This is a genomic window from Lactococcus nasutitermitis (assembly GCF_018403765.1).
GTDB lineage: Bacteria > Bacillota > Bacilli > Lactobacillales > Streptococcaceae > Lactococcus > Lactococcus nasutitermitis.
In genome coordinates this window covers 1-115343 of sequence record NZ_BOVQ01000007.1, presented here as the reverse complement: position 1 = coordinate 115343, position 115343 = coordinate 1, and the positions used below count along the sequence as shown (strand labels likewise).

103 protein-coding genes, 4 tRNA genes, 2 pseudogenes and 1 riboswitch (1 of these 110 running past the window's edge) are annotated in these 115343 nt (G+C 39.1%); of the genes and pseudogenes, 29 read left to right on the top strand and 80 right to left on the bottom strand.

Going from position 1 to position 115343, the window contains the following annotated elements:
* The 23 genes from KJS36_RS08780 to KJS36_RS08670 all read right to left on the bottom strand — a co-directional run.
* Positions 1-1623, bottom strand: the 5' portion of a protein-coding gene (locus KJS36_RS08780) for a peptide ABC transporter substrate-binding protein (protein ID WP_213536547.1). 54 nt of this gene lie to the left of the window's left edge; the window shows 1623 of its 1677 coding nt (coding positions 1-1623); the start codon lies at positions 1621-1623; its stop codon lies off the left edge, out of view.
* A 365-nt stretch (positions 1624-1988) separates the two neighbouring features.
* A complete protein-coding gene (locus KJS36_RS08775; RefSeq protein ID WP_213536546.1) occupies positions 1989-3641 on the bottom strand; it encodes a peptide ABC transporter substrate-binding protein in 1653 nt (550 codons plus the stop codon).
* Between the two features lie 191 nt (positions 3642-3832).
* Positions 3833-5164 (bottom strand): UDP-N-acetylmuramoyl-tripeptide--D-alanyl-D-alanine ligase, encoded by a 1332-nt coding sequence (locus KJS36_RS08770; RefSeq protein ID WP_213536545.1) that lies wholly within the window; start codon positions 5162-5164, stop codon positions 3833-3835.
* A gap of 214 nt (positions 5165-5378) precedes the next feature.
* Positions 5379-6428, bottom strand: a complete 1050-nt coding sequence (locus tag KJS36_RS08765; RefSeq protein WP_213536544.1) for a D-alanine--D-alanine ligase — start codon at positions 6426-6428, stop codon at positions 5379-5381.
* Between the two features lie 110 nt (positions 6429-6538).
* Positions 6539-7135, bottom strand: a complete 597-nt coding sequence (gene recR / locus KJS36_RS08760) for a recombination mediator RecR (protein WP_213536543.1) — start codon at positions 7133-7135, stop codon at positions 6539-6541.
* 104 nt (positions 7136-7239) lie between these two features.
* Complete coding sequence (locus KJS36_RS08755) at positions 7240-9414, bottom strand: penicillin-binding transpeptidase domain-containing protein (protein WP_213536542.1); 2175 nt, start codon at positions 9412-9414, stop codon at positions 7240-7242.
* 195 nt (positions 9415-9609) lie between these two features.
* Entirely contained in the window at positions 9610-10302 is a 693-nt protein-coding gene (locus tag KJS36_RS08750) for a phosphoglycerate mutase (protein ID WP_213536541.1), read from the bottom strand.
* A 235-nt stretch (positions 10303-10537) separates the two neighbouring features.
* A complete protein-coding gene (locus tag KJS36_RS08745) occupies positions 10538-12139 on the bottom strand; it encodes an ATP-binding cassette domain-containing protein (RefSeq protein WP_244842873.1) in 1602 nt (533 codons plus the stop codon).
* Entirely contained in the window at positions 12129-13436 is a 1308-nt protein-coding gene (locus KJS36_RS08740; protein ID WP_213536539.1) for a radical SAM/SPASM domain-containing protein, read from the bottom strand. The genes KJS36_RS08745 and KJS36_RS08740 overlap by 11 nt, the downstream gene beginning before the upstream one ends.
* Positions 13437-13534: 98 nt before the next feature.
* The gene (locus KJS36_RS08735; RefSeq protein ID WP_213536538.1) at positions 13535-14431 is read right to left on the bottom strand and encodes a helix-turn-helix domain-containing protein; all 897 of its coding nucleotides are present in this window, start codon (positions 14429-14431) and stop codon (positions 13535-13537) included.
* A 23-nt stretch (positions 14432-14454) separates the two neighbouring features.
* Entirely contained in the window at positions 14455-15360 is a 906-nt protein-coding gene (locus KJS36_RS08730) for a LysR family transcriptional regulator (RefSeq protein WP_213536537.1), read from the bottom strand.
* 329 nt (positions 15361-15689) lie between these two features.
* Positions 15690-16631: an iron-hydroxamate ABC transporter substrate-binding protein gene (locus tag KJS36_RS08725; RefSeq protein ID WP_213536536.1), complete on the bottom strand. Its 942-nt coding sequence runs from the start codon at positions 16629-16631 to the stop codon at positions 15690-15692.
* An 85-nt stretch (positions 16632-16716) separates the two neighbouring features.
* Positions 16717-17655, bottom strand: a complete 939-nt coding sequence (locus KJS36_RS08720; RefSeq protein WP_213536535.1) for a FecCD family ABC transporter permease — start codon at positions 17653-17655, stop codon at positions 16717-16719.
* The gene (locus KJS36_RS08715; protein ID WP_213536534.1) at positions 17652-18602 is read right to left on the bottom strand and encodes an iron ABC transporter permease; all 951 of its coding nucleotides are present in this window, start codon (positions 18600-18602) and stop codon (positions 17652-17654) included. The genes KJS36_RS08720 and KJS36_RS08715 overlap by 4 nt, the downstream gene beginning before the upstream one ends.
* Positions 18595-19374 carry an ABC transporter ATP-binding protein gene (locus KJS36_RS08710; protein WP_213536533.1) on the bottom strand — a complete coding sequence of 260 codons (780 nt, stop codon included), beginning with the start codon at positions 19372-19374 and terminating at the stop codon, positions 18595-18597. Before KJS36_RS08710 ends, KJS36_RS08715 begins: the two co-directional genes overlap by 8 nt.
* Positions 19298-19591, bottom strand: coding sequence for a helix-turn-helix transcriptional regulator (locus KJS36_RS08705; RefSeq protein WP_213536532.1), 294 nt, complete (start codon positions 19589-19591; stop codon positions 19298-19300). Before KJS36_RS08705 ends, KJS36_RS08710 begins: the two co-directional genes overlap by 77 nt.
* A gap of 111 nt (positions 19592-19702) precedes the next feature.
* Complete coding sequence (locus KJS36_RS08700) at positions 19703-20518, bottom strand: energy-coupling factor transporter transmembrane component T family protein (protein WP_213536531.1); 816 nt, start codon at positions 20516-20518, stop codon at positions 19703-19705.
* Positions 20511-22208, bottom strand: a complete 1698-nt coding sequence (locus KJS36_RS08695) for an ABC transporter ATP-binding protein (protein ID WP_213536530.1) — start codon at positions 22206-22208, stop codon at positions 20511-20513. The genes KJS36_RS08700 and KJS36_RS08695 overlap by 8 nt, the downstream gene beginning before the upstream one ends.
* Positions 22209-22316: 108 nt before the next feature.
* Positions 22317-22865: an ECF-type riboflavin transporter substrate-binding protein gene (locus tag KJS36_RS08690; protein WP_213536529.1), complete on the bottom strand. Its 549-nt coding sequence runs from the start codon at positions 22863-22865 to the stop codon at positions 22317-22319.
* 137 nt (positions 22866-23002) lie between these two features.
* Positions 23003-23698 (bottom strand): methionine ABC transporter permease, encoded by a 696-nt coding sequence (locus KJS36_RS08685; protein ID WP_213536528.1) that lies wholly within the window; start codon positions 23696-23698, stop codon positions 23003-23005.
* Positions 23695-24840, bottom strand: coding sequence for a methionine ABC transporter ATP-binding protein (locus KJS36_RS08680; protein WP_213536527.1), 1146 nt, complete (start codon positions 24838-24840; stop codon positions 23695-23697). The genes KJS36_RS08685 and KJS36_RS08680 overlap by 4 nt, the downstream gene beginning before the upstream one ends.
* Before the next feature lie 71 nt (positions 24841-24911).
* Positions 24912-25772, bottom strand: a complete 861-nt coding sequence (locus tag KJS36_RS08675) for a MetQ/NlpA family ABC transporter substrate-binding protein (protein ID WP_213536526.1) — start codon at positions 25770-25772, stop codon at positions 24912-24914.
* A gap of 15 nt (positions 25773-25787) precedes the next feature.
* Positions 25788-26645, bottom strand: coding sequence for a MetQ/NlpA family ABC transporter substrate-binding protein (locus tag KJS36_RS08670; RefSeq protein WP_213536525.1), 858 nt, complete (start codon positions 26643-26645; stop codon positions 25788-25790).
* 548 nt (positions 26646-27193) lie between these two features.
* Positions 27194-27292: riboswitch (TPP riboswitch) on the top strand.
* Between the two features lie 42 nt (positions 27293-27334).
* Between KJS36_RS08670 and thiT the strand changes: the two genes are divergently transcribed.
* The 4 genes from thiT to KJS36_RS08650 all read left to right on the top strand — a co-directional run bounded on the left by thiT (position 27335) and on the right by KJS36_RS08650 (position 29094).
* Entirely contained in the window at positions 27335-27877 is a 543-nt protein-coding gene (gene thiT / locus KJS36_RS08665) for an energy-coupled thiamine transporter ThiT (protein WP_213536524.1), read from the top strand.
* An 89-nt stretch (positions 27878-27966) separates the two neighbouring features.
* On the top strand, positions 27967-28443 hold the full coding sequence (locus KJS36_RS08660) for an aminoacyl-tRNA deacylase (RefSeq protein WP_213536523.1): 477 nt from the start codon (positions 27967-27969) through the stop codon (positions 28441-28443).
* Positions 28444-28558: 115 nt separating this feature from the next.
* Complete coding sequence (locus tag KJS36_RS08655) at positions 28559-28714, top strand: hypothetical protein (RefSeq protein WP_213536522.1); 156 nt, start codon at positions 28559-28561, stop codon at positions 28712-28714.
* A 23-nt stretch (positions 28715-28737) separates the two neighbouring features.
* Positions 28738-29094 carry a DUF3397 domain-containing protein gene (locus KJS36_RS08650; RefSeq protein WP_213536521.1) on the top strand — a complete coding sequence of 119 codons (357 nt, stop codon included), beginning with the start codon at positions 28738-28740 and terminating at the stop codon, positions 29092-29094.
* A 79-nt stretch (positions 29095-29173) separates the two neighbouring features.
* Here KJS36_RS08650 and KJS36_RS08645 read toward each other — a convergent pair whose 3' ends face one another.
* The 6 genes from KJS36_RS08645 to KJS36_RS08620 form a co-directional block, all read right to left on the bottom strand.
* Positions 29174-29389 carry a YdbC family protein gene (locus KJS36_RS08645; RefSeq protein ID WP_213536520.1) on the bottom strand — a complete coding sequence of 72 codons (216 nt, stop codon included), beginning with the start codon at positions 29387-29389 and terminating at the stop codon, positions 29174-29176.
* A 136-nt stretch (positions 29390-29525) separates the two neighbouring features.
* Positions 29526-30797 (bottom strand): UDP-N-acetylglucosamine 1-carboxyvinyltransferase, encoded by a 1272-nt coding sequence (gene murA / locus KJS36_RS08640; RefSeq protein WP_213536519.1) that lies wholly within the window; start codon positions 30795-30797, stop codon positions 29526-29528.
* Between the two features lie 174 nt (positions 30798-30971).
* Complete coding sequence (locus tag KJS36_RS08635; protein ID WP_213536518.1) at positions 30972-31598, bottom strand: putative bacteriocin export ABC transporter; 627 nt, start codon at positions 31596-31598, stop codon at positions 30972-30974.
* A 415-nt stretch (positions 31599-32013) separates the two neighbouring features.
* Entirely contained in the window at positions 32014-32766 is a 753-nt protein-coding gene (locus KJS36_RS08630; protein ID WP_244842871.1) for a LytTR family transcriptional regulator DNA-binding domain-containing protein, read from the bottom strand.
* A 203-nt stretch (positions 32767-32969) separates the two neighbouring features.
* Positions 32970-34943, bottom strand: coding sequence for an ABC transporter ATP-binding protein (locus tag KJS36_RS08625; protein WP_373306163.1), 1974 nt, complete (start codon positions 34941-34943; stop codon positions 32970-32972).
* A 33-nt stretch (positions 34944-34976) separates the two neighbouring features.
* Positions 34977-36698 (bottom strand): ABC transporter ATP-binding protein, encoded by a 1722-nt coding sequence (locus KJS36_RS08620; protein WP_213536516.1) that lies wholly within the window; start codon positions 36696-36698, stop codon positions 34977-34979.
* A gap of 335 nt (positions 36699-37033) precedes the next feature.
* On the opposite strand from KJS36_RS08620, the gene KJS36_RS08615 reads away from it, so the two are divergent.
* From KJS36_RS08615 to KJS36_RS08600, 4 genes are all read left to right on the top strand, one after another.
* Positions 37034-38245 (top strand): cation diffusion facilitator family transporter, encoded by a 1212-nt coding sequence (locus tag KJS36_RS08615; RefSeq protein WP_213536515.1) that lies wholly within the window; start codon positions 37034-37036, stop codon positions 38243-38245.
* Between the two features lie 7 nt (positions 38246-38252).
* The gene (locus KJS36_RS08610; protein ID WP_213536514.1) at positions 38253-38726 is read left to right on the top strand and encodes a MarR family transcriptional regulator; all 474 of its coding nucleotides are present in this window, start codon (positions 38253-38255) and stop codon (positions 38724-38726) included.
* A gap of 230 nt (positions 38727-38956) precedes the next feature.
* Positions 38957-40162 carry an MFS transporter gene (locus KJS36_RS08605; RefSeq protein ID WP_213536513.1) on the top strand — a complete coding sequence of 402 codons (1206 nt, stop codon included), beginning with the start codon at positions 38957-38959 and terminating at the stop codon, positions 40160-40162.
* A gap of 144 nt (positions 40163-40306) precedes the next feature.
* Positions 40307-40969 (top strand): phosphatase PAP2 family protein, encoded by a 663-nt coding sequence (locus tag KJS36_RS08600; RefSeq protein WP_213536512.1) that lies wholly within the window; start codon positions 40307-40309, stop codon positions 40967-40969.
* Between the two features lie 115 nt (positions 40970-41084).
* Here the strand turns inward: KJS36_RS08600 and KJS36_RS08595 are convergent, their stop codons facing one another.
* From KJS36_RS08595 to tsaB, 8 genes are all read right to left on the bottom strand, one after another.
* The gene (locus tag KJS36_RS08595) at positions 41085-41357 is read right to left on the bottom strand and encodes a hypothetical protein (protein WP_213536511.1); all 273 of its coding nucleotides are present in this window, start codon (positions 41355-41357) and stop codon (positions 41085-41087) included.
* A 184-nt stretch (positions 41358-41541) separates the two neighbouring features.
* The gene (locus tag KJS36_RS08590) at positions 41542-44082 is read right to left on the bottom strand and encodes a M1 family metallopeptidase (RefSeq protein ID WP_213536510.1); all 2541 of its coding nucleotides are present in this window, start codon (positions 44080-44082) and stop codon (positions 41542-41544) included.
* 88 nt (positions 44083-44170) lie between these two features.
* Positions 44171-44653 (bottom strand): thiol peroxidase, encoded by a 483-nt coding sequence (locus KJS36_RS08585; RefSeq protein WP_213536509.1) that lies wholly within the window; start codon positions 44651-44653, stop codon positions 44171-44173.
* A 138-nt stretch (positions 44654-44791) separates the two neighbouring features.
* Positions 44792-44992, bottom strand: coding sequence for a DUF4649 family protein (locus KJS36_RS08580; RefSeq protein WP_244842862.1), 201 nt, complete (start codon positions 44990-44992; stop codon positions 44792-44794).
* Positions 44989-46017: a tRNA (adenosine(37)-N6)-threonylcarbamoyltransferase complex transferase subunit TsaD gene (gene tsaD, locus KJS36_RS08575; protein WP_213536508.1), complete on the bottom strand. Its 1029-nt coding sequence runs from the start codon at positions 46015-46017 to the stop codon at positions 44989-44991. The genes KJS36_RS08580 and tsaD overlap by 4 nt, the downstream gene beginning before the upstream one ends.
* 63 nt (positions 46018-46080) lie before the next feature.
* Positions 46081-46527, bottom strand: coding sequence for a ribosomal protein S18-alanine N-acetyltransferase (rimI, locus tag KJS36_RS08570; RefSeq protein ID WP_213536507.1), 447 nt, complete (start codon positions 46525-46527; stop codon positions 46081-46083).
* Entirely contained in the window at positions 46517-47077 is a 561-nt protein-coding gene (gene rimI, locus KJS36_RS08565; protein ID WP_213536506.1) for a ribosomal protein S18-alanine N-acetyltransferase, read from the bottom strand. Before rimI (KJS36_RS08565) ends, rimI (KJS36_RS08570) begins: the two co-directional genes overlap by 11 nt.
* A complete protein-coding gene (gene tsaB / locus KJS36_RS08560; RefSeq protein ID WP_213536505.1) occupies positions 47031-47756 on the bottom strand; it encodes a tRNA (adenosine(37)-N6)-threonylcarbamoyltransferase complex dimerization subunit type 1 TsaB in 726 nt (241 codons plus the stop codon). Before tsaB ends, rimI (KJS36_RS08565) begins: the two co-directional genes overlap by 47 nt.
* A gap of 261 nt (positions 47757-48017) precedes the next feature.
* Between tsaB and KJS36_RS08555 the strand changes: the two genes are divergently transcribed.
* The 4 genes from KJS36_RS08555 (at position 48018) to KJS36_RS08540 (ending at position 55834) form a co-directional block, all read left to right on the top strand.
* Entirely contained in the window at positions 48018-48248 is a 231-nt protein-coding gene (locus KJS36_RS08555; protein WP_213536504.1) for an RNA polymerase epsilon subunit, read from the top strand.
* 3 nt (positions 48249-48251) lie between these two features.
* Positions 48252-48824 carry a TMEM175 family protein gene (locus tag KJS36_RS08550; RefSeq protein WP_213536503.1) on the top strand — a complete coding sequence of 191 codons (573 nt, stop codon included), beginning with the start codon at positions 48252-48254 and terminating at the stop codon, positions 48822-48824.
* A gap of 61 nt (positions 48825-48885) precedes the next feature.
* On the top strand, positions 48886-50568 hold the full coding sequence (gene rnjA, locus KJS36_RS08545; protein WP_213536502.1) for a ribonuclease J1: 1683 nt from the start codon (positions 48886-48888) through the stop codon (positions 50566-50568).
* Positions 50569-50767: 199 nt separating this feature from the next.
* Positions 50768-55834, top strand: coding sequence for a Cna B-type domain-containing protein (locus tag KJS36_RS08540; protein ID WP_213536501.1), 5067 nt, complete (start codon positions 50768-50770; stop codon positions 55832-55834).
* Positions 55835-55877: 43 nt separating this feature from the next.
* Here KJS36_RS08540 and add read toward each other — a convergent pair whose 3' ends face one another.
* The 25 genes and pseudogenes from add to KJS36_RS08415 form a co-directional block, all read right to left on the bottom strand.
* A complete protein-coding gene (add, locus tag KJS36_RS08535; protein ID WP_213536500.1) occupies positions 55878-56909 on the bottom strand; it encodes an adenosine deaminase in 1032 nt (343 codons plus the stop codon).
* A 218-nt stretch (positions 56910-57127) separates the two neighbouring features.
* Positions 57128-57580, bottom strand: coding sequence for a SprT family protein (locus KJS36_RS08530; protein ID WP_213536499.1), 453 nt, complete (start codon positions 57578-57580; stop codon positions 57128-57130).
* The gene (locus KJS36_RS08525; RefSeq protein ID WP_213536498.1) at positions 57573-59711 is read right to left on the bottom strand and encodes a Tex family protein; all 2139 of its coding nucleotides are present in this window, start codon (positions 59709-59711) and stop codon (positions 57573-57575) included. The genes KJS36_RS08530 and KJS36_RS08525 overlap by 8 nt, the downstream gene beginning before the upstream one ends.
* A gap of 81 nt (positions 59712-59792) precedes the next feature.
* The gene (dltD, locus tag KJS36_RS08520) at positions 59793-61076 is read right to left on the bottom strand and encodes a D-alanyl-lipoteichoic acid biosynthesis protein DltD (protein WP_213536497.1); all 1284 of its coding nucleotides are present in this window, start codon (positions 61074-61076) and stop codon (positions 59793-59795) included.
* Positions 61073-61309 carry a D-alanine--poly(phosphoribitol) ligase subunit DltC gene (dltC, locus tag KJS36_RS08515; protein ID WP_213536496.1) on the bottom strand — a complete coding sequence of 79 codons (237 nt, stop codon included), beginning with the start codon at positions 61307-61309 and terminating at the stop codon, positions 61073-61075. Before dltC ends, dltD begins: the two co-directional genes overlap by 4 nt.
* 46 nt (positions 61310-61355) lie before the next feature.
* The gene (gene dltB / locus KJS36_RS08510; protein ID WP_213536495.1) at positions 61356-62567 is read right to left on the bottom strand and encodes a D-alanyl-lipoteichoic acid biosynthesis protein DltB; all 1212 of its coding nucleotides are present in this window, start codon (positions 62565-62567) and stop codon (positions 61356-61358) included.
* Positions 62567-64060 carry a D-alanine--poly(phosphoribitol) ligase subunit DltA gene (gene dltA, locus KJS36_RS08505; protein WP_213536494.1) on the bottom strand — a complete coding sequence of 498 codons (1494 nt, stop codon included), beginning with the start codon at positions 64058-64060 and terminating at the stop codon, positions 62567-62569. The genes dltB and dltA overlap by 1 nt, the downstream gene beginning before the upstream one ends.
* A 20-nt stretch (positions 64061-64080) precedes the next feature.
* Positions 64081-64209, bottom strand: a complete 129-nt coding sequence (locus KJS36_RS08500; protein ID WP_213536493.1) for a teichoic acid D-Ala incorporation-associated protein DltX — start codon at positions 64207-64209, stop codon at positions 64081-64083.
* Between the two features lie 21 nt (positions 64210-64230).
* Positions 64231-65157 (bottom strand): alpha/beta hydrolase, encoded by a 927-nt coding sequence (locus KJS36_RS08495; RefSeq protein ID WP_244842860.1) that lies wholly within the window; start codon positions 65155-65157, stop codon positions 64231-64233.
* Positions 65158-65497: 340 nt separating this feature from the next.
* Complete coding sequence (gene rpsD / locus KJS36_RS08490; RefSeq protein WP_213536491.1) at positions 65498-66109, bottom strand: 30S ribosomal protein S4; 612 nt, start codon at positions 66107-66109, stop codon at positions 65498-65500.
* Between the two features lie 613 nt (positions 66110-66722).
* Positions 66723-66796, bottom strand: a tRNA-Pro gene (locus KJS36_RS08485).
* A gap of 241 nt (positions 66797-67037) precedes the next feature.
* Positions 67038-67111 (bottom strand) — tRNA-Arg (locus KJS36_RS08480).
* An 82-nt stretch (positions 67112-67193) separates the two neighbouring features.
* A complete protein-coding gene (locus KJS36_RS08475; protein WP_213536490.1) occupies positions 67194-68324 on the bottom strand; it encodes an N-acetyldiaminopimelate deacetylase in 1131 nt (376 codons plus the stop codon).
* 16 nt (positions 68325-68340) lie between these two features.
* Positions 68341-69063 (bottom strand): 2,3,4,5-tetrahydropyridine-2,6-dicarboxylate N-acetyltransferase, encoded by a 723-nt coding sequence (gene dapD / locus KJS36_RS08470; RefSeq protein ID WP_213536489.1) that lies wholly within the window; start codon positions 69061-69063, stop codon positions 68341-68343.
* A gap of 126 nt (positions 69064-69189) precedes the next feature.
* Complete coding sequence (locus KJS36_RS08465; RefSeq protein WP_213536488.1) at positions 69190-69801, bottom strand: thiol-disulfide isomerase; 612 nt, start codon at positions 69799-69801, stop codon at positions 69190-69192.
* A 9-nt stretch (positions 69802-69810) separates the two neighbouring features.
* Positions 69811-70614 carry an energy-coupling factor transporter transmembrane component T family protein gene (locus KJS36_RS08460; RefSeq protein ID WP_213536487.1) on the bottom strand — a complete coding sequence of 268 codons (804 nt, stop codon included), beginning with the start codon at positions 70612-70614 and terminating at the stop codon, positions 69811-69813.
* A 79-nt stretch (positions 70615-70693) separates the two neighbouring features.
* Positions 70694-71530: pseudogene (locus KJS36_RS08455) on the bottom strand (energy-coupling factor ABC transporter ATP-binding protein); the annotation flags it as partial.
* Between the two features lie 43 nt (positions 71531-71573).
* Entirely contained in the window at positions 71574-72410 is an 837-nt protein-coding gene (locus KJS36_RS08450) for an energy-coupling factor ABC transporter ATP-binding protein (RefSeq protein WP_213536485.1), read from the bottom strand.
* Between the two features lie 222 nt (positions 72411-72632).
* A complete protein-coding gene (locus KJS36_RS08445; RefSeq protein WP_213536484.1) occupies positions 72633-73130 on the bottom strand; it encodes a DUF2325 domain-containing protein in 498 nt (165 codons plus the stop codon).
* Positions 73131-73213: 83 nt separating this feature from the next.
* Positions 73214-73301 (bottom strand) — tRNA-Ser (locus tag KJS36_RS08440).
* 191 nt (positions 73302-73492) lie between these two features.
* Positions 73493-74158, bottom strand: a complete 666-nt coding sequence (nrdG, locus tag KJS36_RS08435) for an anaerobic ribonucleoside-triphosphate reductase activating protein (RefSeq protein WP_213536483.1) — start codon at positions 74156-74158, stop codon at positions 73493-73495.
* 53 nt (positions 74159-74211) lie between these two features.
* Positions 74212-76464 (bottom strand): anaerobic ribonucleoside-triphosphate reductase, encoded by a 2253-nt coding sequence (gene nrdD / locus KJS36_RS08430; protein ID WP_213536482.1) that lies wholly within the window; start codon positions 76462-76464, stop codon positions 74212-74214.
* Positions 76465-76653: 189 nt separating this feature from the next.
* Entirely contained in the window at positions 76654-79281 is a 2628-nt protein-coding gene (locus KJS36_RS08425) for a cation-translocating P-type ATPase (protein WP_213536570.1), read from the bottom strand.
* A 283-nt stretch (positions 79282-79564) separates the two neighbouring features.
* Positions 79565-80080 (bottom strand): cysteine hydrolase family protein, encoded by a 516-nt coding sequence (locus tag KJS36_RS08420; RefSeq protein ID WP_213536481.1) that lies wholly within the window; start codon positions 80078-80080, stop codon positions 79565-79567.
* An 85-nt stretch (positions 80081-80165) separates the two neighbouring features.
* Entirely contained in the window at positions 80166-81011 is an 846-nt protein-coding gene (locus KJS36_RS08415) for an aldo/keto reductase (protein ID WP_213536480.1), read from the bottom strand.
* 160 nt (positions 81012-81171) lie between these two features.
* On the opposite strand from KJS36_RS08415, the gene KJS36_RS08410 reads away from it, so the two are divergent.
* The 6 genes from KJS36_RS08410 to KJS36_RS08385 all read left to right on the top strand — a co-directional run bounded on the left by KJS36_RS08410 (position 81172) and on the right by KJS36_RS08385 (position 85911).
* On the top strand, positions 81172-81648 hold the full coding sequence (locus KJS36_RS08410) for an S-ribosylhomocysteine lyase (RefSeq protein WP_213536479.1): 477 nt from the start codon (positions 81172-81174) through the stop codon (positions 81646-81648).
* Between the two features lie 21 nt (positions 81649-81669).
* The gene (locus tag KJS36_RS08405; RefSeq protein ID WP_213536478.1) at positions 81670-82164 is read left to right on the top strand and encodes an LURP-one-related/scramblase family protein; all 495 of its coding nucleotides are present in this window, start codon (positions 81670-81672) and stop codon (positions 82162-82164) included.
* Between the two features lie 9 nt (positions 82165-82173).
* Positions 82174-82323 (top strand): hypothetical protein, encoded by a 150-nt coding sequence (locus KJS36_RS08400; protein ID WP_213536477.1) that lies wholly within the window; start codon positions 82174-82176, stop codon positions 82321-82323.
* Positions 82320-83336, top strand: coding sequence for an oxidoreductase (locus tag KJS36_RS08395; RefSeq protein ID WP_213536476.1), 1017 nt, complete (start codon positions 82320-82322; stop codon positions 83334-83336). The genes KJS36_RS08400 and KJS36_RS08395 overlap by 4 nt, the downstream gene beginning before the upstream one ends.
* A gap of 215 nt (positions 83337-83551) precedes the next feature.
* Positions 83552-84415, top strand: a complete 864-nt coding sequence (locus KJS36_RS08390) for an ABC transporter ATP-binding protein (protein WP_213536475.1) — start codon at positions 83552-83554, stop codon at positions 84413-84415.
* Positions 84412-85911 carry an ABC transporter permease/substrate-binding protein gene (locus KJS36_RS08385; RefSeq protein WP_213536474.1) on the top strand — a complete coding sequence of 500 codons (1500 nt, stop codon included), beginning with the start codon at positions 84412-84414 and terminating at the stop codon, positions 85909-85911. The genes KJS36_RS08390 and KJS36_RS08385 overlap by 4 nt, the downstream gene beginning before the upstream one ends.
* A gap of 109 nt (positions 85912-86020) precedes the next feature.
* On the opposite strand, the gene KJS36_RS08380 is transcribed toward KJS36_RS08385, so the two are convergent.
* Both KJS36_RS08380 and KJS36_RS08375 read right to left on the bottom strand, forming a co-directional pair.
* Positions 86021-86106: transfer RNA gene (locus KJS36_RS08380), tRNA-Leu, on the bottom strand.
* 95 nt (positions 86107-86201) lie between these two features.
* Entirely contained in the window at positions 86202-87449 is a 1248-nt protein-coding gene (locus KJS36_RS08375; protein WP_213536473.1) for a BaiN/RdsA family NAD(P)/FAD-dependent oxidoreductase, read from the bottom strand.
* A gap of 185 nt (positions 87450-87634) precedes the next feature.
* Between KJS36_RS08375 and KJS36_RS08370 the strand changes: the two genes are divergently transcribed.
* From KJS36_RS08370 to KJS36_RS08350, 5 genes are all read left to right on the top strand, one after another.
* A complete protein-coding gene (locus KJS36_RS08370; protein WP_213536472.1) occupies positions 87635-88333 on the top strand; it encodes a TIM44-like domain-containing protein in 699 nt (232 codons plus the stop codon).
* 117 nt (positions 88334-88450) lie between these two features.
* Positions 88451-89281 carry an NAD(P)H-hydrate dehydratase gene (locus KJS36_RS08365; RefSeq protein WP_213536471.1) on the top strand — a complete coding sequence of 277 codons (831 nt, stop codon included), beginning with the start codon at positions 88451-88453 and terminating at the stop codon, positions 89279-89281.
* Between the two features lie 36 nt (positions 89282-89317).
* Entirely contained in the window at positions 89318-89734 is a 417-nt protein-coding gene (locus tag KJS36_RS08360) for a DUF1398 domain-containing protein (protein ID WP_213536470.1), read from the top strand.
* Between the two features lie 161 nt (positions 89735-89895).
* Complete coding sequence (locus tag KJS36_RS08355) at positions 89896-91683, top strand: ABC transporter ATP-binding protein (protein ID WP_213536469.1); 1788 nt, start codon at positions 89896-89898, stop codon at positions 91681-91683.
* A complete protein-coding gene (locus KJS36_RS08350) occupies positions 91680-93518 on the top strand; it encodes an ABC transporter ATP-binding protein (protein WP_213536468.1) in 1839 nt (612 codons plus the stop codon). The genes KJS36_RS08355 and KJS36_RS08350 overlap by 4 nt, the downstream gene beginning before the upstream one ends.
* Positions 93519-93750: 232 nt before the next feature.
* On the opposite strand, the gene KJS36_RS08345 is transcribed toward KJS36_RS08350, so the two are convergent.
* Both KJS36_RS08345 and ertB read right to left on the bottom strand, forming a co-directional pair.
* Positions 93751-95034: a class I SAM-dependent rRNA methyltransferase gene (locus KJS36_RS08345; protein ID WP_213536467.1), complete on the bottom strand. Its 1284-nt coding sequence runs from the start codon at positions 95032-95034 to the stop codon at positions 93751-93753.
* Between the two features lie 59 nt (positions 95035-95093).
* Positions 95094-96731 (bottom strand): thiourocanate hydratase, encoded by a 1638-nt coding sequence (gene ertB, locus KJS36_RS08340; protein WP_213536466.1) that lies wholly within the window; start codon positions 96729-96731, stop codon positions 95094-95096.
* 192 nt (positions 96732-96923) lie between these two features.
* On the opposite strand from ertB, the gene ertC reads away from it, so the two are divergent.
* Positions 96924-98027, top strand: a complete 1104-nt coding sequence (gene ertC / locus KJS36_RS08335) for a thiohydantoin desulfurase (RefSeq protein WP_213536465.1) — start codon at positions 96924-96926, stop codon at positions 98025-98027.
* Between the two features lie 15 nt (positions 98028-98042).
* Positions 98043-99560 carry an HAL/PAL/TAL family ammonia-lyase gene (locus KJS36_RS08330; protein WP_213536464.1) on the top strand — a complete coding sequence of 506 codons (1518 nt, stop codon included), beginning with the start codon at positions 98043-98045 and terminating at the stop codon, positions 99558-99560.
* Between the two features lie 99 nt (positions 99561-99659).
* On the opposite strand, the gene KJS36_RS08325 is transcribed toward KJS36_RS08330, so the two are convergent.
* From KJS36_RS08325 to KJS36_RS08300, 6 genes are all read right to left on the bottom strand, one after another.
* Entirely contained in the window at positions 99660-100070 is a 411-nt protein-coding gene (locus KJS36_RS08325; RefSeq protein ID WP_213536463.1) for a hypothetical protein, read from the bottom strand.
* On the bottom strand, positions 100039-100632 hold the full coding sequence (locus KJS36_RS08320; RefSeq protein WP_213536462.1) for an Ig-like domain-containing protein: 594 nt from the start codon (positions 100630-100632) through the stop codon (positions 100039-100041). The genes KJS36_RS08325 and KJS36_RS08320 overlap by 32 nt, the downstream gene beginning before the upstream one ends.
* Positions 100633-100729: 97 nt before the next feature.
* Positions 100730-101926, bottom strand: a complete 1197-nt coding sequence (locus KJS36_RS08315) for a phosphoglycerate kinase (RefSeq protein WP_213536461.1) — start codon at positions 101924-101926, stop codon at positions 100730-100732.
* Positions 101927-102240: 314 nt separating this feature from the next.
* Positions 102241-102417: a 30S ribosomal protein S21 gene (gene rpsU / locus KJS36_RS08310; protein WP_213536460.1), complete on the bottom strand. Its 177-nt coding sequence runs from the start codon at positions 102415-102417 to the stop codon at positions 102241-102243.
* 126 nt (positions 102418-102543) lie between these two features.
* A complete protein-coding gene (locus KJS36_RS08305; protein ID WP_213536459.1) occupies positions 102544-103071 on the bottom strand; it encodes a DUF2798 domain-containing protein in 528 nt (175 codons plus the stop codon).
* A 168-nt stretch (positions 103072-103239) separates the two neighbouring features.
* Entirely contained in the window at positions 103240-103632 is a 393-nt protein-coding gene (locus tag KJS36_RS08300; protein WP_213536458.1) for a MerR family transcriptional regulator, read from the bottom strand.
* 148 nt (positions 103633-103780) lie between these two features.
* On the opposite strand from KJS36_RS08300, the gene KJS36_RS08295 reads away from it, so the two are divergent.
* The gene (locus tag KJS36_RS08295) at positions 103781-105241 is read left to right on the top strand and encodes an MDR family MFS transporter (RefSeq protein WP_244842858.1); all 1461 of its coding nucleotides are present in this window, start codon (positions 103781-103783) and stop codon (positions 105239-105241) included.
* 11 nt (positions 105242-105252) lie between these two features.
* Here the strand turns inward: KJS36_RS08295 and KJS36_RS08290 are convergent, their stop codons facing one another.
* Entirely contained in the window at positions 105253-105519 is a 267-nt protein-coding gene (locus KJS36_RS08290) for a bacteriocin immunity family protein (protein ID WP_213536457.1), read from the bottom strand.
* Between the two features lie 71 nt (positions 105520-105590).
* Here KJS36_RS08290 and msrA point away from each other — a divergent pair, with 71 nt between their 5' ends.
* Positions 105591-106133 carry a peptide-methionine (S)-S-oxide reductase MsrA gene (gene msrA, locus KJS36_RS08285; protein WP_213536456.1) on the top strand — a complete coding sequence of 181 codons (543 nt, stop codon included), beginning with the start codon at positions 105591-105593 and terminating at the stop codon, positions 106131-106133.
* Positions 106134-106145: 12 nt separating this feature from the next.
* Here the strand turns inward: msrA and KJS36_RS08280 are convergent, their stop codons facing one another.
* Positions 106146-108266, bottom strand: coding sequence for a YhgE/Pip domain-containing protein (locus KJS36_RS08280; RefSeq protein WP_213536455.1), 2121 nt, complete (start codon positions 108264-108266; stop codon positions 106146-106148).
* Between the two features lie 71 nt (positions 108267-108337).
* On the bottom strand, positions 108338-108898 hold the full coding sequence (locus KJS36_RS08275) for a TetR/AcrR family transcriptional regulator (RefSeq protein ID WP_213536454.1): 561 nt from the start codon (positions 108896-108898) through the stop codon (positions 108338-108340).
* Between the two features lie 121 nt (positions 108899-109019).
* Between KJS36_RS08275 and KJS36_RS08270 the strand changes: the two genes are divergently transcribed.
* On the top strand, positions 109020-109901 hold the full coding sequence (locus tag KJS36_RS08270; RefSeq protein WP_213536453.1) for an NAD(P)H-binding protein: 882 nt from the start codon (positions 109020-109022) through the stop codon (positions 109899-109901).
* Between the two features lie 11 nt (positions 109902-109912).
* Positions 109913-110824 carry an NADP-dependent oxidoreductase gene (locus KJS36_RS08265; RefSeq protein ID WP_213536452.1) on the top strand — a complete coding sequence of 304 codons (912 nt, stop codon included), beginning with the start codon at positions 109913-109915 and terminating at the stop codon, positions 110822-110824.
* Positions 110825-110848: 24 nt separating this feature from the next.
* On the opposite strand, the gene KJS36_RS08260 is transcribed toward KJS36_RS08265, so the two are convergent.
* The 5 genes and pseudogenes from KJS36_RS08260 to KJS36_RS08240 all read right to left on the bottom strand — a co-directional run.
* Entirely contained in the window at positions 110849-111508 is a 660-nt protein-coding gene (locus tag KJS36_RS08260) for a uracil-DNA glycosylase (protein WP_213536451.1), read from the bottom strand.
* Between the two features lie 257 nt (positions 111509-111765).
* Positions 111766-112884, bottom strand: a complete 1119-nt coding sequence (locus tag KJS36_RS08255; protein ID WP_213536450.1) for a hypothetical protein — start codon at positions 112882-112884, stop codon at positions 111766-111768.
* Complete coding sequence (locus KJS36_RS08250; protein WP_213536449.1) at positions 112881-113213, bottom strand: DUF4176 domain-containing protein; 333 nt, start codon at positions 113211-113213, stop codon at positions 112881-112883. Before KJS36_RS08250 ends, KJS36_RS08255 begins: the two co-directional genes overlap by 4 nt.
* Positions 113210-113791, bottom strand: a complete 582-nt coding sequence (locus KJS36_RS08245; RefSeq protein WP_213536448.1) for a hypothetical protein — start codon at positions 113789-113791, stop codon at positions 113210-113212. Before KJS36_RS08245 ends, KJS36_RS08250 begins: the two co-directional genes overlap by 4 nt.
* Position 113792: 1 nt before the next feature.
* Positions 113793-115343 (bottom strand): annotated as a pseudogene (locus KJS36_RS08240) (hypothetical protein); the annotation flags it as partial.

The window sequence follows — 115343 nt, the reverse complement described above, 5'->3', positions numbered from 1 at the left end:
TGTCAAACCTTTAAGGTCTGGATTTTTGAGTGATGGTGTTGTACGGAAATATACAGGATTGAAGCTTGATTCTTCATACAATGCTTTTTCAGCATCTTTATAATCTGCATTACGTGCTGCATCATCTAATACGTCTGGTAATGTGGCAGCTTTATTAAACGCAGCAACGTAAGCTGGGTTATTAACTTTACCATCATTTTGACCAGATGTAGGTAAGAAGAGATTCAAGAATGTAGATGGTTCTGCATAATCTCCGCCCCAAAGTGTAAGTACCATGTCAAAGTTTTGAGTTTGTGAATCCTTCAATCGTTGTTGGAATGGTACAATTTTTTCTGTGATTGTCAAGCCTGGTAAAGCTTTAGCCAATGAAGTTTGAAGATAATCAGCTGTTTGTTTAGCAACAGGTTTGTCAGCATCAGTAGTATAAGTAAGATTAACTTTTGTTGCACCGATTTCTTTCAGACCTTTTGTCCAAAGTTCTTTTGCTTTCGCAACATCATATGTATAAGGTTGTGCTGCATATTTAGAGAAGTCTTCGCCAGTTGATGTCTTCGCCATATTTGCAGGAACAAATCCTGTAGCAGGTGTTGAACCTGGATAGAATTGACTTACAATATCTTTACGATTCGTAGCAAGATTGATTGCTTCACGAATATCTTGATTTTGAAGTGCTTTAGCAGCTGTTGGATTAGAAGTTCCTTTACCTGATTGGTTATATTCAATGTAGGCTGTCGTTGCTTCTTTCAATGGTACATAATCTTTACCACCATTGTAGTCTTTATTTGCTGCATATAAATCTGGAGATGCAATAGGTGTTTCATCAAGTTTACCAGATTTGTATAATTGAACTGCTGTATTAGGGTTCTTGACAACTTGGAAATCAATTTCTTTAGATTTTACATCTTTTTTATCATAGTAGTTAGGGTTTTTAACTAATGAGAATGATTCATTTGTACCAGTCCAGCCAGCATTTTTCTTAAAGATAAATGGTCCAGAATAAACTGTTTTGGCTGATGATGTTCCATATTGTTTACCATATTTATCTACTGCTGCTTTTTGAACAGGGTAGAATACAGGTTCAGCAAGTAAGAACTTGAAGTATGGAACTGGTTGTGTCAATGTAACAGTGATTACATTTCCCTTAGCAACTGCCCCCAATTGGTTAAGGTCTTTGATTTTTCCAGAATTGATTTCAGCTGCATTTTTGATATGTCCAGCATCTGAAAGGAGATAAGCATAAGCAGAACCAGTTGCAGGATTGATTGCACGTTGCCAAGCATAAATGAAGTCTTTGGCTGTAAGAGATGAACCGTCTGACCATTTCAAACCATCTCGAAGTGTAATCGTATAAGTCAAGCCATCAGATGACTCTTTAATACTTTTTGCAAAAGCATTTACAGCTACGTTTTTATTGTTAACGCGTGTAAGTCCTTCTTGTGTATTCCCTGTGATTTCACCTGAATATGTATCTGTCAACGTTGCAGAATCAAGTGTTGAGATATCAGTTGTTAATTCTAACTGCGGATTTCTTGATGAAGATGATTTTGAACCTCCACAAGCTGCGAGAACAGCTACAGAAACTAATGCTACAGTTCCTAAGCCTACTTTTTTCCAAGTTTTCATGAAATTTCCCTCTTTCATTTAACATCTTTCTGAATGTGATATTGTCAGAAAATTTATTATATTGCTTATTATACTTAATTAGAACCAAAATGTAAAGTGAAATGACGTTTATATTTTCTAACTTAGGGTTAAAAATTTTTTAACTCTAATTCGCTACATTTTACTTGTTTATTAGTTTTATTAAGTATCTTAATAATTTTCGAATTTATTCTATAGTTGTCTGAAAATTCGATATGTTTATTATTTTATCAGTTCAAGTTAAGTTTGTCAAGGGCTTACAATTTTTTTTATAGTTATTTTTGTTTCATTTTATGGAATTTGTTTTCACAAAAAAAAACGTAGTATTTACTACGCTTCGTGCTTAATTATTTAAGATATGCCGTTTTCAAATCATATGCTAAACCTGTAGAATGGAATTGCAGTCCTTTGACATCTGGATTCATCAAAGCAGGATTTGCTTGAAAATCAACTGGGTTGATATATGAACCTTTATAAAGAGTATCTTCTAATGTTTTATAATCTGCATCTGTTTTAGCTTGACTTAACACATCTGGAGTGGTTGTCGCAGCTTTAAAGGCTGAATCATATGTTTTACTTGAGAACTTACCATCATTATATGATTGACCTGCCGTAAAGAGTTGAAGGAAGGTAGATGGTTCTGCATAATCTCCGCCCCAACCTGACAATACCATATCAAATGTTCCATTTTGTGCATCTTTTAGACGTTGTTGGAAAGGAACAAGTTTTAGATTTATTGTCAAGCCGGGTAAAGTTGATTCGTATGAAGTTTGGAGATAATTTGCGGTGACTTTAGATGCTGCTAAATCTGTCGCTGCTTCTAAACTTAATGTCACTTTAGAAAGTCCTGTTTCTTTTAAGCCTTTTTCCCAGAGTTCTTTTGCTTTTGCTGCATCATATGTATAATCTTGTTTTGCATAATCTGCAAAATCTTCTCCAGATGACGTCTTACTCATACCAACTGGTGTAAAGCTTGTTGCTGGTGTTGAATCAGGAAGTGCAGTTTGAATGATTGCTTTACGATTTGTAGCAAGATTGAGTGCTTCACGAATATCTTGATTTGCTAATGCTTTTTGAGCATCTGCGCTTGAGGCATTTTTGCCTGATTGATTGTATTCGATATAGTCAGTACGCGCTTGTTTGAAAACTGTAAATCCTTTTTCTCCTTTGTTTGCTTCAATCAAGTCAGTTGTTGGGAGTAATGTGAAGTCTAATTTCTTTTGTTTGTAAAGTTGTGCGCCAGTATTGGCATTTGAGATAACTTGAAAATCAATTTCTTTGGATTTTACGGCTGATTTGTCGTAATAATCTGGGTTTGCGTAAATACTAAATGTCTTATTTGTACCTGTCCAGCTTTTAGTTGATTTAAATTCAAACGGGCCATCATAAACCATTTTATCTGATGTTGTTCCAAACTGTTTTCCGTATTTTTCGACAACTTTTTGGTCAAGCGGATAATAAACGGGTTCAGAAAGTAGGAATTTGAAATAAGGTGTTGGTTGAGCAAGCGTAACTGTAAATTGTGTTGCACTATTTGCCTTTATCCCTAATGTATCCACTGATTTTTTGCCTGCTGTAATATCGTTGGCATTAGCGACTGCTCCCATGAGATAAGCATATTCGGAGCCTGTTTTTGGATTTACTGCACGTTGCCAAGAGTAAACAAAATCTTTGGCAGTGAGTTTATCGCCGTTTGACCATTTGAGGTTTGGTTTGAGTGTAATCGTATAAGTAAGTCCATCCGGTGAAACTTTTATTGACTTTGCAAGAGCAAGAGCTGCATCGCCTTTCGGATTGACGCGCGTAGCACCTTCTTCAACATTTCCAATAACATCATAAGAATATTGGTCGGTAACGATTGTAGAATCAAGTGTATCAATATCTGTTGGAATTGAGAATTGGATATTCTTTTGAGTTGCAGATTTGCTTCCACAAGCAGCTAAGAGTGCTACTGATGCTAATGAAATGAGCGATAAAGCGACAATTTTTTCTTTTTTCATATTGTTTGTTCCTCTATTAAGTAAACATATTATATAAACTCTCATTATTTTTTAATTTTCAGAAAATTTATTATGTTTGATATTTTACTCTTAATTCCATACTTTGTCAAGCTATAATATATTTATCTGAATTTATTATTTTTATTTTGTTTAGCAAAAAACACTTCATAAGAAATGCTTTTTTTGTTGATTTATTCTTTTTCTAGTGTTTCTATAATGCTTGATAATTTCATACCGTTTGAGCCTTTAACTAATAGTTGATCATTCGGTTCTAGGTCTGATTTGATTGACTCTGTTAAGCTCTCAAGTTTGTCAAAATAAGCTACTGCTGGGTTGTCTGATACTTTTTTATAGAGATTTTCCATGAGAGGGCCATAGAGATAGAGCCTGTCTAGTTTTTCAAAGTTGATGACTGTTGCGATGTCTGCATGAAGCTCTGGCGAAGTCTCTCCGAGCTCTAACATATCTGCAAGAATGGCAAGTTTTCTTCCTTTTTTATTTTTGGGGATACTTTGGAAAGTTTCCAAGATAAGCTTCATTGCTGTGGGATTTGCATTATAAACATCACTGAGAATATCAGCTCCGTTGCTCGCCTTTTTCCACTCTGTCCGGTTACGTGTGAGTTCTACGTGAGCGAGAGCTTCTTTGATTTCTTTTTCGGAAATGTTAAATTTCGTCCCAACATAGGCGGCAAGCATTGCATTTGTCGCGTTAAATTTGCCGGGCGCTGGAATTGTGAGTGTTTTTTCCAAAAAGTTGGTGTTGAAAGTGAGATAATCTTTATGTTCGACAAGTTGGGTGATATAAATATCTTCATCTGCACCAAAACGCGTGATTTTTTGATTTTCTGGAATATAGGGATTGATAATCGGATCTGCTGGAGCAATGAGTTCTCCATGAAGTCCTGCTATAATGCCCATTTTGCCCTCGGCAATCCGCTCGCGGCTCCCCATAAACTCAAGATGAGCTTCGCCAATCAGGGTGATGAGGGCAAGGCTTGGTTGCGCGAGTTTTGAGAGAAAATGAATGTCTCCGAAATGGTCCATTCCCATCTCGAGGACGAGTTTTTCTGTATCTTCGGGCATATGAAGAATGGTATAAGGCAAACCAATCTCATTGTTGTGATTGCCTTGCGTTTTGTAGGTACGGAACTTTTGCGCGAGGACAGCCGCAATCATATCTTTAGTGGTTGTCTTTCCATTGCTTCCTGTGACTGCAATAACAGGAACTTTCATTTTTTCGAGATAATAGGCAGCTAATTTTTGGAAAGCTTTTAAATTGTCCTCAACTAAGAAATGAGCTTGGGGAATTTCATGTTCAGAAAATGTTGCTATTGCCCCTTTTTGAAAGGCTGTTTCAATAAACTCGTGACCATCGCGAGCGCCTTTTAGAGGGAGAAAAATGTCTCCTTGCTGGATGAGACGGCTGTCAAATTCAATCTGGTGGATATTTTCTTTTGACAGTTCTGTCAAATTATTTTTAGCACCGACGACACGGGCAATTTCTTCTAATGTGAGTTTCATAATGGTTCTATTATAACACATTCCGTAGAGTGACGATATTTCGCTCTATGGAATGCTAATGAGGTAGCTAGGAAGACCACTTATAGTGGCTTCCGTCTGACCGTTGACGCTTTAGCGGCTTACGGGCGGCAGTGATACTTATAACAAAAATACCCTCTAACGGGTATTTTTTTATTGTCATTTTTTTGACAGTTTTGTCAAAAAATATTTAGGTTTAAAGGAGATGTTTTTCACGTGTTTCAAATGCGGATTGAGCAAGTTCTACTAGTTTTTCAATCAAATCTGAATATTTCAAGCCCATGTTTGCCCAGAGAGATGGGTACATTGACCATTGTGTAAAGCCTGGAATGGCATTTATTTCGTTGAGGTAGAATTTATTGTCCGCTGTTACAAAGAAATCGCAACGTGATAAACCTGTTCCATTGACTGATTTGTAAGCTTTAATCGCGTAATTTTGAATTTCTTGTTGCAAGTCTGGGGAAATTACTGCGGGAATTGCCATTTCAATTTTATTATCAATATATTTTGAATTATAATCATAAAACGCAACATCTTTGACGACTTCCCCTGGCAATGTGGCTGAAACTTCGCCATTATTTCCAAGGACTGCACATTCGATTTCACGCGCATCAACACCTTGTTCTACGACGACACGGCTGTCATATTTGAATGCTTCTTTCAAACCTGCTTGAAGTTCTGAGGGGCTTCCAACTTTAGTGATACCAACGCTTGAACCCATATTTGCTGGTTTTACAAATACTGGAAATTGTAATTTTTCAGCGATTTCTTGCTCTGCTGCTTGGAGATTGTCATCGGAAAAGACGGCAACATACGGAACTTGTGGGACACCAACTGTTTCAAAAACAAGCTTGGCTAATAGTTTGTCCATTGTACTTGCAGCTGCCAAAATATTAGGTCCAATATACGCCAAGCGCAAAATTTCCAAAAATCCTTGAATAGAGCCATCTTCTCCCATTGGCCCGTGAAGCACAGGGAAGACAACTGCATCTTTTTCATAAATGTCAGAAGCTTTGACAATCTTGTCAAAATCAATCGTTGCATTGGTCATGAGTTTTTCATTTTCGGCTGGCTTTTCGTCAAAAATTTGTGTTTTGACAAAATCTCCAGACTTTGTGATGAAATAAGTTTTAACAGTAAATTTTTCATAATTGACAGCGCGCATCACACTCTCAGCTGACAGCACTGAAACTTCACGTTCTGCTGAACGTCCACCATATAATAAAATCAAAGTTTGTTTAGACATTTTTTCTCCTAATGTTTTTCACATAAAAACTTCATAATAAATATTTTGACAGTTCTGTCAAAGTATTTTTTTCTTCTCAACATTTTTGACAACTCTATCAAAAAATATTTTTACAATTCCAAACGATTTTCCACAGCTTTTGACAGAGTAATCTCGTCTGCGTACTCAATGTCAGAGCCAACAGCAAGCCCGCGCGCAAGTCGAGTGACTTTAATTCCTGCCGGTTTTATCATTCGTGCCAAATACATAGCTGTCGCTTCACCATCCGAAGTTGCATTCGTCGCAATGATAACCTCCGTCACGGTCGTATCTGACAAACGTTGAATCAGCGATTTAATGTTAATCTCATCTGGACTAATCCCATTCATCGGGCTAATCGTACCGTGCAAAACATGATAAAGTCCACGATATTCCCGAATTTTCTCCATCGCAAGCACATCTTTTGGCTCCTCAACCACCAAAATCATGGACTTATCACGCGAATTATCCGTGCAAATCTCGCAAGGGTCTTTCTCAGTCAAATTGCCACAAATCGAGCAAAATCGTAAATCTCTTTTTGCCGAAAGTAAATTTTTAGCAAATTCATTAACATCTTGGTCGTCCATAGCAATCGTATGGAAAGCCAATCGTGTCGCTGTTTTTTGCCCAATTCCTGGTAATTTTGAAAAACTTTCAATCAATTTGGCAATAGGTTCTGGATAATACATTTTTCTCGTTTCTTAATTAAGATAATCAACTTATTTTACTATATTTTCCCCAAAATTGAAAGAACAAAAAATGCAATAAAGCGAACTTTATTGCATGAGATTTTTTATTTAAATTTATACATCTGTTGATAAAGATTAACAATGCTCGTTGTAATAAGCTGGTTAGCATCCGTTCCTGAATCAACATTGGGTTCGGTATTATTAGGGATAACTACTCCAATCGCGATTTGTGGATTTTCTGATGGTGCGTAAGCCACAACATTATTTGCCGTTAAATCTGCTATCGTTCCATTAGGAAGTCTTACTTCATTTTCGGAAGTCCCTGTTTTGGCTGAAATAGAAATTTGAGTATTAGCTGCTTGTCCCATTTTCCCACCAGTTGTATATGCGTCTGTACCATGCACCACTTCATACATTCCCTGCTGGAGAACGTTCAGATTAGCGGGTGTAATGTTCACTGTATCCATCGTTTTAGGTTGAATTGTTTTGACAAGTTGCCCAATTCCACCTGTACTATTGCTATCATAAATCCCTTGTACAATATGTGGTGAAATGCGTTTCCCATTATTGGCTATTGTTGCTCCATAAACAGCTAGTTGAAGCGGTGTATAGTTATCATACTGCCCAAAAGATTCAAGCAACAGATTGGCTATCGTTGTACCTGAATAATTTGTTGGATTTACAATACCTGTAGATTCTCCAGGAATATCAAAACCTGTTGAGGTTCCCAAACCATAACTTGCGTAAGCTTTACGTAATTCATCATAAACTTTCACTCTATTAGTAGTAGAGAGAGTCATATTAGGTATATAAGGTTCTCCTAGCATCTTTAATGCCACTTGAATCATATAAGTATTTGAAGAATATTCTAAAGCTTGTACCGCCGTGATTGGCAACGGTGATGGGCTTCCCCACCAAGAAGTATATTTTGTTCCAGGTAAAACAATCGCTTGGTCATCCTGCACCTGATTACCAGAAATTGCTCCTGCATCCCAACCAGCGGTTAAGGTTCCCATTTTCACGACAGAACCTGGTGTAAAGGCACTTTGGAAAGTTCCATTTGTATCAGAGCTAATCTCGCCAGTTTTCGGGTCACGACTGAAACCTGATAGTGCAAGAACTGCTCCCGTTTTACTATCTAACACAACCGCATAAGCACCTGTATTATAATCTCCGTGTCCGGTAGCAATCAGATTATCCAACTGTGACTTGACAATATTATCAACGCCTTCTTGGAAAGCTAGATTTATAGTGAGTTTGAGGTCATCTCCTTGCTTTCCTTTTTGAGTAACTTTTGTCCCTGTCACATTGCCACTTTTATCAATCTCAACTTTACTGATTTGATGCGTTCCTTGAAGATATTGGTCGTAACCTTGCTCAATGAAACCAACACCAACTCGGTCGTTGCGCTGATAACCTTTTTTCAGGTAAGTATCAAGCATATCTGCGGGAATTCCTTGTTTTTGCGATGTAACATTTCCCAAAATATTAGTCAAAGAATTTTGAGAATCAGTACGTGTCCAACTTGTTGCCACTGAAATTCCTGGCAAACTTCCTTCTTGTTCTGCAATCGTCGCCTGCTGTTCTGCGGTAATATTTCCTGTCGCAATCGTTGTCGTATTAAATACAGAAGTGCTATTCATTTCTTTAAAAAGTTTCGCAGCAAAAAGTTGCTGGTCATTAAAAGCAATATCATTATCTGTCACCTTTTTAACTTCAATAGCATAAGTTGCACTCGCATCAAGTTCGTTCCCATCTTTATCTGTTGTTTCCGCTTTTGTTAAGCTATTTGCAATCTTATCCAGATTTTTTTGATCTGCGAGATAATAGTCAATCTTATCACGTTTTGTCAATGTTCCTGCATCAATAGTTATCGAAAGTACTGTTGAGAGTTTATCTGCAACGGCGCGCATTTCTGGCGCTGTTGCATTTTGCCCACGTGTAAAATCAACGGCTTCTTCTGGTGTCGTGACAGCTAATGGTTTTCCTGTCGCATCATATATATTCCCACGAGGAGCACCTGTGATAATTTTTACATTTGATGCCGTTCCTGCATTTTTTTGTGCATAATAGCTCGGATGCAAAATTTGCATATAATAAAGTCTGCCAATCAGAACAACGAATAAGGCAAAAATCACGAAAAACAAAATGTTTATCCGTGCTGGTATGGAATGAACTGGATTTTTTAGTATTTTCTTAGAACCAGAACCTGTTGTTCTGTGCAATCCTTTATCTTTTTCTGTTGTTTGATTATTTCTGCTTTTTCTTGATTCTGACATTTGCTCTCCGACACTTTATTTCACATAGAATTTTATACTTTAACATTTTACCACAAACAGGAAAATTTTTCCTTACAATTTTTATATATTTTTAGTTTATCTGAGGCTTGCGTTTTTAACAACTGATATGCACGTTTTTTTTAAATAAAAACTGAATTTCCAAACGAAAATTCAGTTTTTATTTGTATAAAGGAATTATTTTCCAAGGTAATATTTATCAACAACGTTGAGATTTTCATCAAAATCATAAACAAGTGGTGGGAAGTTTGGAATTTCAACACCAACGATTTCGTCATCGCCAAGTCCTTCGATTTGTTTTACAAGTGCGCGGATTGAATTACCATGTGCGCCTACAAAGACGTTTTTACCATCTTTCAAAGCTGGAGCAATCTCATCTTCCCAGAATGGAAGTGCGCGTTCCAAAGTAACTTTGAGGTTTTCTGCATCTGGTACAAGGCTATCTTGCAATGCAGCATAGCGACGGTCGCCGTGTGCGCTGTTTTCGTCATCGCGCGCCATTGCAGGTGGCAAAACATCATAGCTACGACGCCAAGTGTGCACTTGGTCATCTCCGTATTTTACAGCAGCATCAGCTTTGTTCAAACCAGTCAAACCACCGTAGTGACGTTCGTTCAAGCGCCATGATTTAACAACTGGTACCCAAAGTTGGTCGCTATATTCAAGAGCGAGGTTTGTTGTTTTGATAGCACGTTTCAATACAGATGTGTAGGCGATATCAAACTCAATTCCTGCTTCTTTGATGAGCTTTCCAGCGTCAATCGCTTGTTGTGTGCCTTCTTCTGATAAGTCAACGTCTGCCCAACCTGTGAAAAGATTTGCAAGGTTCCATTCAGATTGACCGTGACGTGCGAATACTAATTTTACCATTGAATTGGTCTCCTATGTTCATTTTTTTACAAGACTTATTTTACTACAAATTTGTCTTTTTTTCTAGTTTTGATGTTATACATACAAATGCTATATCATTTCTATTTTTCATATTCAAACAAAAAGTGGTCCATCATAGAACGATTTTTTGTTTGATACTTAGTCTTCGCAAACATTTTCAACCTGACAATCGTGTCCAACAACAATTCCATCAGTTAGCTGCAAAGCTTTTTCGTTAAGAATAACTTTCATCTGTTCCTCTCCTTTCTAAAAGAATAATATCATCATAACGGCTTTCGTCGTCAATATGGTGAGCGACTTCAATAATTGTGATTGGCAAGCTATAAATTAAAGAGCGAACTGCTTTTGCTGTACTGTCATCAAGAGCTGCCGTTACTTCATCAACTAATAACAACTTTTTCTTTCTCAATAAAAATCGAGCAAGTTCTAATCGAATTTTTTGTCCACCAGATAAATTTTCGCCGTTATTTATAAGTAAGTAATCAAGTGAAAATTCTTCAAGGTGGACTGCTTCAAGCACTTCTAAAAGCTCTTTTTTAGTAAATGCTTGTTCCAAACATAAATTATAAGTTAAAGAGCCATTAAAAATAAAGGGTTCTTGGTTGATGACCCCAAAATCTTTGGGGCTTAGTGTGGTCTTTTGTTCATGTTGTTGTAAGAAAATTTCACCTTGGTCTGTTTGAAGATCGTCCGTGATTAATTTTAATAATGTACTTTTACCGCTGCCACTTTTTCCCTTGATTAAAATTTTAGCGCCGAAAGGAATTGTGTAAGAAAAGTTATCAAAAATTTGAATTTCCCCAAAGGATTTTGAAAGATGCCGAATCACAAGTGACTCGAAGTCTTTGGGAGAGTCCGAAAGATTTGATATACTTATTTCTTGATTATCATTTAAAATGTTAAAAATTTTTGTACATACTTTCTTCATAGTTTGTACGCGAGAAAAAGCAAGCAAAATTTGCTGAATAGGTTGTCCCATTTGCTGACTAATCAAGAACAAAGCCAGTAAGACGGCAAAACTAAGATTCCCTCCATGTACAATCATTAAAAATCCCATAATAAAGGGAACAATTTGAACAACACCTTTTAGGAGCATACTAAAAGCAAGAGCTATTTGTAGCCAGACATTACTCCAAAGCCAAGCATTTTCAGAATCCTTAATCTTCTTTTCCCCATATTTAAGCATGAAAGTAAGACTGTTATTATAGATAATTGTTGTCCTCCCATTAATTTCATCGCTTGTAACTTGCAAGAGAACGGCTTTCTTTTCAGAAAGTTGTTTCCCCCAATCACTCAATTTTTTATTGAGAAGTATTTGAGGAAATGGTAAAGTTATTGAACCAATTCCAAATAATAATCCCATAAGCCAATTTTGTGACAACATATAAATAAGTGGTACGCCAAACATAATAATATAAATTGGAATATCTAATATTTGCATAAGAAAACGATCAATAAAAAGTTGCATATCATTAGTTAGGATAGATATTTTTTCAGAATTCTTGAATTCTGTTTTACGAAACGTAAATATTTTGAGTAATGTTTTTTTCATACCAATACTGACACTATAGACTAAGGAAGTTTCTATATAATTTATGAATAAAAAAGAAATGGCGACATAAGCATAGAGCAACATACTTGATAATCCAAAAACAATAATCTTATGAACACTATTTTCTCCTTGCATCTCCGTAGCTTGCTGGATAATTAAGGCTGTTGCTAAGTTGAGAAAAGCATTAGAAAAAGTTGCAATAATAAATAAAATTAATTTTCTTTTTGGGACATATTGATTCAAGATTTTTATGTCAGTCCACATCAAGTGTTACCTCCACTAAATTTTGAATGATATAAAGGTCAAACATTTGGGAAAATCTTCTTTTGGCTACTCTACAGACTGCTGATTGCAACTTACGGTCTGCAATAAATAGTTTGGGACAGCTTCCTCCTTTACAAATCGCTACTATTTCACACTTTTTACAATCCTCTGGAATTTTTTCTATACTATGAAGCCACAAGTTTTTTCTTTTCTCTTCTTCAAATTTCATCGTATTAACATTTCCAAAATTATTCTTATTATCATAGATTAACACTGTGCAAGCCATTAATTGACCGCGTACACTAAAGGTATAATTATTAGGATTTTGGGCATAACACGCTTTGCGATTAGAAAGAGCTGATAGAGGTTCATGAACGTGGTAACCTTGTGAAATGGCTTCTTTTGAAAACTGATAACTGATATCTTTCTCAAGTCTTACAACCTGATGATTTAACGGACGTTCACCTTGCCCCCAGTTGCCAACATTGCGATACAAAAAACAGAAGCGCTGATCATTTTTAAAAAGAAGACTATCTTGATTCATGAAATTTTTAACTTCTTCATAATTACTTTTAGAAACGTTAAACCTTAAAATTATCAAGAATTTCAAATCTGTTTGCTGAGCAGCAACGATATTTTGATAAATTCTTTGGTATGTCCCTTTTCCATTTTTCATCATTCTTTGTTGATCATGACTTTCTTGATTTCCATCAATTGTAATTTGAAAAGTTGTCACTTTACATTTTTCAATCAAAATTTTAAATTTATTTTTATCCAATAAATAGCCATTTGTCGTCATATCGGCCACAAAGATAATCTGATATTTAGAACAGATATCTTGTAGTTTTCCCGTGAGATAAAGGATTGTCTTATATCCGAGTAATGGCTCACCGCCAAACCAAGAGAGTTGCAATTTAGAATAATTAGCTTGTTCTAATTTTTGTTCTGCAAACTTGATAATATTATCCATTGTTTCTTGAGACATTGATATATTTTCAAATTTTTCATAGCAATAAAGACAACGAAAATTACAGTCCCCATGTGTAAAAATAGTTAAGCGTAATGTCCGATTTTCTTTTTCAAAAATAGATGTCATCATTTTTTGAAATTCATTTTCTTCCAGATAGAAATTTTGATTTTCGAGATATGTTTCATAATCTCTTTTTGTTTGAGCATCTGTTTTCATTTTTTCTAACAAAGCATGGCTAACTTTGATACTCCTATTATTTTTAGTATTTAACATTACAATCCCATCGTCTAGTTCTTTTTTCACGACATATCGAGATATTTTTTTCATTAGTATACGCCTTTTCCTTTCCGTGTTTGTCACTGTTTTATTTATTTTTATGCCCAAATTGTAGCGCAAATTTTTGATAAAATAAAAATCGTAACCAATTAGTTACGATATTTTTTTTCTAGTTTTTCAATTCGTTTTTTGATATTTGTAGCACTTTGTGGATACTGAAGCATTTCATAAGCTGTCAGAACATTTTCTAATGTTTTTCGACCTTTTGCAAATTTTCCTACCAAATAATAATATTCACCTTCTACAAGCATAAATTCTTTTCTATTCTGAACATCAACAAAAGGAACATTTAGTAATTGACGGTACTTTTCTAAAAATTCGGTGGCTATTTCACGATTATTATTATTTATTGCTTCATAGGTTATGCCTTTAATAATAGTTATAATTCGGCGTTTATTTTGAGGTAACTTTTGAAAAAATTCTGTGCGTTTCAGGAGTTCTCTCGCATAGTCATAGCGCAACTGTTCTCCTAAATCAGTAAAGACATAGAGTTGCACTTCTAATTCTCCCCACTCTAACATTGAAAAAAGATAATCAGCCGCCGCTAAATGTTCTTCTGGTGTGACTTTATAATCTTTGTAACCATAATTTTCAAAATTTTGGCGGATAATTTGCATTTTCCAATAAGTATGTGGCGCACTTGTTTTATTGTAGGAGACTAATAAGTTTTGATATATTTTCTCAAGTCCTGCAAAATCTTTTGTTTCATTGAGATAAACTAAACGTTGAAATAAATCTGTACTATCATCAAGACTATAATTGCGTACGTGATAAAGATATTCTTCAAAAGATAATCCAATATTTTCTACCAAAGCAAGAATTTTTTGAAAAGTGATATCCTCAATTCCGCGCTCAAAACGTGATAATTGTGTTTTGGACGTGATATAGTTCAATGAGTGAGAAAAATCACCTGCTGCTTTAGCCAGAGACATATTTTTTAACTCTCGACATTCTCGAAAAACGAGTCCTAAAATTTTTGCTTCCATATCCGTTTTTCCTTTGTTAATCTCTAAAATTTATAATTTTCCATATAAACTTCTAAACTACGTTTGTAGGAAGCTGCAGCATTAGAAAGAATGTGTGCGCGATGTTTGACGAGAATGAGGCTATTGCCATTGTCTCCGTCCATTGGGACGACAACGACATTCTGAACACTTGCATCGTCAATAAATCCCAAACCTGTTGCATAAGCATCTGTACGTTCCAAGATACCATTGAGCGTTGCGCGGTCTGTCGCATTGTAGATAAAAGTATTTTCAAAAGTTTCAACAAGGTCTTCAGAATAATAGAGAAATTGCTCATTTTCTTGTGTGAAACGAACGCGGTCAAGATTTTTCAAGTCATCATCGTTAATCGACTTTTGCTTGGCAAGTGGATGGTCTTTGCGCAGGTAGATGTGCGTTTGTGAAAGGAAGATTTCTTCGTATTCGAGTTCTAGTTTATCTAGCATTCTGACAATTCCTGAACGGTTGTGTTTATTGAGATAAACAATGCCTAATTCGCTGTGTCCTTGTGCGACTTCTTGGAGGATATTGTATGTTGTTGACTCAAAAATACGAAAATTTTTGATTTCAGGATTTTTCTTGGCAAAATCTACAGCAACTGGGGCGAGAAAGTCATAGTGCTGGCTTGAAATACTGAAAAAACGTTCTGTTTCGCGTGGTTTAGAGTATTTTGATTCTAAACTTTCAAAATTACGCAGGACGGTTTGAGCGTGTTCATAAAAGCGTTCGCCTGCAATCGTGAGACTTGTTCCTGTATTTGTGCGCTCAAAAATTTGAAAACCAAGTTCTTGTTCTAAGTCCTTTACGGCGATAGACATAGAAGGTTGGCTGACGTAGAGTTGTTCGCTGGCTTCACGGAAAGTACCACTATTGGCAATGGCGACGACGTATCTGAGTTGTTTGATGTTCATAATGTCTGACCTGAAATTCTATATAAATTGTCTCTATTTTTGGTTTATAAAAGAGCTGTTGCACCATATTATACACTATTTTTGCTTGATTTTGTTGTGCTTATTATGTTTGAGCGTTCTGCCGAAGGGACTTAGTGGCTTTGCCACTTAGACTTCTCGGTCAGGGTGACTTTACATCAGAGATGTGAGGGTGTATCCTGTCAAAAATTATTTGTTAAAAAAAATAGAATTTCAATGAAAAATTCTATTTTGAAGTTTTTTGACAGAACTGTCGAAAGGTGTTAGTGCTTTGGCACTTAGGTTTCTCAGACAGGGTAAACTGTCAAAAATTATTTTGTCACTTTTAAAATCGCATTTGTGTAAAGTGGAAGTTCTTTTTGTGTGGCTGTTGGTCCAGCAAAGAAATAAACTTTGTTGTAATCCATTGTGACAACGTGACCGTTTTTGACAGCTTTGAGCGATTGCCAAACAGGATTATTTTGCAATGCTTGGTATTGCGCTTTGTCCACGGATTTGAAGTCAACAAAAATATAGTTTGCATCAAAATTTTTCAAACTTTCTGCATTGACTTCTGCATAACCTGTGCCTTTTGACAGTTCTGTCATTTTTTCTGACTCTTTAAAACCAAGTCCTGTTGTGAGCATTTGTCCGCCGCGGGCGAAATTATCACCGTAAGCGTAGATTTTATCGCCTTGTAACTCTAGCAATGAAATCGTTGATTTGGCTGGGTTAATGCCAGCTGCGCTCAATTTTTTCTTTTCTTTATCTGCTGCTTTTTGGAAATTTGTCAAGAATTTTTTCTCGTCAGCTTTACGATTGAGAAGCTTTGCAAAATAGTTGAGCGACGTTTTCATATTGGACAGTTCTTGATAATTAACGAGAACTGTCGGTGCGATTTTTTTATAATCGGCAACTTGTGCTTTATCAACTGTGATAATCAAATCTGGCTTTTGCGCAATCAATTTCTCCAAGTTAAATTGCGGTGCGCCAAGGTCAATCATATTTTTCTTTTGCTTTGCTGAGAGATAAGGATTTGGAAATGCCCAAGAATCTGTGCCAACAACATTTCCTCCAAGAGATGCCACTTCGTCAGGATAATTTTGGACAGCAATCCGTTTAGGGTGCGCAGGAATTTTGACAGCACCATTAAGTGCATGGAATGTCACTGTGTCTTTTTTGACAGACTTGTCAGACGATGTGGAACTATGTGAACAAGCAGCAAGAGTCACAACAGCAAGTGCTGCAACGGCTGCGAGAATAATTTTTTTCATAATAAATCTCCTAAATATTTTTGACATAGCTAAGCATTGTGAGCTTGCCCACTTACGGATTAGCTAGTATGTTTATCAAGAATTGTCAAACTTTTTGAATCAAATAAATATAATAAGGTGCGCCAATAAAGGCAACAACAAAGCCTAAAGGCAAGCTTGACGGACTAATAATCATCTGGGAAATAATATCTGCAAGAAGCAAAATAATCATTCCAGAAAGAGCCGTTGCAAAAAGTCGCCTTTTCAGCTTAAAACCGACCAGTTCACGTGCAATGTGCGGAGCAATCAAGCCGACAAAAGCTAGTCCTCCAACCAAAAGTACAGCCACACAGGCAAAAAGAACTGCTAATAAATAAAGCTGAATTTTCTTTTTCTGAACATTAAGTCCCAGACTTGTCGCCATTTCCTCGCCCAAACTCAAAATGCTTAAAGCTTTCGTGAAAAATGGCAACAGTGCTAAAGCAATCACTAATAGCATCAAACAAAGAGCGATATAAGTGCTATTAGTCTGCCAGATATCCCCCGACAACCACACGGCAACATTTTGAAAATCAAAACTATTGACCGAGAGCTGAGCAAGGGTAATCAATGCTTGAAAAAATGCCGTTAGTGCAATTCCGGTCAGCAACACACGCACATTACTTGCACGTCTGCGCAAAGCAAAGAAATAAATCAGCCCAAATGCAATAACCGCGCCCATGACCGCAAAAATCGGATAGGAAAGACTCCATAAACCTGTCAGCTTAAAATGCTCACTCAGGAGCAAAAATCCAACAGCACCAGCACTTGCACCACTTGTAATTCCCATTGTTCCACTATCTGCTAAAGGATTATCCGCCAGTGTCTGGATAATGAAACCTGCAATAGCAAGCGCCACACCAGCCGCCAAAACAATCAGTAACCTTGGCAGACGAAAATCTGGAATCAGCAAAGCCAAAATCTGCCAATTTATTGAAAACTGCGTCAAATCAAGGCTGACAAGCACGAGAAACAGTAGAAAAAGGAGTAAAAATTTCTTTTTCATTTTGCCTCCTTTGCAATGATCCAGAGAAAAAATGGTGCTCCGAGAAGCATTGTCAAGCTTCCAGCGGGAAATTCGTAGGGCTTAAATAAATTGCGTGCTAATAAATCCGCAATGACCAGTAACAACATTCCCAGCAAGCTAGATAACATCAAAGATTGCCAAAAATTTGTTCGTGTAAAACGTTTTGCTATCTGCGGAGCAATCAGCCCAACAAAGCTAATCACACCAACACTTGCAACTGTCACTCCTGACGCGATTGCGACCATTATCATGATGATAAAACGCACACGACTGACTGATACACCAAGTCCAGTCGCCATTTCCTCGCCAAATGCTAACAATCTAATCTGTGAAGCAAAAATCAGTAGCAAGACAAGAAATACAAGAGCTGCAAGAGCCAAAATCTCTAGTTTTTCCAAGGTTATTCCCGAAAATGAACCAACAATCCATAAAAAATAAGACTGTGTATTGTGACTCGCAAAGGTCAACGAACTCGCTAAACTTGTCGCAAATAAGCCAACAGAAGTCCCAACCAACACAACTTTTAGAGGTTGAAAATGTGCGCGCGCCGTTAATAACATGACAAGCAACAAGGCAACAAAAGCACCAAAAGTTGCAACAACACAAGAAATCATAGAATTTGTTGATAGACCCAGTGTTAAAAGTAAAGAAAGTGCCAAACTTGCACCGCCAGAAATTCCTAAAGTGGACATCTCCGCAATCGGGTTGCGTGTCATCGTCTGTACAAGAAATCCGCTGACGGATAATAAAAATCCAGCTAAATAAAGTGATAAAAGTCTTGGCAATCTCAAATCTAAGACGATTTTACTTTTTGACAGTTCTGTCAAAAAAATATTTTGCTCTCCCAGACTTAAATACAAGATTGACAGAAAAAATAAGAGTAAAATTCCTGCCAGAAAGGCTGTCAAAAAACTTTTTCTAGCCATATTTTACTCCTGTAATCATCAATGAATGTGTAAAAGTATCGCAACCTAAAGTGACATCAAGTCCGAAAGCTTCATGTAAATTTTCTTCTGTAAAAACCTCTGAAACCTTACCAGATTTGAACAATTCACCATTTTTGAGAACAACCATATTATCCGCAAATCGTGCGGCTTGATTGAGGTCGTGAATGACATAGACGACTGTTTTTTTCAATTCTGTCGCAAAATCTTTGAGCAATTTCAAAATATCTAGCTGATGCACAACGTCCAGATAAGTCGTTGGTTCATCAAGCAAAATAATCTCACTATCCTGCGCCAAAATCATCGTAATCAGTACGCGCTGACGTTGCCCACCAGAAAGCTCTGAAACCTTACTCTCACGCATATTCCAAGTATTCGTTGCGCGCATAATCTTCTCGATAAACTGCTCATCTTCTTGCGACAAGGATTGTTGCATAAAGCGTTGATGAGGAAATCTGCCCAAACTTACCAACTCGTAAACCGTAATTTCTTCTGGCACTTGCACAGATTGTGGCAAAAGCGCAATTTTCCGTGCGATTTCAAGATTGCTTAGTTTTTTTAGAGATTGATTCTCAAAGATAATCTCTCCATCGCATTTGAGAAGTCGTCCCATCGCTCGTAAAAGTGTTGACTTACCAGAGCCGTTCACACCAATGATTGCAGTCGTTTTTTCTGGCTCAATCGAGAGTGTCAGATTCTTTAAAACTTGCTCTTTTCCATAAGACACACTGATATTTTTCGCACCAAAATACATCGTTTTCTTTCCTTTTTACCACAGCCTTTTGGTAACTGAAAAGGTCATCAACAGTAGTATTGAGCGTTTCTGCAAGCTTAAAAGCAAGCGTTAGCTCTGGGTCATATTTGTCATTTTCAATCGCATTTATCGTCTGTCTGCTGACGTGCGCAATGTGCGCAATGTCTTCTTGTGACAGATGGTAAGTCCGACGCAATTCGCGGATTTTATTTTCCATGGAATGCCTCCTCGCAAAAATTTGTCAAATGTTTTTTACATCATCTATTATGACATATTTTCTATAAATTGGCAAGATTATAAGGATAAAAAAAGAGCTAATTAAAGCTCTTTAACGAAATGGATTGAAAAATCTGCCCTGATTGACAAAAAAGAGAGCAATCACTGTCGCTACACCCAGTAGCGCAAGTCCGATAAGAACAAAATCAGCTGTTTTGAGTGGCACAAAACTATACCAAGTCCGTTTTTTTCGCTTGCCAAATCTCCGAAGCTCCATCGCAGTACTCACACTGTCAATCTGCTCTAAACTTGAGAAAATCAAAGGAAGCATAAGTTGGACATTCATTTTTATTTTATTGAGAAGATTACCTTTTTTAGAAAGTTCCATACCGCGCGCTTCTTGCGCATTGCGAATAGCGACAAACTTTTCTTGCATATCAGGAATATAACGCAGCGCCAGAGACACTGAGTAAGATGAGCGATAAGGAATTCCGATACGATTGAGTGAACTGGCAAATTGACTTGGATTTGTCGTCAAGATAAAGAGCAAAGCCAGTGGAATTGTACAGAAATATTTCAACACAAGATTAAACAGATAAAAAAGTTCTTCTGCCGTTAGCCAGCCAAAAATTTCCGTGTGTGAGCCATAAAGTCTTGCGCCATAATTTGGGTCAAATAGAAAGACAAAGATAATATTTAACACTGCAAAAAGTGCTGCAAACTGTGCGACACGCTTTACCGAGCGAAATGGAATACCCGACAGCCGAAAAATAACGAGTGAGGAAACTGCAACAAACGCCAGAAAACGCGTGTCGTAAGTTGTCATTGCACTCACCGAAATCAATACAAAAAAGAGGAGTTTGGCTGTTGCATTGAGCTTGTAAACAAAACTATTTCCCGGTGTGTAGCCAAGAAGTTGATTATTCATGCGCACCCCCATGTGACTTTGTGTAGCTCACAAAAGTCCGTGTCAACTTTACAGGGTCAATCTCTGCTTTATCAGCCAGTTCATAAAGACTGGGCTGAGCGAGATTACCGATTTTGATAAGTTCGTCAGAAGCGAGTACTTCACTCGGTGTTTTGTCAGCGACAATCTTGCCATCTGCGAAAACGAGCGTTCTGTCTGTGTATTCGGTAATCAAGTGCATATCGTGCGTAATCATAATCATTGTCAGCTTCAAGGTCTGATTGAGTTCATCAAGAAAATCCATAATGTCGCGATAAGATTTCAAATCCTGCGCTGCTGTTGGTTCATCAAGCAGCAAAATCTCTGGTTCCAGCACCAGAATACTGGCAATCGTCACACGCTTTTTCTGTCCGTAACTCAGCGAGCTGATTGGCCAGTTACGAAAAGGATAAAGACCGCAGACTTTGAGGATTTTATCAACTTTTTCATTTTTGACAGTTTCGTCAAAACCTCGCAAAGTCAGTCCGAAAGCAATTTCATCTTTGACAATATTTTGTGAAATCATCAGATTAGGATTTTGCATGATATAGCCAATCCGCGCTGCTCGTTCAGCAATCGTATCATCGCTAATATCCTTGTCACGATAAATAATTTTTGTCTCTGACTTCACAAAATGACACAAACTATTGGCAAATGTTGATTTTCCAACACCATTTTTACCAACAATCGAAATCTTCTCTCCCTCAAAGATATCCACGTTCAAATCATGCAAAACTTCCGTCCCGTCAAAACTGACAGACATATTTTGTACAGACAAAATCTTGTCAGATTTGACAGGCACTGTTTCCGGCTGAAAATCACTGACAAATTGTGCCAATTTATTTTTGACAGAACTGTCAAAAAATGTCGAAAGGTCATCAAATTTTGACAGAGTATTCTCTGCATGACAAGCTTTCAATGCAGACAAATACAGTGGTTCACGCATATTGTGTTGCTCAAAAATATCCGTTCTCAACAACTCATCTGGTGTCCCAACAGCAACAATCTGCCCATCATCCACCACGACAATCTTGTCAATTCCCAGCGGCAGCATTTCCTCAATCCGGTGTTCAATCACAATCGTTGTCACTTGATTTTCCGCATGAATTTTCTTCATCAGCGCAATCGTTTCCTGACAAGCCTGCGGGTCAAGATTTGCCAACGGTTCATCAAATAGTAAAATCGGCGACTCGTCAATCAACACACCAGCAAGTGACACACGTTGTTTTTGTCCACCTGATAAGTCCTGCGGACGTTTTGACAACAATTTATCAACCTCTGTCACTTTTGACCATTTTGTCACGGCTGCTTTCATTTTTGACAATTCTGTCCCGTCATTTTCCAAGGAAAAGGCAATATCCTCAGCCACTGTCAAGCCAATAAACTGCCCATCTGTATCCTGCAAAATCGTTGACACTTCGCCAGATAAATCCGCAATCGACGCACCAAATTCCAGCTCATCAATCCGCAGCTTCCCAGTCGCTTCTCCCTTGTACAAATGCGGAATAATTCCGTTCAAACACTGTCCAATCGTTGATTTTCCAGACCCAGAAGGGCCAACAATCAAAACTTTTTCTCCCGCAAAAATCTCCAGATTGATGTTTTTCAAGGTTGGATTTTTTTGTAAATCATATTTAAATGTAAAATTTTCAAACGAAATAAGTGGTTTCATTTTTTCTCTTTATTATTCTAAAAAATCTGATTTTCTCGTATTCTTGCAAAAAATCAGGCAACAAATTAAATTGCTGCCTTTCATTTTATCATAAATTTCTACTCAGAGTTATTCTTTGTCAAGTGACCCTGATTTTGTCCGTGTTGCAGCATACAATTTCAAAAGTAAAGTACCAGCAATCGCAATCGTTACAGCATTAGCAAGACCAGCAACCACACCTTGTGTGAAGACTTTATTTGCTGGTTCATTATAAACCAAAATATCTCCAACTGGTGCAATCAAGCCCCAAACCAATACATTTGTCACTAATTGCACAACATTGAAACGTACAATCTCAGAAGCACCAAAAATTCCCTGAGTCAACTTGTCACGTTTCACAGCAAAAGCAAGGAGCAAGCCCTCAATTCCTGAACCAAGAACCCAAGTCCACCAAGGCGAACCATATAAAAATGAATCTTTCAGCGCATGACCGATAAAACCAATCAAAAAGCCAGCCAAAGGTCCAAACAAGGCAGAAAACAGTGCCAAAACAGCATACTGCAGCTGAATACTTGTATTTGGTATCGGTGTAGGAATATTTATCAGCCAACCGATGATTACAAACAACGCAGCGCCAATACCTGTCGCTACAACGATTCTTACAGAATTATTTTTCATATTATTTTCCTTCAAAATTCAAAATAAGTACATCTTTATTATATCTAAAATCCACCAAAACGTAATCATAAGATTACGTTCGTTTGCGATATTCTCTCGATTGTTCGGTTTTTATTTATATTATTAAAAATAAAAACCTACTTATGCGATACTTTTTTCGCTAAAAAGTCGCCAATCAACTGCACCAAAAGTACAAAAATCAAAATCAATAAGGTGGCAATAAAGGTAACATCATTATCAAAACGGTTGTAACCATAAGAAATCGCAGTATTTCCCAGACCTCCAGAACCAATCGCACCAGCCATCGCTGTCAATCCAATCAGAGAAATAATCGTAACTGTTGATACACGAATCAGTCCAGATAATTCTTCACGCAGATAAACCGTGAACACAATATCAATGAAATCCGCACCAACTGTTTGCGCAGCTTCCACTTTCCCGTGGTCCACTGCTTCGAGTGCAGCTTGTACTTGGCGCGCATAAAATGGAAAAACACCGAGTGAAAGTGGCACAAGTGCTGCTGTTGTCCCAATCTGCGTTCCAACAATCGCCTGTGTGACAGGGGCAATAAATGCCAGCAGGATAATAAAAGGAACGGCACGAAAAAGTGACACAATCTTATCAAAAATCCAAAAAACAATCTTATTTGGCGTGATACCATCATCAGCCGTCACGACTAAACCAACCCCAAAAATCAAGCCCAAAATTCCGCCAATAATAGCAGAGACAACTGTCATATAAAGTGTCTGTCCAATCGCTGTTCCCCAGCCAGTTTCACCGCCCCAGCCTAGATAAGCAACGTTTGGAAAAACATGATTAAACCAAGCTATCATTTGCTACCTCCAATCTCACTCAATACTTTAAACGCAACACCAATTTCTTTCAGATAAGCTTTCACAGCTGTACGTTCATTTTCAGCACCTTTGAGCACAATCACAAGTGAACCCAGACTTGCTCCTTGCAAAATCTCCACATTTCCATAGAAAATGCTCGTAATCACGTTGAATTTCTTATTGATATTAGAAATCACTGGTTCAGAGATTTCATTTGTGCCAAAGTCAATATGTACCAATTCTTCATCCTCTGCCAGATTTTGCAAAATATCTGTTTTAGACAGTCCAGCAATAAAACGATTGACACTTGATGTCGTTTCGATAAATTGCTTCGTCAATTCCTGTTGAGGATTTGAGAAAATCTCAATCAGATTATTTTTCTCAATGATTTGTCCATTTTGCATCACGGCAATTTTATTGGCAATTTCTTTAACCACTTGCATCTCATGGGTAATCAACACAATCGTCAAATTAAGTCGGTCATGCAAATCTTTAAGCAAGTCCAAGATTTGATTGGTTGTTTTTGGGTCAAGTGCAGAAGTTGCTTCATCTGAAATCAAGATTTCAGGGTCATTTGCCAGCGCGCGCGCAATCGCAACACGTTGTTTTTGCCCACCAGAGAGCTGACCTGGATATTTTCCTGCCAAATCCTGTAAATCTACTAATTCCAGTAAATGATTGACTTTTTCAATCTTCTCATCTTTTGTCAAATAATGACTTTTCTTTGTATTTTCATCAACGATTTGCGTATGTTGCAAAGCAAAAGCGACATTATCAAAAACCGTTTTTTCTGCTAAAAGATTGAAATGTTGGAAAATCATGCCGATTTTCTGACGAAAACGGCGAAGTTGCTCTCCTTTAAAGCGTACAGGATTTTCACTGTCGAAAATGACTTCATCATTGACAATGATTTGTCCTGTTGTTGGCGCTTGAAGGAGGTTAATCGTACGTACTAAGGTTGATTTCCCAGCGCCAGAATAACCAATGACTCCATAAATATCGCCTTTTTCAATGTGCAATGTCGCATCAGAAACGGCTGTTATCAAGCCACGACTGGCTTTGTCTTTATCCTGTTCTTTTTTCTTGATTTTTTGTCCTGCAAATGTCACGCTAAGATGATTGAGTTCAATAATATTTGCCATAAAATCCTTTCTTTTTTCCTGTTGGTAGCACTAAACTAGCCCGTATTTTTCAGGCTAGTTTTCATGTCTTATTACAATTTTAAATTCCAAGCGGGAAGTTCGCCACCATCTGGATATTCTTTTTTGATTGCTTTTGCTGTTGCATTTGTCGCGTAAGCTTTCGCAACTTCTTTATCAAGTTTATTATTTTTGTTTTTCTTCGTTACAGCGATAAAGTTGATGTATTGTTCGGAAGTTTTGTCAAGTGGTTCCATGTAGATGGATTCACTTTTTGGTAATTTTGCTGCCGTTGCGTAATTATAATTGACGACGGAAATCGCAACAGAACTGAGGGCACGAGGTGTTTGACTGGCATCAACTTCTTTGATTTTTAGATTTTTCGGATTGCTTGTGATGTCGTTTGTTGTGACAAGTTTTGTGATGTCCGTTGTGTTCAGTTTAATCAAACCAGCACTTTGCAAGACAAACAAGGCACGACTTTCATTGGTTGCATCATTTGGAATTGCCACTTGGTCGCCCGATTTTAATTCAGAAAAACTCTTGATTTTTTGAGAATAAATGTGCATTGGTGTGATGTAAGTATTCCCAACAGAAACGATATCTGTGTGATAAGTTTTGTTCCAATCTCTGACATAGTTGAACGATTGGAAAGCATTCGCATCAATATCACCTGAAACAAGGGCTTTATTTGGCTGGATATAATCAGTAAAATAGACAAATTTCAAAGTTAAGCCGTATTTTGCTTTGGCTGTTTTTGCAACGCTTTTCCAAACGGCTTGGTCTTGCTTGTCACCGCTCATAATACCTATTTTTACAGTTTTTGATGTCGCAGTTTTAGTTGATTTGCCATGATTAAGAGCGAAAAATCCGCCAACCAGAATGACAACGACAACAACCGCTGCAATCAAAATATTTCTATTTCTTGGATTCATGATTTTAATGTCCTTTTATTTTAATTTCAAGCCCCAAGCAGGAAGTTCGCCACCTGTTGGATATTGTTCTTTGATTGCTTTTTTCGTAGCTGCTGTTTCATAAGCTTTGACAACTTCTTTGTAAATTTTATTGTTCTTTTCAGATTTTTTAGCAGCAATCAAGTTAATCCATTGTGCGCTGTCTTTGTTGATTGGTTCAGCGTAGATAGATTGATTTTCTGGCAATTTTGCGGCTGTTGCATAGTTGAAATTGACAACAGAAGCAGCTACTGAATCCAATGCACGCGCTGTTTGAGCGGCATCAAGTTCTTTAATGACAAGATGTTTTGGATTTTCAGTGACATCTTTTGGTGTTGCAAGTGCATCACCTGATACATCAAGTTTAATCAAACCAGCACTTTTCAATACATAAAGGGCGCGACTTTCGTTTGAAGCGTCGTTTGGTACGGCAACCGTTGCATTATCTGGAATATCTTTGACATCTTTGTACTTGCTTGAGTAGATGTGAATAGGTGAAATCATTGTGTCGCCGATAGAAACAAGGTCTGTTTTATTTGCTTGGTTCCATTCATTCAGGAAAGCATAATGTTGGAAAGCGTCAAGGTCGATGCTGCCATTTTGCAAGGCTTTGTTTGGTTGTGTATAATCTGTGAAATGTGTGAATTTCAATGTGATGCCGTATTTGTCTTTGGCTGTTTTTGAAACAACTTTCCAAATCGCATCATCTTGCTTAGTGCTTGTCATAATACCGATATTGACTGTTTTGCTGTTTGCAGATGATTTTTTATGGCTTGTAACGCCGATGATACCTGCAACAACTACTACAATAACGACAATCGCTGCAATTAAAATATTTCTGTTCCTTGGATTCATGTTTGTTCTCCTCTAATATAATTCCAATAATTTTCATACTGGAAAAACAGTATGTGTATTTTCTTAATCATAAAATAAAATAGTTCATTTCCCAAAAGAAACGAACTATTCGCGGTACCATTCTTAATTTATGTCCTTCAAATTTTTTGACAGTTCTGTCAAAAAAATAAAGGTCAACTTTTTAAGTTCGGTAACGTGAACCAGTCCGTTGTCAGTTTGTTTTGCCTCACTGACACGCGCTTGTATCAAGCCATTTCAGCCTATCCGTTCTGTCTGCTCTCAGCTTTGTGCAGACTCTCTGTGCTCACTTTTATAGGTTGAGTTACTTGATTACTTTTTATTGTTTGATTAAGTTATAGAATAATTTTATCAAAATTTTTTAACTTTGGACTTATCATTTTTTTATATGGACTTTAAAATTTTTTATAGTTCTGTCAAAAATACTAGGATATCCATAAATGAGCAAGCTCATAGCGGCTATCCTATGTCAAAAAAACTAAATCCTGTACTTTTACTTAAAATGTGCTAGAATTGTAATGTAAAATAAAATTTTGCACAATGGGTATTGCAAGAAAATCTTGCGATTGAGACATACCATCTGACCTGATCTGGGTAATGCCAGCGTAGGAATGTGTTTGAGGGATTTTCCCTCTGTTCTCGTCCTCTTTGTGTACACAAGGAGCTTTTTTATGTCAAATTCTACTCTCAACATTCGCGTGCTGATCGAAATCGCCTTCATGGCGGCGCTCGCGTTCATTATCAGTCTGATTCCAAACACGGTTTACGGCTGGATTATTGTCGAAATCGCTTGTATTCCGATTTTGCTTTTGAGCTTTCGGCGCGGTATTTCTGCTGGGCTTACTGGGGGGCTCATCTGGGGAATCCTGTCAATCATCACTGGACACGCTTATATTCTCACATTGAGTCAGGCATTTCTGGAATATATCATTGCGCCAGTCTTACTGGGACTTGCTGGGATTTTCCATCAGAAATCACAACCGCTGAAATCTGCACCTGTTTTCTGTGGAATTTTTATCGCTGTTTTAGCAAAATATTTCATTCATTTTATTGCAGGCATTATTTTTTGGAGTAAATATGCTTGGAAAGGCTGGGGAGCTATCGCTTATTCTCTCGCTGTCAATGGTCTGAGCGGTATTTTTACTGCTGTGGCAGCATTGATTATCCTGCTTATTTTTGTCAAAAAATTTCCAAAAGTATTTTTTCCAAAATAAGCACTCAAACTTTTTGACAGTTTTGTCAAAAAGTTTTTTTATCAAAAATAGTTGCTGACAGTTCTGTCAAAAAGTTTTATAATAAATTTATGGCAAAAAAATCAAAATTAAAGAAAACATTGGTAGAACAAATCCTTGACAAGGCAAAAATTGCGCACACTGGACTTGCGATTAACGCACTGGTTGAGTCAACACTTCCTGATGACATTGTCAAAAGTGATATCTACAAAACGCTGGCTCTGATTGGTGACAAAACAGGAGTTGCCATCGGTATTTTACCACTCACCGAACATCTTTCTGAGAAAAAACTCGCCAAGATTTCGGGAAATAAAAAAGTCACTATGATTCCACAAAAAGACTTACAAAAGACAACTGGTTATATTCACGGCGCAAATAATCCTGTCGGCATCTGGCAAAATAAAAAATTCCCGATTTTCATTGATACGATTGCACTGGAAAAGGACTTTATGATTGTCTCCGCAGGCGAATTAGGACGCTCAATCCGTGTCAATCCTGAAGAATTGGCTGTTTTTGTTCATGCTCAATTTGCTGAAATTCGTGAGTAAAAATAAAAACGTAATTTTAAAAATTACGTTTTTTATATTCTTTCACCGTTTTATAGTTGCCTGATTCTTCCTTTTCAGCTATCATTCATTTTACCATGAAAGAAATGGAGTTTCTATGTCATTTTCACTCACCCTCATTGCTTTAAGAGCTGCGATTATTGCTATCTTGTTGCCACTTGCTCTGCCTACCAATTCTGGCCGCACGATTTTGGGACTTGCTATTTTGCGAGCGCTCGCCCATTCTAATGCAAATAAATACTTTACAAACTAGGACAAAACGGCTACAATTAAAGAATGTTACTAAAGATTATCGCCATACTTTATCCTATTTTAGTGTTTATCGCTCTGACATTTATATTCAAATTTTTCAGATTGCGAAAATTAACGCATCATCGCCTTGGAATTCCTGATGTTTTCACTGTTTTCCTCGCTTTTGGTCTGCAAATTTTTTCCAAACAGTTTACATCTATCAGTATTTTACCCTACTATATTCTCATTATCTCTGGCTTAGCGCTTGTTCTGCTCCTACTTGACATCTTCTATTACAAAGAATTTTACTACCGTCGTTTTCTCAAACTCTGGTGGCGCATCACATTTATTATTACTTTTGTGATTTATATTGCTTTCTTAGTTGTCATTTTTATACATTAAAATAAAAAAGTCTGTTTTTGACAGTCTTTTTTTGTTGAAAATATTTTTGACAGTTTTGTCAAAAATATCTATCAGCTGATTATTTATTGCCCAATTCCTTCAACAACACAGCAAATTCTTCCGCACTCAATGTAATGCCCTTGCCCATTTTTTCATGGTCTGGTGACCATTGGCGCAGGTCATACTTCGCCTCAGCATTATTCCAGGACACACGATTAAGTTCCTTTGTCCAACCTTTTGCATTTTCCGACAAAGTAATCAAATGTTCCACAATTTCAAATTTCAAATCAGCCATTTTTTCTCCTCAATATTTTTTGACATAGCGAAGCCGTTGGGAGCTTGCTCACTTACGGATTAGCTAGTATGTTTACCTAAGTCTGTCAAAAACTTCTCTCACTTTATTATACGAAAAAAATCATCAAACGTAACCATTATTCTTCAACTAATTTAATATCAACACCCAAACCAGTCATTTTTTCGATAATACTATCGTAACCACGCAAAATAAACTCAATATTAGAAATTGTCGTCGTTCCCTCAGCAATGATTCCAGCTAAAACAAGTCCTGCTCCAGCACGCAAATCCGTTGCTTTCACACAACTTCCAGTCAGTTTATTTGGTGCTTCATAAAGAATTCTTCCCTCAACGACAGAAATCTTAGCCCCCATTCGCGCCATTTCAGGCACATGATTGACCCGTTTCTCATAAATCGTATCAACAATCCAGCCACGTCCTTGTGCTGTCAGCAACAACGGTGTCATCGGCTGTTGCAAATCCGTCGCAAAACCAGGGTAAGGCACAGTCTTAATATTCACCGCACGCAGATTTTCCGATTTTAACACTTCTATCGAATCCTCGCGCACAATCATCTTCACGCCCATTTCCTCAAGCTTGGCAATGAAACTCTCCAAATGCTCATAAATGACATTATCAACAATTACACCATCGCCCATCGCAGCCGCAAGCGCCAGATAAGTCCCCGCTTCAATCCTATCGGGAATCACCGTATGTTGTGCACCGTGCATCACATCTGCCCCAACAATCCGAATCACATCTGTTCCTGCCCCACGCACCTGCGCACCCATGTTATTGAGCAAGGTAGCGACATCAATAATCTCAGGTTCGCGCGCCGCATTTTCAATAATCGTCACACCCTTGGCACGACTCGCTGCAAGCATCGTATTAATCGTTGCCCCAACCGACACCATATCCATGAAAATCGTCGTGCCATGCAATTTTTTATCTTCCTGCTTACTTTCCAAGTGCATCGCATCTTCCAGATAAGAAAACTCAGCACCCAGCGCCTCAAAAGCCTTAATATGCAAGTCAATCGGACGAGGGCCTAAGTCACAACCACCAGGCAAACCAACTGTCGCCACACCAAAACGTCCCAAAAGCGCACCATTAAAATAATAAGAAGCCCGCAAAGAGTTGATTTTCCCATAAGGCAACGGTTTTGAAAGCACACCACGTGTATCAATCGTCAAAACACCAGCCGCAACATCACGCTCAATCGTCGCCCCCATAATTTCCATGATTTCGACCAAACTCGTCACATCAGAAATATCAGGCACACCCTCCAAAGTCACAACATCATTTGCCAAAATTGTCGCCGGAATCAGCGCCACCACACTATTTTTCGCCCCAGAAATCGTTACTTCCCCAGAAATTCGTTTCCCGCCATTTATTACTATTTTTCTCATATTCAATTATTTCCAAATCTAATATCACATATCATATTTTATTACTGCAAAAGCTATTTTACCATTTTTTAGCACCATTTGACAAACTTTTCTGACGGAAATTTTCTTCAAATTAAAAACTAAAGTTTCACAAATGAAACTCTAGTTTCCCTTAAAAATTCACACATAAAAAGTTTACTCCCCTAATTCCACCAATGTATCCAGTGCTTCCCATACAAGCGGTGTGTGTGTTGCGATAATTATAATTTTTTCTTCATCTTTTAAATTTAAAATCAGTTGAATAACCTCTTGTCCATTTTTTTCATCAAGTGATGCCGTAGGCTCATCTGCAAGAATAATCGGCGGGTTTTTAATCATTATCTTAGCGATTGCCACACGTTGTGCCTCTCCACCAGACAGAGAAAATATTTTTCGCTTTAAATCAGCTTCTAAATTTACCTTCTTTAAAACTTTAAGCATCATTTCTCGACGCTCTATTTTTCTCATTTTTTTCCCAACAAAAGCCAATTCTAAATTTTGCTCAATTGTTTCATTATCAATTAAACCATAATTTTGAAAAAGATAGCCCACATCATCTCGAAAAAATTTTTGTTCTTTAATATCTTTTAGAGCTTTTTTATTAATTAAAACTTCACCATTATCAGCTGTCTCCAATTTTCCGATAATATTCAAAAGTGTCGTTTTCCCACAACCAGAACGTCCAATTAAACCATATGATTTTCCCGCTTCAAAACAATAGGAAAAATCTTCAAAAATCATATGATTATCAAACTTTTTAGTAATATTTATCAATTCAATCATAGAAATTACAATCCTTTCAGATAAAATATATTTAGCTCACGTTCCTTATTTACTTGAAAAACAAACAATCCAAAAATAAGCACTATGTACACAACAGGTACTAAAAATGCCCTATTTGGCAACTGCAATAAAAATCTAGCAGCTACTGTAAGGACAATAATTTTTTTAATTAACCTACTATTACCTATCTTTCCAATTTTTTTAAGGCTTATTCATAACATCATCTTACCAACTTCTCCATTGGACCATACCTCTTTTTGTCTTTCTATTAAAAGAACCTTTACTTTACATCTTTTATTATAAATGTCATCGCTTTCATAGTCAATATTTATTCTACCTTATCAATCACTTTTGTGATGAAATAAATTTTTAAGTGATAATAACTATTTTTCCTGTGATAAAGTGACGAAAAACTTTATTTTATCCAATCAGAGTGCTTTTTTAACTCCATAAGTTCTTTTTTATAAGAAAATGGTATTAAAATTTTTTTCAAGTATCCGAAAAAACAAATAGTCAATCCATCTGCTTCCACACGTCTTATTTTGGCTGGATGAACCAATAATCCCCGCCCAAAAGAAATAAGAGCTGGAATTTTATTTTTTACTTCCGTAAGTGTTCCACGAATTAAACATTCATTATCACTTGTAACGGCGTGAAGATAATTACGATGATTTTTATTTCCCTCTATGTATAAAAGTGAATTTACAGCAATAGGAAAGCCATTGATTTTAACTATATTATCAGAATTAACAAAAACAAATTTAAGTGCCTTTTCAATCATTTGTTTAATATCAGCATCATTATTACTTCGTACTGTCATTTGTGTCCACAGGGCTGAAGCTGTGAGAGAGAGTAAATCTGAGCTCAGTCTATCATCATCTGTATAAATCACAAAAAATATTTGTGTATTTAATGCTTGTAATTTTTTAAGTATTAATAGCTCTGATTCTGTTAATATCTTTACAAAATAAATTCCTATATATTCTCTATGAGCAGCCAAATATTCATAAGCATCCGCATGATGTAGAAAGATTCTTGTTGCGTAGATTTCCTCTTTTATGTTTAAGGTCTTTTCTTTTTCTAATATAAATTTTTCTAAACGTTCACTTTCTTGAAAATCTGCATCAACGACTACTATTTTTATTTTTAACATTTTATCATCAATCATTTTTATTTAGATTCTTATTATTTATTAAGTAGCATATAACCACTATAATAAAGCAAATCACTCCTCATATTTTTGTTCGTTATAAACTACACTCATTCTACCTTTAACTTTCCTAAATATCAAGAGCTTATTATTTTTGAAACATCCATTAATATAACAATTGACGTACAAAAAAAGACGCTTTAGCGTCTATTTCTTGTTACTTATTCAAAAACGAACTGATTACGATAAAGTTCTGCGTAGAATCCACCTTGAGCAACAAGTTCGTGGTGATTGCCTTCTTCGATGACTTCACCATCTTTGAGGACGATGATTTTGTCTGCATTGAGGATTGTTTTCAGGCGGTGAGCGATAACAAATGATGTACGTCCTGCAATCGCTGCTTCCATTGCCCATTGAATTTGTTGCTCGGTGACGGTATCAACGTTTGATGTTGCTTCGTCAAGGATAAGTAATTCTGGGTTTGTAAGGATTGTACGTGCAATCGAGATTTGTTGTTTTTGTCCTACTGAGAAGACAGACTCATCATCGCTGACGTGTGTTTCGTATTTCTCTGGTAAGCTTTCAATAAACTCGTGAATGTGCGTTGTTTTTGCGACTGTTTCGATTTCTTCTTGAGTTGCATTAGGTTTACCAAACTTGATATTATCAGCAATCGTACCATCAAAGAGTGTTGACTCTTGTAATACAATACCGACATTGCTCCGCAAACTATCTAAGTCAAATTCACGGATATCTTTACCGTCAAACTTGATAGAGCCAGAGTTGACATCATAGAAACGGTTCATCAAGTTCATGACAGTTGTTTTACCTGAGCCTGTAGGCCCAACAAGAGCAACCATTTGACCTTTTTTCACGTTAATATTAACATTTTTTAGGATTGGTTTTCCTGGGAGGTATTCAAAATCAAGATTTTCAATCTGAACGCCTTCATTGATGTGTTCAAGTTTTGCACCATTTTCAGGACGAACTTCTTCTGGTTCATCAAACATAACATTCAAACGTGTTGCGCCTGTAATGGCAAGTTGAAGTTGGCCAAAGTTAGATGAAATTTGCATGATTGGATTGTAGTATGTTTGTACATATTGGACAAAGGCAACTAAAAGTCCAAGTCCAGTAGCGATTGACATACTTTTATCGTTCAAGACATAAGCTGTTCCACCGAAGATGACAATAGCGATAGTTAAAAGTTGGAAACCATTCATTAATGGGAAAATCATACCTGACCAAGCTTGAGCAGCAAATGTACGTTTTTTAACTTTTGCATTGTGTTTTAAGAAGCCATTGATAGAATCTTCTTGTAGCCCTTCAACGATGATTTCTTTTTGTCCAGAAATCTTTTCGTCCATATAGGCATTCAGTTGTGAGACTTCTTCTTGTTGTTTATCCGTTGCTTTTTTCGATTGACGAATAATCACGATTGCTGCAATGATTGCAACTGGTGAAGCTGCTACAGTCAATAAAGCAAAAGTAATATTTTTATCAAAAATCTGGATAAGCACACCAACAAAGATAGCGGCATTTGATACAACAGAAACAAGTGCTTGATTGAGTGTATTTTGAATATTATCTAAGTCAGATGTGAAACGTGCTAAGATATCTCCATCTTGATGACGGTCAAAGTAAGAAATCGTGAGACGTTCCAATTTACCAAACAAACCTTTACGCATACGATTTGTTGAATGCGCAACGATACGGCTAAAGAGCAAAGTGTAAATCAGCATAGATACGCCTGTTGCGAGATAAACAAGGAGAAGTTGCCACATACCTTTCATGAAAGTAGTAGTACTTGCAGCATGTGAATGGGCAATGGCAGTCGCTTGGTTAATCGTCATGGCAGAAGCTTGATTAAACTTATCTGCTGAGATGTGCATACTAGCTGCCGTTTGGTGAGCCATCTGAAAGACTTCAGACATTTTAGTTGTTCCAGGTAAGTTCGCTTGTTGAATAAGTGGTTGGAAACCGTCCAACATTTTTTTCATTCCTGCGGCGCCTTGATGTGTGAAATAATCTTTCACATAAGTTCCCAGATTTGTAATGGCATCTCCCAGTAGAGAAGGTGCGATAACTTGCAACCATGTTGCTAAGATGATGAAAATCATGATAACGACAAATTGAAGTTTATATTTTTTAAGATAAAGATAGAAAAATCGGATGGCACGTGTGGTGTCAGACATTTTCTTTTGTGGTTTTGTTGCGTTTTCCATGTCTTAGTCCTCCTGTGCTTTCTGTGTTTCATAGATTTCTTGATAGATTTTATTGCTTGCGACAAGTTCGTGGTGCGTGCCTTGTCCAACAAGTTTTCCCTGGTCAAGGACGAGGATATTATCAGCGTGAACAACTGAAGAAATCTTTTGTGCGATAATGATTGTCGTTGTATTTTTAAGTTCTTTGTCCAATGCTTCTTGTACAAGTTTTTCAGATTTAGCATCAAGTGCTGATGTTGAATCATCAAGAATTAGGACGTTTGGATTTTTAACAACACCACGTGTGATAGACATACGTTGTTTTTGTCCACCTGAGAAGTTGTTTCCACGTTCTTCAACTTCTGCTTCATATTGTCCATCTTTTGTTTCAATGAACTCGGCAGCTTGAGCAATTTGTGCGGCACGAGTCATTTCATCATCTGTTGCATCTGCTTTACCTTGCTTGATATTGCCTGCAATCGTACCTGAGAACAGAATCGCTTTTTGCAAAACGATGGAGATATTTTGTTTCAAAGTTCCGCGACTGACTGTTTTGAGGTCTTTTCCGCCAATGGAAACTGTTCCTTCTGTTGGGTCAAAAAGTCGAGGAATGAGCTGAGCAAGTGTTGATTTACCTGCACCTGTCGCACCAACGATACCAACCATTTGACCTGATGAGATTTCAAAACTGATGTCTTTTAATGTTGCTTCTTCGTCGTTTGGATAGCTAAATGAAACGTGGTCAAACTTGACTGAACCTGTGAGTTCTTCATCTTTAGCATTTTCATCAAATGACATTGCTGGGTCAGTTTTCAGAACTTCATTGATACGTCCGATAGAGACCATACCACGTGAGGCAAACATGGAAATCATACCACCCATGATGATGGCAAACATAATCATTCCCATGTAAGTCATGAATGTTGCAATCCCACCAATGCTGTCTTGAGCAATTTTTGGTGAGTCAGTAACGAATGTAGAAACGATGTAGATAGCAAGCCAAATAGCGCCTTGAGCAATGATTGTAAAAAGTGGAATCATCGCTGAGAAAAGTTTTCCAACTGCCCAGTTGTGATCGTAGAGTTCGTCAGATGTTTTATCAAATTCAGTGATTTGATTTTTTTCTTGGACGAATGATTTTACGACACGTGAGCCACGCAGATTTTGTTTGGCAATCGCGTTGATACGGTCCATCAATTTTTGGAATGCCATGAAATGTGGTCCCATGCGTCCCATGAGGACGGCTGTGACGAGAACAATCAAGATAATCAAAAGAACGGTAATCCACCAAAGTCTTGGCAATGTTGTAATTGAAAGAACAACGGCACCAATCAAGAGGACGGGAATACGCATCAAGATTTGGAAAATCATCATCATCAAGTTTTGAACTTGTGTGACGTCATTTGTCATGCGGACAACGAGATTTCCTGCGTTGAATTGTTCAACATTCTCATAAGAAAATGTATTGATTTTTTTGTAAGTTGCTTCGCGGACATCGGCTCCGATTTCTTGGGCGATACGTGCTGCTGAGAGTGTGCTAAAAATCGCAAATAAAATACCGATTCCAGCAACAATCAAGAGTTCTATGCCGTAACCTTGAATCTTGTCAGACATTTGATGACGGCTGTAAGTCGTTGATGACATGACCGTCATGATGTGTTTCATGATTTGAGGTTGGTAGAGCTGCACTCCTGCATAAATGAAGGTTGAAATAATAGAAAAAATGGCAACCCACTTATGTTTCATGATAGATTTGAATATCATAAAATTCCTTTCTTATAGGTAGAAATGTAAAAAATACATTCACTTGGTTTTGTTAATTCATTGTTAACACAAAAATACATCAATGAAATTTTTTTAAGCAGACTATTATAACATTATTTTTTAGGCTACACAAGAATTCTTTCTTTGTAGATTTCATATTATAGTTAGTTTGGTTTAAAATAATCTAACAAAATTATTTTAAACCATTTTGACAGTTCTGTCAAAAATTTAAGACTTATTTTTAATAAAAAAGTATTTTTGACAGAACTGTCAAAAAATATTTCCCCTAAAATACTGATTTTTGTTATAATTATCTTATGCAAAATATCAGAACAAACAATCTAAAAATCGCTGAACGTGGCATTTGGGTCAGTATTGGCGCTTATATTTTTCTTTCTATTGGGCAAATCGCTGTCGCTGAATTGGTGCATTCTGACGCCTTACGTGCCAACGGTTTTAATAATGTCACAGATATTCTTGGCAATATCGCAATTTTGATTGGCTTGCGGATTGCGCGGATTCCAAAAGATGCCGACCACACTTATGGTCATTGGAAAGTCGAGTCAATTGCCAGCTTGATTTCGAGTTTTATCATGTTTCTCGTTGGCTTTGAAGTCCTGCGCGAAACGGTGATGAATTTTGTCAATGGTACTTCTGAATCTGTTGACCCGATTGGCTCTATTGCTGGTTTGCTTTCTGGTTTGATTATGCTGGTGGTTTATTTTTATTCCCGCAATCTGGCGAAAAAAACGCGTTCACAAGCACTCATCGCATCAAGCAAAGATAATCTGAGCGATTCTCTGACTTCATTTGGTACTGCGATTGCCGTTGTTGCTTCAGCAATTCATATGGAATGGCTTGATAAAGTGATGGCTGTCGTGATTTGTGCTTTCATTTTAAAAACTGCTTATGACATTTTCCGCGACTCAACTTTTAGTCTGTCAGACGGTTTTGATGACAATCTGCTCATTGATTATCAACACGCTGTGGAGCAGCTGCACAAGGTAAAACGTGTGAAAATGATGCGTGGAAGAATGTACGGCAGTAATATTTTTCTTGATGTTGTGGTTGAAATGTCGCCTGATTTATCCGTTTTTGAAAGTCATGAAGCGACTGAAGATATTGAAAATCTCCTCCGTGAGCAATTTGATGTTTTTGACACAGATGTTCACGTCGAACCTGCTGCGCTCCCAGAGGAAGAACAATTTGCCTCGCGCGCACTGGAATTATTACCCAAAGAAGAACAGTTTTTAAATGATGAAAACATTGAAAATCTGATAGAAAAAGACAATTTTCAAGAAATTCTTTTTGACGGAACTGTCATAAATTCTGTGGAAAAATTGACAAAACTGTCAAAAAAAAATCTGGCTATCAAAAATTATCAAGCCAAGCAAGTCAGTAAAAAAACTTTCATTTTGACTTACGAATACACTGATAGCACTGCTTCATACATGGTCAGTAGCACTTGGCGCCGCAATGAATATTGGTATTGTATTTTCCGTCAGACAACAAAAATAATAAAAGAATGAAAAAAAGATGAATAAACAAGAAGAACGACAAGGTCAGCTCATGAGCGACTTGACTGACATTTTCAATAAAAATAATCTCCTCAGAAAACCGCTCATGGAGCAGGAATTTCGCGAACTCAGTCTCTCCGAAATCGAAGCTCTGGAAGTGATTGACACACTCACTGCGCCAAATGTCACAAAACTTGCTGAAGCACTTTATATCACGCGCGGTGCGGCAAGTAAAATCAGCAAAAAACTCATCGCAAAAAAACTCATCGCTTCTTATCAACTTCCAAGCAATAAGAAAGAAATTTATTTCCAACTCACGGACCAAGGAAAATCAATCAATAAACGTCACTCAGACTTGCACAAACAATTTCTCACAGAAGACAAAAGTGTTTTTGACCAACTTTCATCAGAAGAATTGACAACACTGGAAAAATTTCTCAGCTCCTACAATCAGCATCTCGACCGCATTATCCGAGAAAATTTAAAAAATTGATTTTGACGAAACTGTCAAAAAATATAAATCCGATTTTTCAATGAATTTCGGATTTTTTTATTACAAATTATTTTTGACAGCTTTGTCAAAAAATATTTTATGAAAAATCGCACCTTTTTTGTTGACAAAGAAACAAAATAACGATATACTATTATTGTTTCCAAGGAAACCTAAAGAAAGCAACAAAAAAACCTTCCACAGAAACTACATTATACATGGAGGTTCTATCTATGAACATCAACAAACACGCCCTTATCTTTGGGCTTATCTCAACATTTCTCACAGGATTAGGATTTACTATTATATCTCCTGTCGTCCCATTTATGGTTGCTCCTTACACCACTTCACACACGCAAGCACTCGCCGTTACAGCGCTGACTAGCGTTTATGCACTCTGCACTTTCTTTGCTGCTCCCGGACTTGGCGCACTTTCTGACCGCTATGGTCGTAAACCAATCATGCTCTTTTGCCTTGCAGGTTCGACAGTTGGTTACCTCGTCTTTGGACTGGCTGGCGCTCTCTGGATGCTTTTTGTCGGACGCATTATTGACGGCATTACTGGTGGAAATATCGTCACACTTTTTGCCTATTTTGCCGACATTACTTCCGAAGAAGACCGCACAAAAGTCTTTGGCTGGATAGCTGCAGCAGTCGGTATCGGCACGATTACTGGCCCTACGATTGGCGGACTTCTCGCCCATTTTGGCAATCCTGTTCCCTTTTATTTCGGTGCTGCTATCTCACTTCTCAACCTACTTTACGGACTTTTTGCCATGCCTGAAAGCCTCGCCCCAGAACTTCGCCTCAGCAAACTCCCAGCTTCCAGACTCAATCCTTTCACACAACTTTTTGAAATCTTAACAATGAAAAATCTCTCACGTCTTCTCGTTGCAGGATTTCTCCTCTGGATTCCCTCTGGTGCTCTACAAGCCATCGTCAGCCAATTTTCCCTCGACAGTTTCGCTTGGCGCCCAGCTATCATCGGACTCGTCTTTTCCATCATGGGACTACAAGATATTGTGACCCAAACACTTGTCATGCCTCATCTCATCAAACGCATGAACGATGCACAACTCACAACACTTGCCATCACGAGTGAAATCATCGGTTACGCACTTATCGCCATAGCAAGCTTCACAGGCATCTGGGAATTTTTTATCCTAGCTATGTTCATCTACGCTTTCGGCGATTCCATCTTCGGCACAGCTTTCAATAGCAAACTCTCCAAAACAGCCACACCAAGTGAGCAAGGAAAACTTCAAGGTGGTTCTCAAGCCCTCCAATCCCTCGCTCGCATCATCGGTCCTCTCATTGGTGGACAAATCTACATCTCCCTTGGACACGCTGCCCCAGCAATCATGGGCGTACTTCTCCTAGTTGCAGCTCTCTTCATTCTCCATCATCATAAAGTAAGAGTGGGTGCCATTAACAACTAAATAAAAAGCTTGGATACAAAATATCCAAGCTTTTTAATATCTTCATTCTTACCCTATTTACTGATAAAATCTCATCAATTCCTCATAAAAATCTTGTATTTTTAAACTTTTTTTCTTGCTAAAATAATTTGTGGAGAGAACTTTATGAAATTGAATTTTAACAAAAAACTTTACTATGGCATAGGTTTAACAGCACTTCTACTTTTTTTACTCTTAGCCTTCATTATCAAATCAGGCTATACAACCACACCTTTTGCCTTTGACAGTGAGATTGATAACTTTGCTTATAGCCTACAAAGCTCATCTTTATTGATAGCATTTTTTACAGCCCTCACCAACTTTTTTGGAGATGCAAACTTTGAGTTGACTGGAATCGTAATGCTTATCTTATTCTTTGTATTTCGTAAAAGACTTGGAGCAATCTGGTTCGGAATTTTAGCTATTGCTAGTACGGTCGGAAATTCTATCATTAAAAATTTTATCGGTCGCTTACGACCTGATGGTCATCGTATAGCAGCCTTCGCACATTATGGAGGAATGAGTTTTGCCAGCGGGCATTCTGTCTTTGCAACAATATTTTTAGGCTGTCTCTTTCTCATCTTTTCAAATAGAATGAAAACACAAACTAGCAAATGGATTTTCGGACTTCTTAGCTTTTTCATCGTCTTACTTGTCATGTTTTCCCGTGTTTTTGTCGGTGTCCATTATCCCAGCGATACTCTAGGCGGACTTTTGGAAGGAATAGCCATTCTATTTCTGACTTATCCTATTTATTTTAAATACCGAGTTCAAAAAAATAGCCATTAAGTTTTTCAATAGAGAGATTTTCCTATTATCCATAAGTGTATAGAAAAAGAGTTTATATAAACTCTTTTTTCGTTAAATATACTTCTATTTTCAATTTTTTACAAAACAAAAAAATTTATTTATCTTCCAATACTTCATACCTTTGAGGAAAAACATAAGTATTTACGATAGAATAATCATCGTTTTGAGCATCAAACACTAACCACTCACCCATCGTTCCATAATAAGGTACTTGATTTTTTCGCTCCATGACCTGAAGCCTTGTATCATCGAACTTTAACCAACGAATTTTCCCTACATCAAATGCCTTTCTAACCCATTCATCTTCTAACGTATTATCAGAAATCTTCCAAACTTCTACTTTCTCACCCTTATATTCTGCTTTCATGCTATCCGCCTCTTTAAGATTATCAAATCTATAATCATCATGATAAATAGTCAAAAATTACTCTTAGTCATCTGTATTTTTTGACTATTTCTTCACATTCATTATATCATAATTTCATTTGAGTGTATTCTAAAAATTTCAATCATATAAAAAATAGAGTTTATACAAACTCTATTTTTGTTCATTATAACGCCTTCTCAACCTCAATAATCGCTGTTTCAACGGCTATTTTTTGGTTGTTAATCAGAGCGACGCGGGCTTCAATTTGTTTGATTGCCATTTCGATAGAGCGTTTCAAACCTTGTTTTTCAAGTTTTGGTTCAAAGAATGCTTTGTATTCTGCGAGTTTTTCGGATGTTTTAAAGACATTTCCTGGATAAATCACAAACTTGTCATAGCTCATATCGCCACCAAGCTTTTCTTCTAACCAATCCCAGTTTGCTTTTTCCCATTCCCAAGCAGCATCTTGTGCAAAGTCTGTGCGCAAGAGATAGAACCATGAGAAGGCGATATCTTGCGGTTTTACAATGTCTGCATTTTTAAAGCTAGCTAAGAGATTTGCTACGGCTGTTTCATCTTTAACCAGTGCGACAGCAGCTTCCAACTCGCGTTTGAACTCTTGCAGACTTGTTTTCACATAAGTTTCACGATATGTTTTCACAAGTTCAGCAGAGTTTGTTGTCTTGATTTCATTATTCAAGACGATAGGACGGATATCTGCTGGGATTGTTGCAAGATTTTCCTTGTGTGCTGTAAAAATTTCACTTGCTTTAGCTTTGGCTTCTGCATTTTCTGCAAATAAAGTACGAGATAAGGCGATACCACGAAGTGTTTCATCTCCAGCGGATTCTCCTGCAACTTTATTCCAACCAAGGCGTGCATAATTTTTCGAGAAAAGTTTGCCAACAAGTGCTTTATAAGAACTTTCAAGCGCTGTATCTTCATCTACAAAGATTTCGAGTTCAGCAACGAGCTGACTCAAGCCTGTATTGACAATATAGCTGTTTTCGTTAGTAAAGTAAGGCAGGATATTTACAACGTCTGCAAAACTAATCAACTCGGCTTTTGCAAGGAGTTTACGGTCTTGAATAAGTTGGAACTTCGTGACGTTTTCAAGGCTAGATACACTTTCCAGCAAGTCCGTCAACAATTCTCCTTTGTAGTCAATGATATAATGTGCCATATTTGCATCATTTAAGAACAAAGCTTTACCAGCATTTGCGGCTTTCAAGGCTGCATAATTTGGAATTTCAACTTTTTCAGTTGAGAGTAAGTCAGGAAGCCCAGTCCAGTTACTGTTAAGTGGAACATTCCACAAGCGTGCTTTATCTTCACTTTCGCCAATGAAAAATTGTTTTTGGCTCAAAATGAGTGTGTCATTGACAACTTCTGCTGTGACAACTGGATAACCGGGTTGATTGACCCAACTGTGCATGAAGCCTGCAACATCTTTGCCAGATACTTCTGATAAAGCGTTCCAGAGGTCATCACCTGTTGTATTGCCGTATTTGTGTGTTTCAAAGTAGAGATGAAGTCCAGCGGCAAAGTCGGTATCGCCAAGCCATTTGCGAAGCATGACCATCAGACGTGAACCTTTTGCATAAACAATCGCTGGGTCAAAGAGTGTTCCAATCTCATCAGGATGATTGACATCAACGTGAACAGACTGTACGCCGTCTGTTGCATCTCGTGTGAGTGCCATCGTTGCTTCTGAGATAGAGAAACTTTCCCAGACATTCCATTCTGGTTGAAGTGCGTCGATTGAGACGTATTCCATATTGTTGGCAAAACTTTCGTTGAGCCACAAATCGTCCCACCATTTCATCGTTACAAGGTCACCAAACCATTGGTGAGCAAGCTCGTGAGCGATGACTGTTGCGACATATTGTTTGCTGGCAACTGTGGCATTTTCTGGGTCAACGAGCATACATACTTCGCGGTATGTGATACAGCCCCAGTTTTCCATTGCTCCTGCTGAAAAGTCTGGTAAAGCAATGTGATAACTATGTTGAAGTGGATAAGGGGTTTTATAATAATCTTCGTAAAACTCAATGCTCCGAATGGCAATATCAAGTGGGAAATCAAGTGCTTCTGGACTATGCGCTTTTGTTGAGAATGCGCCAACTTCTACGCCAGACTTTGTCTTGCCTTTTTTGTATTGCAAGTCGCCGAAAACGAATGCGAGGAGGTAAGAACTCATGCGCACAGTACGTTCAAAAACGTGAATGCCTTGAATATTAAGTAATTCTGGCATATTTGAAACGATGATATCATCTGCTTCTTCGTCAAACTTGACTGAGAGGTCAAAGGTTGCTTTGGCTTCTGGTTCATCAATAGATGGGAAGGCTTGGCGGGCAAAATGACTTTCAAACTGTGTGCCGATAAGCATTTTCTTTTCGCCATTGACTTCATAATATGAAGGGTAGATGCCCATCATATTATCTGTGAGCGCTGCTTCATATTCAAAACTGACTGTCACTTTTCCTGTGCAACCAACGCGGACGGCGATTTCATCATTTGCTTCGTCAATGATAAAGTTTGTTTCTACACTAAATGCGCGCACGCTTTTGATGTTTAAGTCTTTTGCGTGGAAAAAAATCGTATCAGCAAGTGCTTCACCTTTGATAGCGACTTGTCCTTTGAAAGTCTTTGATTTGCGGTCAATATCCAAGAAAATCTTATAATTTTCTGGAATAAATGTGTCAATGAGATGTTTTACAGCCATGTCTTCTCCTAAATTATGAATTTGTTCTTATTATACCAAATTTTATGAAACTTTTCGAGCTCTATTTTTGCTTGTCAAAAATATGATTTTATTTGATGGCTGCTAAAGCTTTGCTATAATTGGGTTCGGCTGTGATTTCATTGACTATTTCGCTGTAGATAATCTCGCCGTTTTTGATGACAAAGACAGATCTGGCTAAGCGTCCTGTGAGTGGTCCTTCGTTTATCAGGAGACCATAAGCTTTGGCAAAATCGCCATTATCAGAAAGAATTGTCATGTCTATATCTTCTGCTGCGCACCAGTTGCGCTGTTCATCTGCTGTATTGTTTGAAATACTTAAAAAATCAATGTCTTGATGCTCACTGGCTTCGAGGTTGAAATGCTTGGTTTGCAAGGAGCAAGTGGAAGTATTGATATCTGGAAAAATACTGAGAAGTACTGGTTTCGTCAGTTTTGAGAGTGTCACGCTGCTTCCTGAAAGGTCTGGAAGTGTGAAATCTGGTGCTTTGCCTTGTGTTACTGGATTAATTGTTGCTACTTTTTCACCATTGATTTTAATTTCTTGGGTCATATTTTTTACCGCTTTCTATTTGAACACTTATTTCCTCATCTTATCATTTTACTATGTCTTTTTCTAAGAATACGCTTAAAAATAATTTAGAAAATGTGTGTGAAATTAGAAAAAACTGTACACAGTGTGTGTACAGTTTTATTTTGCTGTTAATTTATAGTAGAGTTCGCCAACATTGCCTTGGAAATCTATATTTTCTCCGTTAATTTCTAGGGAGATGACTTTGTGATTGTCGTCGATAGCGGCTTGGTCTGCAAGCTGTGCGTTGATGAAGTCATTGATATCTTCAAATTCTTCGGTAAATGTGATACCATTTAGGGTTTTACAAGTTATTTTCATGATTTTTCCTCGATTATTTCAAAAGCTAGGCTTGGTTTTGCATTCAAATCTAGTCCTGCAAAATGTTGTTTTTGCCATTCAATATAAGCTGCTGCTGCTATCATGCCTGCATTGTCTCCACAAAGACGAAGCGGTGGAATGATAACTTTTGTATCTGTGATCTCTGTGGTCAGTCGTTCGCGTAATCCTTGATTGGCTGAAACTCCGCCACCAACGATGAGTGTTTTGACTGGATATTTTTCTAAGGCAAGTTTTGTTTTTGCAATCAAAACGTCAAGTACTGCGGCTTGGAAAGAAGCTGCGAGATTTTCTAGGTCATCTTGCACGGGATTTTCGCCTTTTTGCTCGGCATTGTGAACAAGATTGATGAAAGCTGATTTTAGTCCGCTAAATGAAAATTCTATTTCATTTGTTGTCATCATTGCCCGCGGAAAATGGTAGGTGTCATTTCCTTTATGCGCCAGCTCATCAATAGCTTTGCCACTTGGATAAGTCAAGCCCATCACGCGCCCGACTTTGTCATAAGCTTCGCCTGCCGCATCATCACGTGTTTCGCCGACTTTTTCGTAACTGCCTTCTTTTTCGACATAGACGAGTTCGGTGTGCCCACCGCTGACGAGGAGCGCCATTGCTGGGTATTCAATCTTATCAACAAGTGCGCCTGCCATCATGTGTCCTGCCATGTGATTAACTGGAATGAGTGGAAGATGATTTGCCCATGCAAAAGTTTTGGCTGCCATGATGCCAATGAGAAGTGCGCCGACAAGTCCTGGACCTTCAGTCACTGCAACGGCTGTCAGGTCTTTTGCACTTATTTTTGCTTGCTCAAGAGCTTCGTCAATACAAGCAGTAATTTGTTCAACGTGATGTCGGCTGGCAACTTCGGGAACAACGCCGCCGAAACGTTTGTGACTATTGATTTGGCTGGCAATAACATTGCTCAAAAGCTCTGTATCATTTTTTAGGACGGCGACAGATGTTTCATCACAAGAGCTTTCAAATGCTAAGATATATGTGTCTTTCATGATTTTTCTTTTCTTTTTTCTTGAAATATTTTTTTGACAGTTCTGTCAAAAATATTTTTATTGTTAATTTTGTATTTTTCTCATCAAAATCGCATCATCAGCTGGTTCTGTGTAATAATTTTTTCGGATGTGATAGGCTGTAAATCCTTGTTTTTTGTACAGTTCTTGCGCTGGAAAATTTTGCGCGCGGACTTCCAGAAATACATTGCCTGAAAAAAACGAGAGTTGGTTGAACAGGGCAGTTGAAATTCCTTGGCGCTGGAAATCTTTGCACACTGCGAGATTTGTGATTTCCATCTCGTCCATCATTTCTGATACTGCGAGAAATCCAATAGGCTGATTTTCGTCAGTCATTGCCAGAAAATAACGGCTCCAATGCAACTGCAAATCCTCGGAAATATAGGTTTTTGACCAAGGAGATTTGCCATAAACATTGACCAAAATATCAAAAATGTCGTCTGTCAGCTCTGATAAATTTTTGACAGTTCTGTCAAAACGTTTAATCTTCATTTTTCAGCTTCTTTACCATCAAAATCGCATCTCCGCCGTCATCGTAGTAAGCTGGCAAAAGTTGCTCAGTGGCAAAACCATTGCGACGGTAAATCGCCTGCGCCTGCGTATTGTCGCGGCGCACTTCTAGTGTCATTTCACCTTTTCCGAGTGCCGTCATCAACTGGATAATCTGCTGAATCAGCGTCGAAGCAATGCCACGTTTTTGAAAAGCTTGACGCACGGCGAGATTGGTAATATGGATATTTTGTCCGTGGTTAATCACGCGCGCACCAATAAATCCTACAACTTTCCCCTCAGTCTCAGCTACAACGAAAAATGCCAAATCATTTTGCACAATTTCATGCTCAAAATGAGAAAAAGTCCAAGGCAAATCTCCCTCGTAAACATCACGCTCAATCGCCAAAAAATCAACAATATCAGTACGTTCCGCCAGTCGATAATGCACTCCATTACGTTCTGACTCCAGCACGATATCGTCCATATCCAAGTAACGCCGCGGGCTAAATCCTTTGAACGTAGTTTTCAGTATCGTTAGTACTTTCTTCATGATTCTCCAACCATTTCTCTTCCGCTTCGACTTTTTTCAGGTAATGTGGCGCAAATCCATGTACAGACACGGGCGACAGATTTTCCGCAATTTTTGCGATTTCATAAGCTGATGGCAATTTTGTCAAACTGTCTGACAGGATTTGTGAGCTATCAAAGCCTGCAGCTTCAATGTCCGCCACAAAATTTTCTGTCTCACCAGTAAAAATCACTTGGTCAAATAAGTTTACTTTTTCTGACAAGTCTGTCAAAAACTCGCTGAACACACAATGTTGGTCAGCAACAACAACTTTGCCATTTTCATAAACTGCTGCATAAGCATTGCCACGGCGTGCATCCATCACTGGGACAACCAAACTTTTTGGACTTTTTATCCGCGCAGCAATCGCCAGCAAACTAGACACACCAACGATTTCCTTATCCAAAGAATAAGCCAAAGTTTTCCCAACAGTCGCTGCCAATCGCAAGCCTGTATATGAACCCGGTCCTTGCGCCACAGCAATTCTATCCAAGTCAGCAGCATCAAATCCTGCCTGCGCCAGCAAAAAGTCCACCGTCGTCATCAATGTCGTGCTATGATTTTTCTTCACATTCAAATTCACTTCGCCAAGAAGCACACCGTCAGCCACCAGAGCCACAGACAAACTTTTTGACGAACTATCAAAAGCTAATATATTCATCTTTTTTCCTATTATATACAGTAATTATTTTTTTGACGAAAATGTCAAAAAATTTCTAGTTCTATTTTACCACGCTTCAGACACAACTTCCACCCTCGCCCATTTTCAGAACGTTTTCATTTCAATAATTTATCAAAAACAGTCACCTGCGCTTTTCATTCTACCTCAAATATGCTAAAATAAAAGTAATTGCAATTACAAGCAAACAAGAACCATTGTAAAATGAAAGGATTGCGAGCAGCGCTCGTAATAAAATATAAAATGATTTTTAAAGTATTCTATCAAGCAGACAAAACACGTTCACCACGCCGTGAAACAACACAAATCCTCTATCTCGACCTTGACGTCAAAGATGAAAAAGAAGGCATCATCGCAGGACGCGAAGTCATTGCAAAAAACACAGATTATATCGTTGAATTTATCGACGCCCTCAGCGACGAAGCACTCGAATACGAACGCGAAAATACTGACGTTACAATCACAACATTTTAATATATGAGCAAAAACCGCATTGAAAGTCTCTCAGACGGTATTTTTTCAATAGTGATTACCCTCATGGTATTCAACTTTAAGATTCCTACAGACGGAAAACTTAGCACAAGTTTTTATGCGATGCTCTTTGCTTATTTTACAAGTTTTGTACTTGTTACAAGTTTTTGGATTAGCCACCATCACGAGATTAATGCACTCAGGCGAGTAGATTCAACCATTCTTTGGGTAAATAATCTCACTCTCCTACCTATCACACTTCTCCCCTTCACAACAGGTTTTCACGGTACTTTTCCAAATTCAAAAGAAGCTGCCCTTTTTTACTCAGGCAATTATTTACTGATTACTATTGGACTTTACACTTTAGGCAACTTCGTATCCAAGCGTTCAGATGTAGAACACGATGCTTATGCTTCTCATATCAATCATGTCCGCACAACCATGATGGTTTTGTGCATTATTCTCATCATACTTGCATATTTCATCCCAGCCTCCACGAGCTTTAGTATTCTCCTCGCGACTGTGTTTTGGGTGTTCTTCGTGACCTTTACACGCAAAAAGAACAATATCAGTCTCTAAACTATTAAATTTGATAATAAAATAAAAAATCATACACACTTTACTCACAAGAAAGGACAAAATGTCAAAACCACTTAATATAAAACCCGAGGAAGTTGCCGTTTATGCAGTCGGCGGACTCGGAGAAATCGGGAAAAACTGTTACGCCGTCGAATATCAAGACGAGATTGTCGTCATTGATGCCGGTGTCATGTTCCCCGAAGATGACCTTTTAGGCGTTGATTACGTCATTCCAGATTACAGCTACCTTGTTGAAAATCAAGACCGTATCAAAGGACTTTTCATCACTCACGGCCACGAAGACCACATTGGCGGTATTCCATTTCTTCTCAAAGAAGCCAATATCCCAATTTACGCAGGACCATTCAGCCTCGCTCTTATCCGTGGAAAACTCGAAGAACACGGACTTTTGCGCGATGCAAAACTCTACGAAATCCATGCCAATAGTGAAGTCAGTTTCAAAAATCTGAAACTCAGTTTCTTCCAAACCACTCACTCTATTCCAGATCCAATCGCTGTCGTCATTGACACACCTCAAGGAAAAATTGTTGAAACAGGTGACTTCAAGTTTGACTTCACACCTATCGGTACTCCCGCGGATTTACACACAATGGCTCGTCTCGGTTCTGAAGGTGTGCTCCTTCTCATGAGTGACTCAACCAACGCCGAAATCCCAATCTTTTCAAATTCTGAAAAAGTTGTCGGTGCCAATATCATGAAAATCTTTGAGCGTATCGAAGGACGTATCATCTTTGCTTCATTTGCTTCCAATGTTTATCGTCTTCAACAAGCTGTTGATGGCGCTGTAAAAACTGGACGTAAAGTTGCCGTATTTGGACGTTCTATGGAAAAAGCGATTGCCAACGGTCTTGAACTTGGTTATATCAAAGCACCTCAAGGAACATTTATCGAGCCGAACGAAGTCAATCAATACAGCTCAAGCGAACTTGTCATCATGTGTACGGGTTCTCAGGGCGAACCAATGGCAGCGCTCAGTCGTATTGCCAACGGTATGCACCGTCACATCACTCTACAAATGGGCGACACAGTTGTTTTCAGTTCAAATGCCATTCCGGGAAACACTTACGGTGTCAATCAACTGATAAACCGCATCGAAGAAGCTGGTGCAGAAGTCATCTACGGAAAAATGAACAATATTCACACTTCTGGACACGGTGGACAACAAGAGCAAAAACTCATGCTTCGCCTCATCAAGCCAAAATACTTCATGCCTTGTCACGGTGAATATCGAATGCTCAAAATTCACGCTGGACTTGCCCAAGATACTGGCGTTCCAAAAGAAAATTGCTTTATCATGGAAAACGGTGATGTTCTCGCATTAACTGCTGACTCTGCCCGTAAAGCCGACCACTTCTCCGCCGAAGATACTTATGTTGACGGTTCAGGAATTGGTGATGTTGGAAATGCTGTCTTGCATGACCGCCATGAGCTTGCCGAAGATGGTATTGTCCTTGCCGTTGCCACAGTTGACTTTAACACAAAGATGATTATCGCAGGACCTGATTTACTCAGCCGTGGGTTCATTTATATGCGTGAGTCGGGCGACCTTATCCGCTCAGGTCAGCGTGTTCTATTCAACGCTATCCGCGAAGCGCTCAATCAAGAAAATGCAAATGAAGCAACGATTGCCCGTGCAATGCGTGAAGCTCTCAGTCCTTTCCTTTATAAACAAACTGAACGTGAACCCCTCGTCGTACCAATGGTAATGACACCTGATAAATAAATAATTAAAAAGAATGAATGATAAATTCATTCTTTTTTTCTAATCCATTTGCCATTTCATTAAGAAAAAAATAAAAACTGTGAGATAATTATAAGTGTTAAATAAGGTTTAAAATATATTTATAATCAAAATAAGTATCAATTATTATGATTTAAACATATTTTCATTCAATCTCACAGAAAGGCAGATGGAAAAATTTATGAACAAGAAAAAGCTGAGAAAATCTCTCCAACTTTTTGCAGTCGGCACGCTCCTGTTACCATTGCTTAGCGGTTTTGGATCTATCAAAACAGCCGGCGGACAACGCTCTACTATCGAACCAACCTATCAAGATTCTAATGGAAATCGAGGACGACCACCGACAGATACCAACTGGACAGTTGAAAACCAAGTCGATGTGTTAAATTATACAGGAAACGAAGTTCGAGGAGAAAATACTTTCCGTCCTACAATAGACAACGTTCTAGCTGACAATTTTCCAGCTATTGGACAAGCAAATCCTCTTGATTATACATGGATACAACATGGCACAGCTGAACATCCAGAGTTTGACATCACACAGTTTGCCAAACAGACCTCAACACCCGGTTTGTATGATGTATTTACTCATGTGAAGGGTTATCAACAAGAATTAGCTAAACCTCTTGACATAGTGATAGTTTCCGACTTTTCATACTCTATGCGAAGCTATAACCGTATGGAATACTGGCAGAAAGCAATTCATAGCTTTGCTGATGAGCTTGATAATTATACCGGTAATCCTGATGATATTCATGTTGGTCACGTTGGTTTTGGTAGTAATCTTTTTGATAATCCCCTTTATAATATCCCTCTACAAGATAAAAACAGCGCTAAAACTGCTTTAAATAATCTGGCAAATCAATCCGCGATAAATGCTGATTACACATTTACACAAGCAGGGATACGAAAAGCACGTGAAATGCTTGCAAACAGTGGTCGTGATAGTGAAAAGATTATGATTGTCTTAACAGATGGCATTCCAACTTTCTCTAACGCAATTACTGACTACACTGATGGAAATAACAATAGTATCATTGATGTCGGTGAAGTTACTGGAACTACTACTCACAATGGTCTTCCTTATACAACTTCAACAACTTCTCAAGGCTTCCTACAAGTCGTATCAGGGCGAGCAACTACTGGGACTTATGGACTATTTAATGCTAATAGTCGTCAAATTGACTGGTCTCAAGCGACAAATGGTGGACTTCGTGCTAGAAATATAATTGGACAAGGACCAAATAATAATTTAGGTAGTTATCCAACATATGACAGCACTTTTCCTGCAACTACTTATGAAGCTGACCAAGCAAGAGAAGCTGGAATCACACTTTATGGTATTGGACTCAATATCCAACCAGAAGCTGCCTATCCAACAACTGGAACACCGATAGAACGTACTTTCACAAGTGCCGAAATTACAGATAATTTTAAACGTCTTATCAATGGAAACAATGCAGATAGAGATGGTTTCATCAATCTACCTGATGGAGACATTTCCGAAGTAAGCCGACGACTTGTTGAAATTTTGCAAACACGTATCAACACTGTTGTAGCTGGCGAAATTACTTCAACGCTTGGTGGTCAATTCCTCCTTGAACCTGATAGTGTCCAAGTGAATTTGGTAGGAACAGGTGGAAGTTACGACGAAAATTTTGATACAACAAGTCGAGCTGTAACTGTTTCAAATATTAACCTTGCTCACAATCAAGAGTTACAAATCCACTACCAAGTCCACATCAACACAGAAGACGAAAATTTTGATCCTGATACTTGGTATCATATTTCAAATCCAGCGGAGACGACCTTTACCAATAATGTTGGTTCTGAGGCTGAGGAAACAGCACGTTTTGCAGTTCCTTCTGGACGTGCGCCTGGCATTCCTCTTGAAATAAATAAAAAGTGGCTAGACCTTGACAAAACAAATCGTCCGGAATCTGTCACACTTAAAGTAACACGTCAAACAAATACGCTAAATCCAGATTGGTCTGTTTCAGAAGAACTTTCTGGAAGCGTGAATGCCGATACATGGACAAGTTCCGTATCTGATGGCAAACTTTTCCCAGCTTTCAACAATGAGGGGCAAGCTTTTGAATACTCTGTGACTTCGGAAACAGATTTACCTAATTATGATGAGGAATTTTCAGGTAAAACAGCGACAAATACTGAAAAATATACTTTCAACTTAATAAAACATGGCGAACGTGACCATCATAGTGGTGCTAAATTTACTTTGACACGTATAGATAATAGCTCAAATACTCTTATCGCTACTGGAATCAGTCAAGCCGATGGCACAGTCGCTTGGGATACTCCTATTTACTTTGAAACTGATGCGACTTATCGTTTGGAAGAAACTCGTCCTATCACAGGTCATAAAGTAGCTGGACCTTGGACGATTAGTGTAGAAGATAATGTACCAACAATCAGTGCTGACAATGGAAGTGTTGTAGATTATGTTGATGAAGGTGCGATTTTCACTGTAACACTTCTCAACAAACTGGAAATTACTGAAGTAAGAGGAGAAAAAATCTGGATAGGAGATGAAGAACATGAAAATCTTCGTCCAGCCAGTATCAAGATTCAACTGATGAATGGCGATACTGAAATCGGTGAAGCTCAAGAAGTCACGGCAGATGAGGACGGTAACTGGACATTCAGCTTTGGTTATCTTCCAAAGTATGATGAGGACGGTAAACTTATCGCTTATTCTGTAAAAGAGATAATTGACCCTGAGTTACCTTACTACACAAGTGAGGTTTCTGGAGACATTGAAGATGGTTTTGTGATTACGAACACTTTTGATGAAGAAAAAGCATTCACTGACCTTTCTCTTACTAAAGAATGGGTAACTTCTGGTGCTGTCACTCCTCCTAGCTCTATTCGAGTGAAAATTTTACAAGATAATCAGCCGATTTATCAAGATGCGGATGGAAATTGGTTACCTGTAAATGATGATAGTCCTTATAGCTGGATTACTTTCTCTGGTGATGTTGATGAAACAACTTGGGAAAAAACTTTCTATAATTTGCCAAAATACAGCAGTGCTGGTGTTGAATTTGACTATAGTATAGAAGAAGCTGCTATTCCCGACTGGGTAATGACTGATAATGAAAAAGATGATGATGGAAATATCACCATCACAAATACTTATGATCAAGAGCTTGTTTCTATCCCTGTGGAGAAAATCTGGGAAGCTGGCGTCTTTGATGATGAGACTATGAATAACTTTATTCCAGAAAACGGTATCGAGGTGGAACTCTTTGATGAGGCAGATGATGAAACTGTCATTGATACACTGAGATTGACCGAAGAAGATAACTGGCAAAGAGAGTTTGAAGATCTACCAAAACATCATGCGAATGGTGAGGTCATCAACTATGCTGTCCGCGAACGTGATACTTATGAAGATTTCAGCGAGATTTTCGATACAAACATCACCGGAAACATGGAAGATGGTTTCACAATTACTAATCAGTTTGAACTTCCTATTATTGATATTCCTGTTTTAAAAATCTGGGAAGATTTGGAATATAGTGGATTGCGTCCAGATGATATCACCGTTCACTTACTGCAAGATGGGGAGCGATTTGGCTCACCAGAAGCACTGAGTGATGAGAATGACTGGCACCACAACTTTGAAAATTTACCGAAATATAGTGGTATTTCACAAAGTTCTCCTGAAAATGGACAAGTGACTTATCATTTAACTCCTTATGACTATGATGTTGAGGAAGATGAGGTTTCTGGCTATACTGTAAGTATTGATACTGATGGTTCCGGTGGCTTTATCATCACAAATACACTGATTCCTCTGCCACCACTTTATCTGGAAGTTACAAAGATTGATGCGGATTTTGATTTACCACTGGCTGCTGTCGAATTTACACTTGAAGAAGTCACGGAAGATGATGAGATAAATGAGCCCATCACACCTGTGTCATTCTTTAGTAGCTTTGCTGGGGAAATTGACTCTGAACCTCTCTACAAAAACTTAAAGTCCAATAGTGAAGGTAAACTTTCAGAAAATGGTACGGCTGCTCCTATTGAACTTGAATATGGCAAGAGCTATAAACTTGTGAAAAATAATGCTGTCGGACAATTTCCTAAATTTTCTTATGAGAATGGTGACGATATGGGGGTTTGGATAATCAATACTCCTACACGGGAAGAGGTCTGGGAAAACGCTGCTGATATTTCTGGCGATAAATTGATGTCTGGAAATGTTGATAATTCAAATGCTCATGACCCAAATCACAATCCAAATCATGAACATCCCAACGACCTTGATAGTGTCATTACACAACCAGATGTTCAAATCTTTGATAGAGCGGTGGAACTGCAAAGACCAGCTTCTCCTTTGGGTATTCTTTCTCTGATAAAAACAGAAAATCCTGATTTTAATCTGAGAACTACTGCCAATCTTAGAGCTGTCACACCTAGCTCGCGAAGCCTACTCCGAGAGGATGCTGAGACTTCTGCTTATGTGATTTCCTTTGAAATCCACTCAAATATCACACACTCTTTCACTATTGAAAAAGTGGATGGGACTACTGAAAAGCCGATGGATACTCAATTTCTCCTCCGCTGGGTACAGCTCTATGAACCTGATGCTCCTTTTGAAGACTTGAAAACTATTGATATGAGTGACTTGGATTTGGCGGGAACTGAGGAAGACCCAGATGTTGATGTGGCAACTGGTGCGACACTTTCGACAATAAATGGCTCGAAAAGGATGGACCACATGGGACGTGGTAATCTCTATATTATCAGTGAAGATACACCACCTGCTGGTTATCAGAGCACAAACACGGTGATTGTTGCTTATATGGATGAACCACAAGGACTTGCTGATACAGAGGAAATCCATATCCGTTTGGCACGACGTTCGGCGGATAATCCAAACGTTCTCGAATTTGGAGCGATGGAAGATTTTCCTGAATATCGCGGGTCGCTTAATGAAGGTTTAGGATTGGTCTTTGCCAACTTTAAAACTGGTGTAACGCCAACTCCTGACCCTGACCTTAAACCAGACCCTAATGAACCTAACCCTGACCCTGAACCAAATCCAGAAAATAGACCTGTTAATCACCCTAAAACTCCTACAGCTACTACTGGTAAAACTGCATCCTCTCATCACAAAGGGAACTTACCTGCTTTAGGTATCGCAAGTGCTAGTTTTGCTGGTTTAGGATGTCTCGCTCTCTTGGCTGCCTACCTGATACGACGGCGCACGAAAGATTGATAGATTTTGATAAAAAAATCGCACTTTGTTGATGTGCGGTTTTTTATTTTTCTATGAGTTTCGCGTAATCTGCTGTGAAATCGTTGTGTAGCTGAATTTTTTCTATTTCTGGGATAAAGGCACCGTCAATCGCATAATGATTGATTTTTTCAAAATCTGAAACTTGAAAATCATACCAGTCTGCAATTTTTGTATATTCTTGCTGGAGGTTTGTGTTGCTCACTGTGCGATTGTCGGTATTAAGTGTGACGTGAAGTCCTGCGTCGTAGAATTTTTTGAAAGGATAATCTGCAAGAGCTGTGATTGACTTTGTTTGAAAATTACTGGTCGGCGCCATTTCCAAGACGATATTTTTTTCAATGAGTGTCTCCCAATAAGCTGTGATGTCTTTGCTCATAACACCGTGTCCAATACGTGTTGCACCTAGCTCGACAGCGTCAATAATATTTTGCTCGCAATGAGGGCATTCTCCTGCGTGGAGCGTGATGTGAATATTGCTGTTTTTGGCTGCGCTGATGATTTTTTCAAATTTGATTTCTGGGTAATTGACTTCGTCGCCTGCGAGGTCAAAACCGACAAGTTTTTCATCAGATATTGTATCAAAAAGTGGGAGGAGTTTTTCAAGTTCTGAGAGCGGTTGATGTTTGAGACCGCAGATGAGTGCATTTGCTGTGATGTCAAAATCTTGCTCTGCGCGCGCTAATCCTGCTATGACTGCTTCTACCGCTTCTTCGAGGGTCAGATTTTTCTGGAGATGTTGCGCTGGCGCAAAACGAATTTCGATGTATTTGACATTGTCTTTGGCTGCTTGCTGGACGACGTCATAGGCGGCAATTTCGAGGTTACGGTAACTTTGCAGGAGAGGAAGAACAAAGTCAAAACGTTGTAAATATTCGAGGAGATTGCGCGTGGTTTCAGGTGCTTGCGCTTTTTCGAGGATTTCTGCGTCTGTAGCTGGTAAGCTCTGTCCGTCATTTTTCGCGAGTTGTTTGATGCAGGCAAGGCTGAGTGAGCCGTCAAGGTGGCAATGAAGTTCTACTTTTGGCATTTTGGCAATGAGTTCTGAGTGTAGCAAATGTATCTCCTGTCTTTTGGGTATTTTTTCTATTTTACGCTATTTTGCTTGGAAAATCAAAAAAGAATGTTTTTAGACATCCTTTTTTTGTTTTTGACAGTTCTGTCAAAAATACTTTTACTGGAATTTTAGATTTTTGACAGGGTAAAAACTGACAACCCGCTATCAATTTACCCTTTCCGAAAAGTCTAAGTGCTGAGGTACCTTCGGCGGTTCTGTCAAAAATATTTGAGTTGTAATTTTCCATGACAACGTCCGCAGCGATATTTTTGTGTGTTTATTTTACGTTGTCTGGGATAAATTTGTCCGCATTGTTGACAGCTATAAATCAATTTGGAAGTTGATAAATTGGGAGCATAGCGCAGTCCGCCAACTTGGGCGAGTAATTGTTTGAAGTCTTTATCTGCGTGCTTATAGCCGCGTTTTTGCTGGTAAAGATGATAATGCACCAGCTCGTGCAAAATGATTTTGTCAAAGTCTGGTAATTCTGCCATTTTTGGATTGAAATCAAGATGATTGTCTTTTGGGAAAAATCGGCCGCCTGTACTACGCAAATGATTGTTCCAAATGGCTTTGTGCTTGAATTCCCAGCCAAAATTTTCCAGCGAAAGTTGCTGGACGTAAGCTGTCAAATTATCATCCGAATTTTTGACAGAATGGTCATTATTCACGTGGTGCCACCAAGCTCAGGTTGATTTTTCCGCGTTGTAAGTCCAATGTTTTGACCCAAACTGTCACAATCTGCCCGACAGAAACGACTTCGTAAGGATTTTTGACGAAATTTTTTGACAAATCAGAGACGTGAACCAGCCCGTCATCATGCAGTCCAATGTCAACAAACGCGCCAAAATCGACGACATTTCGGACAACACCTTCGAGTTTTTGACCAATCCGCAAATCCCCTGCTGACAAGATATCCTGCCGCAAAATCGGCGCATCAAAATTATCACGCAAATCACGTCCAGGTTTCATCAAATCATTGATAATATCTGTCAATGTAACCTCGCCAACACCCAGTTTTTCAGCCATTTCTGGGATATTGATTGCTGACAATTTTTTTGACAGTTCTGTCAAAGTCATTTGAGCGCTGTCAGCACCGATTTCTGTCAATAAAGTGTTGACAAGACTGTAACTTTCAGGGTGAACGCCCGTATTGTCAAGGAAATTTTTCCCTTCCGGAATGCGCAAAAATCCTGCCGCTTGCTCAAATGCTTTTGCACCCAGACGAGGTACTTTTTTCAGCTCAGCTCGTGTGGCAAGCGCGCCATTTTCCTCACGATAAGTCACAACGTTCTGCGCGAGCGTTTTGTTCAGCCCAGCAACGTGCGACAAGAGCGACGGACTCGCCGTATTCACATTGACACCGACTTGGTTGACGACCGTTTCGACAACGAAATCTAAGTTTTCTGTGAGTTTTTTCTCAGAAACATCATGCTGATATTGACCCACACCAATGGCTTTTGGCTCAATCTTCACAAGCTCCGCCAATGGGTCCTGCAAGCGCCGTGCGATTGAGATTGCCGAACGTTTTTCAACGGTTAATTCTGGAAATTCTGTACGAGCAAGTTCACTTGCTGAATAAACTGAAGCCCCAGATTCACTCACAATCACATAATAAACATTAGAAAACTCATTTTCTTTTAAGACATCTGCCACAAATTGCTCAGATTCTCGGCTTGCCGTCCCATTTCCAATCGCAATCATATCTACCTTGTAATCGCGAATCAGCTGAGCAAGAGTGACTTTCGATGTAGCAATCTTATCTGCTGACGCAGGTTTCACAGGATAAATCACCGTCGTCATCAGTAATTTTCCAGTCGCATCAACGATTGCCAGCTTCGCGCCTGTCCGAAAGGCTGGGTCAAACCCAAGAACGACACGACCTTTCAAAGGGGCAACGAGCAAAAGATTTTTCAGATTTTGCCCAAAAACATCAATCGCCGAATCTTCCGCACGTTCCGTCAATTCCGCGCGCACCATCCGCTCCATCGCTGGCAACATCTTCTTTTTCAACGCTTCTTTAAGCGCCTGCTGCATTTTTGGATTATTTTGCGCTGTAAAACGCGAAATGAAATAACGCAACATTTTATCTTCATTATTGTCAAATTTCACAGACAAAATCCCCAGATTTTCGCCACGATTAAGCGCCAGCACGCGATGATTAGGCACTTCGGAAATCTTCTCAGAAAATTCATAATACATCTGAAAAACTTGTTTTTCATCTACCGCATCCGTCTTCAAAGAACTCGTAAGCAGGCTATTTTGCTTGATTTCTGAAAGTAACCAACTCCGCAAAGGCGCAGCTTCTGAAATCATTTCAATCAGAATATCCATCGCGCCAGAAATCGCAGCTTCTGCATTTTCAACTTTTTCATTGACAAATTTCTCAGCTTCATTCGTCAAATCTGACACATTTTTCACAATCATTTGTGACAAATCAAACAAGCCATTTTCCCGTGCAATCGTTGCCTTCGTGCGCCGTTTTTCCTTATAAGGCAGATACAAATCCTCAACTTCTGACAACTTCTCAGCCACTTCAATCTGCTGACGAAGTCCGTCCGTCAATTTTCCAGCCTCAGAAATTTTTGACAGAACTGTCAATTTTCTTTCTGACAGTTTTGTCAAACTTTCATTTTCATCAATAATCTTTTTAATTTCCACCTCATCAAGCGTACCAGTGATTTCTTTCCGATAACGCGCGATAAAAGGAACTGTATTTCCCTCAGCAGTCAGTTCCAATACTTTTTCAACCTGCCAAGGCTTAATGCTCAACAAATCAGCGATTTTTTCAATATTTTCCATAGCTCTATTTTATCAAATTTTTTGACAAAACTGTCAAAAATTTTCTGTCAAAAAAAGAAATCCAAAAGTCTCAGATTTCTCTCATTTAGTATTCATTTGCCAATTTACAGACAAAAATTTCTTATTATCAAGATGATAATTCGTCGCGTGTGAGGTCTTCATAAATTTATCAATTCCCCGGTCAACAGCCAACCAACCGCGCGTTCCAAAATGTATCGTATCTCCACTATAATAAGGCTCATAGTACTTATCCGTCAAATCAAGCACATGATTAAATCCCTGCGCATTCAGCTGTTCCTTTATCTTTGAACTAAACTCACGCAAACGCTCGTAAGGCAAACCCGCATAATCTCGATACCATTTCCCATTCACAGGCTGAATAACAAACAACACCTGATTATCATTCGCCGCAAATTGGTTCAGCAACTGCTGGAAATCGCCATATTCAGGACTAGACAAATAACTCACGCGCGCATAAGAACCCTTTTCCGACATCAAAAGTCCCTTATACTTCGTCCAAAGTTTATTATTGATGCCCCAAGGATTATTATTCGCCGCTTTCTCCCCCAAATCATAAGCGCGTTGATTGAGTTCTGCTGGCGTTGGGTGCGCTGGTAATTGCTTGGCATATTTATGAACCTTAGCCAGTTTAGCATCTGCACCTTCCATTTTCGTTGAAAAAGCAGAAAACAACAAATCTTCCTTTTTCCAAAATTCCTGTGCCGCAAATACCGCCGTCCGTTGTGCCGCATTCAAAGCTTTGTTCTGACTCAAAGTCTTCAAGCAACTGCCAATCAGCAAATCATCATCAAAATCTGGTGTACGTTGCAATCGCGCCGCCAACTGTTGTGTCGCAAAATTTCCCGATTTCGCCGACAATAACCAACTATAAACCTCGCCTTTAGAAACAAAATTCTCCAAGGCAGGCACAGGAATTCCCTGTGGTTTAAACCATTGTGGACTAATAATAAACACAATTTTACGCCCATGAAGCTGTTGCGCCACCGAATTCACATAGAAAAATTGTGTCAACGATTGTGTCCCAGGTTGCCCTGCCAAAAATGGTGTCCAAGCTTTATTATATTTATCCGCATAAACACTCGGATGAAAAGCATCCACGTGCTCCAATTCCGATGAACCCAAAATCGGCAAAAATCCATAATTACTAAATGCCTGTTCCTTAATCGAATAACCCACAAACTCCGTCCGCGACTTCGGATTATTCGCAAAAGCCATCAACTGTTTTTGAGAATATTTCCGCATCACAGCCAAAGGAGACAAGAACAAAATCCCAACAAGCAGCAAAGCCACAAAAAGTGGCAACACTTCTTTTAAAATCTTATGTTTCTGAAAGAAATTTTTCATTCGCCCAATTTTTCCTCAACACGTGTCGCAATTTTTTCCGCAGTGTTCCAATCCTGACGGTCCATCTCAGAAGGTGGCAAACTAATACCAAACTCCGCCTCCAACTCAACAATCAGCATAATCGCCATCATCGAGTCCAAAATTCCCTCCTCAAACAAATCCATATCCAGATTTTCACGAAATTCATCCGTCTGCGCCACGCGCTCAATCACATCAAATACTTGTTCTTTCATCTCAAAACCTCTTTCATTTTATAAAAAAATTTATTCATTCACAACATTAAAAATTAGGCAACTGCATTCTCATATGTAACGCGTGCATGATGGCGTAATTTGGAATTCCAGAAAAAATCAGAAAACCAATAAACACCAGATTAAACGTAATCACAATACTCAGCGCACGTGCCCAACGATTATCAGGAATTTTCCATTTTCGCTTCTTCTTAAAACGCAGCCAAGCATCATAAGCAATCAACAATCCCGCATGATAGAAACCATACACTATATAGTACCAAGTCAGCCCGTGCCAAAATCCCATCAAACCCATTGACGTCAGATAACCCACATTGGCAATCAGCACCATATTGCGCGACCAACCTTTAACCATAATCCATTTTGCCACGCGCATCGCCACAAAATCTCGAAACCAAAAAGATAAAGTCATGTGCCAACGATTCCAAAAATCCTTGATATTCTTCGCCAAAAAAGGTTTATTAAAGTTCATCGGCATCTCATAGCCCATGATATAACTCACACCAATCGCAAAAAGTGAATAACCCGCAAAGTTAAAGAACAGATAAAGTCCATAAGCATACATACTGCCAATCATTGTGAGCCATGACGGATGCAACGTTGCCATTATCGCCAATCTGTGCAATGCCAAATTATCAATCTCATGCGCAATGATAAAGTTATACAGAAAACCCAGAAAAATATAAAACAAACCTTTACCAAAAAGCACATCATAATCCGCTCTCAACGGCGCTTCAAGCTCTTTTCTAAAACGGCGAAAGCGGTCAATCGGCCCCGACGAAATCGTTGGATAAAAGTAAAGAAAATAAACAAACTCACGAATAGGAACATCCTTGATTAAACCATCACGTGTCTCAATAATCACACCGACCGTCTTAAAAGTCACATAAGAAATCCCCAAAAATCCCAAAATAGACTCCGGATGTGCCGGATTAAGTAAAGGTGTTCCCTTCACAATCACCAGCGGAAAAATCGAAAGCAGCACCGCAATAACAAATACCCAAGTCGCATTAGACTTTTTCCGATAGTGTTCATAAGCCTTGATAAGCAATGTTTCAAACACACCAAAAGCAAGCAAAGCATAAATCGAAACCGTCCCACCAAAAGTCAGCCACAAGAAAGCAATCGTCAACACAACTTGATAACCCATCCATTTTTTACCAAAACTATGAGCAATCACCAGCGGTATCAACGCAATACCAAGCAATACAAAGTAAAAAGGGTCAGAATATGGTGCCATTAATTATTCTCCCCAAAAACCTGTGCAGCCAGCAACTTACGGTCTATCTTTCCATTTTGATTTAAAGGAAAATCTTCCAGATAAACAAACTTCGTCGGCATCATATAATCCATGATTAAAGGCGCAAGTTCTGTCTTCAAATTTTTAGTATAAGCCCTATCAGGCGTTTTCTCATTGACCACCAGCACAGCAACAAGCGCAACAACTTTATGAAAATCATTTTCTTTTGCCAAAACGACTGCTTTTTCCACCTCTGGCAAACTCAAAAGATGCGACTCAATATCCTGCAGCTCAATCCGAAAACCATTGAATTTTACCTGAAAATCAATCCGACCATTGTAATTAAAAATCCCCTGTTCATCAATAAACCCAGCATCGCCCGTATGATAAGCTCGCTTACCGTCCAACTCAAAGAAAGCCTCAGCCGTTTTCACAGGATTTTCAAAATAACCCTTTGCCACCGAATCCCCAACAATAATCAACTCATCATCAACAATCCGTAATTCCACACCAGACTTCGCCTTACCAATCGGCACACGAGAATAAGCCGCCAAAAGTTCATCCGTTACGCGCACACTAGAAATTGCTCCCGTTGCTTCTGTCGGCCCATAAGTATTGTAAATAGCCGCTTCAGGAAAAGCCGCCAGTAACTTTTGCGCCGTTTTATGTGTCAATTCTTCGCCACAAAAGATAAATTGTGTCAGTTCAGGATGTTTTTCCGCAACAAAACTTGGGTCAAGCAGACAAATATCAACAAAAGAAGGTGTAGAAATCCAAGTATTGATAACACTCCTATTCAAACGCTCAAATAACAGCTTAAAATTTATCGTCTCCTCACGTGACAAAGTCACCAAGCTTCCGCCCGTCGTCAAACTAGGATAAATACTAAAAATCGACAAATCAAAACTATACAAAGCCTGTTCCAAAATCTGATTTCCCTCGATATGTTCAAAACTTGTATTCATCCAATTTGTAAAGCTCAGCAGATTATCATGACTTACCGCCACACCTTTAGGAACACCTGTCGTCCCAGAAGTATAGATAATATAGTTGGTCTCATCACCTGAAACAGCCTGTGTTGTATCAAGCTCAGTTATTTCATCTTCTTTCAAAGCTGCATCAAACTCAAAAAATTCAATCCGCTCCTGCAAAAGACTATCAAACTTATCCGCAACTGGCGCCGTAACAATCACAGCAGACGGTTTTGCCGCATTCAAAATCATCTCTGTCCGCTCAAAAGGTGTGTGAGCATCCACAGGAATATAAGCCCGACCAGTGAGATTTACCGCCAACATCGTAGCTAAAGTCAAAAAATCATTCTTCCCAAAAACGAAAACAGGACGTTCATTTTTTGCTTTCTTAGCCAGCTCTTGACTTATCTGCTTGATGGCAATAAGCAACTCATGATAAGTATAATCTCGTTCTTTTTCAGCAACAACCACACGTTCAGGATAAGTCCGCGCGACTTCTAAAATCCGTTCAATAAGCTTCATATCTTCCCCACCTTTTCTCTTTAAAATTCATTATAAATAAAATGCACTCCACCTGTTCGACTATAAGAATACAAAAACAAAAGTATAACAATAATCACAAAATAAAAGAGTGTTTTTCCTAAAAATAGCCAAAGTTCCTTGTGTTTCATTATTTTTCCTTTCCTATTTCTTCATCCATCTCCATAAATAAAATTCCTAATATAAGATGTTGCTATCAGATTTGAAGTATCAGAGCCATGTGACGTTTTAGATGGATAAAGCGTTGCACTCACTTCATTTCCATTTGCTTTCAATAAATGATAAATCGAAAAACTATCACTCCAAGGAACAGCGCCATCCGTTTGCAAGGCTGTTTTATAATCTCCCTCAAGAAGCATGATTTTTGTCGTCGGACTGACTTTTTGATATCCCTGCTCAATATATTGATACATCGGTTTTTGAATTTCAGGACCTTCAAGTAATACATCTGCTAAAGTCTGACCAGCACTTACTTGCGACACACAATTATTAAACTCTCCATCCAAAGAAACAAACTTGTTGACTGGTGGAAAATCTGTATTACCACCAGTATCTATCATGTAATACATCGCTCCTGTTGCCCCCGAAGAATAACCAACAAGGTTAATCCAAGGAACATTATAATAGAGCTTCAAATATCTTACAGCTGTTTGTATCGCTGGCGAATAAAGTGCCCCATTACTCGTCCCAACAACCGTTCCCAACTGAATGAGTGGATATTTATTTCCCTTAGCAATTTTCCCCGTAGTTGTTAATTTATCATTCTCGCTAATATTGACTAATAAAGTAAGTCCACGTTTAGCTGGAGCAGTTTTGATAGGTAAAATATGCTCAAACAAAATATTTAATGATTTAATACTTCCGCCAGAACCTGTGATATAAATCGTTGGATAAATCGTCTGCTTAGCTGGAATAGATGGTTTTGTTTGCTCATTATCTTCTTTTTTTATCCGAGTTTCTGAAACCTGTACATTTTTTACAAGTGAATAATGTCCCAGATATAAAAAGAGAGAAAAACCAGCTATTATTAGGACAACCGTGCTTAGAAAAGTAGTACTTATAACTTTGCTTTTTTTCAAAAATAATTTCCTCAACTTCAAACATATTTGGATTCTTTTTAAGAATTATAGCACAAGCACCTTTTAAGTTAAATCACATTTCCTGATAAATTGATGATAAAATCTCAGAAAATTTAACTTTACTACTCATTCAATCTTATTTTATCAGAAAAACAACTTCCTGAACCTTACATTTTTGTAAGGTTCAGTATTTTTCATTTACAATGCTCTTGACTTGTAAGTCAAGAGCTGTTATTGCTAGTATAACAGCATTTTTTGACATAAAAAACTATCATTCAGAACACAAAAAAACACCTGAACATCAGATAAAATGTTCAGGTGTTTATAATCTCCTAAAAGATTACATTTGTTTGTTGTAGTATTCAACGATAAGTGCTTCATTGATTTCAGGATTAACTTCATCACGTTCTGGAAGACGAACAAGTTTTCCTTCAAGTTTTTCAGAATCAAATTCAACAAAGTTAGCGCGACCTTTAGTAGCTTCAACAGCTTCAACGATAGCAGGAACTTTAACAGATTTTTCACGAACTGAGATAACTTGACCAACAGCAACGCTGTATGAAGGGATATCAACACGTTTGCCATCAACAAGGATATGACCATGATTGACAAATTGACGTGCTTGACGACGAGTAGTTGCAAGTCCAAGACGGAAAACAACATTATCCAAGCGTTGTTCAAGCAAAGTCATGAAGTTGAAACCAACAGTTCCTTCTTTGATTTTAGTAGCGCGAATGTACAAGTTACGGAATTGACGTTCAGACAAACCGTAAGTGAAACGCATTTTTTGTTTTTCAGCAAGTTGCAAACCGTATTCAGAAAGTTTGCTACGGTTGTTTGGACCGTGTTGACCAGGTACATAGTTACGACGAGCAAGTTCTTTACCAGAACCTGTAAGTGAGATACCATAGCGGCGTGATTGTTTCCATGATGGACCAGTATAACGTGACATGTTTAATGTCCTCCTTAAATTTTATAAGAAGAACTCTAATTGACCAACTTGAGGTGCGTGCATTTTATCTTCGCATGACAGCTTAGCTACTTACAATGGTAAAATGTGGACGCGCTCCCTATTTGGCTGCTGAGTTCAACTTTATAAGTATAACAAAAATTCTTGCAAAATACAAGAATTTTTTATAATAGAATTAGGATTATAAGCTAATTCTTGGTCTTAGTAGTATTATCAAGTATTGATATCTATCAGTATATCAGTGATTTTTGGAATAAAAAAACCCATCGTCAATAGATGAGCCAAAAAGTTAGAAAAGTAAAAATTATTATTTTTACTCATTCCTAACCAATCTTATTTTTCTTCTTTTTTAGCTTCAGGTTTAACTACTGGTTTCACACCTACTGCGTCAAAATGTTTTTTACCGTTACGTTTACCAAATTTGTGTGATTTATAGGCCATGATGGCTCCTTTCGTCATGCTCGCTACTTTTTGAATTCTCTTCTATGCTCACATTATTCTACTAAATTTTACCATATCTTAACAATACTTTCAAGAATTTGAAAATAATTCCATTTTTTACAGCAAAAAACCGACCTTTAGGTCGGCTATATTATCGGGAAGACAGGATTCGAACCTGCGACACCTTGGTCCCAAACCAAGTACTCTACCAAGCTGAGCTACTTCCCGTTGGCAAAAGATTTTTTATTTTAAAGAAAATAACTTAACAAGCTTATTTGAGTACTTGCAAAGTAGAAATGTTTCACATTTCTCTATCCGCAACCTCAAAGCAATGCTTTGAGCTCTACCAAGCTACGCTACTTCCCGTTTTCCACTCATCTTTTTTCAAACATTTGGCAAAATCCAAGACAGGAACGATTGCTACGTACTGAGGTACGCAATTGAGTTCCTAACGAAGAAGTTTGACAAATGCGCCCGGCAGGATTCGAACCTGCAACCGCCTGATTCGTAGTCAGGTACTCTATCCAGTTGAGCCACGGGCGCTTAACGTACTTGATTATTATAGCAAATACGTCTAACTTTTGCAAGAATTTATTACATCTCTAGCAAAAAATAATTTTAATGTTCAGTCTTCCGTTTTTATTTTCAAAAATTTGGCAATATTGCTGACGGCAAAATCAAGCACTTTTTCATCTGGTGTCATTTTATTAGAATGGAGAGGAGCTGGGCTGTCAATGCCAAGCCAAAACATGACCCCTGGGATTTTACTGAGAAGATAGCCAAAATCCTCGCCGGTCATGGCTGGCTCAATGTCAATCAGATTGACTTCGGCGGTTTCATTTTCAAAGAAAGTCATCAGTTCATGCGCGAGTTGGGGATTATTTTCAACAGGGAGATAGCCACCTTGCGTGAGTTTGATTTCGACTTCTTGGTTGAAACTTCCAGCAACACCTTTGGCAATCGTTTCTAAGCGTTCCTTGACAGCTTCTAAAACGTCTAACGTTAGCGCGCGGATTGTTCCATGTAAAAAGGCGGTTTCGGCGATAATATTATTCGTCGTGCCGGCGTGCATTTGCCCAAAAGTGACTACTGCAGAGCCTAATGGATCAACATTACGGCTGACTATCGTCTGAACTTGTGTGACAAAATAGGCGGCAGCAACAAGCGCATCATTGGCGTTATGTGGAAAAGCAGCGTGACCGCCTTTACCTTTGAAAGTCAGCTCCACCTCGCAAGTTCCTGCAAACAAAGTGTGTGTATTTGTCGCAATATCGCCAACTTTTAACTCTGGTCGCACGTGAAGTCCGTAAAATTCGTCAGGAAGCCAGTCACCAAAAGCGTTGCCGTCGTACATCTGCTTGCCACCAGCGACATTTTCCTCAGCAGGTTGAAAGAGAAAAAGGAGATTTTCTTTTGGTTGTGTCTGACCAAGTACTTCAAGCAAGCCGAGCGCTGTCGTCATGTGAATATCGTGTCCGCAAGCGTGCATTCTGCCATTTTTGCTGGCAAAAGGCAATCCTGTCTGCTCTTCGACTGGCAAGCCGTCAATATCGGTGCGCCAGCCGATAGTTTTTGTCGCTTGACTGCCGTGGAGCAGGACGAGAATACCTGTTTCCCATGTTTTTAGCTCGATAAATGCTTTATTAGCGATAATTTCATGGATAACTTTTAATAGATATTTTTGTGTTTCTACTTCTTCCATGCCGATTTCTGGGATTTGATGGAGGTCACGGCGGATTTTGATGAGGTCGAGCATATTATTCTCCTAAATATTACAGATTTCTAAGAGCATCTTCGAGAGCTGTTTTTTGGGCTGTTTTTTCGTCAATTTTTTTGATAATGCGTGCTGGAACGCCTGCGACGACGACATTTTCTGGGACATCTTCTGTGACGATCGCGCCTGCTGCAACAACGGAACCGTTGCCAACTTGCACGCCTTCGATAACGACGGCATTCGCACCAACAAGGACATTATCACCGATACGGACGGGTTCGGCTGAGGCAGGCTCGATGACGCCTGCGAGAACAGCACCTGCGCCGATATGACTGTGTTTGCCGACGGTTGCACGTCCGCCGAGAACAGCGCCCATGTCAATCATCGTGTCGTCACCGATTTCTGCACCGATGTTGATAATTGCGCCCATCATGATGACGACACCATCACCGATGGTGACTTGGTCGCGGATAATTGCGCCGGGTTCGATACGAGCGTTGATGGCGCGGGTGTCAAGGAGGGGAACAGCGGAATTTCTGCCGTCAAATTCGACGATATAATCTTTGTTTTCTGTCAGATTTGACAAGAGAGGCTGAATAGCAGACCAGTCGCCAGCAAGCGTGCCATAAGGTTCAATAGTTGCTGCTGCTATGATATGAAAAATATCTTCTGGAACTTTTCCGTGTAAACGTCCCTTATAAGTTACTTTGACATTGGTTTTCTTTTCGGCATTACCGATAAATTGGATGATTTCTTGGGCGGATAGTTTTTGTGCTTGCATAACTTGTCTCTTTCTATTTTTTGTTTCAATATTCTGATTATAGCAGAAAAAGTTTGTTTTTTCAGAAATAGAGATATTATCTTTTTTGTCAAAGAATAAAAAAATTTTTGACAGTTCTGTCAAAAATTATTTTACAAAATCAGTGAGTCTTTGAACTTTTTTATCAAATTTTTCAAAACTTCCGTCTGAAAATCTTTTGATAAAAGTTGGTACGGTTGGTACATTGTATTGTTCACGAATGCTTTGGAGTTGTGGGTTGATGTCTGTGTCCTCGGTGTCAATGTAAGCAATTTTTGTTGTGACAACTGTGGGTAATTGACGGGCAAAGCGCCGTGTCCAGGGACAAGTGACGCGTCCGAACAATATAAATGTTGTTTCTGTCAAATTTGACAATTCTGTCAAAGGCAAAATTTCTACATTTTTCATGTTGTCAAAAAATTCGGCACGTTTTTCTGCTGCATAAGGTTCTTCGACCCACTCGCCAATGATGATGATGGTGTTGCCTTCGGGTTCAAGAAATGAAAACATGAAATTTCCGTCAGCAGTTGCTGTAATTGGACTTGTCGGAATATCAAGTTCAATCAATTTATCGTGAATTTCATCAATATACTCGACCGAAACAGCGAGTGTTTGATGGGTTGGATTTTCTGTTTCGTTCAGAGCGATTTCGTCTTCAAGTCCGAGTTCGCGCCAAAAAATCTCAGCATTTCCCAGATGATTAATATTTAAAGTAATCATAATTTCCTCCTAATGGCGCACTTTGCTCCACAAAATGAGCAAGGCTGCCATAACGATGATACTCACAATGAGCAGGCTATCACGCATTCCCCATTTGAGCTGGCGGTATTTTGTGCGTCCGTCGCCACCTTGATACCCGCGACTTTCCATGGCAATCGCAAGGTCATCTGCACGGCGAAATGAACTGACAAAAAGTGGAATCAAAATCGGAATGACGGAGCGAATTTTCTGTAAGAGATTTCCCTCGCCAAAGTCCATTCCACGCGCTTTTTGCGCATTCATTATCATCGTTGTGTCGTCCATTAACGTCGGAATGAAACGCAATGAAATTGAGAGCATCAAGCCTAATTCGTGGACGGGAACTTTAATTTTTTTCAGCGGTGCAAGACCTGTCTCAATCCCATCAGCCAGCGTCAATGGTGGTGTTGTCAGCGTTAAAATCGTTGACAAGAAAATAATCAAAACAAATCGGAAGAAAATGTAAACAGCGTTAATCAGACTTTCAGTAGATATTTTCAAAATCCAAAAATGAAAAAGGACGTGTTCACCTGGTGTAAACAGCATCTGAAAAATGACTGTAAACAGGATAAGACCAAGCATTGGACGAAGTCCTTTAAGAAAATAACTAATCGAAATCCGTGAAAGGAGAACGCCTGCGAGCGTGTAAATCAGTAAAAGTAGATAGCCAAGCCAATCATTTGCAAGGAAAATCACAACCACAAAGGCTAACATCACGAGAAGTTTGGAACGTGGGTCCATACGATGAATGAGCGAATCGCCCGGAATGTAACGTCCCATGAGCATATTATTCATTTGTCGCACCTCCTGAGCTTGCATTTTCGTCTGACAGAGCACTGTCAGTTTTTGACAGTTTTGTCAAATCTCCATTTTTTAAAGTGATGAGTTTTTTGACAAGTTCGTCACGTGTGATGGGCAATTTATCAAAATGAACCCCACGTTTTGCCAGTGCTACAGCAAATTCTGTGGATTTTGGAACTCCCAATTCATGTGACACTAGAAAATTGACATCTTGAAAAACATCATGTGGCTCGCCACAACTAATGATATGTCCTTTTTCGAGAAGATAAACATAATCAGCATAATTTGCCACATCATCCATATTGTGCGTGACAAGTACTACTGTTTGCCCTGCTTGATGGATAGTTTCAAAAAGTGCCATCATTTCAATCCGTGCTTTCGGGTCAAGACCTGCTGTCGGCTCATCAAGTACCAGTACTTCCGGCTCCATAGCAAGAATGCCGGCAATCGCGACACGACGCATTTGACCGCCAGAAAGTTCAAAAGGTGATTTTTCCCAAAATTCTTCCGCAAGTCCAACAAGTACCAACTTTTCACGTGCTGTTTTCAGGGCTTCCTCTTCAGATACACCGAAATTTTGCGGGCCGAAAGCAACATCTTTCAAGACTGTTTCTTCAAAAAGCTGTGCTTCTGGAAATTGGAAAACAACACCGACTTTTTTACGAACAGGCTTGATTTCCTTAGCTTTGCTGCTTGATTGAATGACAATTTCATCTACTGCCACAGTTCCTTCAGTCGGCTGTAAAAGTCCGTTAAGGTGCTGTAAAAGTGTTGATTTGCCAGAGCCTGTATGTCCGATAATCGCTGTGTAACTCCCAGATTTGACTTCTAAATCAATGTCAAACAGCGCACGACTTGCAAAAGGCGTATTTGGTTGATAGGTAAAATTTACTTTTTCAAATTTAATCATTTTTCTCTTATTTTTTCTTACATTTTAGCACGCAAAAGCAGGTTTAGTTCAACTGGCTTGCCAAGAAATCTGCAAGTTCCTCATCATCAAGATATTTCTCTGGAATATTTCCAAAAGTTAGTTCTCGTAAATCTGCCATAAGATTTGCAGAAAATGGCACGTCTAAGCCAATCTCAACCATGTCTTCGTCCGAGGCAAAAAGCTCTGCTGGTGTGGCTTGACGGATAATTTTCCCATCGCTCATGACCAAAATCCTATCAGAATGTGCGGCTTCATCAAGGTCGTGCGTGATGGATAAAACGGTCAGATGATACTTGTCTTTGATGTCGTGAATGACACGCATAATCTCCGCACGTCCAGTCGGGTCAAGCATCGACGTACTTTCATCAAGGATAATAATTTCTGGGCGCAGCGCGATAATTCCTGCTACTGCGACACGTTGTTTTTGTCCACCAGAAAGTCGTGCCGGCTCTTTTTTCTTGAAATCCAGCATATTGACCGCACCGAGTGCTTCATCAACTCGGCGAATCATTTCTTCGCGCGGAATCCCTTGATTTTCCATACCAAATGCGACATCATCTTCGACCGTTGCCCCAACGAACTGATTGTCAGGATTTTGAAAAACCATTCCAATTTTTCGGCGCAAATCCCAGACATTTTCCTGACTAAGAAGTTGACCGTCAATCTTGATTGCTCCCGTAAATCCTTCAAGAAGTCCGTCAATCAAGCGCGCAGTCGTTGATTTTCCCGAGCCATTTTTGCCGATAATCGACAACCATTCACCTGAAAAAACATCAAAAGTCACGCCTTTGAGCTGGACATCATTGCTTTCTTGCTCATATTTAAAAGTTAAATTTTCAACTTCGAGAATTTTGTTCATGTCTTATATTATAACAAAAACGACAACATTTGTGCCGTTTTGTTTGATTTTATTGCGATTTTTTTGAAAAATATGCTGAAAAAATTTTTTGACATAGCGAAGCCGTTGTGAGCTTGCTCACTTGCCAGTTCGTCTTGTGACTTTAGTCACTTGTAACGAATAGATACTGTAGTGAAGCGGAGATACGGATTGGCTAGTTTGTTTACCCAGTTCTGTTAAAAATTATTTTTTAAACATTTTCTCAAAATCAGGTTCATCATCAATTTTGACAGCTTTCAAGGCTGATTTCAGTGGTAAATTTTTCTTTTTTCTTGGTAATTTTACTGACGATGTTACAGATTTTTTTGACAGAGAAGCCGTTTCTTTCTTGGCTTTAGTAGTTCTTGATTTTTTTACTTTAGCAACTGATTTCTGCGCTACAAATTGCTCATCAGGAAATTTTTCTGCTAACAAGGTAATAATCTTATCCGCACCAAAATTACTCCCAACCCAGAAAGGTAAATCACGCGCTTTCGCCGCTTCCTTGGCAAAACGTACCGAATGATGTGCAACGTTGAGATTTCTGATGACAACAAAATCGGCTTTTGCCACCAAACGCTCAATCTCACCACGTGTTGGCGTTTTTTTGTCAAATCCCAAAAATTCCACACCAACCGCAGCCAAACTTTCACGCAAATCGCGCCAATACTTGACTTCACAAATCACAAGAACAGTTTTCATGACAGCACCTCTCTAAAATTTTTTGACAGTTTTGTCAAAAATTTTATTAACAAAAAATCCTGTCAAAACTGACAGAATAAATAAGGAGAGGAGGGGATTCGAACCCCCGAGACGCTTGTGGCGCCTACACACTTTCCAGGCGTGCTCCTTCGACCACTCGGACACCTCTCCATTGCTACTTTTCCCGGATTATCTTTCGTGTCCTCCGCCGTCCATGCTCGGACACCTCCAAATCCAGATTCCATTATAGCAAATTTTTTTCGCTTTGACTACTTTTTTGGAAAATGTGCGCGCTGCGCCCAGAACTGTTGATTTTTCCCAGAGCGTACGCAGGCAGCATTGACAAAGTAAGCTCTGAAATTTCAGGTGGCATTTTCATCCATCGTTTCTCGTTTTACTTGCTCCACAGCGTTTTGTCCATCGTTGAGCTTATCCCAAATATGTACGCTTCCTTCGCTCAGTGACTTCTTCACATCAATAATGCGCTGATTACTTGACCCGCGAAACTGCAATAAAAGATTTTTTTTGCTCAGCTTAAAACGTCCATCGACAAGAACATCAATATTCTGCAACATTTCCAGCTTATCTGCCGTTTCAGAAGTAGGATTGCTTTGTAATCCCTGAGTAAAAGCCTTGTCACTCCCTTGGGTCCCGACAAGCTCTTCCCAAGTATAGCCCGTCCAACTCCAAATATCCTTATCTGGTAATTCCGCGCGAATGCGCCGTATCAATGGCAACAAGGTTCCCGTATTCAAAAATGGCTCCCCACCAAGCAAAGTCAAGCCCTGCACATAAGGCTGTGCCAAATCCGCCATAATCCGCTCCTCCAACTCCTGTGTATAAGGCGTTCCATAACGAAAATTCCAAGTGGCTTCATTGTAGCAACCTTCACAATGAAAGAGACAGCCCGACACATAAAGCGAACAGCGCACACCTTCTCCATCAACAAAGTTGATGGGTTTATAATCCGCAATATAATGCTGTTCCAGTTCTTCAGCGCGCCACTCCTTTGGTTTTGGATTATTCATAATTTACTCCTTAGAAATAAAATCTGCCAGAGTTGACAGATTTTACTCAATAATTATTTTTCAATATAGTAACTACTCTTTGCTTCATCAATCGCTTCGCTTTCAATCTCAGTGCCATTTGCGAGAACACCAACTGAGCCGTTCATGTGTTTCACACGGTTTGAGATTTCGGCATGACGACCGTGAACCATTGGACGAGCTTGAGGATTGCCGAGATAACCGCAGGTACGTTTGACAACGTCGCAAGTTTTTGGGTCAGCATTGCCACATTGAGGACATTTGAAACCACGTTCAGTTGGTGTAAAATCTCCTTCAAAGCCACATTCGTAGCAATGGTCAATCGGTGCATTCGTGCCAAGATAGCCAATACGGTCGTAAGCGTAATCCCAGACAGCTTCGAGCGCTCTTGGATTTTGTTGAATCATTGGATATTCACAGTAGTGAATAAAACCGCCATTTGCATAGACTGGATAGTCTTTTTCAAAATCTAATTTTTCAAAAGGGGTCGGATTTTTGCGGATATCGTAGTGGAAAGAGTTTGTATAGTAATCTTTTTCTGTGATATCAGGGATTGAGCCAAATTTTTCCTTATCAAGTCGGCAAAAACGGTCGGTCAGACTTTCAGAAGGTGTGCTGTAAACACTGAAGTGATAGCCGTATTGTTCGCTCCAAGCATCACAATCTTCGTGCATTTTCTTAACAATATCAAGTGTAAAATCTTTGGCTTCCTTATTCGCTTCCCAAGTTGGGCCATAAAAGACTGTTGCCACTTCGTAAAGTCCGATATAGCCAAGCGACACTGTGGCACGTTGATTATTGTATAAATCATCCACATTTCCATCTGCTTCAAGTCGTCCCAAAGCACCGTTCATGTAGAGAATTGGGGCATTTTTTGGACTGGCTTGTTTGACACGCTCAACACGATAGACAAGTGCATCCTTGGCAATACCGATACGCTCATTGAAAATTTGCCAGAACTTATCTTTATCACCGCCAGATTCGAGGGCAATACGAGGAAGATTCATTGTGACAACACCAAGATTATTACGTCCAGAAGTGACGTCATTGCCATGCTCATCTTTCCAACCTTGAAGGAATGACCGGCAGCCCATGCTGGCTTTAAAGGAACCTGTGAGTTCGACAATCTTGTCATAGCTGAGAATATCAGGATACATCCGTTTTGTAGCACATTCAAGAGCAAGTTCTTTGATATCGTAATTTTGCGTACCAACTTCAAGATTAAGCCCACGTTTCAATGTGAAAATGAGTTTTGGGAAAATGGCTGTACGGTGCTCAGAACCAAGTCCACCGATACGCACTTTCAAAATTGCTTTTTGGATTTCGCGGGCATACCAATCTTCACCCAATCCAAAACCAACAGTTACAAATGGTGTTTGACCATTTGACGTGAAAAGTGTGTTAATCTCATATTCGAGAGATTGCATGGCATCATAAATGTCTTTAGCTGTCTTTTCTTGAGCGTAAAGATGTTGCTTTTCTTCGCCATCAATCCATTTTTGTGCGTCTTTGAGATGTTTTTCGTAGTTGAGTTTTGCATATGGCGCAAGAACTTCATCGGCGCGGTCAAATGAACAGCCGCCATATTGAGAACTAGCAACATTGGCAATGATTTGACTGGCTTGAGCAGTTGCTGTTTGGATACTGCGTGGGCTATCAACTTGTGCATTTCCTAGCTTAAAACCATTTTCAAACATATTTTTGAAGTCAATCAAACAACAGTTAGACATCGTCGTATAAGGGCTGTAATCTAAGTCGTGATAGTGAATATCGCCTTTTTGATGGGCATTCGCAACGTGAGCTGGGAGCATTTTGAGACCAATCGCTTTTGCAACAGCGCCAGCAGTCAAATCACGTTGAGTATTGAAAACATCACTGTCTTTATTAGCATTTTCATTGACAACGGTTTGGTCTTTATTGATGAGTTTTTCAATCGTGAAGTTGATATCAGTCGCTTTAGAACGCGAAAAATCGCGCTGAGTACGGTAGCTGACGTATTCTTCGGCGAGGGCGATTTCCCCTGCTTCGATAAGTTCGTGTTCGACGATATTTTGAATTTCGTAGATTTTTACATTTTCATGGAAACGGTTGAAAATCTCCGCCATGACACGGTCCGTGATAGCTTCTAAGCGTTCTTCCATATCCGTTGTCGGTGTATCCAAACTTTCACTGGCTTTACGTAGCGCATCATAGATTTTATCACTATCGAATTTTACAAAACGTCCATCACGTTTGATGACATTCATTGTTTGTGTTGTTGTGTCAATATTTGCACTCCACAGTTTCATGTTGCTGGCTCCTTGTCGTTTTTAACTAAATATCATTGTAGCAGATTTTAAGACAAAATACAAGATATTGTATAAAATTATGCAAAGTTGCGTAAACAGGCACTATATATAGTTTTGGAAATTATTAAAAAAATTCAAGTAAATTGTACTTGAATTTTAATATTTGTTGCCTAATTTGATATTTTTTAATTAGATTTTCTGAAATTTACGTTGGAAGAATTTCACGATTTCCACGATGATAATCACGGAAACGCTGGCGCCAAGCACCATTGCCCATTGATAAAGATCAAGATGTGAAACGTGGAAAATGCCGTTCAAACCTGGAATGATGATAATCGCCGCAAGCAAGATGAAGCTGACGAGGATTGACCAGTTGAAAGTGCGTGATTTGAAAGGTCCAACCTTGAAAATTGATTGATGAATAGATTTGACATTGAAAGCGTGGAAAAGTTGAATCAGTCCAAGGGTTGCAAAGCTCATCGTGAGGGCATCTGCGTGCATGGCTGCATGACTGTGGTGGACTGGGAAAGCGAGCGCTAATCCATAAACACCAAGGGTTAATGCTGCTTGAACAAGTCCTTGATAAATCGTTGAACTCATCACACCACCACTAAAGAAGCTTGCTTTTTTGCCACGCGGTGGCTGTTCCATAATCCCTGGCTCAATCGGTTCAACACCAAGCGCAATCGCTGGGAATGTGTCTGTGACAAGGTTAATCCAGAGCAGATGAACAGGAAGCATGACATCCCAACCGAACATTGTAGCAAGGAAAATCGTCAGAACCTCGGCAGTATTTGCAGAAAGCAGGTACTGAATGGTTTTTTGGATATTTGCAAAGACTTTACGTCCTTCTTTGACCGCCGTGATAATCGTTGCGAAATTGTCGTCGGCAAGAACCATGTCGCTGGCACCTTTGCTGACTTCTGTCCCTGTAATCCCCATTCCGATACCGATATCGGCAGTTTTAAGGGCTGGGGCATCATTGACACCATCACCTGTCATAGCAACGACTTTGTCTTCTTTTTGCCAAGCTTTGACGATACGAACTTTGTGTTCTGGCGAAACGCGGGCGTAAACGCTGTACTGTTTGACGACTTTTTGGAAGTCTTCGTCAGAGAGTTCATTGAGCTCAGCGCCTGTGAGAACGTGGTCTTCTGGGTCGCCATCATTGATAATACCTAGCCGTTTGGCAATCGCTTCGGCGGTATCTTGATGGTCACCTGTAATCATAATTGGACGGATGCCTGCTGATTTTGCCACACGAACAGCTTCAGCGGCTTCGGCACGTTCTGGGTCAATCATGCCAACAAGTCCTGTGAAAATCAATTCTTGTTCGAGAGTTTCTGTTGTCAGATTTTCTGGGATTTTGTCAATGATTTTGTAAGCCATCATCAGGACACGCAAGGCTTCATGTGCCATATCATGGTTGATTTTGAGGATATTATTTTTTGACAGTTCTGTCAAAACTGTTTGGTCACTGTCAAATTTGATACGTTTCAAAAGTTGGTCGGGCGCACCTTTGACAGCGACAAGAAAGTTGCCATCTGTCAGTTGATGAACGGTGGACATGAGTTTACGTTCGCTGTCAAAAGGAAGTTCTGCTACACGCGGTGTTTTTGACAGTTCTGTCAAAAGTTCCAAACCTTTATCTTGTCCGAATTTGACCAGCGCTGTTTCTGTAGGGTCACCAATCAAATCGCCGTCAGCAGAAATTTTTGTGTCATTGGCAAAATTCATAATCCGCAGAGCAAGATTATCAACTGGTAAATCATCTGTCGCAGCACGAAGTTGACCATCAGTATAAATCTTTTCAACGGTCATCTGGTTCATCGTGAGCGTGCCCGTCTTGTCAGAGGCAATGATGTCCGTGGAACCAAGTGTTTCAACGGCTGGCAGCTTTCTGACAATCGCATTTTTCTTTGCGAGAACTTGTGTGCCCAGCGCGAGAACGATGGTAACAATCGCAGGAAGTCCTTCAGGAATTGCCGCCACAGCCAGCGCCACAGAGACCATCAAGCCTTCAACAAGCTCGCCACCGCGCAAAAGATGCACAACAAACGTGACGGCTGCGATTGCCAAAATTGCCCAAGTCAAAACTTTTGACAGACGGTTCAGATTGCGTTTGAGTGGTGTTTCCGTCTCGTCCGCCGACTCAATCATGCTGGCGATTTTCCCGACTTCGGTAAACATTCCCGTCGCAGTCACGACACCGATTGCACGTCCGTAAGTGACGTTGGCATTTTGATAAGCCATGTTCAGGCGGTCGCCAATGCCTGCATCATTTTTGACAGAACTGTCAAAAAACTTTTCGACAGGGACAGATTCTCCTGTCAAAGCAGACTCCTCGATTTTCAAACTGGCAGACTCAATCAAGCGCATATCAGCAGGTACAACATCGCCCGCTTCAAGCGACACAACATCGCCCGGCACCAGTTCTTTACTATCCACCTCGGCAATGTGACCATCGCGTCGCACGCGTGCCATCGGCGAACTCATATTTTTCAAAGCTTCAATCGCTGCTTCGGCTTTTCCTTCTTGATAAACGCCAAACACAGCATTGATAATCACGACTGCCATGATGATAATTGCATCAGAAATATCCTCGCCGTGACTGGTCACGACTGACAAAATCGCTGCGATAATCAAAATGATAATCATCAAATCTTTAAATTGCTCCAAAAATTTGACAATTAAGGGCTTTTTCTTCCCCGCATCCAGCTGATTTGCGCCGTATTCAGCAAGCCGTTGCGCACTTTCTACACTTGTCAAACCTTCTTCACTCGTTGACAATTTACTAAAAACGTCCGTCACGGGCATACTGTAAAACTTCTCTACACTTTGTGTTTTCTTTGTTGTTTCAGGCATTCGCCGACCTCCAAAATAATTTTCGGGAAAAAAATAGACTTGTGGCATTTGTCTGCCACAAGTCTCGCTAATTAAGATAACACCGGAAATTTCTTTCGGTTTTGGCGATGTTATCAGAGCAAATCACACATTGCTCCCGCTACTCCCTTGAGTTCTTACTAATTATAACAAAATTCTTAGAAAAATCAAATGTAAAATTTACAAAATCTTTTTGACAGTTCTGTCAAAAAATTTTTCAGTCATTAATCACCTGAATTTGACAAGATTTCATTGTTTCTAGCGCTGCCAAATGTTTTTCTGGTGAAACACCAGCGCAGCATGACGCATCGACAGTTATCTTGACTTCCGGCGCATAAGCCTTGATGAGCAAAGCATTTGAAACCACGCAAATATCCGTACAAATCCCAATCAGCTCCACTTCATCAACATCCGCATCACGCACAAACTCAGCCAGCTCAAGCGAGCCGAAAGTATTTTTCTCAAAAATCTGTTGAAAACTAAATTGAGCCGCATCTTCTTGGAGCTGCCAGCCTGCAGTATCCTTGATACAGTGCATCACAGGCAGATATTTTCCCTCTTGCGTCGTCAAATAATCTGCAAAATGGGTATCCATTGTCGCAAAGCGTTCATTTTCAGGATAAGTCTGCAATTTTTCCAGCACAGCAGGCACAATCTGCTCTGCTTCTTTTGTTCCCAGACTTCCGTCAATAAAATCATTTTGGAAATCAACCAACACTAACAATTTTTTCATTACATTTTCCTCATCATTTTTTAATCATTATAACAAATTCATAAGAAAAACTGCAAAAAATGCGGTTCAATTTTTAATCAAAATTTTAAAATGGAACTTCATCAGGATTTTTCGCCAACCCTGCAGCGCCGTGCAATCCATCAATAAACGCAACATCTTCGTCTGACAAATCAAAGTCGAAAATATCAGCATTTTCTGCAATCCGACTGGCAGTGACAGACTTAGGCAATGGCAAATAACCTTTGTGAAGTGACCAACGCAACACAACTTGCGCCACCGTTTTACCATATTTTTCAGCGATTGTCGCCAACTCAGCAACAGCAAAAATCTTCCCTGTGCCAAGAGGACTGTAAGCTTCCGTCAAAATCTCGTGTGCATTGTTGTAAGCAACGATTTCCTCTTGCTGGTCTGAAGGATTGACCAAGATTTGATTGACAACAGGCTTGATTTCAGCAACTTCAAGCAAAGCGTCCAAATGACGCGGATGGAAATTCGACACACCAATCGCGCGAACTTTTCCAGCTTTGACACCTTCTTCCATCGCTTTCCAGACCGCCGCATTGCGCGTAGCATAGTTTGGACGGCTCGCCAGCGGATTTGGCCAATGAATCAAATACAAATCCAAGTAATCAAGTCCAAGTTTCGCAAGGCTTTCATCAAGCGCTGCACGAGCTTCTTCCGTTGTCGCAACACCCCAGAGTTTCGTTGTAATAAAGAGTTCCTCACGCGGAATGCCACTATCTTTGATAGCTTTTCCGACAGATTCTTCATTATGATAAGCTGCTGCCGTATCAATATGACGATAACCTGCTTCAAGTGCTGCTTTCACCGCATTATACGCTTCATCGCCATCGGCAGATTGCCAAGTACCAAAGCCAACTTTGGGAATTTTCACACCATTTGCCAGTGTATAAGTATCTGTTAAAGACATATTCGTATCCTCCAATTTATTTCTAATCATATTTTAACATTTTACCTTAAAATTCTTTAAAATTTTGTGTTTCAAAAGCAAAAACAATTTACATTTATAATCATTTCGCCCGCAAAATGGTAAAATGATAATAGTAAAATTAGAAAATGAGGTATTTATTATGGCAGAAGTTGAAAGTTTCACACTCGATCACACAAAAGTTCTTGCACCTTATGTGCGCTTGATTGACACAGAAAAAGGACCACATGGCGACGTTATCAGCAATTTTGATGTCCGTTTCGTCCAACCTAACGCAAATGTCATTGGTATGGCTGCTTTGCACACGATTGAACATAGCATGGCTAGTCTTATCCGTGATAGAATGGATGGCATGATTGACTTTTCACCATTTGGCTGTCAGACTGGTTTTCACATGATTACTTGGGGCGAACACACGCCTGAAGAAATCGCCAAAGTTATCAAATCTTCCCTCGAAGAAATCACTTCTGATGCTTTTGGTTGGGAACAAGTCCCTGGTGTTGCCGAAAAAGAATGTGGCAACTACAAGAATCACAGCGTTTTTGGGGCGAAAGAATGGGCGAAAAAAATCCTTACCGAAGGTATTTCATCTGACCCATTTGAGCGCAAAGTCATCTAATTTCCTCATAAGGAGCTTAATATGAGCAATTTGATTATTCAATCCAAGATTTTCAGCCTTGGTGGCGAGATGTGGATTACCGATGAAAATGAAAATCCGCGCTACACAGTCAAAGGAAGTTTCTTAAAATTTCCTAAGGAATTTGTTATTTATGACGAAAATGGACAAGCGCGGGCAAGAGTTATCCACAAAATGGTTTCTTTATTACCAAAATTCCTGCTAGAAATTGATGGAAATGAAGTCGCAACCATCAGCAAACGTTTCAGTTTTCTCAAGCCAAAATACGACATTGACGCAGTCGGTGTCTCTGTTGAAGGTAATATCTGGGATATGAATTTCGAGATTGTGAAAAATGGTGCAACGATTGGACGCATTGACAAAAGCTGGGTATCATTTCGCGATAAATATGCGTTAGAAATTCTTGATGAAGCAGATGAACTGATAGTTCTAGGACTTGTTCTCGCGATTGATTATGTCAAGAATGAAGACCAATCCGTAGCAAATTCAATAAATTAGGAGAAAAGTATGGGAAAATACCAATTAGACTATAAAGGACAAGCTTCCGTTCAGAAATTTCATGAAAAAAATTCCACAGTCAAGACAGATAAATTATCAAAAGTTGAGGAATTAAAAGCAAAATATCTTGAAAATAAGAAAAAAGAGGCAAAAAAATGAGAAAGTTGAATATCGCTTACGTTGGTTTTGGCAAATCAACCAATCGCTATCACATTCCTTATGTCAAACAGCGTGAAAACTTTAATATTGCGCGCATTGTCACTCCTCATCTTGGCAAACGTCCAGAGGAAGCCGAATTGGCTGCTTCTGGTACGATTTTTTCGACGGATATTGCCGATATTATCAATGATGACACGCTTGATTTGGTTGTGGTTGTCACACCCGCAAAGTTTCACTATGAGACGGCAAAGCAACTTTTACTCGCTGGAAAAAATGTCCTTTGCGACAAACCTTTGGTTGAAACATTAGAAGAAGCTAAGGAATTAGTTAAAATTGCACAGGAGAAAAATGTCTTTTTCATGCCTTTCCAAAATCGACGATTTGACAGTGATTTTTTGACGGTTAAAAAAGTAATTGAGACTGGCTACTTGGGTGATATTATTGACATTACGGTCAATATGGACCATTTTCGTCCCGATGATGCTGGGCAGGGAACAAATTTTGATGGTGCTTGGTATGGACATGGTGTTCATCTTGTAGACCAGATGATTGCACTCTTTGGCAAGCCAGAAAAGGTGCAGTACGACATTCGTGCCACACGTGATGAAAATGCGGTTGATGATTATTTTTCAGTTAATCTTCTCTATCCTAAACACCGTGCAACGGTTGCTGCTTCTGAACTTGTCGCTCTCCCACACGCGAAATGGATTGTTTACGGCACACGCGGTACTTTCATCAAGCAAAATGTTGACCAGCAAGAAAATGACTTGAAAGTTGGGATTATGCCAGGCACAGATGGTTTTGGATTGGACAGTCCACAAGATTTTGGACAACTCGTCTATTACAATCAAAATGGAGATAAGATTAAAAAAACAATTCCGACTGTTGCTGGCGACTACGGACGTGTCTATGACAGTGTTTATGAGACTTTAGTCAACACTTCTGACAAACTTGTCAGTGATGAACAAATTTTGACAGTGATTGAAAGCTTAGAAAATGGTTTTATTCAATAAAATGTGAAGTACATAAGTTTTTGACAGTTCTGTCAAAAACTTTTTTTCATAATTCTTATGTTTCTATAATAAATAAGATTAAAAATTTTTATGATGAACTTAAAAAAATACAAGTTTCCTTTTTTAATTTTCAATTTATAATAAGTCTATTAGCTTTTTCAATATAAAAAGCTAAATGTTCCCAAAATCTTACTAAAACTGGTAGAATAAAGCCTATGACAATTACTTTTAAACACATTACCAAGGATTACAATGAGAAATCTGTCCTGTCCGATGTCAGTTTTGACATTGCCTCACGCGAATTTTTTGTTCTCGTTGGTGCCTCTGGTGGTGGAAAAACAACACTTCTCAAGATGATTAATCGCTTGATTGAGCCAACTTCTGGTGAAATTTTGATTGATAATGAGAAAATCACGTCGCTCAATCTTAGAGACTTACGTTTACAGATTGGCTATGTCCTGCAACAAATTGCGCTCTTTCCAAATATGACCGTTCTCGAAAATGTCGGTTTAATTCCCGCGATGAAAGGTTGGAAGAAAGAACAAATTCGTGCACGTGTGACAGAACTTCTCCCACTTGTTGGACTTGATGCTGAGACTTATCTTGACCGCCTGCCCAGCCAACTTTCTGGTGGTGAAGCCCAGCGGATTGGGATTTTGCGCGCAATTGCGGCTGAACCCAAGATTATCTTAATGGACGAACCTTTTTCAGCACTTGACCCGATTTCCCGCAAACAACTGCAGGAACTTGTTAAAAATTTGCAAAAAGAGTTGAAAATCACGACCGTTTTTGTCACACATGACATGAACGAAGCAATGGCACTCGCCGATCATATCGCGATTGTCAAAGAGGGAAATCTCTTGCAAACAGGTACGCCGCAAGAACTTCTCAATGCGCCAGCCGATGATTATGTTGCTAGTTTTTTCAAAGATTATCAAGAAGATTTCTCAAAAATCAAGCTCAATGACCTCACAGAAAATTTGACAGAACTGTCAAAAGCTTTTTCAGCTGATGCGCCTTTGACAGAAGTCTTAAAAACTCTTTCTCACCGTCATGAAAGCGAGGAAACACACGCATGAGCAAATTGATTTCAACCTTTCAATCACAGGAACATCAATTTTGGCAATATCTTTTACAACATATCCAAATCTCATTGATTTCTCTTTTTATTGCCATTTTAATCGCTGTCCCCTTAGCACTTTTACTCCGCAGATTTCCAAAAATCGCTGAACTCGTGTTACAAATCACAGGAATTTTTCAAACCATTCCTAGTTTAGCCTTGCTTGGACTTCTGATCCCTTTCATCGGAATTGGCTCTCTGCCTGCGATTGTCGCCCTTGTGATTTATGCCCTTTTTCCTATCGTGCAAACAACCTACACTGGCTTGCAACAAATTGACCCATCACTTTCTGAAGCCGCGATTGCTTTCGGTATGAACCGTCGTGAGCGTTTGATGAAATTTGAATTAGCGATTGCGATGCCATTTATCATGGCTGGTATCCGCACAGCTGCCATCATGATTATCGGAACAGCAACTTTAGCAGCGCTGATTGGTGCCGGTGGCTTAGGAAATTTCATCATGCAAGGGATAAATTCTAATGATGTTAATCTTATTCTCATTGGAGCGATTTCTTCAGCAGTTCTTGCCATTATCTTCTCATATGTTCTTCATTTACTAGAAAAGGCAAAAATCCGCACCATTTTAATCAGTTTTTTCATTGGACTTGCCATTTTAGGCGGCAGTTATTATCGTCCCGCTGACAATCATCCACAGATTACGATTGGTGGCAAACTTGGCTCCGAGCCTGCTATTCTCATCAATATGTACAAGGATTTGATTGAAAAAGATAGTGATATCCAAGTCAATCTCAAACCCAATTTTGGAGATACGACTTTCTGTTACAATGCGCTGAAATCTAACAAAATCGACATTTATCCTGAATATTCTGGGACGATTTTGGAAACTTTTGTGAAAGACCCAACGCACTCGAACGACCCTAAAACAGTCTATAACGAAGCGAAAAATGGTATCAAGAAATTAAATGATTTCGCTTATTTAGCACCTACGAAATTCCAAGATACTTACGCACTTGCCGCTAAAACGAGCTTTGCTAAAGAGTATCATCTCAAAACTATTTCTGATTTGAGCAATGCTTCCAATATCACCGCAGGTTTTGACCTTGAATTTGCCAATCGAAGTGACGGTTATTTGGGACTTGAAAAACTTTATGGGCTACATTTCAATGTGAAAACGATGCAGACAAGCCTGATTTATAACGCACTCAACAGCAATGCAGTCAATCTTGCTGAGGTTTATTCAACGGACAGCCAGATTAAACAATATCATCTGACCGTGCTCAAAGACAATAAAGAGCTTTTCCCACCTTACCAAGCAGCACCGCTGATGAGTGAAAAACTGCTCAAAAAATATCCTGAACTCAAATCCATCCTGAACAAACTCTCAGGTAAAATTACTGACAAGGAAATGATTGAGATGAACTATGATGTCAATGTCAAACAAGAAAGTCCAGCGACTGTTGCCCATCATTTCTTAGAAAAACATCATCTTATCTAAAAATTTACTCAGTTTATAAGAAAAAAATTAAAACTCTCTGTTCAACTAAGCAGAGAGTTTTTTATTAAAAAAAATAAGCCAAATCAATGACTTATTTTCTCCTTTTTTATGCGGAAGGCGGGACTTGAACCCGCACCAAGAAAATTCCCGACAGGATCCTTAATCCTGCGCGTCTGCCAATTCCGCCACTTCCGCTAGCAAAACAGTACCTTTTAATATTATCATTTCTCATTCATAATTGCAAGTATCATATAACAAAAGATGCAGTTTTTAGCTCAATATTCGGAAAATTACGCGACTGCGTGTTTTCCTGCCACAAAACCTGTGACAAAAGCACAAGTGACATTGTAACCACCTGTGTAACCATTGATATCAAGCAATTCTCCCGTCATGAAAAGTCCTCTTATCAACTTACTTTCCATCGTTTTCGGATTGATTTCTTTCAGATTTACGCCGCCACCAGTGACAAAAGATTTTTCGATTGGAAATGTGCTGTCAATTCTGATTTCAAAGTTTTTTATTTTTTTGACAAAACTGTCAAAATCTTTTTCACTGAGTTGTTTTGCGGGTTGAGCAGGATTTATACCAGCCTGTTCCAACATGAAAATTAGAATTCTTTCTTGCAAAATTTCACTAAAAACATTTTTGACAGACTTCGCGTTATTTTTTGACAGTCCTGTCAAAAATTTTTTCAAGTCATTTTCCGATTTTTCAGGAAAAATATCTAATAAAACTCTGACAGATTTCTCACCTTTAGCTAATTCTTTATTAATAAAACTCGAACAACGCAAAGCCGCCGGCCCACTCAATCCGAAATGAGTAAATAACATATCCAACTGGTGCTGCGCAAGCTTTTTCCCTTTTGCATTCACAACGGAAAGTTTCACATCACGCAAAGAAATTCCCTGCAACGTTTTATCTAAAATAAATTTTTCATGAGAAATCAATGGTGACTCTGTAGGGTAAAGTTCGGTGATTGTATGCCCTGCTGATTTTGCAAATGTATATCCATCTCCAGTTGAGCCAGTTGACGGATAAGCCTTGCCACCAGTAGATAAAATAACAGATGAAGCTAAGATTTTTTCAGTTTTTGTCTGAACACCAATCACTTGTCCCTCATCTATCAACATCTCAATCACAGAAGTATTCGGCAAGTATTTCACGCCCAAACTAAGAATTTTATTAAAAAGTGTCTCAACAATCGTTTGGGACTTATCGGTCACAGGAAAAAGGCGTCCATGGTCTTCTTCTTTTAGCTGGACACCATTTTTCTTAAAAAATTGAATAATATCAAGATTCGAAAACTGGTCGAAAGCACTATAAAGAAAACGTCCATTTCCAGGAACATTTTGCAAAATCTCCTCTACAGGCTTGCTATTTGTGACGTTACAACGCCCGCCGCCAGTCATAAGCAATTTTTTGCCGACCTTTTTATTCTTATCAATGAGCGCCACCTTAGCACCTGATTGAGTTGCCGAAATCGCTGCCATCATTCCACTTGGACCTGCGCCCACCACAATAACATCAAAATTATCCATTCCCACATTATACTATTAAATCTCATTAACTTTCAACTCCTATTCACAACTATTATTAATAAATAAAATAAATATAAAAAGTCATAAAAATGAATTAAAATAGCAAAGCAATCTATGCTATAATAGCCAAGTTGTTTTCTTAAAACAGCACATAGAATGACAATAATAACGAATAGGTAAAACAAATGAAAATAAAAATACTCATCATCAGCCTTGGACTCTGCTTTTTATTTCTTATATTAGCATTTCCAACACAAGTTTTCGCCACTGCTGGCGGACACTTTGGCGGAAGTGTGCATACAAGTATCACACATACAAGGTCTTACAGTAGTCACTCCTCCTTTCATCGAGGTTATGGAATAGGATTTCCTTTCTTTCACAGGGGTTATGGAACATCATTTCCCTTGGACTTTTTCCTTTTCGCTGCTATCGGAATAATTGCAAAAATACGACAAAGTTCCAATAGGAAATCTAAATATACAAAAATAATTGAAATTGAAGATACTACACGCGTTGAGCAGATAGAAACAATCTTCAAAGATATTCAGCGTGCTTGGAGCGCACAAGAACTAGCTGGCGTTAGAAATCTCTATACTGATAAATTATTTGAACAGCATGAGAAAGCATTAACGAAACTCTCAGAAAATCAACAAACAAATTATACTTTAAATCCAATCATCGAAGGACTTAGTAGATATCGCGAAAAAGAAAATTCTTTCACAGTAGATATCTTTTTCAGAGCGATTGATTATACTAGTGATGATAATAGAAATACTATCATCAACGGCACTTCCACAGATTATCAAAATTTTCATCAACGCTGGACTTTCGTCAATGATGAAAATGTCCTACAAGTCAGTAAAATAAAAGCATTAAAATCATAAAATAAACAGTTCTCGATAACTGCTCGTAAAACTATTTCTCACTAACAAGTGTCAAAGTAGCTTTCCTAGCTTCTTATTAACATATCGTCGCTTTATGGAATGTGTTATAATAAAATCATGGTAGAGTTAACTGACGATATTTTAAAAAAAGTGATTAAAAAACGCTCACAAATTTCTCATAAAGGAGATTATGGACGCGTTTTGGTGATTGGTGGAAATGCACAATACGGAGGTGCGGCGATTTTGGCGGCTTCTAGTGCTGTACATTCAGGAAGTGGTCTGGTTACCGTTGCCTGTGATACAAGAAATCACACCGCTTTGCACGCCCAACTTCCTGAAGCCATGCTTCTTGATTTTACGCAAGATTTTTCAAAGCATATACAAGCCGCCAATGTGGTACTTATCGGCTGTGGACTGGGCTTAGAACATCAAAGTTTACAACTTCTCAAAAAAACTTTATCGCTCATTGATGACCAACAATGGCTCATAATTGACGGTTCGGCAATCACTTTATTTGCCGAGGAAAATTTAACATTAAAATATCCTGAGAAAACGGTCTTCACTCCTCATCAGATGGAGCTAGAAAGATTAACAAACATTAAGATTTCTCATCAAACACTAGAAAATATCCAAGAATTTTCTAATAAAATAGGAGCAATTCTCGTCGCAAAATCCCATGAAACAAAAATTTTTAGTCCCAATCATGAAAATTATATCTTAAAGATTGGTACGCCTGCACAAGCAACAGGAGGAATGGGAGATACACTTGCTGGTATGATTGCTGCATTTCTAGGACAATTTCACGAAGAAGCTCTTCTTTCGCTTGCAGCTGCAAGCTATCTCCACAGTTTTATCGCCCAATCACTTGCCCAAGAGCAATATGTTGTTTTACCAAGTGATATTATTAGAGAAATTCCCAAATTTATGAAAAAGTTCTCAGAAAAATAAATTTTCTCTCATTATTCTATAAAAAGGAGCCTCAAAATGACTACAACTATCGAAAATATTCTCGAAGCTATGAAAAAAGCTGAAAAAATCCGACCAAAAGTAGGCGGTTTCCCCTATCTTGCTGAATGTTTACGGCAAGCCAATGTCACACGCAATGTCTGGCATCTTCCTTCTGCTCAAAGCACTTTTTTCACAAAAAATACGGCTGTGACTTTCCAGAATGAACCTCTTGTCAAAGGACCAGTAGAAATTCCAGCTTACGATGAAGCTAAATTTTTGAAAGCTTTGCGCGCAGACCAAGCTGGCGAGACAAGTTTCCCTGAATTTCTCAAAGCAACTTGGGAAGCTGGCATCGTAAGCTACGAAGTCGATTTTCTTAAAAGAACCTGCACTTATTACGGGATAAATGATGAAAATTACACCGAAAACTATCCCAGTGTTAGCGTAAAATAATAAAAAAATCAGAGTAAAATCTCTGGTTTTTTCTGTGAACCAGTTTCTTTGAAAAGTGGTATAATTAAATTTATTGATTTTCTGATTAGTTAATGCTATTAAATACTTATGTGAGTAATAATTAACTGTCTTAATTAAAACTTAAAATACAAGGAGGAAAAATGATTAATCTCGGACGACGCTATTTGCAGTTCTGGCCTGTTTTTTTGGCGCTCTTATTCTTAGTTATTCAAGTTGTGACAAACCTTTGGTTGCCAACGATTACCGCAGATATCATCAACAAAGGAATAGCTCAGCACGACATGAGCTATATTTGGAATATGGGCGGGATTATGTTAATTGTCGCTATCGCAAGCTGGGTTTCTGCAATTATTAACGTGTATTACGCATCACGGCAAAGTCAGCGCTTAGGAATGAATTTGCGCCATGATTTATTCAAAAAAATCCTGTTCATGGATGATGCTGCATTTCATGATTTTGGCGATTCGACACTGATTACTCGGACGACAAACGATGTGACACAGCTCCAAAACGTTTTTCAGACGATTTTGCGGATGATGTTGATGGCGCCCATGATGCTGATTGGTTCAATTTTTATGGCATGGAAATTGAGTGCCAATCTGATGGTTGTTTTTCTCGTCAGTTTACCGATTTTGACTTTGGCAGTCGTGATTAACATGGGCATTGCGATTCCAAGATTTCGCTCAATGCAAAGTAAGATTGATAAAATAAATCTTGTCTTTCAGCAGGGCTTGACTGGTGTCCGTGTCATTCGCGCTTTCAATCGTGATGATTATGAAGTTAAGAAATTTGATGAAGCCAACCGTGATTTGACACATACCAGCCGTGTCGTTTTGACGACGGTTGCGATGTTGATGCCAATCATGACTGTGATTTTATCATTCACAAATATTGCGATTGTTTGGTTTGGTGCTGACCTCATTGGTAAAAACATGATGGGAATGGGAAACCTCGTCGCATTTTTGACTTATGCCACACAGATTTTGATGAGTTTCATGCAGCTTTCTGCGGTAGCGGTCATGGTGCCACGTGCGCAAGTTTCCGCCACGCGTGTTCGCGAAGTTTTGGAACGTCCTGACAAGGTTTTAGACCCTGAAAAAGTTTTGGATAAAAATGTTTCTGATATAAAATTAGATTTTGACGATGTTTCTTATAAATTTGACGAAGCCGAACGCAATGCGCTGTCACATTTGACCGCTGAAATCACTGCTGGTCAAACGCTGGCGGTGATTGGTGGGACAGGCTCTGGGAAATCAACGCTCATCAATCTGATTGCTCGTTTGATGGACGTGACTGACGGTTCTATTAAGTTAAATGGCACAGACATTCGCCAAATCAGTCAACACGAATTGCACGATAAAGTTGCTATCACTCAGCAAAAAGCGGTACTTTTCTCAGGAACTGTCCGCTCAAACTTATATTTTGGAAAGCCTGATGCAAGTGATGATGAGATGTGGAAAGCATTGGAAATCGCTCAAGCAAGTGACTTTGTCAAAGAACAGGGCGGACTTGATATGCCTGTTGAGCAAAATGGCGATAATTTCTCAGGTGGTCAACGTCAACGTTTAGCGATTGCGCGAACATTGATAAAACCAGCAGATATTTATCTCTTTGACGACAGTTTTTCTGCGCTAGATTTCGCAACAGATGCAAAGTTACGTCTCGCAATTTCGCAATCTGAAAAACACGCACAAGCGATTAAAGTCATTGTCGCACAACGTATCGCTACCGTCATGAATGCCAATCAAATCCTCGTCCTTGAAAATGGCGAAATGGCTGGTCTTGGCAGTCACAAAGAACTTGCAAAATCTTGTCCACAGTACCAAGAAATCATGCGTTCACAGCTTTCAGATAAGGATTTATCTGCAATGGGTATTGAAATCAAATCATTGAAAAGTGAAGAAAATAAAGGAGGTGATTCACTATGATGCGAGGTGGTGGAAATTATCTCAATCGCGGTGGCGGTGCAGCTTCACGTTGGGGGAAAAAAGCTCAGCGTGCGCAAAATTTCTGGCCGACAATCATCCGCCTTTTCAAATATATGCGACGTGACCGCTGGGGACTTCTCTTTAGCTTAGTTATCGCTGCGATTTCCGTTATTTTATCTGTTCAAGCTCCAAAAATCCTGGGCAATGCGACAACTGTTGTTTTCAATGGTGTCACAAATTCTCTGCAGGCTGGACACAGTATTCACATTGACATGGCAAAAGTTGGACATATTCTGAGTTATGTTGCTATCATTTACATTATCAGCTTCATCTTTGGGATTATTCAACAAAGTGTGATGACGCGGATTTCACAACGTACTGTTTTTACTTTGCGTAAAGAATTTAAAGCTAAAATGTCACAACTTCCTGTGAGTTACTATGACACACACAATAACGGCGATATCATGAGTCGAATGATTAACGATATGGACAATATATCAGGAACACTCAATCAAACGTTAATCCAGCTTGTGACTTCTGTGCTACAGTTTGTCGGGACGATTTATTTCATGCTGACGATTAGTTGGCAGCTGGCGCTCGTTGCCTTTATCACGGTACCACTTGCTTTTCTGACGGTGCGCATTGTTGCGCCATTGTCGCAACGTTTCTTCTCTGCTCAACAGCGCAATCTCGGACTTTTGAACAATCAAATCGAGGAAAATTACGCAGGACACACCGTTATCAAAACTTTCAATCATGAAGATGAGATGCTGACACGATTTACCAAGCAAAATGATGATTATTATCAAGCTGCTTGGAAAGCACAATTTGTCTCGACGCTGATTTATCCAACGATGCGTTTTATCAATAATCTGGATTATCTGGCAATGGCAGTCATTGGTGGCTTGAAAGTGGTTTCTGGAACCATCAATCTGGGTGATGTTCAGGCGATGTTGCAATATACGAACCAGTTTTCACAACCGATTACCAATATTTCTAATATGATTAACACGATACAGGCGACTGTTGCCTCTGCTGAGCGGATTTTTGAAGTTTTGGATAGTAAAGAAATGGAAAATCCTGTAGCTACACCAGCCATCAGCACTGACAGTCTTGTCAAATTTGATAACGTTGCTTTCAGCTATGTAGCTGAGCAACCGTTGATGCAAGATTACTCAATGGAAGTACATGAGGGCGAAATGGTCGCAATCGTTGGCCCAACTGGTGCAGGTAAGACGACCATGATTAACCTGCTAGAGCGATTTTACGATACCACAGCTGGGACGATATTCCTACGAGGTCAAGATACTAAAGCACTCAAACGTTCCGAACTTCGTGCGCAGATGGCAATGGTACTGCAAGAAACTTGGCTATTTTCCGGCACAATCCGCGATAACCTGCGTTATGGCAATCTTGATGCGACAGATGACGAACTCTTGCGCGCCGCAAAAATGGCTTACGCTGATGAGTTCATTCAGACTTTGCCACAAGGCTACGATACTCTGCTCAATGAGGAAGCAACCAACATTTCTCAAGGTCAACGTCAGTTATTGACGATTGCTCGCGCTTTTCTTGCCAATCCTGAAATTTTGATTCTTGATGAGGCAACGAGTTCAGTGGATACTCGGACAGAGCGGCTCATTCAAAGTGCTATGAACCGTTTGCTTAAAGGGCGCACAAGTTTTGTCGTGGCGCACCGTTTGAGTACGATTCGTGATGCCGACCAGATTCTCGTCATGAACCACGGTAATATCGTTGAAAAAGGTACACACGATAGTTTGCTGGCACAAGGCGGAATGTATGCTGACCTTTATAATTCACAATTTGCACAATAAAAAGTTTTTGACATACGTTGTGAGCTTGCTCACTTTACGGCTATGCTAGTTGGGTTATCCAATTCTGCCGAAGGGCTTTGGTGCTTTAGCACCTAGGCTTCTCGGACAAGGTGAACTGATAGCAACGCTGTCAGTTTGTACCCTGTCAAAAACTTTCTCAGATAAATTTAAAAAACTTCTCATTTTTTGAGAAGTTTTTTAATTTTTGACAATTCTATCAAAAGAATTTTCATTATTTTTTAATCTTGATAAATAAAACTTTGAGATAATCTCCTTCTGGAAATTCGCGTGCGACATGAAAATCTGCTGGCAAATTTTCTTCTTGAAAAATGTCAAATTTGACCTGTTTTTTGCGGAGCGCCTGTTCAATACTCTGCCGAAATTTTTCGCGTGAGACATTCGCAGCATTCGTTGAGGCAATCAGAATTCCATTTCCTGCAAGAATATCCACCGAAGCCTCGACCAGCTCGCCATAATTTTTCGCCACAGAAAATGTTTTCTTGCCATTGCGCGCAAAACTTGGCGGGTCGAGGACGATGATATCATAGCTCAGCTGCTTTTTCTTGGCATAATTGAAATAGCTAAAAACGTCCATCACATAGATTTTCTGGCTCTCAGGCGCAATCCCATTGACGAAAAATTGTTCCCGTGTCTTGTCCAGAGAACGTTTCGCCAAATCGACACTCGTTGTCTGACTCGCGCCACCAACCGCTGCTGCTACTGAAAATGCGCCAGTGTAGCTAAACATATTGAGCAATCTTTTCTCTGTTGCCAGTCCATTGACGAGTGTCGCACGGACATTTTTCTGGTCCAGAAAAATTCCTGTCATCAATCCATCGTCAAGATAAGTCGCATAATTCACCCCATTTTCCTTGACAATCAACGGTTCAGGCGCTTTTTCTCCCCAAATATGGTCGCCATTATTTTTGACAGAGTTGCCGAAGGGGCTTGGTGCTTTAGCACCTAGACTTCTCGGACAGGATGAACTGATAGCAACGCTGTCAGTTTGTACCCTGTCAAAACGAATTTTCTCATAAATTCCTAATATCTCAGGAAAAATTTCCAAAAAAGCTATCAAAATTTCTTGCGACTGCGCATATATAAATTCATTGTACCAAGAAAATACAGCAAAACCAGCGTAAAAATCTACCGTCAAGCCCCCCAGTCCATCGCCCTCACCATTAAACAAACGAAAGGCGTTTGCCTTATCATCTGCAAAAAAAGGCTGTCGCAAAGCTTTTGCCTGAGCAAATTTTTCCGCGTAAAATAGTGCATCAATCGCCCGATTTTCTCGTGACAAAAGCCAACCCACCCCCTTATTTTGCTTGGACAAATAGCCTGTTCCTAAAAACTTCTTCTTTTCATCAAAAAATTGCACAAAATCTTTTTTTGACAATTCTGTCAAAAACTTTTCCTCAGAAAAATCAATTTTTGTCAAAAAATCTGCCGCCGTCAAGAGTGGATAACCAGCCCGCAAACGTCGTGCTGCCTGTGCCTTTACAATCATTTTTTCCATAATTAAATTGTACCAAAAAAGACGACCAAAGTCGCCTCCACAAAATATCGAGTGAAAAATCAATCCGTCTCAATCCGCCGAATGCCTTTCTTTTCCACCTCATCCAGCGAATCAGCATAACCAGCATCCGCATAACGCAGCACACCAAGGCTTGTATCATTATCGAGTGACAATTTCAACCGGTCAGCTGCCGCATCCGAACCATCAGCAACAATCGTCAGTCCCGCCGACTGCATATAGCCTGCGTAACCACCACCACCAGCATGAATTGCCACCAAATCCGCTTTTGAACTGCTGGCAACCATCGCATTAATCAGCGGCCAATCCGAAATTGCATCGGAACCATCTTTCAGATTCTCCGTCATGATATTCGGGTGTGTCATCGCTCCAGCATCCAAATGGTCTCGTGTAAATGCCACCGGCCCACTCAAAATACCATCCGCGACAAATTGATTGACCGCCAATGCCAATTTTGTCCGCTCACCATGTCCCAACCAGCTAATCCGCGCAGGCAGACCTTGTACAGGCACATATTCACCTGCCAATTTAATCCAATTTGTCACAATCTTATTATCTGCAAAAAACTCCAGCAAATACTGGTCAATCAGCTCAATATCTCGTTTTTCGCCCGACAAAGCGACCCAGCGAAAAGGCCCAATCGCACGCTCAAACAGAGGACGCAAGAAAGCCTCCGTAAAAATCGGAATATCAAAAGCATTTTCCACACCATAAGCTTTCGCCTGCGTCCGAATATTATTCCCATTATCAAAAACTACCGAACCACGCGCTTGAAAATCAAGAATTGCCCGCACTTCCTTCGCCACACTCGCACCAGCCAACGCAATCGCACGCTCAGGATTTTCCTTGCGCAAGACCGCCAACTCTGCCAACGTCACATTTTCAGGCACATAACCATACAGCAAATCATGCGCCGCCGTCTGGTCACTCACAATATCAGGAATCACGCCCCGTTGCAAAAGTAGAGGATAAACCGTCGCCGCATTGGCAATCAGCCCTACAGATACCGCCGTTTTCGCCAACTGCGCTTCACGAATCCAGTGTAAAGCCTCATCCAAATCAGCCGTTTTTTTCTGCAAAAATCCCGTCTCAACCCGCTTGTCGGCTTTCGTTTCATCGACATCTACAACCAAAATCGCCGCACCAGCCATGACCCCCGCCAAAGGTTGCGACCCCGACATTCCGCCAAGTCCAGCTGTCAAGATAAATTTCCCAGCCAAATCTCCCTCAAAATGCTTCCGCGCAATCGCCTGAAAAATCTCATAAGTCCCTTGAATAACCCCTTGTGAGCCGATATATTGCCAATCCCCAGCGGTCAAGCCACCCCACATCGTCAGATTTTGGTCATAAAGTTTATAAAATTCCTCCGAATTTGCCCAATGTCCGACCAAATTACTCGTCGCCATAATCACCAAAGGCGCATCCTTGTGCGTTTTTAAAATCCCAATCGGTTTGCCAGACTGAATAACCAGCGTTTCATCTTCTTCAAGCACTTTCAAACTCTCAACAATCGCCCGATAACTGCCCCAATCACGCGCGGCCTTGCCAATCGAGCCATAAACCACCAAATTATCCTGGTCTTCCGCATTTTCCAGATTATTTTCCAACAAACGAAGCAAAGCTTCCTGCCGCCAACCTTTTGTCCGCAATGTATTTCCACGTTGTGCCTTAATTACCATCTCTTAACCGACTTTCTTTATGTTTTAACTGAATTTTAACACACAAACATCAGCAACTACTTTCAAATTCATAAAATTTGCTATAAATTTTATAAAAGTAAGCAAATCAAATAATGGCTTTAAAAAAATTCAAATGCTCAGTTCCTTTTTTCATGTTAAAATTTGCATTATCAATAACTAGAGGTAGAAAAAATGGTAAGAAAATTAACAAAAGATGATGTTTTAGCAGCAGTCAAAGGAGGAAGTGTTTTCGCTTCTGGTGGCGGAGCTTTCTATGAACATGGTTTAGCAATGGGCTACGCAGCACTTGCTTTAGGTGATGTCAACTTAATTTCCATAGATGAATTATCAGATGATGCTGTTCTCCTCACTCAAACCGCGATTGGCGCACCTGCTGGCACAACCGACTGGCAAATGCAAGGCAAAGACTACATAAAAGCTGTCCAACTCGTCCAAGAACGCCTAGACAAAAAAATTGTCGGACTTTGGACACCACAAAATGGCAAATCCAGCTCAACCAATGGCTGGATTAGCGCAGCGGCACTCGAACTCTATATCGTTGACGTGACTGGCGATATACGTGCCCATCCAACAGGAGAAATGGGCGATATCGGTGTCAATTCAAATCCTGATTACACCACAATCCAAGCTGCCGCAGGAGGCAAACACGAAACAGGAAAATACACCGAAGTTGTCGTCGAAGGAAAGTCAAAAACGACCTCAAAAATTCTCCGTGCCGCATCTGACCAAGCTGGTGGCTTCATTGCCACCGCGCGTCACCCCCTTTCTGCAAAATATGTCCGTGAAAATGCTGTTATCGGTGGACTTTCAACAGCCATTCATCTGGGACACACTATTCTCAAAGTTGAGAAAAAAGGGGCAGATGCTGTGATTTCAAGCATTGTCAAAGAAACAAAAGGCGAAATTATCGCTCGTGGCAAGGTCATTTCCAAAAAAATGCGCTATACTAACCAAGCCTTTGACATTGGAACTATCGTTATTGAAGATGAAAAGGGCAAAAAATTCACCCTTTACGCACAAAATGAATTTATGGCAATTGAAGATGAAACTGGAAAACGTCTCTCGACCTATCCTGACGTCCAAACGCTTTTCCGCACCGAAGATGCTTTCCCCTTATCAACCAATGAAGTCAAAAAAGGTCAAGAAGTCGTCTTATTTAAGATTGATAAGTCACATTTCCAACTCTCAACCGGTGTCAAAGACGCCGAAGTCTATCCAGATGTTGAAAAATCATTAGGTATCAAACTTTATGACTATTCATTTCCTAAAAAATGAAAACTGAGGTAAGCCATGCAAACATTCACTCTAACTGGCTTTGACCTGAAACCACGCGAGGTTTTACGCATCGTTCGTGAAAATCTGAAACTTGAAATTGATAGCACAGCACTCCAGCGTGCAAAAAAAGCACGACAGATTGTCCTAAAAAAAGCGCAAGGTACAGAAAAAATATACGGTTTAAATACTGGTGTCGGACAAAATAAAGACCAGCTGATTTCGATAGATGCGATTGAAAAATTCAATCGTAATCTGATTTATTCTCATCTCGTTGCGATTGGTGCACCTGTCTCTGAAATCCAAGCACGTGCCACTTTACTTATTAAACTCAATTCATTTTTACGTGGAAATTCTGGTGTGTCATTGGAAATTATCCTGTTGATGTTGGAAATGCTCAATCGTCAGATTACACCTGTGATGAAGGCAACTTCTTCGATTGGTGAGTCTGATTTGGGGACACTTGCTTTTCTTGGTTTAGTCCTCATCGGTGAAGGAGAAGTTTATTACCAAGGAAAAATCCAAGCAACCAAACAAGTCTTTGAGCAAGAAAAACTTATAGCGACTGTGCTGGGGCCAAAAGATGGACTTTCTATTGTCTCCTCAAATGCTTATTCACAAGCCTTATCTATCTTTGTAATTGATGAAACAGAACGTCTTTTGGCAAATATGGAGCTTATTTATTCTTTAACTCTGGAAGCTATTGATGGCAACGTCACCCCTTTTCTCTGCTATCGTAAAAGCGCACCGGAAAATAGTGGTTATCTGCAAGTTGCTGAGAAGATTTTGGCAAATCTTACCGGTTCGTATCTGATAGATAACCATTACCGTAAAAGTATGCAAGACCCGCTATCTTTTAGAAATTTTCCCAGTGTTGCAGCAAGTCTATATGATGCACTTGATTATCTATCACAGATTGTTAGCACACATCTGACAATTTCTGATGAAAATCCTTATGTTGACTTGGAACGTGAAGAAATCCTATCCACTTGCTATTATGATACAACATCAAGTGCTTTAGCTTTGGAAATGGTCAATACATCACTTTCGCAGCTCGCGCGTATGAGTGTTTTCCGCATTATCAAGCTCGGCGACTCTAATTTCACAGATTTACCTCGTTTTTTAGCTGCAAATGAGCAAATGCTGGGATTTCAAACCTTGCAAAAAACCGCTGCACGCTTGGAAGTTCAAATCAATGACCTAACAAATACAACAGCAAATAATTTTTATCCGATTTCTTCAGGTATTGAAGATTATGCGACCAATCTACTGCTTGTTTTATCGAAAACTTCGCAGATTTTGTCTTATTTTAACTATATCTTGGCGATTGAAGGTTTATCCGCCGCACAAGCGATTGATTTGCGCAAGGTCAAACCTTTGGGAATTGGTTCTCAACAACTCTACAGCACGCTTCGTAAACTTGTTCCCTTTTTAGATAGTGATTACAATCTCTCCGAGTTGGTAGAAAAGATTGCTTCCGAACTTATTGCCAATTCATTGGGAATTGCTGCTTCTTTTGATGCTGCACAGTTGTGATTTTGAATAAAAGCACATAAATATCATACCACTTGTGATGTCCCAATTATTTTCATTCCCTATATATACAAAAAAGGCGTATAAAGTCGCCTTTTTCACTTAGCTTATCTGTTCAGTATATTTCTCCGCGTACCAAGCAATTCCCTGATTTTTCCAACCTCCCTTTACTAGACTATCGCGCTCATAGCTACTTGTTGTATAGTTATGTTGACCACTATTTGGATTGTACTGCACATAAACTGGAAGCTCTTTTGTTGTGTCCGAATACCAACCAATTCCCTCATTATGCCAACCAGCTTTTACCAGCTGATTAAGTTCATAAGTGCTTGTTGTGTAATAATGCAGTCCAGCATTTGGATTATACAAGCGATAAACTGGCAAAGCTGATATTCTAGGTGATAGCCAAGCATTCCCTTCATTTCGCCAACCAAGTGCTACAAGATGATTGGCTTCATAACTACTCGCCGTATAGAAATGCTCACCAGAGTTTGGATTGTACAGCCGATACATGAGAGAAAGATGACAGTGCAGGATAAACGACAATCTCTGAACCAGCAACTACCTTGACCTGTATCTGATTGTTCACTGGTAGAGCAGCCATATCCGTCCAACTCCGTACTTCACCACAATCCGCCTGCATCTGAGCCAACAAACTTTTTGAAAGCATCGCTGTAAATGTCAATGTCACCGTACCAGCTTTCAGCGCTGTAAAATCTCCCTTACTATCTACTTTTAAAACTGTAGAGTCACTCGACTGATAACCAATCATTCCAGCAAAGTCATAAGTATAGTTCGCAGGTCCGAAGTTCATATATTTTATAGGTTGTACATAGACATCAAGATTTCCCGAAGCCCCTACGGCAAGCGATGTTGGTGTCGCATTAACATTAAAAGTCGGCGCAAATTCCCCGATAGGTCCTACCCAAGAAAAATTGCTTGCATTCACTTTCTGACGCTGAGTATTCCCAACCGTGACACTTGTCGCACTCGCTGTCGGTGTACTTTGTGTGTAAAGCATACCGCCCAATAAACTGATCCCCATGGCGATGGATAATAAAGTTCTTCTTTTCATAATAATATCTCCAAAAAATATTCTATTTACTACATTTCTATTATAGCACTTCAATATAAAAAAATGACCCATCAAGGTCATTTTCAATTTAATCTTATTATTTATCAGTCAAAGCTGCTAAGCCTGGAAGAACTTTACCTTCGAGGAGTTCCATAGATGCGCCACCACCAGTTGAAATCCATGAGAATTTGTCTGCGTAGCCAAGGTTAATCGCTGCTGCAGCTGAGTCGCCACCACCGATGATTGATTTCACATCAGGTTGTTTAACGATAGCTTCCATCAAGCCGATTGTTCCTGCTTGGAAGTCTGGATTTTCAAAGACACCAACTGGGCCATTCCAAACGACTGTTTTTGCACCTTCAAGTTGAGTTGAGTAGTCAGCGATTGTTTTTGTTGCTACGTCAAGTCCCATGAAGCCTGCAGGAATGTTTTCATCTGCTGTTTCTTTGACTTCTGTATAGTCAGCAAATGCGTTTGCTACTTTATGGTCAAGTGGAAGAACGAGCTTTCCATTTGCTTTTTCAAGCAAACCTTTTGCAAGGTCAAGTTTATCATCTTCAACAAGTGATGTACCGATTTCGTAGCCTTGCGCTTTGAGGAAGGTATAAGCCATGCCGCCACCGATGATAACTTTATCTGCTTTTGCAAGCAAGTTTTCGATAACACCGATTTTATCAGATACTTTTGAGCCACCAAGAATGGCTACAAATGGACGAACTGGGCTTTCAACGGCTTCTTGGATATAGGCGATTTCATTTTCAAGAAGGAAACCAGCGACAGCTTTTTCGACGTTTGCAGAGATACCAACGTTTGAAGCGTGTGCGCGGTGAGCTGTACCAAATGCGTCATTGACAAAGATGCCTTCGCCAAGTGATGCCCAATATTTACCAAGTTCTGGGTCATTTTTAGACTCTTTTTTGCCGTCGATGTCTTCAAAACGTGTGTTTTCAACGAGCAAGATTTCGCCGTCTTTGAGTGTGTTAATCGCTGTTTCAAGCTTTTCGCCACGAGTAACTCCTGGGAAAACAACTTCTTGTCCAAGTTTTTCAGAAAGAGCTTTTGCAACTGGAGCGAGTGATTTGCCAGCTTTGTCTTCTTCTGTTTTAACACGTCCGAGGTGAGAAAAGAGAACGGCACGTCCACCATTTTCAAGGATGTACTTGATAGTTGGAAGTGCTGCATTGATACGGTTATCATTTGTGATAACACCGTCTTTTACAGGAACGTTGAAGTCCACACGAACGAGGACTTTTTTACCTTTAAGTTCAACGTCTTTAACAGTCAATTTTGCCATAATATGAAAATCTCCTATTTATTTAAGATATTGAGTAAATGACTTTTACTCAATTCATTTTTGATAAGATAATTATATCACAATTTCAGCAAATATTGGCAAAATAATTTTTGATATAGGACAAGTCGTTGTGAGCTTTGCTCACTTGCCAGTTCAGCTTGTGACTTTAGAATGGACAGCAGAGTGTAGCGGAGATACCAATATGTTTTGACAGACTTGTCAAAATCAAAATATCAGCCAAAAACTTTTTTGACAGTTTTGTCAAAAAAATTGTAAAACAAAAAGCACTGATTTCTCAATACTTTTATCAAAAATTAATATTTTTTACGTTTACGAGCAGCTTCTGATTTGCGTTTTGCTTTTACAGATGGTTTCTCATAGTGTTCACGTTTGCGGAGTTCTTGAAGAGTTCCAGCTTTTGTTACGGCACGTTTGAAGCGGCGGAGTGCGTCGTCAAGCGATTCGTTTTTACGTACAACAGTTTTTGACATTCATTTCACCCCATTCCTGTTTCTGATTATGTCAAACAGACACTTTCCATAGTATATCAGTTTTTGACAGCTTTGTCAAATCAATTTTTTCACAAAAATTATCAAAAATATTTTTTGACAGTTCTGTCAAAAAGTTTTCCGCTCTTTATCTGCCTGAAAATGAACACGTGAGATGATATAGCGTGCAATTGGCTGTGCAACCAGTGATTCAACAATCAATGAAATCATAAAATTGCGTGGCCATTTAGCAAAAAAATGAACAATTGGTGAAAGAGAAATCTGCTTGGTACCAATCCAAGTACCGATAACTGTCATTAAAATTGACATCAAAAGAACATTGCAGAGCACAGTGATTGTGATGGTCGCCCGAAAACTATCTCCCTTATGGGTTAATCTTTGTGCCATTTTTCCAGCAATTTTATCCGTCATTAGAAATGAAAATGCACAACCCAACCAAATAAATGGCAAGAGTGGCAAGAGCGAGCGGTAAGTTGCCCAGCTGGCACCGATTTCTGAAAATGTAATGACAGGTGCAATCAGATTGACCGAAATCACCGAAATAATCAGAAAGAAAAAGATTCCCTCACGACCATTACGTGGTAGATGAGTGTGAAATTTGTGATGGTCAGTAACCACCTGAGTGTTTGTTTGCATAAGCATTCTCCCTTTGAGTATATAAAAACGCATTGGACAAAATTATCCAAGCGCTGGTTCAAATGTTTATACGCGCAAAACGTTACGTATTCATTATACAACAAAAATGAAAATTTGTCAGTCCTTTTTGAAAAAATATTTTTTGACAGAACTGTCAAAAAAAATAAACTACTCAGCAATCCCTTTCCACTGCTCAATCCACTCCTCCATACTGATATTCTCTGGTTTGCGCCCCTCATGCACCCCAATCTTGTAATCCAGATAATCCAAAGTTTCCTGCATTTCTGCAAGTTCCTCTTCCAACTTTGCCTTACGCTCCCGCAATATTGCCAAATGAAACTCATCCGAATCAGGCGTATTCAAAATCTCCTTGATTTTTGCCAACGGAATTCCTGCCCGTCGATAATGCAAAATCGCATAAACACGTCGTAAAGCCGCCTCATCATAAACACGAACTCCCGCCTGATTGCGTGGCACTGTCACCAATCCCTCCTTTTCATAATAACGCAAAGTATAAGCCGAAGTTCTCGTTTTCTCCACCACCTGAGCAATACTAACCATCACACACCTCATTTTCTATTTTTTTAAAATAAATTCGCAAGTTCAATCTTTTCCCTTGACTTAGAGTAACTCTAACAATGTATAATTCATATTGTACTAAAAAAATCCAAACAACTCAAACAAAAAAATATTTCACAAGGAGAAAACATTGAACGATAAACAACTCAACCATTCACTCACCGCCTTTCTATTTTCCAATATCATGGTTGGACTCGAAGGCACCATTTTGGCAACCGCACTTCCATCAATGATGGCACAACTTCACGGTATTTCACTCATGAGCTGGGTCATCACGATTTATATGTTAATGATGTCCGTTTCAGCTCCGATTTGGACAAAACTCTCCGAGCGCTTCGGCTACAAACGTCTCTTCCTCATAGGTACCGCACTTTTTACCCTCGCCTCAGCTCTCGAAGGACTTTCAGTAAATATGCCCATGCTCATTATCGCCCGCCTTATCATGGGAATCGGCGCAGGAGCTATGCAACAACTTCCATTTGTCATCTACGGTATTCTACTAAATACTGAAAAGAGACGCCGTGCCACAGGAAATGCGATTTCAGCTTACTCTCTCTCAGCCGTTATTGCCCCCATTATAGGCGGACTTATCGTTGACAATCTTGGCTGGCGCTGGGTATTTTTTATCAATATTCCCATTGGACTCTTGATGATGCTCGCTGTCGCCAGAAATTTCCATCCAGATTTTCAAGCCCACAAAAAACCTATTGATTTTGCAGGAACAAGTACACTCTCACTTGGTGTCATCAGCCTCATGCTCGCTCTCCAATTTCTCGGCACGGCAAAACCAAATCTACCTCTCATTCTCATTTTATTTATTCTTAGCATCATTTTACTCACTAGCTTCTGGCAAATCGAAAAACGTGCAAAAGACCCGATTGTCCCACTTACCCTCTTTAAAGAAAAGTCATATATGTTCAAAAATCTCCTGATGTTCCTCATCTACGGATTTTTCGGATTTTACTCTAACTATCTTCCCACTTGGGGACAAGGTATTTTAGGAAAAACAGCATTCATCGGTGGTCTTATCCTCATTCCCTCATCTATCTTCTTAGTTATCGGCTCACAAATCGCCACCAGACTTGCTCAACAAATCGGTGAAAAACGTCTAACCATCGCTGGTTCCGTTCTCATGCTTCTAGGAGCTATCATTCTCTTTCTCACACCACAAGTCGCAAGTTTCTCAATTCTTTTACTTATTGCAGGTATTTTGGGATTTTCCACAGGTATAAGCTCTACCACACTTCAAGTCGGTATCCAAGAGTCCGTCACCTCAGAACTCATCGGTGCAGCCACCGCACTCAATGCACTTATTCGTACACTGGGTACAACGCTTATCCTCTCTGGACTTTCTGTATCTCTTAACCGTACTTTTTCGACAGCCATCACTAAAAATCACAAATTCAACTTCACACTTATCAATCAAATCTCCGACAGTGAAGCCGTCAAGCATCTCCCACATGCTCTGATTACGCCACTTCGTCATGTTTTGTTTAATGGTTTACACTCATTAGCTCTCATCGGTACCCTCATTCTCTGCCTTGCTCTCATTGTCAATATCATTGACCCATGGACAAAAAAATCAGCCTAATCAGCTGATTTTCACTCAAGAATTTTTCCCGCACCACGTCCAAATAAACCAGAACTTGTCAAAGACTTATAAAAATCAGCCATCTTCGGTGTCAGATTAAATCGCATTGCAAGAGGACGCAAGTTTGCCTCCAAATTAGATAGCTCTGTTTTCATTCGTCCACCAGCCTCAATCCTATTTTTCGTCTCAAGCAAAAAATGACGTTCCCAATCCCGCACATCTCGGTCAAGAATAAGATTATAAATCCTATTCAAAATTTCAAGTTCCTCTGTATTCATAAATAAATAATACCATAAAACCATATTTTCTGTGCTATAATAAATTAAAAATCACAAGAATAGGCAAAAAAATGAGCAAAGAAAAAGCAATATTTGCAGGTGGCTGTTTCTGGTGCATGGTAGAGCCATTTGAAGAACGTCCCGGTATCCTATCTATCACAAGTGGCTACACTGGAGGACACGTTGACAATCCGACTTATGACCAAGTATGTGGCAATTATACTGGCCACGTAGAAGCTGTTGAAATCATTTTCGACAATACTATCATCAGTTACAGCGAACTCCTCGAACTCTATTGGAGCCTCATTGACCCCACCGACCCAAATGGTCAGTTTCTCGACCGTGGCGACAGCTATCGTCCAGTCATTTTCGTAGATAATGAAAATCAGCGAAACATCGCCGAAGCCAGTAAAGAAAAACTCCAAAGCGAATTTAACAAGCCAATCATCGTTCCAATCGAAGACACACAAACTTTCTGGCTTGCCGAAGATTACCATCAAGGTTTCTACAAGAAAAATCCCAAGCGTTACAAAGCAGTTCACAAAGCCCGTCAACGTTTTCTCACTTTTCAACGTATCAAACGTAAACTCAGTAAAAGCAAAAAAATCAGCTAAAAGCTGATTTTTTTAACTCACAATTTCATAATGATTTTTCCTCTTAGCAAAACTAAAGTAAACAATCGTCAAAACTGTAAAGAATACAGTAATTCCAAGTAAAATCAAAACATTCTGCGTCGCCGAACTTCCAATCGAAACCGTCTCACGCAATGCTTCAATCCCATAAGTCATTGGAACATAAGGATTGAAAAATTGGAAAAACTTCCCTGAAAGTTGGATAGGAAACAGTCCAGCCGAGCTTGAAAGTTGTATCACCATGAATGTTAGTATCACAACTGGACTAAATTTTTTCAAAGTTGCACTAAAGAAAGCAACAATACTCATATATGCGAAAGCTTCCGCGACCAGTGCGACAAGTGTTGACAGAGCATTAGAAGAACTCAAACCATTGATAAAAGCAAGGGCTGCAAACATCACAACCGCCTGCAAAAAGCTCAATGTATAAAGAACACTCGCTTTGCTCGCCCACCAAGCAAGCCCAGAAGTCGGCCGCTTTTTCGGTCCAAAAAAGTCAAAAATCGTATTCAAACTAATCGCACCCACAAATAAAGCAACCGACATCATATAAGGCGCAGCAGCCGTCCCATTATTAGGGACATTTGAAACATCTTTATGATTAACAGCCACAGGAGTGGTAATTGCTTGACTATTCTTTCTCTTCGTACTAATCATTGAAAGCTCTTGGCTACCATGTGCAAGATTTTTATGTAATTTATCTGCGCCAGCATTCATCTTTGTAGCCCCAAGATAAAGAGAATCTTCAGCAGTTGAAATCTTGCCCACAGCCCTTTCTAACTTCCCATTTTGAGCCGTCAATGTTTGACTAGCCACCGTCAATTTCTGACTTCCTGGAATAATTTGATTATTCAAGACTGATTTAATCTGTAAAAGCCCCGTTTGTTGCTTTTTAATAGCCGTAACTGCGCCAGAAACAAGGATATTATTTGCCTGATTAAGCTTGGTAACATTCGTCTGCAAATTTACCAATTCATTCTGAGCATTTTTTATCACAGCTTCAAAACTACTGATTTGTCCAATCAATGTTGTCAACTTTGTCGCATAACTACTAAAATTAAGCTGACTTACTTCGCTCGAAACGGCACTATCTGCTGCCTGTAAGAGGGATTGTTGATTACTTGATGATGAATTTTTATAAGCATCTGTTGTTTTGATTTGCTGATTGACAAGAGTGGATATTTCTTGACTTATCGTATTATTATCCGCTTGAGAAAGTAGTGGTTCTAAACTTTGTAGTTCACTCTTTAAATTCTCAATCTCGGATAAAGTCCTTGTCAGTTCTGGTTGAGAAAGTGTAACTGCTTGATTGACCTGACTATCGAGTTGATTGATAGCCGATTGAAGTTTTGGAAGATTAGTCGTTAATTCATCAATCTGTACATTTCCATTAGGAATAGCTCCTGTCAACTTTTGTAAACCTTGTGTCAATTCAGAAGTTCCATTGGAAATTTTAGATTCATTTTTCAAATAATCCGTCAATCCTTTAGAAAATTGACCTGTTCCTTGCGAAAGTTGCGCAGTTCCATTGAGTAATCTCTGAGAACCATTCAACAGTTTATTACTTCCATTTGCCGCGCGTGTCATTCCCTTACCTACATCTGCAAATTGATTTAAAAGTTCTTGTGTATAAAGTGCTGTGATTTCTTTAGCAACTTTTTCTTTAAGAGCTGTTACCGTTCCATTTGCCACAGAAGTCGCCGTCATAGAACGTCCCTGAGAAGTCTGATAATCAATCTGCATCATTTTTGGGTGATTCGTGAGCAAAGTCTCCGCAGAGGCTGAAAATTGCTTAGAAATTTTTAATACCATATAATAACTTCCCTTGCGCAATCCATCTATACCTGACTTTTCAGAAACAAAATGATAATCCAAAGTTTTTGTTTTTTTCATCTGTTTGACCAAAGAAGTACCAATATCAAGCGTTTTTCCATCAAATTTAACAGCCTTATCTTCATTGACAATCGCAACAGGAAGCTGATTCAGATGATTGTATGGGTCCCACATACTCGCCAAAAAAATCATCGCATAAAACATTGGAATAAAACTCACAAAAATAATACTAACTAGTAAAAAACGCTTTGTAAATAAAGCTTTCCATTCAGCAGCAATCATCTCTAGCCTCCGTTTTTTGTATTCTATTGATTATTTTCTATATTATAACACAATAAAGTATCAAAAAAACCTTACATTTTTGTAAGGTTGGCATTTAACTGTTTATAAATTGCATAATATTTGGAGATGCTTTTTTCCATTTTTTCTCCCTCTTGCATTAACCAATGTTCAAAAGCAAGATGAAAGATGTTTTCTGCAATATAGGCAGCTAACCGTGCTTCTTCTTTATCAAATCGTTCCGATAAAAGTTCTGATAATGCTTTTGTCAAATGCGCTGCTTTCAGTAATTCACGCTCTTGCAAATCAGGATTATCCTGAATAATCTGGCTACGTAACTGTGCTTGCTTGTGCCGACTATCAAATAAGGGAGCTGCTGCTATATATGCTTCAACACCACAAAGCACAGCATTTTGAGTATGAGAAGCTATTACAGAAGCCGTTAATTCTTTGATTAAATGTACTTCTCCTTCATCAAATAAAATATCTGATTTATCTTTAAACTGTCTAAAAAAGGTTCGTTCTGTCAAGCCTGCACGCTCGGCGATTTCTTGTACGGTTGTTTTATTGTATCCTTGCTCTGTAATCAGCGCTATTGCTGCCTCATAAAGCCTTTCTCTACTTGATTTTTTCATTCTCATCCTTTTCTTAATGTCACAAGCTGACATTTCTCTTGACATCTTTATCTAACAGTCGTATAATAAAATCAAATGTCAGTTACTGACATTATTATATCAAGGAAGAAGAAAAAAATCAATGAAAATTACACTTTTAGGTTCTATCGGAAACATTAACACACATACTATTCCCCGTCTTGTTGCAGATGGACATGAAGTGACCGTTATCACATCAAATGAAAATCATATTTCTCAGATTGAAGCACTTGGCGCGCGTGCTGCCGTTGGTTCAATGACCGATAATAACTTTCTCACGCAGACTTTCATGGGTCAAGATACAGTATATCTTATGATTTCAGGTACACCATCTGGCGAGGACATGATGCAAGTTGCCAAAGAGCAGGCAACTATTTTTAAATCAGCCATTGAGCAATCAGACGTTAAAAATGTTGTCAATCTCAGCTCGGTCGGCGCACAAGATAAAAATGCTGGCATTTTGTATATGTATCATTTCATAGAAGATGCTTTGTCTTCCATTTCCAACATCAGCCTCGCAATTGTTCGTCCAGTTGGATTTTATAGTAATCTCTTTAGTGATATGCGCACAATAAAAGTGCAAGGAACAATATTTAGCAACGTTCCAGCTGATATCGAACGTGCCTGGACAACGCCGAGCGATATTGCCGAGCAAGTTTATCAATTTCTCATAGAAACACCTGCTGGCAAGACGATAAAATATGTCGTGAGTGATTGGGCAACAGGTAACGACTGGATAGCTGCTCTAGCTGACAATGCTATCAGCGCAAACTATCAACTTGTCACTGATGATATGGTTAAACAAGGGCTTCTTGCCGCAGGATTTTCAGATAAAACAGCAACTGCTTTTGTCGAAATGTCAGCCGCTCAACGCAATCCTGAACCATTTTATAAAAATATTAAAGAAATTGGCTACTATCAAGGACAAGTCAAACTGACTGACTTCGCTAAAATCTTTGCCAAAGCCTACAACACACAAGCATAAAGGAGAAAATAATGACAAAAGCACTACAATACGACCAATTTGGTGGGTCTGAAAATCTTATCCTACGTGAACTACCAGAAACTCATGCTGGAGAAAATGAAATACGTGTTCATGTGACAGCAGTTGGGCTTAATCCAATGGACTGGCTCATTCCTAGCAATCCTCAGCTCGCGGCTAATTTTAATGTGCAACTTCCACAGACTTTTGCTTATGATTTTGCTGGTGTGGTTGATGAAGTCGGAAGTTCTGTCATTGGTTTTAAAGTTGGCAATCGTGTTTTTGGGAGTAGCATGACTGGTGCAGCAGCAGAGCATATTGTGCTTCCACTTTCTAGCCCTCAGCTTTTTCATACGCCAGATGCTATTTCTGATAAAATTGCTAGTACATTGACTATCGCAGGATTGACCGCTGCTGTTGCCCTTCGCAATGCTCATGTGAATGCAAAAGATACTCTGCTTATTGGTGGTGCTGCAGGTGGTGTCGGCGTTTTTGCTACACAACTCGCGCGACTCATCGGAGCAAAAGTAATTGGGACGGCTTCTGATAGTACACGTAGCTTTTTACAATCACTCGGTGCTGAGCAAATTTCTTATGGCGATGGATTGAGTGACCGTCTGCGTGATGAACACATCACAGCAGCGATTGATTTATTCAGCCATGAGGCACTTCATTCTGCGCTCGCTCTTGGTGTTTCTCCTGATAAAATGGCAACAATCATCATGTTTCCAGAACCGCCTGCAGGTGTGAGTAAAGCTACGGGAGGTGCTGGTACAGTTGAAGATATGAAGATTATCACAGATGCGATTGTTGCTGGTAAATTAACTGTTCCTATCGCTGCGGAATTTCTTATTGATGAGTTTGCTGATGCAGTAAAACTTCAGATGAGCCGTCATACACACGGAAAGATTGTTCTTACACTATAAAAAAATCAGCTTTTAAGCTGATTTTTATTTGCTCCAATCAATCGCTGTTTGTCCTGATTGTTTAAGGAAATCATTGGTACGTGCAAAGGCATTACTTCCAAAAAATCCACGACTGGCTGAAAGTGGCGATGGGTGTGCTGACTCGATAATGAGATGCTTGCTCGCATCTATCAAAGGTGCTTTTTTTCGAGCATTACCTCCCCAGAGTAAGAAAACTTTGGGACGCTCATCATCACTCGCAATCTTGATGATTTCATCGGTTAAAGGTTCCCAGATTTTTCCTGCATGTGCATTTGAAGAAAATTCAGGGACAGTAAGAACGGCATTGAGCAAGAGAACACCTTGTCTTGCCCAGTTTGTCAAATCACTATCTGTTTTTGTGAAGCCTTCATTAGCAAGCTCTTTTTGGATATTGACAATTGAATCCGTGCGCGTGACTTTAAAATCTGCGGGATAACTAAAACTCAATCCTTGCGCTTTTCCCGGCTGCGGATAAGGGTCTTGTCCGACAATGACCACCTTGACATCAGAAAGAGCCGTCAACTCAATCGCACGAAAAATTTTATCTTCTGGCGGATAAATCCTTCCTTGACTATACACATCATTGATAAATGCAATCATCTGAGGAAAATATTCTTCGGGAAGACGACTTCGTAAAGGCTGTGACCAATCTGTTTTTTTCATGTGCTTTCTCATTTCATTTTCATAGAAATCTAATTTTATTATAACAAAAAATCCGTCAACTGACAGATTTTTTTGTTTTTTAGATATTTTCTACGTTGTGATAGACTTTTTGATTTCACATTATTTATAGAAACAAAATAGCTACAATCGTTGTTCTATAAGCATTTATAGAGTTTAAACTTTTTACGAATTTCTCCATAAATAGGCAATAGTTTTATACTTATGCCCCTTTTTTGTCCCTCAAAACACTAAGTTTTTCACTTCACCCAAAGTGTCGCACTACGAGAAAAAGTTGTTTTTTTAACAGAAGTTCCCTTCTTCGTTGTCTCTGTAAAATTAACCGTTGCTGTCTCACCATTATTGCTCAAACTTACAATGTAACCTAGCTTAACATAGTCTGTTCCTTGTTTGTTCAATGTATCTAATGCGTTTTTTGCTTTAGTACAAGTTGTATTATCGGCATTAGCTGCAGATTGTGCAGAAGCCAAAGCTGTTTTATATTTTGCAAGTAATGCATTGTCGTTTGTCGCATCCAAATTATGTTGTGTATCTGCTGTCACATCTGCATTTGCTTGCTTAACTAAAGCAGTTGCTTCTCCGATTTTCGTTTTATCTGCTGCAACTTCTGCTGTTGCATCTGCCACTGCTAACGCATCTTTATTTTGAGTGGTTGACCAAGCGACTCGAGCCTGCTCATTCGCATAATCTGCACTCTTTGCATCCGCTTGAAGTTGAGCATTAAAGTTAAAAGCAGTATCGTTATAAGCATAAAAAACATCATTTCCCGAATAAGTTTTTGTCACTGCCTGCGTACTTGTGAAATAATAAAACTGGGGAAAATGAACATCTCCTGCATGACCCGAATCCGCTCCTTCCGTTACATCATAGTGCCAATTATATTCTGGTGCATGAGAATAAAAAGCAATTCCTTCATAGCTCCAGCCTTTCGTTTTAGCAAGCGAATTCTTTTCTGTTTTATTGATTGTATAAAAATGTGTCTTTCCATCATACAATCGATAAACAGGGTATGAACCTCCTGAATACCCAAGAGTACCATCTGTTCTCCAACCAACATGAATCAAACTTTTCTCTTCAATTGTAGAAGTTGTATAAAAATGTTCCCCACTATTAGGATTATAGACCCGAAAAATAGCTGTCTTACCAGAACTTGCCGAACTCCATGCGACTTCTTCATAGCGCCAACCCGCAGTAACCAAACTCTGCTTTTCTGCAAGAGAAGTCGTCCAGAAGTGTTCTCCATTATGGGTATTGTACAAACGGTAGCTATTCATATCCGCATGAGCAATACTAAATCCAACCATAATTATACCAGTTATTGCAAAAGTAACTAACATTTTTATAAACTGTTTATTCATTCTTTCTCCTTCTTTGTATCATCCAACTTGACATGGAGTTTTGAATAATTTGATTTTAAAATTATTTCTTGATAGGTACTCTCAAACTCAATTTCTTGTTCATCATAGTAACCTTTAAAGATAGTCTCACTTATATCTTCATGATTAAAAAAAGCAAATTTATCGGCTCCAGTAGAACCAATAGGGTAAAGTACCGCCGAATAATCAAAATATCCCGTTATTCCGTTTTGCTTGAAAAGTTGGGCACGACCTATAATCATTAATTTCTGTGTATTTGTTTTAACTGTAACAACGCTTCCGAGTGGTAATGGTAATATACCTGTTGTCATTTATTTTCCTCCTGTATTTTTCGGATAATATAGTAAAGTTGATTGTATTTAAAAAATCTATATAATGTTGAAGCCCAAACCATGGTGGAAATAATGTAGAAACTAATAGTTATCGTCTGAGGATTATTTAGTGAAAGATAGAAAAATATCCCTGTGCTAATTGCTGATAAGTAAACTGTCAGTGTAAATATTGTATATCCATTTTTTACCTTACGAGATATATGGTTTACAAATTTCTTATAAATAATTCGATTATAAGTTTGATTTTCTGTTTTTCTCTTTATCCAGCTTCTTTCTGCAAAATAAATCCATAGAAAGCAACTTAAAACTGTTATCAAACCTATTCCAATCAACAGAAAAGTTTCTATTGTAGCATTAATATTTTTAAAAAAATATTGAATTAGTGATACTATTCCAGTAAAGGCAATAAAGAAAAAGAATATATTATTATTGCCCTTTGTGGCATTTGATTTACTGTGAGGCTTCATGTAAATCTCAAATGTAGAGGTATCAATATAAAAATCTCCTTCTCTATCCGCAATAATGAATTTTGCACTTTGTAGTTTATGTAATAACATTTCAATTTCCTCCAAAATCTTCTGCTGATGTTCCGCTTCTATCTAATCCACTTACTAATTGATCATCATAAATAGTATCTGTATCACCACTGTTGCTTATTGCGGTATCAAAAATAACTCCTACGCCAAAACCAATTGCGACACCAAGTGGTCCACCAACAGCTCCTCCAATTCCAGCATCTGTTATCGCACCAGTAATTGTACTCGTTGCCCAACTAATTCCAAAATCTGCGGTAAGTTGACCAACTGCCCCAACTGGATTCTTCTTCAAATCTCCTTTACCTGCTGCTTCTAGTAAGCTTAGTCCTGCTATCCATATATTATCCCCTGCAGTTCCTCCACCTACATTCCCAAGTTTTGCTAACCCTAAGGCCATTAACGACAGTATTGTAGTGAGTCCAAGACTTTTCAACAAATTATTTGAGGATGGACTTGATTTTGTACCTGTATTTTTTGATTGTGTAGTTTCAGATTTTAAATATTTTTCATATTGTTTTATGGCAACCTGTGTAGTCTTACGATATTGTTGAAGCTGCTGAGCTAGGGGACTATTCCCAACAGACATTGCCCCATAGTACGGTGCAGGCTTACTATCATGATATTCTGCTGCCACTTTCGCTTCAATTGATGGATTTCCTGCATAAGCATATTCGAGATATTGCTTCATGGTCGCAGGATTATCCCCGTACTCTGTCATTCCCTCTTTGACCAACCACGGCACCGTCCCAACCTGTGGATAGGGAAAACTATAATGAGAAGATTTAGGTGGCTGGGATTTAACAACTTCTGTGTAGTAAATAGTATAGCTTTGATTAGAAATATCAAAATAACCACTTTGATTGGAGTTCATTGCCAGTTGATAATTGCCTATCCAGCTAGGCAAGTTAAAACTCCAAGGCTGTCCGTATTCTCCTGATTGACTATAGCTTGTCAGATAAGCGCCGTTCGTACCGTAAAGATTGAGCGTAACTGTACTTCTCACGTAATAGTAATTCAGAGTAACAGAATTATAGATAGCATTAAATCTTCCAGAAACGTAACTATAACCTGGATAAGGTGTGAGATAGCTTAATCCTAGAGGAGAAATTGGATAATAATAACTGTCTCCCCAGTAGCCATCAAACACTGCACTGTTTTGTATTTGCCCATCAATGCTTAAATTGACCGTTAAATAAGCAGGAATATGCTTATATTCTATAACCGCTGCTATTCTTGGAGCTTTATACTCACCACCAAAAGATTGTAGCTTGGAGTTGACAAGTACCAAATAATTATAATGTGGAAGATTGAAATGGTAGCTTAATCCTTCGTAACTATGATGTGTTTGCGAGCCAAGGAGATTGCCTCGGTCATCTACAAAGTACAGTGTAAATTCTGCTTGTCGCCGTGTATAGTGGACGGTAATAATTCGTTTGGGTATATTATATTTCCCTGTAAGTTCTGCTTGACTGGCTGAACTCAGGCTGTCATACCACGGTACTTTTGGTTTGTAACTGTATGTACTGCCGTAAGCGCCTGTCTTTGTGACATTTTTATATACTTTCTGCCCGGC

Excerpts from the sequence above, each read along its gene's own strand:
- rnjA (WP_213536502.1), top strand. The coding sequence starts at position 48,886 with ATGTCAAAACCACTTAATATAAAACCCGAGGAAGTTGCCGTTTATGCA.
- KJS36_RS08385 (WP_213536474.1), top strand. The coding sequence starts at position 84,412 with ATGAGCAAATTGATTTCAACCTTTCAATCACAGGAACATCAATTTTGG.
- KJS36_RS08365 (WP_213536471.1), top strand. The coding sequence starts at position 88,451 with ATGGTAGAGTTAACTGACGATATTTTAAAAAAAGTGATTAAAAAACGC.
- KJS36_RS08350 (WP_213536468.1), top strand. The coding sequence starts at position 91,680 with ATGATGCGAGGTGGTGGAAATTATCTCAATCGCGGTGGCGGTGCAGCT.
- KJS36_RS08735 (WP_213536538.1), bottom strand. The coding sequence starts at position 14,431 with ATGGAAGCAAAAATTTTAGGACTCGTTTTTCGAGAATGTCGAGAGTTA.
- KJS36_RS08680 (WP_213536527.1), bottom strand. The coding sequence starts at position 24,840 with ATGGCAAATATTATTGAACTCAATCATCTTAGCGTGACATTTGCAGGA.
- rpsD (WP_213536491.1), bottom strand. The coding sequence starts at position 66,109 with ATGTCACGTTATACTGGTCCATCATGGAAACAATCACGCCGCTATGGT.
- dltA (WP_213536494.1), bottom strand. The coding sequence starts at position 64,060 with ATGAAGCTTATTGAACGGATTTTAGAAGTCGCGCGGACTTATCCTGAA.
- KJS36_RS08270 (WP_213536453.1), top strand. The coding sequence starts at position 109,020 with ATGAAAATTACACTTTTAGGTTCTATCGGAAACATTAACACACATACT.
- KJS36_RS08590 (WP_213536510.1), bottom strand. The coding sequence starts at position 44,082 with ATGGCTGTAAAACATCTCATTGACACATTTATTCCAGAAAATTATAAG.
- KJS36_RS08700 (WP_213536531.1), bottom strand. The coding sequence starts at position 20,518 with ATGAATAATCAACTTCTTGGCTACACACCGGGAAATAGTTTTGTTTAC.
- dapD (WP_213536489.1), bottom strand. The coding sequence starts at position 69,063 with ATGCAAGCACAAAAACTATCCGCCCAAGAAATCATCCAATTTATCGGT.
- dltB (WP_213536495.1), bottom strand. The coding sequence starts at position 62,567 with ATGGCACCATATTCTGACCCTTTTTACTTTGTATTGCTTGGTATTGCG.
- KJS36_RS08255 (WP_213536450.1), bottom strand. The coding sequence starts at position 112,884 with ATGAATAAACAGTTTATAAAAATGTTAGTTACTTTTGCAATAACTGGT.
- KJS36_RS08355 (WP_213536469.1), top strand. The coding sequence starts at position 89,896 with ATGATTAATCTCGGACGACGCTATTTGCAGTTCTGGCCTGTTTTTTTG.
- KJS36_RS08400 (WP_213536477.1), top strand. The coding sequence starts at position 82,174 with ATGGGAAAATACCAATTAGACTATAAAGGACAAGCTTCCGTTCAGAAA.
- KJS36_RS08460 (WP_213536487.1), bottom strand. The coding sequence starts at position 70,614 with ATGAATAATATGCTCATGGGACGTTACATTCCGGGCGATTCGCTCATT.
- KJS36_RS08620 (WP_213536516.1), bottom strand. The coding sequence starts at position 36,698 with ATGAAACATAAGTGGGTTGCCATTTTTTCTATTATTTCAACCTTCATT.
- KJS36_RS08445 (WP_213536484.1), bottom strand. The coding sequence starts at position 73,130 with ATGAAAACTGTTCTTGTGATTTGTGAAGTCAAGTATTGGCGCGATTTG.
- KJS36_RS08715 (WP_213536534.1), bottom strand. The coding sequence starts at position 18,602 with ATGGCTAGAAAAAGTTTTTTGACAGCCTTTCTGGCAGGAATTTTACTC.
- KJS36_RS08465 (WP_213536488.1), bottom strand. The coding sequence starts at position 69,801 with ATGATTACTTTAAATATTAATCATCTGGGAAATGCTGAGATTTTTTGG.
- KJS36_RS08625 (WP_373306163.1), bottom strand. The coding sequence starts at position 34,943 with ATGTCTGACACCACACGTGCCATCCGATTTTTCTATCTTTATCTTAAA.
- rpsU (WP_213536460.1), bottom strand. The coding sequence starts at position 102,417 with ATGTCAAAAACTGTTGTACGTAAAAACGAATCGCTTGACGACGCACTC.
- KJS36_RS08325 (WP_213536463.1), bottom strand. The coding sequence starts at position 100,070 with ATGTATCGGCTGTACAATCCAAACTCTGGTGAGCATTTCTATACGGCG.
- KJS36_RS08585 (WP_213536509.1), bottom strand. The coding sequence starts at position 44,653 with ATGACCCAAGAAATTAAAATCAATGGTGAAAAAGTAGCAACAATTAAT.
- KJS36_RS08650 (WP_213536521.1), top strand. The coding sequence starts at position 28,738 with ATGTTACTAAAGATTATCGCCATACTTTATCCTATTTTAGTGTTTATC.
- KJS36_RS08770 (WP_213536545.1), bottom strand. The coding sequence starts at position 5,164 with ATGAAACTCACATTAGAAGAAATTGCCCGTGTCGTCGGTGCTAAAAAT.
- KJS36_RS08475 (WP_213536490.1), bottom strand. The coding sequence starts at position 68,324 with ATGCTCGACCTCATCAAAATCCGCCGTGACCTCCATCAAATCCCAGAA.
- KJS36_RS08600 (WP_213536512.1), top strand. The coding sequence starts at position 40,307 with ATGAAATTGAATTTTAACAAAAAACTTTACTATGGCATAGGTTTAACA.
- KJS36_RS08550 (WP_213536503.1), top strand. The coding sequence starts at position 48,252 with ATGAGCAAAAACCGCATTGAAAGTCTCTCAGACGGTATTTTTTCAATA.
- KJS36_RS08315 (WP_213536461.1), bottom strand. The coding sequence starts at position 101,926 with ATGGCAAAATTGACTGTTAAAGACGTTGAACTTAAAGGTAAAAAAGTC.
- KJS36_RS08595 (WP_213536511.1), bottom strand. The coding sequence starts at position 41,357 with ATGAAAGCAGAATATAAGGGTGAGAAAGTAGAAGTTTGGAAGATTTCT.
- KJS36_RS08725 (WP_213536536.1), bottom strand. The coding sequence starts at position 16,631 with ATGAAAAAAATTATTCTCGCAGCCGTTGCAGCACTTGCTGTTGTGACT.
- KJS36_RS08265 (WP_213536452.1), top strand. The coding sequence starts at position 109,913 with ATGACAAAAGCACTACAATACGACCAATTTGGTGGGTCTGAAAATCTT.
- ertB (WP_213536466.1), bottom strand. The coding sequence starts at position 96,731 with ATGGTAATTAAGGCACAACGTGGAAATACATTGCGGACAAAAGGTTGG.
- KJS36_RS08660 (WP_213536523.1), top strand. The coding sequence starts at position 27,967 with ATGGCAAAAAAATCAAAATTAAAGAAAACATTGGTAGAACAAATCCTT.
- thiT (WP_213536524.1), top strand. The coding sequence starts at position 27,335 with ATGTCAAATTCTACTCTCAACATTCGCGTGCTGATCGAAATCGCCTTC.
- KJS36_RS08320 (WP_213536462.1), bottom strand. The coding sequence starts at position 100,632 with ATGAAAAGAAGAACTTTATTATCCATCGCCATGGGGATCAGTTTATTG.
- KJS36_RS08775 (WP_213536546.1), bottom strand. The coding sequence starts at position 3,641 with ATGAAAAAAGAAAAAATTGTCGCTTTATCGCTCATTTCATTAGCATCA.
- murA (WP_213536519.1), bottom strand. The coding sequence starts at position 30,797 with ATGAGAAAAATAGTAATAAATGGCGGGAAACGAATTTCTGGGGAAGTA.
- KJS36_RS08720 (WP_213536535.1), bottom strand. The coding sequence starts at position 17,655 with ATGAAAAAGAAATTTTTACTCCTTTTTCTACTGTTTCTCGTGCTTGTC.
- KJS36_RS08410 (WP_213536479.1), top strand. The coding sequence starts at position 81,172 with ATGGCAGAAGTTGAAAGTTTCACACTCGATCACACAAAAGTTCTTGCA.
- KJS36_RS08730 (WP_213536537.1), bottom strand. The coding sequence starts at position 15,360 with ATGAACATCAAACAACTCAGATACGTCGTCGCCATTGCCAATAGTGGT.
- KJS36_RS08610 (WP_213536514.1), top strand. The coding sequence starts at position 38,253 with ATGAATAAACAAGAAGAACGACAAGGTCAGCTCATGAGCGACTTGACT.
- rimI (WP_213536506.1), bottom strand. The coding sequence starts at position 47,077 with ATGAAGAAAGTACTAACGATACTGAAAACTACGTTCAAAGGATTTAGC.
- KJS36_RS08525 (WP_213536498.1), bottom strand. The coding sequence starts at position 59,711 with ATGGAAAATATTGAAAAAATCGCTGATTTGTTGAGCATTAAGCCTTGG.
- msrA (WP_213536456.1), top strand. The coding sequence starts at position 105,591 with ATGAGCAAAGAAAAAGCAATATTTGCAGGTGGCTGTTTCTGGTGCATG.
- KJS36_RS08305 (WP_213536459.1), bottom strand. The coding sequence starts at position 103,071 with ATGCAAACAAACACTCAGGTGGTTACTGACCATCACAAATTTCACACT.
- KJS36_RS08260 (WP_213536451.1), bottom strand. The coding sequence starts at position 111,508 with ATGAAAAAAACAGATTGGTCACAGCCTTTACGAAGTCGTCTTCCCGAA.
- KJS36_RS08670 (WP_213536525.1), bottom strand. The coding sequence starts at position 26,645 with ATGAATCCAAGGAACAGAAATATTTTAATTGCAGCGATTGTCGTTATT.
- KJS36_RS08555 (WP_213536504.1), top strand. The coding sequence starts at position 48,018 with ATGATTTTTAAAGTATTCTATCAAGCAGACAAAACACGTTCACCACGC.
- tsaB (WP_213536505.1), bottom strand. The coding sequence starts at position 47,756 with ATGAATATATTAGCTTTTGATAGTTCGTCAAAAAGTTTGTCTGTGGCT.
- KJS36_RS08615 (WP_213536515.1), top strand. The coding sequence starts at position 37,034 with ATGCAAAATATCAGAACAAACAATCTAAAAATCGCTGAACGTGGCATT.
- rimI (WP_213536507.1), bottom strand. The coding sequence starts at position 46,527 with ATGAAGATTAAACGTTTTGACAGAACTGTCAAAAATTTATCAGAGCTG.
- KJS36_RS08425 (WP_213536570.1), bottom strand. The coding sequence starts at position 79,281 with ATGCCCGTGACGGACGTTTTTAGTAAATTGTCAACGAGTGAAGAAGGT.
- KJS36_RS08500 (WP_213536493.1), bottom strand. The coding sequence starts at position 64,209 with ATGAAACACAAGGAACTTTGGCTATTTTTAGGAAAAACACTCTTTTAT.
- nrdD (WP_213536482.1), bottom strand. The coding sequence starts at position 76,464 with ATGAAACTGTGGAGTGCAAATATTGACACAACAACACAAACAATGAAT.
- KJS36_RS08695 (WP_213536530.1), bottom strand. The coding sequence starts at position 22,208 with ATGAAACCACTTATTTCGTTTGAAAATTTTACATTTAAATATGATTTA.
- KJS36_RS08405 (WP_213536478.1), top strand. The coding sequence starts at position 81,670 with ATGAGCAATTTGATTATTCAATCCAAGATTTTCAGCCTTGGTGGCGAG.
- KJS36_RS08755 (WP_213536542.1), bottom strand. The coding sequence starts at position 9,414 with ATGTCAGAATCAAGAAAAAGCAGAAATAATCAAACAACAGAAAAAGAT.
- tsaD (WP_213536508.1), bottom strand. The coding sequence starts at position 46,017 with ATGAAAGACACATATATCTTAGCATTTGAAAGCTCTTGTGATGAAACA.
- KJS36_RS08655 (WP_213536522.1), top strand. The coding sequence starts at position 28,559 with ATGTCATTTTCACTCACCCTCATTGCTTTAAGAGCTGCGATTATTGCT.
- dltD (WP_213536497.1), bottom strand. The coding sequence starts at position 61,076 with ATGAAAAATTTCTTTCAGAAACATAAGATTTTAAAAGAAGTGTTGCCA.
- KJS36_RS08275 (WP_213536454.1), bottom strand. The coding sequence starts at position 108,898 with ATGAAAAAATCAAGTAGAGAAAGGCTTTATGAGGCAGCAATAGCGCTG.
- KJS36_RS08375 (WP_213536473.1), bottom strand. The coding sequence starts at position 87,449 with ATGGATAATTTTGATGTTATTGTGGTGGGCGCAGGTCCAAGTGGAATG.
- KJS36_RS08710 (WP_213536533.1), bottom strand. The coding sequence starts at position 19,374 with ATGTATTTTGGTGCGAAAAATATCAGTGTGTCTTATGGAAAAGAGCAA.
- KJS36_RS08345 (WP_213536467.1), bottom strand. The coding sequence starts at position 95,034 with ATGGAAAAAATGATTGTAAAGGCACAGGCAGCACGACGTTTGCGGGCT.
- nrdG (WP_213536483.1), bottom strand. The coding sequence starts at position 74,158 with ATGAATAATCCAAAACCAAAGGAGTGGCGCGCTGAAGAACTGGAACAG.
- KJS36_RS08370 (WP_213536472.1), top strand. The coding sequence starts at position 87,635 with ATGAAAATAAAAATACTCATCATCAGCCTTGGACTCTGCTTTTTATTT.
- dltC (WP_213536496.1), bottom strand. The coding sequence starts at position 61,309 with ATGAAAGAACAAGTATTTGATGTGATTGAGCGCGTGGCGCAGACGGAT.
- KJS36_RS08250 (WP_213536449.1), bottom strand. The coding sequence starts at position 113,213 with ATGACAACAGGTATATTACCATTACCACTCGGAAGCGTTGTTACAGTT.
- KJS36_RS08685 (WP_213536528.1), bottom strand. The coding sequence starts at position 23,698 with ATGATAGCTTGGTTTAATCATGTTTTTCCAAACGTTGCTTATCTAGGC.
- KJS36_RS08330 (WP_213536464.1), top strand. The coding sequence starts at position 98,043 with ATGCAAACATTCACTCTAACTGGCTTTGACCTGAAACCACGCGAGGTT.
- KJS36_RS08645 (WP_213536520.1), bottom strand. The coding sequence starts at position 29,389 with ATGGCTGATTTGAAATTTGAAATTGTGGAACATTTGATTACTTTGTCG.
- KJS36_RS08390 (WP_213536475.1), top strand. The coding sequence starts at position 83,552 with ATGACAATTACTTTTAAACACATTACCAAGGATTACAATGAGAAATCT.
- KJS36_RS08740 (WP_213536539.1), bottom strand. The coding sequence starts at position 13,436 with ATGAAAAAAATATCTCGATATGTCGTGAAAAAAGAACTAGACGATGGG.
- KJS36_RS08745 (WP_244842873.1), bottom strand. The coding sequence starts at position 12,139 with ATGTGGACTGACATAAAAATCTTGAATCAATATGTCCCAAAAAGAAAA.
- KJS36_RS08245 (WP_213536448.1), bottom strand. The coding sequence starts at position 113,791 with ATGTTATTACATAAACTACAAAGTGCAAAATTCATTATTGCGGATAGA.
- ertC (WP_213536465.1), top strand. The coding sequence starts at position 96,924 with ATGGTAAGAAAATTAACAAAAGATGATGTTTTAGCAGCAGTCAAAGGA.
- KJS36_RS08630 (WP_244842871.1), bottom strand. The coding sequence starts at position 32,766 with ATGATTGATGATAAAATGTTAAAAATAAAAATAGTAGTCGTTGATGCA.
- KJS36_RS08280 (WP_213536455.1), bottom strand. The coding sequence starts at position 108,266 with ATGATTGCTGCTGAATGGAAAGCTTTATTTACAAAGCGTTTTTTACTA.
- KJS36_RS08360 (WP_213536470.1), top strand. The coding sequence starts at position 89,318 with ATGACTACAACTATCGAAAATATTCTCGAAGCTATGAAAAAAGCTGAA.
- KJS36_RS08605 (WP_213536513.1), top strand. The coding sequence starts at position 38,957 with ATGAACATCAACAAACACGCCCTTATCTTTGGGCTTATCTCAACATTT.
- KJS36_RS08705 (WP_213536532.1), bottom strand. The coding sequence starts at position 19,591 with ATGGAAAATAAAATCCGCGAATTGCGTCGGACTTACCATCTGTCACAA.
- KJS36_RS08690 (WP_213536529.1), bottom strand. The coding sequence starts at position 22,865 with ATGAAAAATAATTCTGTAAGAATCGTTGTAGCGACAGGTATTGGCGCT.
- KJS36_RS08290 (WP_213536457.1), bottom strand. The coding sequence starts at position 105,519 with ATGAATACAGAGGAACTTGAAATTTTGAATAGGATTTATAATCTTATT.
- KJS36_RS08395 (WP_213536476.1), top strand. The coding sequence starts at position 82,320 with ATGAGAAAGTTGAATATCGCTTACGTTGGTTTTGGCAAATCAACCAAT.
- KJS36_RS08635 (WP_213536518.1), bottom strand. The coding sequence starts at position 31,598 with ATGATTGAATTGATAAATATTACTAAAAAGTTTGATAATCATATGATT.
- KJS36_RS08300 (WP_213536458.1), bottom strand. The coding sequence starts at position 103,632 with ATGGTTAGTATTGCTCAGGTGGTGGAGAAAACGAGAACTTCGGCTTAT.
- KJS36_RS08750 (WP_213536541.1), bottom strand. The coding sequence starts at position 10,302 with ATGGTAAAATTAGTATTCGCACGTCACGGTCAATCTGAATGGAACCTT.
- KJS36_RS08580 (WP_244842862.1), bottom strand. The coding sequence starts at position 44,992 with ATGAAAATAACTTGTAAAACCCTAAATGGTATCACATTTACCGAAGAA.
- KJS36_RS08450 (WP_213536485.1), bottom strand. The coding sequence starts at position 72,410 with ATGAACAAAATTCTCGAAGTTGAAAATTTAACTTTTAAATATGAGCAA.
- recR (WP_213536543.1), bottom strand. The coding sequence starts at position 7,135 with ATGTATTATCCAGAACCTATTGCCAAATTGATTGAAAGTTTTTCAAAA.
- KJS36_RS08765 (WP_213536544.1), bottom strand. The coding sequence starts at position 6,428 with ATGTCTAAACAAACTTTGATTTTATTATATGGTGGACGTTCAGCAGAA.
- KJS36_RS08415 (WP_213536480.1), bottom strand. The coding sequence starts at position 81,011 with ATGTCTTTAACAGATACTTATACACTGGCAAATGGTGTGAAAATTCCC.
- KJS36_RS08420 (WP_213536481.1), bottom strand. The coding sequence starts at position 80,080 with ATGAAAAAATTGTTAGTGTTGGTTGATTTCCAAAATGATTTTATTGAC.
- KJS36_RS08675 (WP_213536526.1), bottom strand. The coding sequence starts at position 25,772 with ATGAATCCAAGAAATAGAAATATTTTGATTGCAGCGGTTGTTGTCGTT.
- KJS36_RS08540 (WP_213536501.1), top strand. The coding sequence starts at position 50,768 with ATGAACAAGAAAAAGCTGAGAAAATCTCTCCAACTTTTTGCAGTCGGC.